Source organism: Photobacterium lipolyticum (genome assembly GCF_003026475.1).
GTDB lineage: Bacteria > Pseudomonadota > Gammaproteobacteria > Enterobacterales > Vibrionaceae > Photobacterium > Photobacterium lipolyticum.
This window is the reverse complement of the sequence record NZ_PYMC01000005.1, coordinates 1-115,343: the sequence shown is the minus strand read 5'-3', so window position 1 is coordinate 115,343 and position 115,343 is coordinate 1. Positions and strand designations below refer to the sequence as shown.

The following is a 115,343-nucleotide window of genomic DNA, read 5'->3' as shown; positions in this document are numbered from 1 at the left end:
TGGCTCGGGTTCACGCAGGTACGTGATGGTGCCGGCCTCGGGGAGGAAGCCGTTATCCGGATCTTCGGCATAGACTCGGACTTCTATCGCATTTCCTTTCGGTACTATCTGGTGCTGGCGAAGGGGAAGCGGGTGACCTTCTGCAACCCTGATTTGCCACTCGACTAAATCTTGCCCGGTAATGAGTTCCGTCACGGGGTGCTCGACCTGCAAGCGGGTATTCATTTCCATAAAGTAGAACTGACTGCCGTGATTGCTCCCCGATGGATCGCTTTTTGACTGTTCAAGCAGGAATTCGATGGTTCCGGCCCCGGTATAGTTAATGGCCCGGGCGGCATTAACCGCAGCTTCCCCCATTTGTCGCCGGAGTGATTCACTCAATCCCGGAGCCGGGGCTTCTTCAACGATTTTTTGGTGGCGACGTTGAATAGAGCAGTCGCGATCTAATAGGTAAACTGTGTTTCCATGCTGATCGGCAAAAATTTGAACTTCAATATGCCTTGGATTGATCAGGTATTTTTCAACCAAAAGATGATTATCCCCAAAGGCCGCCATCGCTTCACGCTTGGCGCTGGCTATCGCTTCAAGCATTTCAGCGCCGACATTAACAATGCGCATGCCTTTGCCACCACCACCCAATGCCGCTTTTAATAATACGGGATAACCGATTTTCTCTGCTTGCTGCAGTAATATATCCGGCTGGTTGCTATCGCCGTGATAACCGGGGATCAGCGGAACGTTGGCTTTTTCCATGATATTTTTGGCGTCTGATTTTGAGCCCATGGTATTGATTGATTCGGCGGATGGGCCAATAAAGAGGAACCCTTGTTTGTGACAAGCCGCGGCAAATCCCGCGTTTTCTGATAAAAAACCGTAGCCGGGATGAATGGCATCAACATGGGCGGCGTTTGCTGCAACCAATAATGCATTTATGTTCAGGTATGATCCACGGGCTGCTGATGGCCCAATACACATCGCCTGATCTGCCATGGAAACATGCTTGGCATTGCGATCGGCATCGGAATACACCGCAACTGTTTCGATATGTAAACGTCGGGCGGTGGCGATAATTCGACAGGCAATTTCGCCTCGGTTAGCAATCAGAAGACGGTTAATTTTTCTAATCACATTGAGTTTCACCGTCTCTGCTGCATTAACAGACTGTGGTGGCTGAGCACGATTGATCACTGTCGGATCCGATGGCTTACTCATCTTTGCCACTCCATGCGGGTGGTCGCTTTTCAAAGAAAGCATTCACCCCTTCTTGTCCTTGTTCAGATCTGCGGATCTCCGCGATCAAATCGCTGGTCAGTGTTCTTAGTTCAGAGTCTATCGCTTTATGTTCACAGACATGGCATAACTGTTTGGCTCTTGTCATTGCATTGGGGCTATTGGTAAGAATCATTTGGGTTAAGCGGGTGAGTTGTTTTTCTAACGCACCGTTGAGCGTATCTGTGACAATATGAATGATATTCAATTGCCGCGCCGTTGCTGCGTCAAAATGCTCCGCCGTCAGCATATAGCGCCGGGCCTGTCTGACCCCCATCGCCCGGCAGACATAGGGGCTAATGGTGGCCGGAATTAACCCTAGCTTAACCTCACTGAGACAAAACAGTGCGTCAGAGCTGGCGATGGCAATATCGCAACCGCAAATTAGCCCTAAAGCGCCACCAAATGCACTGCCGTGCACCAGTGCAATGGTCGGGTGAGGAAAGGTATCTAACACATGCATTAGTTGTGCAAGTTGCTTGGCGTCTTGGCGGTTTTCTTCGACACTTTTTTTGGCCATTGATCTCATCCAGTTCAGATCGGCCCCCGTTGAAAAGTGTTTACCAATAGCGCGTAATACCAGGACGTAAACGGTGGGATCATTTTTTAATCTGTCCAGATGATCGAGTAGGGCCTGAATGACAACATCATCAAAAGCATTATGTTTGCTGGTCCGGTTTAATGTCAGGGTTGCAATACCCTTTTCATCGACGGCGCATAATACTTCTTGGGCCTGATCGGCGGTTTCTTGCTCTTTCATCACACCTCCTCCCGTTTACATGCGGAAAATACCAAACTGGCTCTCTGGGATCGGATCCCGCAATGCCGCTGCCAGCGCGAGTCCAACCACATCTCTGGTGTGCTTGGGGTCGATAATACCGTCATCCCACAGTCGGGCACTGGCAAAGTAGGGATGCCCCTGGGCGTCATAGAGTGCGATAATCGGCTGTTTAAAAGCGAACTCTTCATCGTCACTCCATGTTTCCCCGTTACGGGCTTTTACATCGCGGGTAACTTGCGCCATAACGCCGGCGGCTTGTTCACCGCCCATTACAGAGATCCGGGCATTCGGCCACATCCACATCATTGTGGGGTTATAGGCCCGGCCGCACATACCGTAGTTGCCCGCGCCATATGAGCCTCCGACAATTACGGTGAATTTAGGTACATCAGCACAGGCGACAGCCATCACCATTTTCGCACCGTGTTTAGCGATACCCTCAGATTCGTATTTTTTCCCGACCATGAAGCCGGTAATGTTCTGGAGAAAAAGCAGCGGGATCTTTCGCTTGCTACACAGCTCAATAAAGTGCGCGCCTTTCAGGGCGGATTCAGAAAACAGAATGCCGTTGTTCGCAACGATGCCGATAGGGTGACCGTGCAAATGAGCAAATCCGCAGATCAGCGTGCTACCGTATAAGGCTTTGAATTCATCCAAGTCGGAATCATCGACAATACGGGCAATCACTTCCCGGATATCAAAAGGCTGGCGCAGGTTTGTTCCGACAATGCCGTAGAGTTCATCGGCAGCATACTGCGGCGGAACAATTGTTTTTTCCGGTGGCTTAAGCTTTGGCGTATTGGTGCTGGCAATAGCCTGCCGGGTAAGGGCGAGAGCATGGTGTTCGTTTTCGGCATAGTAATCTGCCACGCCCGATGTTTTACAGTGCACATCGGCGCCACCCAATGCTTCGGCAGTCACAATCTCACCGGTCGCGGCCTTTACCAGCGGCGGGCCCGCCAGGAAAATCGTTCCTTGCTCTTTTACGATGATCGACACATCAGCCATTGCCGGAACATAAGCGCCACCTGCGGTGCAGAGGCCAAGCACAACGGCGATTTGCGGAATGCCCTTGGCTGACATCCGAGCCTGATTATAGAAAATGCGCCCGAAATGGTCCCGATCGGGAAAGACTTCGGCTTGATGAGGCAAGTTCGCACCTCCGGAATCCACTAAATAGACCGTGGGAAGATGGCATCGCTCGGCGATTTCCTGTGCGCGAAGGTGTTTTTTCACCGTTAAAGGATAATAGGAGCCACCTTTGACCGATGGATCGTTGGCGATAATCATACATTCAATGCCTTCAACCTGACCGATACCCGCGACCACACCGGCACAAGGGACCGGCACGTCGTAAACATTCCAGGCGGCAAACTGACTGAGTTCCAAAAACGGCGAACCGGCATCGAGTAATTTATCAATTCTCTCTCGCACCGGTAATTTACCTTTTTCTCTTTGACGAGCGAGAGCCGCTTCGCCGCCTCCTTGCATAATGACATGGAGATTAGACCGTAAGTTATCGACCAGCGCGGTCATTGCCTGATGATTGGCGACAAACAGAGGATCTTGTGGCTGAACCTTACTTTGAATAATTGCCATACTCGTCCTTTTGGAAAGTAGTGTTATCTTGAACCGTTATTATTACGATTCTTTAAACAGTTCACGGCCAATCAGCATCCGTCTGATCTCAGAAGTCCCTGCGCCTATTTCGTAAAGCTTGGCATCCCGTAGTAATCGTCCTGCCGGAAACTCATTGATATAGCCATTGCCCCCCAGTAACTGAATGGTATCCAGCGCGAGTCGGGTGGCCTGTTCGGCGCTATAGAGGATCACACCGGCGGCATCTTTGCGGGTTGTTTCACCCCGGTCACAGGCAGCGGCAACGGCATACACATAAGATCGGGCGGCATTCATGCGGGTATACATGTCAGCGACTTTGGCCTGAACCAGCTGAAATTCACCAATAGAACGGCCAAACTGTTTACGGTCATGGATATAAGGCACGACTAAGTCTAAGCAGGCTTGCATAATGCCAAGAGGACCGGCAGCTAGCACGACGCGCTCGTAATCAAGGCCGCTCATTAAAATTTTCACGCCATGATCGACTTCGCCAAGAACATTCTCTTTGGGTACTTCGCAGTTCTTGAATACCAGCTCGCAGGTGTTTGAACCGCGCATTCCCAGCTTGTCGAGTTTTTGTGCATGGCTGAAACCTTTGAAGTCGCGCTCGATAATGAAAGCCGTAATGCCGTGGGATTCGGCCTCGGGATCAGTTTTGGCGTAAACCACCAAAGTATGGGCATCCGGGCCGTTGGTGATCCACATTTTAGTGCCGTTCAGAATGTAGCGGTTACCGACTAGCTGTGCCTTCAGTTGCATAGCGGTGATGTCGGATCCTGCATTAGCTTCGCTCATTGCCAGCGCGCCAATTTGATTGCCATCAATCAGACCTGGCAGGTACTTGGTACATTGCTCTGCAGTACCATGGCGGTAAATTTGGTTTACACACAAGTTGGAATGGGCGGCATAACTTAACCCGACAGAGGCTGAGGCTCGGCTTATCTCTTCCATTACAACCACATGTGTCAAATACCCCATGTCGGCACCGCCATACTCTTCGCTGACGGTAACACCCAATAAACCCATCTCACCGAGCATAGGCCATAAATGGTTCGGGAATTGATTGTCCCGGTCGATCTTGGCTGCCATTGGAACAATAGTATGGGCCGCAAAAGCATTCACTTGCTCGCGAAGCATATCAATCGTTTCACCGAGGCCAAAATTAAGTGGGGTATAAGCAATTTTCATAACATCTCCTGGTTGTCCCAAGTTGTGATGCGGTGTTGATGTCTAAGGGATCTTTGCACTATCGCGGCTTTGATCTATCCAATGCCTGCTGACAGCGCTCACGGGCTGCACTGAGTTCGCTCATCACGATATTAATATCGTCTAATTGGCGTTGTAGGGTCATTTGCTTGTCGTCAATAATGGTCAGCATCTGGTTCAGCTGAGTATTGCTTTGATTGGTATCGTACAGCTCGAACAGTTCTCGAATTTCAGCTAATGAGAAGCCTAATCGCTTACCCCGCAGGATCAGCTTGAGCCTGATTTTATCTCGACGCTGATAAACTCGGATATTGCCATGCCGGGCTGGGTGCAGCAGACCCATATCCTCATAAAAACGGATGCTTCGGGTAGTGATATCGAACTCTTTTGCCAGCTCGCTTATTTTGCAAGTCTCCACCTTATGATGCCCTCTGATCTGCATGGCGATTGGAAAGGCTCTGATACGTTATTGCGCCGATCTGGGTCAGAACCATACCGGGTGGTATTGCTGGTTTGTTTCTTAACGTTTACGTAAATGTTAGTGCTATGCTTACGAAAAGGTCAAGAAATCGCAGTTTGGATTAATGGCTCAAAATATTGTTTGATTGCTGTCGTCAGAGGGCGTAGTGATGGAAAGAACAATCTGGATTATATCGGCGAAGAGAACCCCGCTCGGCAGTTTTCAGGGGCAGTTTAAAACCCTGTCAGCACCGCAACTCGGACAGCATGCCATCAGGAGCGTGCTGGATGAGATATCGCTCTCTCCTGAGTCTATCGATGAAGTTTTTATGGGATGTGTACTGCCTGCCGGGTGTGGCCAGGCACCGGCACGTCAGGCTGCAATCAATGCCGGTTTACCCTATTCGACAGGCTGTACCACCATCAATAAAGTGTGTGGCTCCGGTATGAAATCGGTGATGCTGGCATATGATCTGATTAAGGCCGGAGGTATTCAGGCGGCGATTGCTGGTGGTATGGAAAGCATGACCAATGCTCCCTATTTACTGAAAGAAGCACGTAGCGGAATGCGGTTAGGGCATCGAACAACATACGATCATATGTTCTTAGATGGCCTGGAAGATGCGTATGAGGGCGAACTGATGGGCGTCTATGCCCAGCAAATAGCAGATAAGCTGGGTTTCACACGTTTGCAAATGGATGAGTGGGCAATGATGTCGGTTCAACGTGCACGAGATGCGCAAAAACACCATCTTTTTGCTGATGAAATTGTTCCAGTGCCTGTTTCTACCAAACATCACGACGTGAGCATCGAGCATGATGAGCACCCCGGACAAATCAGCACCGATAAAATACCGACATTAAAGCCGGCTTTCGCAAAACATGGCACCGTGACGGCGGCTAATTCCAGTGCTATTTCTGATGGCGCAGCAGCATTAGTTCTCATGGATGCTGATATGGCCAAAGAACTGGGATTAGTTCCGCTCGCGATCATCAAAGGGCATTCTTCTCATGCCCGAAAGCCCTCGGAATTTACCCTTGCCCCCGCTTTTGCCATCAGGCAGTTATTGTCGTCGCTCGATTGGTCGATTGATGAAGTCGATCTTTGGGAAATTAATGAAGCCTTTGCGGTCGTCGCCCAAATAGCGGTGCAGAAGCTGGGTTTAGCGGTCAGTAAAGTCAACATCAAGGGGGGCGCATGTGCGCTAGGTCATCCTATCGGAGCCAGTGGGGCCAGAATACTGGTTAGCCTGATCTATGCGCTGAAGCAATTACAGTCATTATCTACTGTCAACAAGCCATTGCGAGGTGTTGCATCGCTGTGTATTGGTGGTGGAGAAGCAACAGCCATCGGTATAGAAATTCCGTAACAGTGTAACAATGTAAGGAAATGACCATGATTCAGTCTGTTCCTCTCTTTATTAACGGCGAGTTTCGCCAATCTGTATCAAAGCAGTGGATTCACGTCACCAATCCGGCCAGCAATGAAATTATCGCTAACCTGCCTTGCGCGACAGAAGCGGAAGTGACGGAGGCCGTTGCAAGTGCCTCGCAAGCATTTTTGCAATGGAAAGAAGTTGCAGTGTCTGAGCGGGCTAGGCTCATGCTCAGGTATCAACAGCTACTAAAAGAACATCATGATGAGCTGGCCACTTTAGTGTCTCAGGAGACAGGTAAGATTTTTGCCGATGCGAAAGGGGATGTTTGGCGTGGTATTGAAGTGGTAGAGCAGGCCGCCAATATAGCCAGCCAGATGATGGGGGAAATGGTTGAAAATGTAGCCGAGAGCCTTGATACCTATTCAGTCACTCAGCCCTTGGGTGTTTGCTGCGGTATCACGCCGTTCAACTTTCCGGCCATGATCCCGTTATGGGTGTTTCCGATAGCGATTGCCTGCGGTAATACCTTTGTGTTGAAGCCTTCCGAGCAAGCGCCATTAACTTCGGTACGGCTGGCTGAATTATTTGAACAAGCGGGAGTTCCCAAAGGCGTCCTGCAGATAGTCCATGGCAAGAAAGAGCAGGTCGATTATTTACTCTCTCATCCTGATACCCGCACCGTGTCATTCGTCGGCTCGGTGCCGGTTGCCCGCTATATTTATCAAACTGGCACCCATAACCTGAAACGGGTTCAGGCCTTCGCCGGTGCCAAAAATCATATGGTGATCATGCCCGATGCGAACAGAGAACAAGTGATCAATAATTTGGTGGGATCATCGGTCGGTGCGGCCGGACAGCGTTGTATGGCAATTTCTGTCGCGGTGTTTGTGGGCCGGGATAAAAGCTGGATCGCTGATTTGAAAAAGGTGATGGCAAAAGTAAAACCGGGTGTGTGGAATGATGCTTCTGCCGGATTCGGCCCTTTGATCAGCCCGTTAGCGAAAGACCGAGTGCTACATCTTATCCAACAAGGCAAAGATCAAGGGGCAGTATGTGAACTTGATGGCAGCCAATGTGGCGTCGAGGGATATCCGAAAGGTAACTGGGTGGGACCGACGCTGTTTAGTGGTGTCACAACGGAAATGTCGGTTTATCAGCAGGAAATCTTTGGCCCGGTATTGATCTGTCTGGAAGTCGACAGTCTTGAAGAGGCCATCGCTTTGGTCAATGCCAATCCGTATGGTAATGGAACATCCATTTTTACGGCCAGCGGTGCGGTGGCCAGAAAATATCAGCATGAAATTGAGGTCGGCCAGGTAGGCATTAACGTCCCTATTCCTGTACCTCTTCCTTTCTTCTCGTTCACGGGTTGGAAAGGCAGTTTTCACGGTGATTTACATGCTTACGGAAAGCAGGCTGTACGCTTTTATACCGAAACCAAAACCGTTACCGCGCGCTGGTTTGATGATGATATTTCGACCGGGCCGAATCTGACTATTCAGTTGAAGTAGTTAAGTGGGTTAGGTATTGGAGGCAGTTATGGACTTTGAGCTGAATCAAGATCAACGCGCCTTTGCCCAAACAGCGCGCCAGTTTGCAATTGAACGGCTTAGTCCGATGGCCGCTGAATGGGACGAGAAACAGATCTTCCCTAAGGAGGTACTGAAAGAAGCGGGTGAGCTGGGTTTTCTCAGCCTTTATACCCCGGCGATCCAAGGTGGGTTAGCCCTTAGCAGGTTAGATGCCTCAATTGTCTTTGAGCAACTCGCGATGGGCTGCACGTCAACCACCGCGTTTATGACCATCCATAACATGGTGACCTGGATGATTGCCAGCTTTGCCACTGACGAGGCCTGTGCGGAGTATTGTCCGCAATTGATCACCGGTGACTGGCTGGCTTCGTATTGCTTAACTGAGCCTGAAGCAGGTTCAGACGCCGCATCGCTGACGACCTCGGCAAAGCGTAACGGCGAACAATACATTCTTGATGGCGCGAAAACGTTCATTTCCGGTGCGGGTGAAACGGACGTGCTGGTGGTGATGGCAAGAACGGATGATGTTAGGCCTGAAAATGCCAATGCTAAAGGCATTTCTGCTTTTATCGTGCCTGCTGATGCCAAAGGGATCCACTATGGACGGAAAGAGCCCAAACTGGGCTGGAACAGTCAGCCGACCCGGGCGATTACATTTGACAATGTGGTGATACCCGCCCGAAACCGGTTAGGGCAAGAAGGAGAAGGCTTCAAGTTTGCGATGAAGGGGCTTGATGGCGGACGAATTAACATTGCGACCTGCTCTGTCGGTACTGCGCAGCAAGCCTTAAACCAGGCAAAGCAATACATGACTGAGCGAAAACAATTTGGCGAAAGACTGGCTCAGTTTCAGGGGCTGCAATTTAAAATCGCGGATATGGCAACCGAATTGGTTGCAGCAAGACAATTGGTAAGGTATGCCGCCAGTAAGCTAGATCGTCAGGATCCGGAAGCGACAGCTTATTGCGCGATGGCTAAACGCTTTGCGACCGATGTTGGATTCACTGTCTGTGATCAGGCGCTGCAACTGTATGGGGGCTATGGCTATATCAAGGAATATCCCATTGAACGCTATTTTCGTGATGTCCGGGTGCATCAAATCCTTGAAGGTACCAATGAAATTATGCGCCTGATCATTGCCCGTCGGCTGCTTCGCGAAGGGTGCGAGTTGTTGTAATCTGGTATTACATGGAGAAAGCTCATGTCAGAAAATGAAGGCTTGGTTCAGACCGCGATAGAGGTTGAAGTGAATAACCATGTGGCGGTGATCACCATGAATAACCCGCCGGCAAATACCTGGACGGCAGACAGCCTGAATGCGCTAAAAACAGCGATACTCTCTTTGAATGATTTAAAAAAGGTGTATGCCTTGGTGATCACCGGCCAGGGTGACAAGTTTTTTTCGGCAGGCGCTGATCTTAAGTTGTTTGCTGACGGCGATAAAGCGATAGCGGGCGACATGGCACGTTGTTTTGGCGAAGCATTTGAAACCTTATCGGCATTTCGGGGGGTATCAATCGCAGCCATTAATGGTTATGCCATGGGCGGGGGATTAGAAGTGGCACTCGCATGCGACATTCGCATTGCTGAACAGCAAGCCGTAATGGCATTACCAGAGGCAAAAGTTGGCTTGTTACCCTGTGCGGGCGGAACGCAAAATCTGGCCTGGCTGGTAGGTGAAGGCTGGGCAAAACGTATTATTTTGTGTGGCGAGCGAGTCACAGCCGAACAAGCGCGTAACATTCGATTAGTCGAAGAGGTTGTGGAACAAGGTAAAAGTCTGGAAGCCGCGGTTAAGCTGGCTGAATCGGTGGCAAATCAATCCCCGTCGTCGGTTACTGCCTGCAAAGCATTAATTCAAAATTGCCGCAGCGCACCGTTGCAACATGGCCTGATGAAAGAACGGGAATTGTTTGTCCGCCTGTTCGATACCGAGGATCAAACCGAAGGGGTACTGGCCTTTTTGCAAAAACGTCCGCCAAACTGGAAAAATCGGTAGAGATATTTATTAGTACAGCACCGAAGTTTTGACGAGTTCAGTAACCCAGTTTCGTCATTCCGTAAAGAGAGGAACGAACTTATACGGAATCTAAGGAGCACGCGGTTAGAGCTGGATCCCGGATATCTCGTTCCTCAATTTCGGGATGACATGTTTAGGAGCTTCAACGATTCATTATTCAGGTGAAAGAGTACTAGCATTCAAGAAAGTTATTGAGATCCCAGAACATTGTCATACATTTCAATTAGACTCAAAAGAGTTCGAATTGAAAAAGATCGCATATTAAGAGGTTGGAGGCGGTATGACAGGAAAGGTCAGTTTTACAGAATTGGATTGCAGCAGTGGCCATAGAATTGGCGTGGCAGAGCTCGATAATACGGCTTCGCTCAATGCACTCACTCTGGATATGCTAAAGCAACTGAAAGAAAAACTAGAGCAATGGCAGGCCGATGATGACATTGTTTGTGTGTTCCTTGCCGGTGTGGGAGAAAAGGCCTTTTGTGCTGGTGGCGATGTACGCGCCATGTATCATGCGATGCAGAATAATTCGTTAAATAAAGTCAATAAAAGTGGAAAAGAATCCGGCATAGCGCAGGAATTTCTTACCGAGTATTTCACCGTGGAATATGGCTGCGATTACTTGATCCACCGCTATCGCAAACCCCTCATCGTCTGGGGCGAAGGCATTATTATGGGGGGGGGAATCGGCTTATATATTGGCGCCAGTCACAGGGTGACAACACCCAACTCTCGTCTTGCGATGCCTGAAATTAGTATTGGCCTGTATCCCGATGTGGGCGGAACCTGGTTCTTGAATCAGTTGCCGACCGGAATTGGCTTGTTCCTTGCCTTAACCGGCGCACAAATCAACGCCAGTGACGCGTTAGATCTAAAGCTTGCCGATCATTTGTTATTGTCAGAACAAAAACAAGCTGTGTTGCAGCAATTACAGACAAATCCTTGGCGTGGTGTTGAAGACAATCACGCACTGGTGACGGAGTTACTTGATAATTTAGGTAAATCAGCCGTTCGTCAGCATCCGTCCAGTCAGCTTATTCCTTACTTAGCACAAATTCAGGCGGCATGCAGTGGCGTTGATCTTAATGTGATTTGTCAGCAGATCGCAGCGATTGATGGGATGGGGCGCTGGTTGGAAACCGCTAAAGCGACATTAGCTTCAGGCAGCCCTATTACGGCTCACATCTGTTTCAGACAGTTAACTCAATATCAAAAGCTGTCACTGGCTGAATGCTTCAAACTTGAACTAACAATATCCGTTCGCTGTGGATTACTCGGTGAATTTGAAGAGGGTGTCCGGGCTCGGCTGATTGATAAATGTGGAGAGCCGAACTGGAAGTTCAAAACTGTCGAAGAGGTAGAGCCGTCTGTGATTGATACCTTATTTACACCCTTGTGGTCTGATGCAGAACATCCACTAGCTTATCTTGATACATAAGTATCACTTAACCTCAAACTGGGGAGGCGTTTCATGAGTACCATTGCATTTATTGGACTGGGAAATATGGGCAGTCCGATGGCAAAAAATCTGATTTCTGCAGGTTTTAACGTTCAAGTGTTTGATATAAACACAAAGGCGGCAAAGAAAATGGAGCCCTTTGGGGCGATGGTTGCGGCCTCCTTAGAAGAAGCGGTGAAAGGCGCTGATACTGTCATTAGTATGTTGCCGGCCGGAGTGCATGTACGCGCCGTTTATCTCGGCGATCATCACGGTGGCGTGGGCTTGCTCAATCTTGTCAGTAAAGACACCTTTCTGATTGATTCCTCAACGATAGATCCCGACTCGGCACGCCTGATTGCAAATGAAGCGGCGAATAAAGGGCTGGAATTTGTCGATGCGCCAGTCTCTGGCGGTGTTGCCGGCGCTGAAGCCGCAACGCTGACATTTATCGTCGGCGGGACCGAACCGAATTTTCATAAAGCGCAAGCAGTATTGCAGTATGTCGGTAAACATATCTTTCATGCGGGTAAAGCCGGTGACGGGCAGATGGCAAAACTCTGTAACAACCTGATGCTTGGCATTTTAATGTCGGGCACTTGTGAGGCATTAAGTCTCGGAATAGATAACGGCCTCGATCCCAAAGTGTTATCAGACATTATGCTGCAAAGCTCGGGGCGTAATTGGGCGCTAGAAATCTATAACCCTTGCCCGGGTGTGATGGAAAAAGTGCCAGCCAGCAAAGAGTACCACCCTGGCTTTATGGGTAAATTGATGCTTAAAGATCTGGGATTAGGAATGGAAGCCGCTATTCAAAGCCAGTCCGCGATTCCAATGGGCACCTTAGCCAGAAACCTCTATGCCTTCCACAATGCGAACGGAAACGAAGAGTTGGATTTCTCAAGTTTGTTTCAGTTTTATCGCCACCAAGCTAAATAACATAAGTTGGAGGGGCAATGGATATCAAACAGAGCGTGATTGCCATAACGGGAGCGGGGCAGGGGTTAGGTCAAATGATGGCCGTAACTCTTGCACAGGCGGGTGCAGAATTGGCGTTGATTGATGTCAATGAAGAGGGATTGCGTAAAACTCAACAGCAATGTCATATGCTCAGCACCAAAGCCGTGACTTACAAAACAGATATTACTAGTGAGCTGGACGTTGAGCAAACCTTCAACCAGATTGTTGAGGATTTCGGCCAGCTGGACGGATTGATCAATAACGCCGGTGTACTTCGTGACGGTTTATTGGTGAAAGTCAAAGATGGCGAGATGAGAAAGATGTCGCTGGAGCAATTTAATACCGTCATGAATGTGAATGTCACAGGGACTTTTTTGTGCGGTCGAGAAGCGGCAGCAAAAATGATTCTTACCGCGCGAAAAGGTGTGATTATCAATATTTCCAGCGTTGCACGAGCCGGTAATATTGGCCAGACCAACTATTCCGCATCAAAAGCGGCAGTGGCAACCATGGCGGTTTGTTGGGCAAAAGAACTTAGTAAATATGGTATTCGGGCTGCGGTTGTCGCCCCTGGCATTGTGCGAACGGCAATGGCGGAACAGTTAAAACCCGAAGCCATGGAACGATTGAAAAAAATGGTGCCGGTTGGACGAATCGGTGAAGCTAGCGAAATCGCCCATGCGGTGAAATTCATTATTGAGAGTGATTATTTTACGGGTCGAGTACTGGAAATTGATGGAGGAATGCGGATGTAGCGACGGCCCCCGGGGAAATAACAGGCTTGTCTATGTCTACCACAAAGGGTCTGTTTGAGGCTATTTCGCTCAAGCGTCATATATGCGCGTAAAAGCATCCTTAGGCAGCAGCAAGTTATTAGGCTGCCTGGCTGTCTCGATTTATTTTGTTTTCGCAGCTGCGGGCTGATTTGGTGCCTTTTAATGGGTGATTATAAGGTGTTAGTTTAATTCTGTTTTTATGGTATTTATTGCTGGATTTTTATCAGGTTTTAGCGGTAATCTGCCCCTAAGTTAGGCAGCAAAAAGCAGTAAATGATGATTACAAATCAAACATATTCAGGCCAGGATTTTTCGAACAAAAACCTGCAGTATTCCGTTTTTAAGCAATGCAAATTTTTTTGTTGTAACTTCACCCGGGCAGATCTTACCGAGGCTGAATTTATCGACTGCCAGTTTATTGAACGTGGCGAGCTTGAAGGCTGCCAGTTTGAATACGCTAAGTTAAAAGATGCCAGTTTCAAAGACTGCGATTTGAGCATGGCTGATTTTAAAGGCGCGCAATGTTTTGGTATCGAATTCAGAACCTGCAACCTTAAAGGTGCGAATTTCACCCTGGCAAATTTCGCCAATTACATCACGCAGAATACGTATTTTTGTTCTGCTTATATCACCGGTTGCAATCTGTCTTATGCCAATCTTGAGAATCAACGTTTAGAAAAATGCGACCTGTTCGAAAACCGCTGGAATGGAACTAACTTGATGGGTGCTTCGCTCAAAGGGTCAGATCTTACTCGGTGTGAGTTTTCGGCAGATATCTGGGGGCAGTTTGTGATTGAAGAGTGTAATTTATGCCACGTCGACCTGACGGGGCTAGATCCCCGGCGCGTAAACTTAAAAGGTGTCACGATATGTGACTGGCAGCAGGAACAATTGCTGGAACCGTTAGGTGTGATTGTTACTCCGGGCTAGTCCCGAGGTCCTGTTTGCAGGAAGTAAAATGAAGGGAGCGGAATTGCTCCCTTTCTATTGTTAGATAGCCAAACCTATACTTAACAGGAAACGGATAAGTGCGGGGCAATGAAATGTTTGAACATAACTATTGTATGGTGATGACAACGTTTACTGATGAGTCGACCGGAAAAAAGATCATCGATTCACTGCTCGAAAAACGTCTGGCGGCGTGTATTCAGGTGCAGGAGGTACTCAGTTACTACCACTGGAAAGATGAGAGCTGTTGTGATCGGGAGAAACTGGTACTGATCAAAACTAATAAGCGACTTTATCCTGAGGTGGAAGCAGATATTATTGCCAATCATGACTATGAAACCCCGGAAATTGTACAACTTCCGATCACCAACGGATCTAACGGTTATCTCAGCTGGATTGATGCTGAGTGTAAATAGAATCCGCCATCACATATTCGGATAATTTGGCCCGCCGCCGCCTTCAGGGCAAACCCAGGTAATATTCTGAGAGGGATCTTTGATATCACAGGCTTTGCAATGTATGCAGTTTGCCGCATTGATCTGCAGTCTGGGGTGACCATTTTTGGTGACTATCTCATAGACACCCGCAGGACAATAGCGCTGGCTGGGTTCGTCATAGAGTGAAAGATGGTTCCTGACTGGGAGCTGCTCATCGGCTAACAGCAAGTGGCAGGGTTGGTCCTCTTCATGGTGTGTCGCCGATAAATAAACCGATGAGGGTTTATCAAAACTTAAGATGCCATCGGGGTTAGGATAAATTAGCGGCTTGTACTGATCGATAGGTTTAAGACACCGGTGATCGGCCTGTTTGTCTTTGAACGTCCATGGCATCCGATGATGAAGAAGATTATGTTCCAGTGTCGCCAGTGCCCCACCGACAAGCTCACCAAACAGATGAATTTGAGCGCCGAAGTTGCGGGATTCATTGAGCTCCTGATATAACCAAGAATCGTTAAACCGACGTTGATAGTCCGGTTCGGTTTGGCTGTTCCCTTGCTGTAATTCGTCAAAAATAGCTTCAGCTGCCAACATGCCCGATTTCATGGCCGTGTGGCTGCCTTTAATTTTGGCGAAGTTTAAGGTTCCGGCATCACAGCCAATCAGTAATCCACCGGCGAATTGCTGCTTAGGTAAAGAGGATAACCCGCCTTTTGAAATCGCCCTTGCTCCGTAAGCAATGCGTTGGCCGCCCTTGAGGTAGGTGCTGAATTTAGGGTGGTGCTTCAGACGCTGGAATTCATCGAAAGGGCTCAGATAAGGGTTGGCGTAATTGAGGTCGACGATTAATCCCACGGCAACTTGGTTATGCTCTAAATGATAGAGGAAGCTGCCGCCAGTGGTACCCGTTTGATTTAACGGCCAGCCGATGCCGTGGATCACCAGGCCGGGCTGATGACGTTCTGGCGGTATTTCCCACAACTCTTTTAAGCCCAAGGCATAATGCTGTGGTTGCTTGCCTTGATCGAGCTGGAACGTGGCTATGAGCTGTTTGCCGAGATGCCCGCGGGAGCCTTCGGCAAATACCGTGTATTTGGCTTTTAATTCGATACCCGCTTCAAAGCTTGCTTTCTGTTGCCGTTGTTTATCTAACCCCATGTCTGATGTGACAATGCCTGTTACCGCTCCATTCTCATTGTAACGGAGGCGCGATGCGGCAAAGCCGGGGTATATTTCTACACCCAGCCGCTCAGCTTGTTGTGTCAGCCAGCGGCACAGGTTCGCAAGGCTGATCACGTAATTACCCGCGTTCTTCAGGGTATTGGGCAGTAGGGCGTGGAGAACATTAAAATGATTGAACCTGTTGGCTAAATAGCAAAACTGATCGTCTGTTACCGGAGTATCGAGCGGGGCCGCGAGACCTTCCCAGTCAGGAAAGAGTTCGTCTAACGCTCTGGTTTCGAAAATGGCACCGGAGAGAATATGAGCCCCGACTTCTGCGCCTTTTTCAACCACACAGATAGTGAAGTCTAGCTGATGTTGTTTAGCTAGCTGAGCCAGCCGACAGGCCGTTGCCAGTCCTGCGGGCCCTGCGCCCACAACGACAACATCGAATTCCATACATTCTCTATCCATGCTGTAAACCAGATCCTACATGAAGGACATAGTGCTAAATATAGTCCAGTTGACGTAAACGTAAATTAAACTAGGCTCAAAGGATATAAACCTCCGCACACTTCAAGGCATTAAGGCTTACGCGAAAAGCGCCCAATAAAAAAGGAAAGCGTTGTGAAAGTATTAGTTGCGATAAAGCGTGTGATTGATCCTTATGTGAAAATAAGAATCAAAAGCGATGGTTCTGGTGTTGAAACAAACCATGTCAAAATGACAATGAACCCATTTTGTGAGATAGCCGTTGAAGAGGCTATAAGACTGAAAGAAGCCGGCCATGCTGATGAAGTGATTGTCGTTTCCGCGGGTGGTATTGCCTGTCAGGAGCAATTGCGAACCGCTTTAGCATTGGGGGCTGATCGTGCGATTCATATTAATACCACCTCTATTGATACTGCACCTACCGATACTGATTCCTGCCTTGAACCTCTCACTGTTGCCAAATTACTTCGATCGGTTATGGCGATTGAGCAACCCGGCTTAGTATTGCTCGGAAAGCAGTCCATCGACACCGACAATAATCAGGTAGCTCAAATGCTTGCGGCTATCACGCAACGTCCGCAGGGCACATTTGCATCTAAAGTGGTGATGGAAGGCAATGCGGTTTCAGTCACTCGTGAAATCGATGGCGGGCTTGAAAGCGTTAAATTGATCTTGCCTGCCATTATCAGTACTGATTTGCGTTTGAACGAGCCGAGATATGCCTCGCTGCCCAATATCATGAAAGCCAAACGCAAGCCGATGGATGTCAAAACACCGGGTGAGTTAGGTGTGGAGATTGTTCTGCATCAGGAAGTGCTTGAAATCACCTCACCACCGGTACGTAATCCCGGCGTGATGGTTGCGTCGGTATCAGAGCTAGTCGATAAATTAAAAAATGAAGCCAAGGTGATCTGATGAGAAACTCAACCCTCTCGACATTAATCGTGGCCGAACATGATAACCAGTCTCTTGCTGCCGAGACATTGAAAACGGTCAGTGCCGCCAAATCGATAGGCGGTGAGATAACGATGCTGGTGGCAGGCTTTCAGTGTCAGTCAGTTGCCCGAGAAGCCAGCACGCTTAATGGCGTTGATAACGTCATGCTGGCAGATGATGAGGTTTATCAACACCCGTTGGCTGAAAATTTATCCGTGTTAGCGGCCGATATTGGCGGTGATTATTCACATATTTTGGCTGCCGCTACGACGTTTGGCAAAAACCTGATGCCACGTGTCGCAGCAATGCTGGATGTCGGCCAATTGTCAGATGTGATTGGTATTGAATCGGAAGATATTGTGATTAGGCCCATTTATGCCGGCAATGCGTTGGCAAAGGTGAAGTCGACAGATCCGATCAAAGTCCTGACGATTCGTAGTGCTGCGTTTGATGTTGCTGCGGCCGGAGGCGAGCCCGCGTCGATCACCGAGCTGGATAGGGTGATCCCTACTGAAATCTCAGAGTTTGCAGGGCAGCAAATAGCCGAAACGGTACGACCTGAATTATCGGCGGCTCGGGTGGTTATTTCAGGTGGCCGTGGTGTCGGTGATAAAGAGAGCTTCGCATTAATTGAAAAGCTGGCAGACAAGCTTGGAGGGGCAATTGGCGCCTCGCGTGCCGCAGTCGATGCCGGGTTTGTATCAAATGATCTGCAAGTAGGTCAAACCGGTAAAATTGTCGCACCTGATCTTTATATCGCAGTGGGGATCTCCGGCGCTATTCAGCATTTAGCCGGGATGAAAGACTCTAAAGTTATCGTCGCGATTAATAGCGATCCTGATGCCCCGATTTTCCAAATTGCAGATTATGGTCTGGTGGGAGACCTGTTTGAAGTCGTACCGGAACTGATTGAGGCGTTGTAAGTATTTGAGTTCTGTAAATCCAATCGATAATGTGGATTAGGCAATCTGTCATTTAGCGCGACATAGCTTAACCAGATCAGACCGGTTGCTCTAACTTACATTTGCCCGTGCGACGTGAAGTCGTATGAAGCGCTGTTCACCGCTCAACGAGTGAACCATCTGTATCACCAGATGAACCTAGGAGCCTGAATAAAGTAGCGGCTCTGACAATGTAACGAAGATTGGTCACAGACCAATCGGGATCTAAATCGTGAGAGGTTGATTCTCCTGACAACCACATAAGTCGGGTGAGTGCTAGGTAGTCAGTATGACGAACACAAGTGAATCTGTGCAAGGTGCGTTACTGTGGAAGCAGCGGAAGTGGTTTATACGCTGTGGCCAAAAGGCACGGGAGAAGGAAAGGAGTTACCCGATTACCCTTTCGTGATCGCTATGCTCCCCGCACTATAGCAGGCGTCTACCCTGACATTGCGTGACATACGGAACATGGTAAGCCTGTATCGCTCCCTATGGGAAAGCCTCTGTGGCCTATAGTGATGCAGGTAGAGGAGGTTGGAAAAAGCAAAGGCTGCATTGTAATGATGCAGATACAGACCTGTGTCTGGCACGAAAGTGAGCCCACTTCCAGCTGGTCTCCCGTTGCAAGATGATTTGAGGAACTTTATTAAAGGAGAAACGCAAATGATGACTTCACTTGAAGTTAGTGCCTCTCCTTACCGCTATCAATCGCCATTCTTTAACAAGAATATCGTTGGTAGTAAGTATTGAAGCTTCAAATGTGCATTGCAAAATCTGCCTTAGCGGCAGGTGGGTAACATAGTACGCCTTAGTGGAGGCTTGAGCCCAGTGCAGTGAAAGTTGCACGCTGGGTTCTTAGGAGGGCGGCACTCGGTAACGGGTGTCGCCTATCCGCCCTTTCTTTGTTAGTGTGTTTGCTCATTCACAGGCTGTTAATGTCGATTTGTGATATTTAAGCTAATGTGGCGATAGCGCAATTATTGATTAGATACTCGCTCGGAAACTCCCAAAAGTAATCCAAAACGATCGTTCTCAGGTGACCATCAAAGTTGAATACTGATTCACCACTTGATTGAAGGAAGACCGTTTGTGCAGCTTTATTATCGCAAGATGACGGATTTATACAATATACAAAAGTCACCCAGTTGTACTATCGCTTCCAACATTAAACAGGAAGCTCAATTATGTCGACTATCTTTAAAGCCGCTTTTATTTTCGTAGCACCCGCAGCTGATCCCTCTTGTGATTATTCTTGGGTACGTACCGAAGAAGTACACGTAAAAACCATTGCCGTTTCAAATTATAAGCAAGCTTGTAAGCTAATTGACTCATTAGTCGAAGAAGGTATTAAAGCGGTTGAACTCTGTGGTGGATTTGGTCATCAAGGGGTCGCAGATGTAGTAAAGGCAGCCAATGAGCGATTACATGTGGGTGTTGTACGCTTTGATAAACATCCTTGTTTAGACTTCTCCAGCGGTGATGAGTTATTCTGATCCCCATATAAAACAGCAACAGCACCACCTCTAAAACCGACATTATGATCGCCAGAGGTGGTAGGAAACATAGCAATCATGTATACACGACAAATTAAACCTGCCCATCAGTTGAGCCCATATATCGCACACTTTTGGCTTTGGGAGCAAAATCATACCTTCGCGCTCCCTGATATGTTGCCCGGTACCGGGGTTGAAATGCTGTTCAACTTCGGGGATGCGTTAATAATACAAACGAATCAACAATCACGACTCCGTTCTAATGACTGTATCGTGATCTGCCCACGTAAATCACTTATTCAGATTCAACCAACGGGTATAACAAAAACACTCTCAATACGTTTTCGCTCAGCTGGATTTTTCACCCTATTTGGATTGCCTTTAACTGAACTATCAGATCAAATTTCCCCGACAAGTCACTTATTACCCTCTAATTTGCTAACACAGCTTGTTGAATCGAAAAGCGATATTGCGAAGGTTACCTTGCTAGAACAATGGCTACTACAACAAATGGTTAAGATCAAAAATCAAGACTCAGCACTACAATGGGCCATCGATAAGATTTACTACCAGTATCACAATGACAGCATTAATGAAGTCAAAACCCAGTTAAAATGTAGTGAGAGAACATTTCAACGAAAATTCAAAATATTTACGGGAGTAGATGCAAAGTACTTTGAGCGAACCGCACGATTTCAATCGGCACTAAAAACGCTGTTAGCGGCTCATTCAAACCAATATATAACAGTTGCATTCGATCATGGTTACTATGATCAACCGCATTTTATTAAAGACTTTAAATATTATACTCAGGCGACACCAAGTGAATATCTGACTGAAAGGAATTTTTCTTTAAACTACTACACAACAACGTAAGTACAAGAACACGGACTCAATAGTAAAGCCATAAAGTCCGTGTCGCAATAATTGTCTATTCTTGAGTTTGCTCTGGCTCAGCAATGAACATAGTCTTCGCTAAACGCGCCAAATTGTACGCATCCACATAACCGGAATGCTGTCGCCCTTCCGCTCCCACAGCATCAAACACGTTTTCAATTTAAATGAAGCATGGGCAACCTTGATAGAAACCCACCCGCTTCGAAAGGTTGGAATCGATGTTGTGACCAACATGTTCACATGTTCAACCCCATTAAAGGGTGAACTGTACCATCAAAACTGGACAGTGTGTTAAATGACTTTGCTATACCAGAATTAATTCATGGGTTGCTAATTTAGCAACGTCACTGACACGTTTATGTCGGGTGGACGACACTTGTTACCAAGTGCCGTCTCCCTAAGAACCCAGCGTGCAACTTTCACTGCACTAGGCTCAAGCCTCCACTAAGGCATCGTTTGATACCCAGCAACTTATAAAGCAGTCAGAGCAGGATCGTTCCAAGAGTTGCGAGCTAACCTTTTGGACTTTCTCTTCGCCAAGTATTCTTGGTATTGAGGGTCGAATGGTGTTGCCACACTTAGGATTTTCACATGCCTTTCTATTGGTACTTTGGCGATTTGGAAGAGATTGAACTGGCAATCCATATCCATGATCTTCTGCCAACCGTGAAATTGCCATTGGCCTTTTCGATTGATGAAGTATTTAAGGGCGATCCAAGTTTTAGATTTTGTTGGATGACGCCTTTTAGCCCAGTGCCATAACGCATGAAATAGTTTGTGGCCTACATATCCGAATACCTGTTTCGCGACGCAGTGTCGATAGTAATTCGCCCATCCCCTGAGTTTCGGATTTATCAGTTTGATAAGATCATTTACAGGAAGAGTTACGTGCTTTTTGATGAGTTCACGCAGATTACTTAAGAACATCAACGTATTGGATTTGCTCGGCTTAATGAGTGATTTTCCTTTGTACTTCCTATGGTTAAAACCCAAGAAGTCAAAGCCATCGGTGATGTGAGTGATGTGCGTTTTCTCTTCGGATAGTGTTAAGCCTCGTTCCGCTAAGAAGTCAGCAATCAACGGTTTGATATCGTTCTCCAGCACTTCCTTTGAAGCGCAAGTGACGACGAAATCGTCAGCGTACCCAATAAAGTTGGCTCTAGCACCCAGTTTGAACGCAGTGGACTTTATGTGCTGCTCAAGACCTGCAAGAGTCATTAGCATCAAGGTGGGAGATATGATCCCGCCTTGTGGTGTACCCTCGTCGGTGCGATAAAACAGCCCTTTGTCCATAAAGCCAGACTTTAACCATTGTTCCAACATACGCTTGTCTACAGCGATGTTATCAAGAAGCCACTGATGACCGATCTTGTCGAAACAGGCTTTGATATCTCCCTCGAGTACCCATTGGGCTGATTTCTTTAGAGCCAAACATTTGAAGCACTGAACGACTGCGTCAGCAGTGCTGCGGTTTGATCTAAATCCATAGCTGTTAGGGTCGGCAAGTGTTTCTGACACTGGCTCTAGTGCAAGAAGGTGGAGCGCTTGCTGTGCTCTGTCTATCATGCATGGGATACCAAGAGGTCTAAGTTTGCCATTCTTTTTGGGGATATAGATACGCTTGAGTGGTTTGGCTTGATATGCCTTCCTGCTCAACTGAACTACTGCTTTCAGGCGGCGGGTATCCGTGTTCCAGATGACACCATTGATATCAGTGATCTCTTACCCTATAGCAATACGTCCGCTCAATAGCTAGGTGGAAATACCCGCTTACCCATATATGGTCAAGTTAAAATGTTCTGCTTTATCCAAATTAGAAATGTCTGGTTGCGAAAGAGTGAACGTATTACGCGAAGCATGGAGTTACATACTGGGGGAATGGTCTTCCTTGTACGATTGGTTTTTATTGGAGTGATTTATGGAAAACGAAGTGTATGACATCATTGCACCTTGGATTAGCGTATCGAAGTGGCACACCACCCCCCCATTAGATCAAGAACGCTCTAGTTACAAATTTCTATTGTATAGCCTCGTCGTAACTAACGAAATGATAAAATTTTCACCCGAAAGATCATCCTAACTAAAAGGATGGCTTACTCAAAACACTATCCAGTTCTACTCTAATAAAAGCTGATATTTCGGCCAACTTTCTCGGGAGTGGATTTTGGTAAGGGTAGGCGATATACATCGATCTTTCCGTATCGAAAATTTGTGTAATATGGATGTTGTTTATGTGGCTACCTTTCATGAGGTAATTTGGAATGACACCAACGCCGACTCCTCTAGCAACAAAGTTCATTAGAATGGACGTATTATCAACTTCAATGACATCACTGTAATTCTTCTTTATCGACTCTTTACTCGAATGGTTTTTATAGATGAGTAACGTATTATTTTTAGTGTTGTCGATTTTAGATATTAAAATATCGTTATAATTGCCAACTTTATGTGCAATCAATGTGTCATCAACAACGTTATTAAGTCTAATCGCTATATCTACATTGCTTTCTAATAAATTCTCAACATTGTTACTCGATGATATTTCAAAGTTAACGGCAGGATACCGTTCTTGAAGGCCTTTAAGAATATCACCAAAAATAGAAGAAGCGATCGAGTTAGGCATTGTTATTTTAAATTTTCCACTAATACAGTCACTAAGTGATTTTGCTCTGTAATTCAACTCTTGTAAATTTTCTAAAGCTTCGATGGCAAGTTGTTTGATGCTTTCGCCATGATCAGTCAGAACGAGTTTTCTTGTTGTTCTGTGAACGAGCGTAACCCCAAGCTGTTTCTCTAAGGCCGCCAGTTGACGGCTGACTTGAGCCTTCGATTTTCCAAGCTCCTTTGAAGCCCTCGTCAAGGAGAGGTGCTTACAAATTGCCGCAAAGCAGATTAGCTCATTGTTCATCAATTCCATGATTGTTACCTATATGCAACTCTAAGTCACGTTGTCTTTTAAATCCCCACTTAGTATAACTAGCTTTCGTCGGAGGATGAAAGTGATATTTAAAAGTTGCAATGAAATAATGGTAGATTATTACCTTAATAAAAAATTGATGATATTGAATCAAACCGATATAACAGAAAATCAAAATCAATTTGAATTGATTTTGAAAGTAACAAAAGTATAAAGACGTATGTTTTAGGAGGATGGTTGAGACGTTTAAACTCGATGAGTTTACTTGTTGATGATTTCGTTTTTATTAATTATGGCTCGATCCCACTAAAAGACTCAATAAATATTTAGCTATATGTATCACATTTAAACTATAACCTAACCAATGTAGAGATATTAAACTATGAAGACAGAAAAGCAAAGTTCGAAAAAATATCCCTTTCAACGCGGAAATTTGTCTAGCTTGATAAATAATATTATCCAGTTTTATACAAAAGTGTTTGTTACATTATTTGGTGATGAGATGAGAACTCGCCACCAAAAAAGTAAAATCAATGTACGAAGTACGTGTGAGCTTAGCGATCACATGAAACGAGATCTTGGTTTAGATTGATTGGTAGCTTTCACTCGATCAATTCGAATAGCCGAAGCTAAACCGTTCGAACTACTTCGAATCGAAGGACATTTTCGTTATACGTCAGTGAATGATTTTTATTTTAGATATCCTGGAGGTGTGTGAGCTAACGTATCTCAAAATGGTGTAAGATACTCTTTTGGTTTTGGCATGTTTCGAATGGGAACATCTGCTACTGGTCGTAAGTGGATATCCATTAGGGTTCCTATAATCGGCATACGTTTATTCCAGCCTAAGTAGAAAACCGCTGGGTATGAATCTCACTTTTTTTGTATATTCATTTAATCCATGTTGTTCTTTGTAATGCATTAACGTTGGATTTGAAATAATAAACTAATGCTTTTAGTTTCATTTAGACTACCGACTCTAAATTATTTTTCTCCAATTCCTTGTCTGTGACTGCCAGAAGTTGTTCCTATGACTGACCGATTGCATATCGTATGCCGCAGAGTGTCAGATCGAGGATAACGAAACGCTCAGTATAATTTTGAAGATCGCAACAAGCGGCCCAATCAGCCGCTTATTGTGCGGTTACCTATAATCAAGCCGTCGCTTGCTGCAAATGAAGGACGAGGGCGCGAATAAACCGTGCAGCCTCGCCGCCGGTACAGACCCTGTGATCGAAGGTTACGGATAACGGCAGGGCCTTTACAGCTACCGGCTGACAATCCCTCATGATTATTTTCTCGATGATCCGGCCGGCACCAACAATCGCGACTTGTGGCGGAGAAACGACAGGTGTTGCGTAGATCCCTGCAATAGCGCCAAAGTTAGAAAGCGTGATCGTCGCGTGTTGTAGTTGCTCCCGCCTAATTTTTCGCTTTTGAATACCGGCTACGGTTTTATCCAGCCACTGGCGAATACCGTTCGGGCTAAACTCATGAGCATGACGCAATACCGGGACATAAAGCCCATGTTTGCTATCAACGGCAATACCAATATTGACCGTATTGTGAACACAGCGAGTCATGGTCTCTGCATCAAACCAGGCATTAAGCGCCGGCTCTTGTTGGCAGGCATCGACAATGGCTTGTATTAAGCGGATTGAAATGTCTTCGTCGTCAGGCCATTCAGCCAATATCGCTTCTTCGGTAATGGTGACGGCAGCGACATTGTGATGAGATTCCGTCATGGTGGTCACCATGGTCCGGCGTGCCCCTTTTAATACTTCTGCCTCTTGTAGTACACCTTTCTCTGGTTGCGGCTTGTCACACTGGTTATAAACATCAGTATCAAGAATTAATCCGTCGGGGCCGCTGCCTTGAATACCGTTAAGATCGACGCCAAGTTGCCGGGCCAACAAACGGGTAGAAGGCATGGCGGTGATCATATGTTCTGGCTTGTCCGCTTGATCGCTACCTATCCAAAATTCATCTACATTTACATGATGTTCCTGTTGCGAGACATTGCCGACAACGGTGGCGGCATCCGCTTGTTTCTCTTGCGGTTTTTCGGTTTCTCTCTGTTCTTCAAATTCCAGTAATAAACTACCAATGCTGATGACATCCCCTTCGTTACCATAACGTGCGACGACTTTTCCGCAGTAAGGGGAAGGTACTTCGACGGTGGCTTTCGCCGTTTCAACAGTGAGTATGACCTGATCAACCTTAACGTTATCGCCGATGTTAACGTGCCATTCGACAATTTCAGATTCGGCTAACCCCTCACCGAGGTCGGGTAATGTAAATGACTTCATTTCCACTTCTCCACCAGCTCGCGGGCTGCAAGAACAATGTCACTTTCCTGTATCATAAAAAAGTCTTCATTACGGTAATATGGCATCACAGTATCCGGACCCGTGATGCGTTTCGGTGGCGCTTTTAACAGGTACATGGCATGTTCAGCGGTACGGGCAACGATCTCCGCCCCGACACCGCAGGTCTTACAGGCTTCATGTACGACAAGCAGGCGACCGGTTTTTTCTAATGACGTAATAATGGTTTTCATATCAATGGGTTTGATGCTGGCAAGATCGATCACTTCCACTTCAATACCTTGTTCCGCCAGCGTTGTGGCGGCTTGCAGCGATTCAATCACACAAGCACCCCAAGTGACCAGAGTCAGATCTCGGCCTTTACGTAGGGTAAAGCAGGTATCGAGCGGTAAGGTTTCACCATTGTCAACAACATCGGATTTCACGGTGCGGTAAATCCGCTTGGGTTCAAAGAACATCACCGGATCATTGCTGCGAATGGAGGCAAGCAATAAACCGTAGGCCCTTTGTGGGGAGGACGGGATAACAACTTTCAAGCCGGGAATATGGGCAAACAGGGCTTCAACGCTTTCAGAGTGGTGTTCCGGAGCATGGATACCCCCGCCAAATGGAGCACGAAAAACGGCGGGGCAGGTAAGCCGACCTCGGGTTCGGTTACGCATACGGGCTGCATGGCAGGCTAAGTGCTCCATGGCCGGAAAGACAAAGCCCTGGAATTGAAACTCGGCAACCGGACGCAATCCTTGGGTTGCCATTCCTACGGTTACACCACCAATCAGTGCTTCCGCTAACGGTGAATCAATAACGCGCTTACAGCCAAACTTATCTTTGAGCCCGACGGTGGCGCGGAAAACCCCGCCGTTATCACCGACGTCTTCCCCTAAAACAACCACCTTCGGGTCATTGGCCATTTCATGGTGTAAGGCACGGTTTACTGCTTCGAGTAGAGTGATCTCAGCCATGGTCGGCTCCTTGCATCCGGATTGCTTTATTGATTAATGCTTCGCGCTGATCATTGAGTTCACTATCGGAAGATTCGTAGAGATAATCGAAGGCCGTTTCAGGTGCCTGTACCGGCGTATTGAGATAGTGCTCGACGCTTTGTTCAACCATTTCATGGCAGTGCTCATGCCATTGTTCTTCTTCTTGTTCTGACCAGTAGTTTTGGTGTGTCAGGTATGTTTTCAGGCGCTGAATCGGTTCGAATTCCCATGCTTGACGAAGTTCATCGTCACTGCGATAGCGGCTGGCATCATCGGCTGTGGTATGGTCGCTGAGCCGGTAACTGACGGCTTCAATTAATGTCGCGCCTTTGCCTTTTCTGGCGCGATCCAAGCTGGATACGATGGCATCGTACATCGCGATCACATCATTACCATCGACGGTGATACCGGGAATACCCGCACCTTTTGCTTTATCAGACAGAAATTCAGCAGCGCATTGCAAACGGCGAGGCACAGAAATCGCCCATTGATTGTTATTGACCACAAAGACTAACGGAATATTCCAGCTGCCGGCGCAATTGATGGATTCGAGAAAGTCACCTTTCGAGGTTGCGCCATCTCCGCAGGTTACCAGGGCCGCGTGATGGCCGCCCGTAATTTTCAACGCAGAAGCTACCCCTACGGCATGAGTGCACTGGGTCGCAATCGGTACGCAAAAAGGTAAGTCGCGGCAGTGCCTGTCGTCAAAAAAGAAATCACTGCCTCTTTCGTCGCCGCCCCAGTATTGCAGATTCTTTTCCATTGCAATACCGCGGGCCCACATGGCAGGCATATCTCGATAGTAGGGGATAAAAACATCATCCGTTTTTAGCGCCCGCCCGACGGCAATACCAATGGCCTCTGCCCCAAGGTGTGAAGGATAGGTACCTAACTTACCGGTACGTTGCAGTGCGATCGCTTTATTATCGTAAACCCGGGCTAATACCATGTCGCAGTAAAACCCTTTCAATGTTGACTGATCGGCCCATGCGGGAAGTTGGCCGACAGGGCTGCCATGATGATCAATGAATCGATGCATGGGTAAGGCCTGAACATTCATCTCAAGCTCCTTCTGTTGCCGTCTCCAATCGAGGGAGGCGGCAAATCATGTAAACGCTGAGAGGTAATACCGAGAGCTATGTGGCCGAGTACTTCACTATCTTTTATTGCTGTTGTGATGATCTCCAGATGAATCAATGTACTGAAGTGCTGTTCTGAAAATGGATAACGCGATACTTCATTTCACGCATGCGCCACAGTGTCCAGCGATAAGTCTTGGTATAACCCGATGATTTAAGTGTAACTAAATTGTTAGATTCTGCCTGCGGTAATAATTAAGCAATCAATATGGCGTCGAATACAGACGAAAATGTGGCTTTTGAAAAGATTTCTGCCGTATGTTTGAAGAATAATACTGATTATATGTGTTTTTTAGCCAGATTATGACGGCGTATTTTTCGAGGTGGCGAGAGCATCGACACCATATTTAGGGCGTCGATGCTATTTCAAGGTCGCTAATAATGCGGGTTGTCAGATATCCGGATTTGTTCTGGTTCTGATAAAGCGAGCAAAGCGGGGGATCCCACTGTCAGTGTAACCGTTGTATCGATAGGTTACGGTTGTGCCCAATTCCGGCGGATTTTCACGATCGTATTGGTTAAATCCGGTACCAATTTTGAATTTGATTTTATCTGATGTTAAGACCCACATCGATCCCATTATTCCTTTGAATTTACCGTTCCCCTCTTCGTAGCCGATAACGACGGCTTCAGCGTCCTGGTACCTTTTCAGTTTCAATAGTTGATCGGAACGTCCTGCCTGATAAAAATTACCGCGGTGATGAAGCATTAACCCTTCACCCTTCTTATCGTCAACGTGTTGTAGCCAGTCTTCCAGATGGGTAAAACTTGCTATACGGCGTTGTTCAATGACTTGAATGTGTTTGGGCTCAATAGTGTTGATTTGATGGGTTAAGTGTTGATATCGGTGCTCAAACTTGGCTTTACTTTCGGGCAAATCAAAGATCATATAGCGAATGGATCGCCAGGCTCTGTCATCTGGAAACTGATCCAATACCGTTTGTGCGACTTGCTGAAACTTGCCTCGCCCAACCCATAGCTCGCCATCTAACGGTATGTCAGGCAGAGGTGCGGTAAACCATACTGGTGCGGCGATTGCATTACCTGTTCGAGTCAGTAGCGTTTTCCCTGTCCAGTAGGCACGAATGCCATCGAGCTTTTCACTGATCAGGAAATCGGTGATTTCATTATGACTCTCTGCGGTATTTTCTGTTTTCTCCGGCTCAAATTTAGTTGGGTCAAAATTCTGTGCTTGCATTACTAATGGCGATGCAGCCAGTGATTGGTTGATTGGATAGAGGATTAGCGTGATAGCGATGGAGATCTGAGATAATTTCAAAGGATTTCTCCGCAAAAATATTATCTACGCTACGACGCTTAAGCGGCGAAGGTAAACGATGGCGTTGATCTCGTCATCATGCTTGCGGGGCACGTCTAACAATACTTTTTTACTTTGAACGTGATTTGGCAAAATCTGAGATCTATATCTGCTAGGTGAATTGTCAGTAGGAACCAGATTCGTTATTGCGATAGAGCACTCTTCTTATTGTCCTAAACTTCAGTGGTATCAGTAATATTTCAGTGAAATACGGCAGAACTATACTTAAAAATTAATTGGCACTGACCGCACTGTAACCACGACTAAGGCAGGATAATGAAAATAACCTTGATCACAGGCATCGTTTTGCTGGCAGGTTTGGCCACCGGAGTCTGGTACAAAGAGCAGGGCCGTGATGAGGGTGCTCAGGTGAGGCGCAGCAGTACTCCCAGTGTCATTGTCAGTACGGTGGTGTTGCAAAATGTGCGCAGGGAAGTGGAGGCATTGGGAACCGTTAAGGCCCGTGAGTCTGTGGTGGTGTCAGTCAAGGTGACAGAAAAGGTTGAGCAGGTTCATTTTTCAGACGGGCAACAAGTTAAAGCCGGTGATTTGCTGGTGACCTTACGTTCAGGAGAACAAAAAGCCAAAGTTCGCGCCGCAAGAGCCAACCTCAAGGAGCAGCAACGGGAATATAAGCGCATTGAAGGATTGGTAAAACGCAATACGATTGCGAGTTCGGAGCTGGATAAACTGTTAACCAGCATTGACGTTGCCCGGGCCATTCTGGCCCAGAATCAGGCTGAGCTGGATGCAAGATTTATTCAGGCGCCCTTTTCCGGTTTGCTCGGCTTCCGTCGGATCAGCCCGGGTGCCTTGCTCACCCCCGGGATTGTCGTTACGACGCTAGATGCGCTGGAGAAAGTAAAGCTCGATTTCACTATTCCGGAGCAGTTTGTCGGTGAGTTGAAGCTGGGATCCAGTATCGAAGGAGAAGCCGCCGCCTTCCCGCAGCAGCCATTTGTCGGAATTGTTACCGCTATTGATAGCAGGGTGAACCCGCAAACCCGGGCGATAGTCGTTCGTGCTGAGATTGAAAATCCTCAGCTGAAATTGCGCCCGGGCATGCTGATGACATTAAGGCTTATTGTCGAGCAGCGTAACGGATTGGTTGTGCCCGAAGAAGCCATAGTGCCGCGGCAGCGAGACAGTTTTCTTTTTGTGGTTAACAACAATGTGGTGGAGCAGCGCAAAGTTGAAGTCGGGTTTCGTACCCGGGGAGAAGCTGAAATTCTGAGCGGTGTCGTCGAAGGGGAACTGATCATTACTCGGGGAACACAGAAAGTACGTCCGGGGCAAAAGGTCGAAACTCGACCGAATGAGCGCTTTAGCTATCAGGAGGCGAGTTGATGCTGCTGACGGATCTCTCTGTTAAACGTCCTGTTTTTGGCTCTGTGATCAGCCTGCTGCTGATAGCCTTTGGCTTGATCGCCTATGACAAGCTGCCACTGCGTGAATATCCGAATATTGATCCGCCTATTGTGACCGTGTCCACTAATTATCGTGGTGCGTCAGCGGCGATTGTTGAAAGCCGTATTACCCAATTGGTTGAAGACGGGATTTCCGGCCTGGAAGGGATCCGCAATATCAGCTCGCAAAGCCGGGATGGCCGCTCATCCGTTACTCTGGAATTTGGCATCGGTCGGGATATTGATGCCGCAGCCAATGATGTCCGTGATCGGATTTCCGGGATCTTAAATAATTTACCCGATGAAGCCGAGCCGCCGGAAGTACAAAAGGCGGCAGGCAGCTCAGAAGTGATCATGTGGCTGAATCTGGTGTCGGATCGGATGGATACGCTGGAACTAACCGACTATGCCAGCCGTTATCTGGTTGACCGTTTTTCGGTTATTGATGGTGTTGCCAACATCCGTATCGGCGGGGGGAAAACCTATGCATTAAGGATCTGGGTCGACAGACAAAAACTCGCCGCAAGGGGGTTAACGGTAACTGATATAGAAGATGCCTTGCGGGCCGATAATGTGGAGCTGCCTGCGGGCTCCCTTGAATCAGAGAATCGCCAGTTTTCAATCCGTACCCAACGCAGCTTTATCGATCCCGAGGATTTTTCCCAGCTCGTGATCAGTGCCGGTTCTGATGGTTACCTTATCCGTTTGGGCGATGTGGGCAGAGTGGAACTGGCGGCTGAAGAGGAGCGGATTTCGTTTCGTGGTAACACCCAGGATATGATTGGCTTGGGGATCAATCGCCAGTCGACCGCAAATACGCTGGCGGTTGCCCGCGCCGTCAATGCGCTGGTGGATAAATTAAATCCTACCTTGCCCGAAGGGATGAAGATCACAGGATCCTACGATTCCTCGGTTTTTATTCAGGCCTCGATTGATGAAGTATTTAAAACGCTCTTTATTGCGATGCTGCTGGTTGTTATTGTGATCTACCTGTTCCTTGGCAGCGTTCGCGCCATGCTTATCCCGGCACTGACCGTTCCTGTCTCGCTGATCGGGACCTTTATTGTGCTCTACGCCTTGGGTTATACCATCAACTTATTGACCTTGCTGGCTCTGATCCTGGCGATTGGTATCGTGGTTGATGACGCGATTGTTATGCTGGAGAACATTCAGCGGCGAATAGAGCTGGGTGAGCCACCGTTGAAAGCTGCTTTTCTCGGGGCGCGTCAGGTCGGTTTTGCCATTGTTGCAACCACGATAGTACTGGTTTCAGTGTTCTTGCCGATAGGTTTTCTTGAGGGTGATTTAGGTAAATTGTTCCGGGAATTCTCCATCACTATCAGTACCGCGGTTATATTATCCTCTTTGGTGGCACTGACCTTGAGTCCCATGATGGGCTCAAAAGTAATGAGGCCGGTTGAGTACGAGCCCTGGCTGGTACAAAAAATTGGCGGAATTTTAGCGTACGTCACCCAATTTTATCGTTCGTCGCTGGATAACTGGCTGAAAAGACCGTACCTGGTCTTGGCTATTTTGGTTGTGGCGCTGATTGGCAGCGGCTTGCTCGCAAGCAGAATACCTTCTGAGTTTGCCCCGAGAGAAGATCGGGGGGCGATGTTTATTATCATCAATGGCCCTCAGGGGGCGAGCTATGAGTTTATGCAGCCGTACATCAACGAAGTGGAGTACAGGCTGATGCCATTGGTGGAAGCCGGTGAGGTGCAGCGTTTATTGATCCGGGCCCCGCGAGGCTGGGGGCGGATTGAAGATTTCTCGGGCGGCTTCGCGATAGTCGTGCTGGAAGACTGGGCAAAGCGAAGGAGTGCGTTCGCGATTATCAGCGATATCCAACGAAAGTTGTCTGATCTGGCTGGTGTCAGGGCCTTCCCGGTTATGCGTCAGCCTTTCGGGCGCGGGGTGGGTAAACCGGTACAATTTGTGATTGGAGGCGGGAGTTATGAAGAGCTTGCCCGGTGGCGGGATATTATTGTTGATGAAGCTGTTAATCAGCCGGGATTAGAAGGCATCGATCACGACTACAAGGAAACCAAACCCCAACTCCGTGTTGTTATCGATAGAAACCGGGCCGGCGATTTAGGTGTCTCCATTCGGGATATCGGGCAAACGTTAGAATCAATGCTGGGCTCGCGATTGGTGACAACGTTTGAACAGCGTGGCGAGGAGTATGATGTTGTTATCGAGGGGCAGCGAGAGAGACAAAATACCGCAGCCGATCTCAGTAATCTCTATGTCCGCTCTGACCGGACCAATACGCTTATTCCACTTTCAAGCCTCGTGACGGTAGAAGAGTTCGCGGATGCGCCTCAGTTAAACCGTTATAACCGGGTTCGGGCCATTACCATTGAGGCGAATCTTGCTGATAATTATACCCTGGGCCAGGGGCTGGATTACTTAAATGAGTTGGTGAGAAAACATCTTCCGGCAGATGCGGTGGTTAATTACAAAGGTCCGTCCCAAGACCATCAGGATTCAAGCCATTCTGTCCTCTTCGTCTTTACCCTGGCCCTTGTGGTTGTGTTCCTGGTGCTGGCTGCCCAGTTTGAGAGTTACATTCACCCTCTGGTTATTATGCTTACCGTACCACTGGCAACGTTTGGTGCCTTGCTGGGGCTGTATTTTACCGATCAAAGCCTCAATATTTACTCTCAGATCGGTATCATCATGCTTGTCGGGCTGGCGGCTAAAAACGGTATTTTAATTGTTGAGTTCGCCAATCAACTTCGCGATCAGGGCGTCGTGTTCGAGCAGGCGATTATTGATGCTTCAGCAGCACGATTAAGGCCGATACTCATGACGGCTATTACTACAGCGGCAGGTGCCGTTCCGCTTATCTTAGCAACCGGTGCCGGGGCCGAAACCCGAATAGTTATTGGTATTGTGGTGTTAACCGGAATACTGGTCGCCACTTTTTTCACCTTGCTGGTGATCCCCGTGGTTTACCGCTTGCTGGCACGCCATACCAACAGTCCGGAGTTTGTCGCGCGTAAACTGGAAAAACAGTTGGCAGAAGATAATACGGTACTGGTGAAGAAAGTGAGTTGATACTGCGTTATTAAGGTGATTATTAATAGAGGGTTTTTCATTCTCCGTGATTGCGCTAGAATCTGCAGCCTGTTTGTAACCATGATCAAACAGAGACATTATCAGGGATGAAATGCAGCAGCTATCTGCAGTATTGAATGCAGTATAACAGGTTAGAATAATGCAACTTACACACGACAGATTTTTCGCTTTCTTAGACCGAAAAGGTATCGACTTTTCGGTTAAAACCTACTTTGTGCATGCCATGAGCTTCATGGCATTAGGTTTATTCTCTTCATTACTTATTGGTTCTATCTTAAATACGCTGGGGCTGAAGCTGGGGATCCCGCTGTTTTCAGATACGCTATGGCCTATCGCGAAACAGATGACGGGGCCGGCTATTGGTGTCGCTGTTGCTTATGCGTTAAAAGCGCCGCCTCTGGTGTTATTTTCCGCGACGACAGCGGGTGCGGCAGGGGCTGCGATGGGGGGGCCTGTTGGCGCATTTATTGCGACAATTGCCGCGACTGAATGTGGCAAACTGGTCGCCAATGAAACCAAAGTAGATATTCTGGTTACACCGGCTGTAACGGTGATTGTCGGGGTCGCGGTAGGAAGCTTAGTCGGGCCACAGGTTGGTGCCTTAATGACGGCACTCGGTAATGTCATTATGTACGCGACTCAGCTACAACCTTTTATCATGGGAATGCTGGTGGCCGTTCTGATGGGAATGGCATTAACCCTGCCTATCAGCAGTGCGGCGATTGCCATTATGCTAAGTCTGAATGGGTTGGCGGCAGGTGCTGCCACTGTGGGTTGTTGTGCTCAGATGGTGGGTTTTGCGGTAATGAGTTTCCGTGAAAACCGTTGGGCAGGTGTGTTTGCTCAGGGGCTGGGTACGTCAATGCTGCAGATGCCAAATATCATCAAGAACCATAAGATTTGGTTTCCCCCTATTATTACATCGGCAATTTTAGGCCCGGTTGCGACGCTTGTTTTTTCTCTGGAAAATACGCCACTTGGAGCGGGAATGGGAACATCAGGTCTGGTGGGGCAAATTCAGGCCTTCATTGCAATGGAAGCGGCGGGTAAAACTGGCAGTGAAATTTATCTGGTGATTTTTCTGATGCACATAGTCTTACCCGCTTTATTGACTTTCGGTATTGCAGAAATAATGCGGAAAGCGGGTTGGATCAAGCCCGGGGATCTGACGCTGAATCTATCGTCACGCTAGGTCAATCGGCAGAAAGACAGACAAAAAAAAAGAACACGGAAGTGTTCTTTTTATTGAGTAATGCTGTGAGTAAAGCCCAATCAAAGGCGGATATTTTTGCTCAGCAGCAATTGCAAGCCAAGCGCGACCATGACAAAGCCCGTTAACGACTGCAGCCATTGATTGGTTTTCGGTTTAGCTAGCCAGTTCTTTGCTCTTTCAATTAACAGCGATAAAGAAGACTGCCACACCATAGCCAGCAAGAAATGAATCCCAGCCAGAATGAACGCCTGCGATATTGCTGAACCTTCCGGATTAATAAACTGAGGTAAAAACGCCAAGTAAAAGATAGCTGTTTTCGGATTCAATACATTGGACAAAAAGCCTTCCGCGAACGAACGTCGCAGGTTGAACTGATTCGATGAGATCTGCTCGTTCCCAATGATCCCCAGCGCTCCTGAGCGAAAACCACTTTTCAGGCTACAAAAACCTAAATAAATCAGGTAAGCGGCTCCTGCAAGCTTAATGGTCTGAAACAGCCATGCTGACTGAACGAGAATAAAAGAAATTCCCACCGCTGACAGGGTTGCGTGTACAAACAAACCGCTGCAAATACCAAAGCTACTGGTCACGCCATCTTTCCAGCCGCCTCGGCTGGTATTTCTGATCACCAACACCGTGTCTAATCCGGGGGTAATCGTCAGCACAGTAATAGCAACGACAAAAGTCATCCATTCAGAGACTGGCATAATATCAATTCCTTTTCTGCCCAAAATTCCATAAGACGTTTCACATTATCAGCTCAGTTATTGATTGTCTTGATGTTTATTCAGCTTGATATTTTCGCACTGACTAGAACGGTTGATTTGCGCATTTATAGAATGCTTCTGCCTGATTTCGATCGGCAATAAATGCAAGGGAGGGGGCTATGCCCTCAACTTTCAATAATGTTTTATACCCGCCGAGCCTGAAATGATCGGAAAAGCGTTGGGTTGCCAATGCCGTTGTATCGATGGTTGTTGAATAGATGTTGATATCCGGTTTTAGCTCTTTATACAGTTCATGAGATACCGAAAATTGTGCATTATCGTAAGATGTATCAGGGTTGAACGAGAGCTGTTCCAACATTCCTGAGGAAGGGACCGGAATTGGAATGCGGTGGTAAATCTGCACTTTTAATTCAGCTTTCGGGCTCGATGAAAAGAGTAGCACTATGTCTTTTTGGTGTCTTTCTTCGTTGATTGCAAGATGGCAATTGTGATCGATTTGTAGATGGCTGGAATTCTCAAGCAAGGGTATTGAGAATGCAGATACAGTCAGAAATAACAGCTCGGTGATCATGCTGATACCTATATGTTCGTTGTTGCTTGATGGTATTTAAAGACTGTAGCTGGTTATCGGTGAAACAGATGTCTTAGACATTGGATATATTAAGACATACAACGTTTTTACAACGGTACTTTCAAACAGAAATGATTAGCAGAATGAGCTTGTTTTATCGTGTTTTACTTTAATATTGATATAAACCTGACACAGAAGAGCTATCTTGCTGATATTATTCACATAACATCCTTATGGTCATTTCAACGAGTGTTGTTATGTTTCAGGGGCTGGTCATAACTTATCAATAAGGTGTAGGCATGTTAAAAAAAGCGAAATCAATGAACATTACAGCGTCATGGAAAGCGTCGTTGTTTGTGGGTTTAGTGCTGGGCTTGGTGCTTGCGTCAGCTTTCTGGAATCGTGACCAGGGGCCGAGTCAAGAAGATCATGATCTGTTAACACAAGAAAATGCGCAGTTAATTGAAGATAAAAATGCGTTGCAGAGCCGCTACGAAGAATTAGAAACCCAGAAAACGCTAGAACTGGAGCAACTGGCTGCACAGTTAGAACAGAAAGCGGCGGAGTTTGACCAACAGAGAGCAGCTTACGAAGCTCAAATTGTTAATCTGAAGCGGAAACAGAAGCAACTTTCAGTTACGACGAAAAAGTTAGATACCAAAGTGGTTGAATTGAAAACCACGACCGAAAAACAGAAGGCGGTATTAACTAATTCTAAAGAATTGTATCAACAACAGTTGGAGCTGCAAAAGCAAATTGTTAACGCTGAAAGCGGAGTTAAGAAAGCGAAATCTGTAGTCAAAGAATTTAAGAAGGTATGTGATGAATTCAAATCCGGGAAAAGCTGGAATTGGGTTTCACAGGCGGATTGCGATAAATATGAAGCCAAACTCGATCTTGTTGAAAGTAAAGAAGCAGAGCTCAGTGCGCTGAATAAAGAGCTGGATGCACTGAATCGGAAAATTGAGATTGAGCTGCCTAAGTAGTTTTTAGTCAAACGAGCCGATAACGAGGCGAGGTTAGACCTCGCCTTTTTTGTAAGCTGACAGAGATGATGGATAATCATGGGCAATTTATTTAGTCAAATCCCGGCTACGTTACCGGAAGAGATATTTCAGGATCTGGTTAAAACAGACTCAGTCAGAATTGAGAGGATCATTTCCAAAGGGCATTCCACACCGTGTGACCATTGGTATGATCAAGAAGAGAATGAGTGGGTGCTGGTGGTGAAAGGGGAAGCAAAATTATTGTTTGAAGATGGAATGAAAGTCGTTCACCTCAACGAAGGTGATTATATTAATATCGCTGCCAATCAGCGCCATCAGGTTACCTGGACTTCACCGGATAAAGAAACCATTTGGTTAGCTGTATTTTATTCGTAATATACCCAAGTGACCTCAAGATGCTTGTTTGTTCGAGATAAAAGAGCTGGGCACTATATAAATAGGACTCAGCTCTTTTTATTTATCTGATTTCAGTCTTAATTAACTTTCAATATTGGTTGGACGTGCGAGAGCTGCCGGATAGCCACGTATATTGGCTAATTGTTCAGCCTTTGAAATAACCTTATCAAAGCCGAGAGAGTGAGTAACCGGGAAGCGTTCTTCTAAAGAGGAATCCCAATCAAGCTGCGCAGAGCTGATAAGTTGTTCATCGTAAAGCTGCTTTACAATGGAATCTGCCACAGACAAAGCGGATGATGCTTTTACGATTTCAGATCGTGCATAACGTTCACCGGAAAAAGAGACATTGGCAGCGCGTAATGACGGATCTATCCCAGGTATTTGTTGGGCACCGAAAAGCGGATATCCACCGACTTGTGCTTCACCAAAGCTCGGAACAAATTGTGCCATATGCTTGATGGCTCGTTGAGTCCGAGACTCAACTTCATCCGTTTTCCATCCGGTAGTGAGTTTACGGATAAAACTTCTTTCCAACTGTGGCTGAGCACTTCCGGGAGTTGAACTCACCAAACCTTGTTTAAAGAGGGTAATATCTTCCGTCATACCGTGTAGCTGGAAAAAGCCATCAGGGTAGGGGGTTAATTGCGCCATACCATTGGGGGTACCTCGCTCACCATGGAAAATGACTTCTGGCCAGACGCCTTCACACGCAGGCCAGTGCGTGACATAAGCGGCTTTGAATTCGACCATACGGTGACGATTGAAGGTAGCTAAGTCATCAAGCGTACCGGTTCTGTAACCACAAGCGTTAACCAGATAGTCGACGGTTGTTTCTTTAGTGACATGATCATTGATTGAGTCATCATAACTTTGATGAGAAACAATCCAGCCTTTTTTAGAACAACTAGTCTGAATTTTCGTGACTTTCGTATCGGTTTTCACCGTGCAAGAAGGGAGTTGCTGTAACGCTAAAGAAGCGGTAGCGGCAATCCTGAAAATACTGAGTCCGTATTCTTGTACAATAACGACAGGGTATTTGAATTCATCCAGATTCAGGTTTTTAGCAACAGGGATCATCCAGTCATCAAGGGATTGTGGATTCGCGGGTGTCGTCTGAGTAGCTAATTTAACCAGTTCATCTTGTTGATACAGCTTGAAGTAATCGTCAGGCTTACCTAAAACTGCATTTCGCTTATCAAGGGAAATTAATTCTTTATAGCCGTTTTGCAACAATTCCAGTCGTTCGAGCAGTTGTTCGGGAGCTCCGGGATCACGTACAGGAACGGCGATGACAGTGGGGCGAACATTTGCAGTATGCGGGTAAACACGAAGAGTTTCGATAGATTGATGAAGAAGAGTGAGACATTGTTCATCTGAGATTTCACGATAGAGGTTTCCACCAGCGTGCAAATGACAAATCGGAGGGCCATTGACTAGGCTTGGTCCCTCTTCAAACAGGGTGACGTTGATACCGAGTTCTGATAACCGCAGTGCCACCGTTGAACCTGCAACACCGCCGCCGACGATACCTACATGAAGATCCGAGATTTCGGGTGATATATTGGAACCATTTACATTCATATTGTGCTGGCAAATATCTATAGATCAAACTTCTTAATATTAAGGTCTGCATTCTACTTTGCATGGACGATGTTTGAAATAGTTTTGTGGGTATACCTGTATATAGTCCCCTCGGGAATAAAAAAAGAGAAGTTATTGCAAATAAAATGTGGCAGGAGCAAGACCGACTTTGACTCAACTGTTATTATCCTCTTATTGAGCAATGCAATAATTATGCAACTGAGATAGTAGCGTTAGCGCTCCTGAATGATTTGAAGCGCAAGGAGCAAGTATGACAATGACAATTCCAATTTTAATTTGTGATGATTCGGCATTGGCCAGAAAGCAGATGGCGAGAGCATTACCCACATCACTCAACGCTGATGTCACATTTGCTGTTAATGGATTAGAAGCCCTTGAACTGCTAAAACAACAGACTTTTTCATTGATGTTTCTCGATTTAACCATGCCAGAGATGGATGGTTATCAGACCTTGCAGGCGATAAAAGAGCATGGCCTGTCAATTAAGGTCATTGTTGTTTCTGGTGATATTCAGCCACAGGCGCAAGCACGAGTAAAAGAGCTTGGTGCTGTGGCATTTCTAAAAAAACCGGTAGACAAAAGCTACCTTAAAACGCTGATTAAGGATTTATTACCATCCCCTGAGTTGTCACTCGACACGGTTATCCAGCGAGTGACAACTCCGGCACTACGCCGTCGTGATGTCTATCTGGAAGTTGCTAACGTTGCTATTGGCCGTGCAGCTGATTCACTGGCACGTCATTTTAATGTTTTTGTAAATTTGCCTTTGCCGAATGTCAATGTATTTGAAGTGAGCGAGCTTCATATGACCATGCGCCATCTGGCGAGCAATAGTACGATGTCGGGGATCTGCCAGGGGTTCAGCGGTGAAGGGATCGCCGGTGAAGCTCTGGTCTTGCTAAGTGATTCCAGTGTTAATGATTTGACGTCACTGATGAAATATCCGGTCGAAAGTGAGTGTGACGTAGAATTAGAATTATTGATGGATGTGAGTAATATTCTGGTGGGCTCATTTTTAAAAGGGTTAGGTGAGCAGGCGGAGGTGAAGTTTTTCCAAAGTCATCCAGTGTTATTAGGCAAACACCTTCCTATAGAGTCCCTGATTGAGCATACATCCGGAAACTGGCGCAGGACCATGACGTTTGAAGTCAGTTATGGCATTGAAGGAACACAGATTAAGTGTGATTTACTGCTGATGTTTGTTGATGAATCGCTGCCGCTGTTAGATAACAAGCTGTCTTACTTAATGGATGAGGACTAAACCATGTTTTCTTTACCTGCTGAATTTGAGCAATTTCACTGGATGGTCGATATGGTTCAGCATGTGGATGTGGGATTGGTCGTGTTAGACCGTGATTTTAACATCCATGTCTGGAATGGTTTCATGATCCATCACAGTGGCAAGCAAGCGCATGAAGTGATGGGCAAGACCGTTTTTGAAGTCTTTCCGGAAATCCCCCAAGACTGGTTTAAGGCGAAGGCGCGACCGGTGTTTGAACTGGGATGCAGAAGTTTTTTGATCTGGCGCCAGCGTCCTTACTTATTTAAGTGCCGTAATGTTCGCCCGATTACCCAACCAGCCCCTTTCATGTACCAGAACGTCACCCTGAATCCGATGACATCACCCAAAGGACAGGTAGATTATCTGTTCATGGCGGTTGAAGACGCGACAGCCGAGGCATTGGCAGAAGGTCGTTTGCCTTAGCCTCTGGTATCCGCTTAAGACAACCCATAAAAAAGTCCATCATCGTATGGGCTTTTTTGCGTTTTATGCTTTTGCTTCCGGTTTTTACAGGCAGTTTGCTCGACTGGAAAGAGAACGATGAATGCAATTGAACGATATTCAACATGGATCTGGTGAATATTTTGTTGTATCGTGTCAATAACTTGACGCGGGTGTGAAAAATAAAAAAATAATTTTGTAAAAATGCAAGATGGGTTCTACACACCTAGTGGTAAGGATAAAAAAATAGCAGTGGCAAATAATAAAAAGGATAAATCTATGTCTAAAGTACATTACATACTTCCACTCGCATTACTTGTTTCAGGTGTTGCTCACGCCGTAACGGATAACCCTTGGTATGTAGGTGCGCGTATTGGTGGCACACATTTCAATAATTTTGATGACGCATTGAAAGGTTCATCAGGTGATTTCGACCAGGATGATTGGGGCGGTGGTGCCTTCCTGGGGTATAACATCACGCCGTGGTTCGCACTTGAAGGTGGTTACACCTATTTAGGGAAAGCTGACTACAAGCCAGCAGGTGGTGATTTTGACGTGCAGGGCATTGATTTGTTAGGTAAGTTCACCTGGGCGTTGACTGACTCATATGATTTGTATGCCAAAGCGGGGGGGTATGTTTATAACGCAGATAACAGCATCGAGGCGATTAAAGCTGATGACGATGGCATTGCCGCGACAGTCGGCGTGGGTGTGGAGTATTTTTACACTGATACCCTGTCTACCCGTTTAGAATATCAATATTATAATCAGGTTGGCGACAGCAAGCCCGGCACCGCTGATATTCATTTCTATGGCCTGAGCCTTGTTTATCACTGGGGGGCACCTGCACCTGTAGCTGTTGTTGAGCCAGAGCCGGAACCGGTACCAGAGCCCGCACCGGTACCAGCAGTGGTTAAAGTGGATCCCATAACGGTGGCTCTGCCATTTGGTTTTGACAGCAATTCATTGTCACAGGTAGATATCGATAAATTAGAGCCAATTGCAAAACGCCTGGAGAATTTCCCTGAGACTGAGCTTTTTGTTATCGGTCATACGGATAGCCGGGGCTCAGAAGAGTACAATCAGAAACTGTCTGAAGATCGTGCAGAAGTTGTTGCCGGTTATCTTGCATCTCATTTCGGTATCGATCAGAGCCGATTTAAAGCCGAAGGTAAGGGTGAAACTCAGCCTGTCGCGAATAACGATACTGAAGCTGGTCGTGCACAAAACCGTCGCGTAGAAGTGTTTACACCTGGGTTTGAAGTACAGGGTGAATAATTGTTCTTTCAGTGAATAATGCCATCAAAAAAAGCGCCCGCGGGCGCTTTTTTATTAACGATCTACAAACTATAAACGACAGTTCTGTCGAGGTGGGTTATAGGCTGGCAAACGGCTAATTTCTTTTTCCAAATCATCAATACGTGTTGAATGTGATGGGTGGGTGGACAGTAGTTCAGGTGGTTGTCCGCCCGATGCCTTAGCCATATTTTTCCATAGTTCAACACTCTGGTTTGGGTCGAACCCCGCCTCGGCCATCAAGCGCAACCCAATGATGTCAGATTCTGATTCTTGTGCCCGTCCATAGGGCATTAAGACACCGTACTGAACGCCTAAACCGAGAGCGGCCATCGCGGCACTATGATATTCAGTACCGCTGATCGCCATGCTTGAGATCTGCAGGCCGATGTCGGCTATCTGGCTGCGAGATAAACGCTCGTTACTGTGCTGCGCGATAACATGGCCGATTTCATGACCGATAACGGTGGCGAGCTGATCCTGGTTCTTAGCAACCTCAAGCAGACCGGTATAGACACCGATTTTTCCACCGGGCAAGGCAAATGCGTTGACTTGCTCACTGTCAAATACCACGACTTCCCATTGCCCGAAGCCCGATTGCGGATCCAGACGAGCGGTTATTGCGTTGGTTACACATTGTACATACTGGTTTGTTTTGACGTCGGTATTAATCTTTTCTTGTTTTTTTAGTTCTTCAAAAGATTGCGCGCCCAACTGTGACATATCGTTGGTCGAAAATAACAGTACTTGCTGCCGGCCAGTCGGAGAACTTGAGCATGCCGAAATTGAGAGGACGGCAGTGATCAGGCCAGTTAAAAGTAGAGGGCGAATAGGTTTCATAAGAATGACTCCTTCCATTCCATTATAGGTAATATTGTTAACCATTATGACCTGCGAGTAGAGCAATATGCTAGTGTAAAATTCTGTATTTAGCCATTGTCGATACCGGTGTCCCGATAAGTTCAAGGTGGGTGGGTGCTATTCATTGAGGCGCTCAGCGATTGGAAAGCTAGATGAAAAAGTGATTGCTCTGTTATGCTATACCCGTTAACAGAGGTTTAGGTGAAACTATGGCAATTTGGAAGAAACCGTTCACACTCGATAGCTTAAATTTAACGTCTAAAAATACTTTGGTAGAGCATTTAGGTATTGAATATTGTGCGTTTGATGATGATAGCTTAACAGCAACGATGCCCGTTGAGGCTCGTACTCATCAGCCTTTAGGCATGCTTCACGGTGGTGCCTCGGTAGTATTAGCTGAAACACTGGGTTCGCTCGCGGGTAATCTGTGTGTTAATGAAAACAAGTATTGCGTTGGCCTGGACATTAATGCCAACCATATACGACCAATGCGTAGCGGCATTGTGAAAGGAAGAACAACGCCCATACATCTGGGAGCGACCACTCAAGTCTGGCAGATTGAAATTACTGATGAACGCGATCGATTAGTCTGTACCAGCCGTATCACAATGGCAGTAATGAAACATAAAAAGATAGACTCATAGTTATGGTAATCACATTTTCAGAAGGCAGAATTATCGCCAATCAACATGAATTGGTTGTACGTTTAGACGGGGTTTCACGAGCGACTTTGCAAGCTCAGGTTGATGAAGTCACGCTAATTGGTGGTGCTAATGTTGTGACAGCAACGGGCAGTGGTATTAACTGGTCTGTTCGTTTAGATAATGAAGCGCAACTGACAGATCTGTCGCAAGAGATTGGAATTGCTGTCAAGCACTCGTACTAACTTGGGTATAGAATAACAAGGTGTAGTAAGAGCGCCTTGTTTTTTTGTTGTTTTACATGATTCTGGATCTGGCATTCATCGCTATTATCATTGTGTTCATTATTTTCTTGCCAGTTACATGTGCGTTGATTGGAATATAAGTATTCTCCATAAGCAACGCGCTTTCTTCGGTAATGACGGCAAAAGCATACAAGAGATGTGCGTCGAATATTAAATGTAATTCACGTGCTTCATGTGAAATAATCGTATAGATACTGTCTGTAACCATTTAAGTCATTATTGTGAGAGCGCAGGCCCATAATTCACCTTTTTGACCCAAATGGCTGGCTTTAAAATGCATTCTATTGCAGTCTTTAGCTTATGGATGGAGCCAAATATATTGATATCTCAGGTGTGTATTCTTTTGTGGAATATATGGGAATTGCAAATAATAATGTATTGTCAGTGTTAAAGAACAAAAGGAATGTTATGAATAAACCTCAGCTCAAGTTAATCGCCGAAAAGACTTATAAAGCGATGTTTAGTCAGCAACCTGAACTGTGTAATATTCAAGAAACATTTTATGGCTGGATTGTATTTCTTGTTTCTCCCAAAGGTAAATTTGTCGTTAAGTTTTCCCGTGAATACGGAAGAATCAGTAAAGAAATTGAAGGATTGAAGCGATTAAAAAAAGCGTTAGATTGTCCGGTACCTGAAGTCTATTTGTTTGGTCGAGAAGAAGGCCACGATTATCTGGTGATGGAGTGGCTCGATGGTGTATCAGCCTATGAACTGCCAAGTGATCCCAAAGCGCTGGAGATATTCAGAGAGCACTACACCGACATCTTGATTGCTTTACATGATTGTCAGAGTGAAAAAGGATTTGAAATTGATCGTGAGCATTTTGACCCGTGTTTAATCAACGCCTTTGATGCGTGGATGTACCCCGTTCTGCGTTATGTATTGAGTTGCGAGTCACCATTTTCAAGTCAGTTGAAATCGGCTTACAGCCAGTTATGGGAGAAAAGAGTAGAAATTTTATCGCCTATCAATACATCATCTTCATTAGTACACGATGACTGCCATATTGCCAATGTCCTGTTTGATCCGAAAACATTTAAAGTCGCGGCAATATTGGATCCTTGTGATGTTGGCTACAAGCACAGAGAGTTTGATATTTTTCATTTGTTTGATGTCAGGGAAGATCTTAAGTTAGCTGAACGCTATCAAGAAAAAACGCCACTCACAGATGGCTTTGAGACTAGGCGCTGGTTCCTCAGCTTATGGGATGATGCTAAGCACAGTCGTAATATGGGCTGGTATGATGAATCCTGGTTAGTGACTAAACTTGATCAGTTTAACATTGCGTATAAGCAAGGATAATTCTTTCTGGCTAATGATTTAACAACATATTATTGTTAATCATAATATGTTAAATGCAGATGCCTCAAAGGTGCGTCAGAATGAAAAGAATTACTGTTGGTTTTTGTGCATTACTGCTATTTGGTTGTGCACAGCAACAAGGCACTGAAGAGCCGGAAACAAAACCCGATGTTGGTCAGGAAGTCGAAATCAAGCCTGTTGAGCCGACGGTTCAAGTGACAACCGTACCGGAAGTAAAGACTGAATCGAAACCTGAGCTAAAGCCTGAAGTGAAGCAGGAACCTCAACCTGAGGTTAAACCAAAGCCAAAACCCGTTGTGACCAAGACGAGTGATGGTAAATTGATCCTAGGCGCCGAAGAGTGGGTCTGGTTAGTATCGGTAAAAAAACATGTGAAAGTGAAAATCGATACAGAAAGCAAGCTTTCGACAATCGGCGTTTCAGATGTTCAGGAGTTTGAACGTGACAGCAAAGATTGGGTTAAGTTTACGGCAAGTGGTAAATCGCTTGAGATGCCTGTAGAACGTTGGATTAAGAATAACGGCGGTGAGCGCCAAGCTGTCGTAAAACTTCGTATTAAATTGGGTGAGCTGAACGAGCTAACTGAATTTGTACTGAAAAACGGTACGGGCATTGTGCTTGGTGAGAACTTTATCCGTGACGTTGCAGTATTTGATGGTAAACGTAAATATATACAGCCCAAAGTGAAGTAATAATCTCTTATTAAGTTAGAGCAAACAAGACGGTAATAAACCGCCTTGTTTGCGTCAGGTGATAGTTTATGACAGAGGGCTTAAATGTTAACTGGATTCGATGTCATTACTCATACCCGATTTGACAGTTTAGTCTGTCAGGCTTAAATATTCTAACAAACCTGCGCTTGAAAACTCCTAATACTAAGCGTTGTGCAAATTTTTCTCTCTAAAATAAGTGGTACCTCTTAAGATCCTGTCTATGATGTCATTATAAAGTTAATAAAATACCGGGTGCGTTTATGAGTGCTGCACGTTGGGAACATTTCGAACATGAAGCTGATATTGGTGTGCGCGGTACAGGAGACACACTGGCCAGTGCGTTCGAGCAGGCAGCACTGGCCATGAGCGCTATCATCACTGATTTATCACTTATCAAACCCAGAGATGAAGTGACTATTACTTGTGAGGATGCGGATCAGGAATTATTACTCGCCGACTGGTTAAATGCCCTGATCTTCAAAATGTCCACGCACAAAATGTTATTTAGTCAGTTTGAAGTTTACATACATAACGGACATCTCAAAGCCACAGCGCGGGGCGAGCCGATAAATATAAAACGGCATCAACCAGCGGTTGAAATTAAAGGCGCAACTTATACCGAGTTGGTAGTGCACAAGTCACAAGAGCTATGGATAGCGCAATGTGTTATTGATGTTTAAACAAAACCAGCAGGGTGACAGTGATGGACATAAACAAATTACATCGCATATCAGATTACCAGTGGCGCATTGACCCCGTAAATGGCATGCATGTGCCGGGAATCATCTTTGCCAGTAAAGATCTGATCCTAGACATGGATGAAAAAGTTTATGAGCAAATCACCAATGTCGCCAGATTACCCGGTATAGTCAATGCTTCCTATGCCATGCCCGATGCCCATTGGGGCTATGGTTTTCCAATCGGCGGTGTTGCCGCGTTTGATCCAGAACAGGGCGGTGTTATTTCAGCCGGCGGTGTCGGCTTTGATATTTCCTGTGGTGTACGTACATTACACACTGGCTTAACCGTGCAACAAGTCATGTCAAAACAAAAAGAACTGGCAGATGTTCTATTCAAAACCATACCTGCCGGCTTAGGCAGTACTGGGGTTTTTCATCTTAATAAAAAAGAAATGAACGCCATGCTTAATGGTGGTGCGCGCTGGGCGGTAGAAAGAGGCCTTGGTGATCAGGCGGATCTGGAACGCATAGAAGAATACGGCTGTATGCAGGGCGCAGATCCGGATCAAATATCCAATCATGCCAAGGAGCGACAAAAAAATGAAATGGGTACATTAGGTTCGGGCAATCACTATCTGGAAGTTCAAAAAGTGGTCGAAATCTATGATCAGAATATAGCTAAAAGATTCGGCATTGAATTGAATGACATAAAAATAAGTATTCACTGCGGATCACGCGGCCTTGGCCATCAGATAGGTACGGAATTTCTTAAAAGCATGGTTGTTAGTGCAAAAGACTATGGCATTACTCTGCCCGATCGTGAGCTGGCCTGTGCTCCTATTAATTCAAAAATCGGTCAACGTTACTTAGGTGCCATGCGAGGGGCGATTAATTGTGCTCTGGCCAACCGGGAAATAATCACCCATTTAACACGTCAGGCAGTAAAACACATCTTTCCGGATATTCATCTTGATCTGCTTTACGACGTTTCGCATAACACCTGCAAACTTGAGCAGCATGAAGTTAATGGTAAAAGAAAAAACCTTTTCGTGCATCGAAAAGGCGCAACTCGCGCTTTTGGTCCAGGCCATCCTGCTCTGCCTGCTACTCTTCGTGAAGCCGGCCAACCGGTGCTGATCGGTGGCACCATGGGAACGGCGTCCTATATTCTGGCCGGCACAAGCGAAAGCATGCAATTAGCTTATGGTTCAGCCTGTCATGGTGCTGGACGTTGTATGAGTCGCCATCAAGCAACCAAACTATGGCGCGGCAGCAATATTATACAGCAACTGGCGGATCAGGGTGTTTTGATCCGCAGCCCATCCCGGCGTGGTGTGGCCGAAGAAGCCCCCAATGCCTACAAAGATGTTAACGACGTGGTGAAATCAGCTGATCAGGCGGGACTTTCACGAATGGTAGCAAAGCTCGAACCTTTGATTTGCATTAAAGGTTAAGTGAATTTTAGACCTCAACCGTTACCTCATAGCTGGTGAACTTGCGAATGTTAATCACACCCGTGTCAAAGAACAGATACTGGCCCTTGATACCTAACAGCGTTCCTTCCACAATTGGTTCTTTATCAAAGTTATGAGAGCTTATTTTGGATGGATACTCGGTAACCGGATAGCGAATATCTACGACTTCCTCATCCAGTCTTTCAATGGCGTCTTCACCGTATAAATCGACTAGCTCACTGATTCGCGCTTCGATTTCAGGTAATAAACGTGATGCTTCTTCCTTTAAATCGATAGGCTGATTGTTCCCCTTTAGCATGGCGCGCCAATTGGTTTTATCCGCCACCATTTCAGCTAATGCGATTTCGACTAAACCTGAGATTTGTCGCGTTTTGACCTTCAATATAGCCAGTGCCTGAGTGGCCCCCTGATCAATCCACCGAGTCGGAAGCTGTGTATGGCGGGTAATACCGACCTTTAAGCCTGATGTGTTAGAAAGGTAGACATAATGTGGCACCATGCAGTTAGCAACGCCCCATTCAGGCTCACGGCAAGTCCCTTTCGCATAGTGACAGGTTTCTGGCTTCATGATGCACATGTCACAGCGCGCCAGCTTCTTCATACATGGAAAGCAGTGACCTTGAGAATAGCTCTTCTTGGTTTTCTTACCACACGCATCGCAAAAAATGCTGCCGGTATGGGTCAGCGTAAGCTTTTTTCCGATTAAAGGATTAAGCGGCAAAAGGTGATCACCAACGGGTAATTGGTATTCAACAACGTCGCCTAATGTTGACTTTAGTTTACTGAGTGTTCCTTGCATGACTTTACTCATTTCATTGCTTTTATAATGGGCGTTATTTTAACAGTTACCGGTTCGTAAAATGCAGAAAAATTTCTATCTGTTTTTACGTCGATTGCAGTACCGTGGTGAGGGCGGCATGTTAAACAAGAAAACCGAATCTACCTTGAATAGATGTTAATGTTTGCTTCCCAAGGATAATGTAATCTACAGTAATACTAACTACGGTAAATCAAATGAATAGCGTGAGAGTTCGAATATGTTTGGATTAAGATCATCGGGTCGTGATGGCGCCTCTTCTGGCATTTTTCTCATTGGTTTTGGTCTGTTGTACTTGACTGGCTGGTGGTGGCCGGGCTTATTGATACTACTTGCTGTGACAGGTTTGACTGACATAATAATGAGCGGTCACTGGAAAGATGCAGCGAAAACCGCTGTGGCCTTTGTTATTGCAGGTGGAACGCTGTGGGCACTGGTTTGGACCGGGATTATGTGGAGTATATTGATCCCCGGTACTTTAATTGTTGCGGGTATCTTTCTGGCTTATCGCGGGCTTAAATAAATCGGTTGATGTTTGGGTGTAGTGTAGCCAGTACAAGCCACGATTTTCATGAAGAATGAGATCCAGATAATCCTGATGGTAGACTAGGTGACTAAATAGAGTACGATTGTTTATAAAATCATCTTCCATTTGCTGTTCATTTATCAGAGCCATGGATTTATCTGCGACAATTTCTTTGTTTGGCTGATAAGCCCAGTTGAACATTTTGGGCTCTATAACAGCCGAGGCCAGAAAAGAGGTCGGTTCATTATACTGCGAGAGTGTTGCGACCCTAACAGATAAAGCATGATGATAATCGTCATTTTTCTCTTTGATAAAAGACATCAATGAGTAGCTTAAATTATCGTTATCGTCTCTTGAAATGTAATAATGTACGATCTTAGATTCAATGCCTGAATCGTCCAGGTAGTTCTTATAAACCTGTGCAGTAGGCTTACGAACCAATTCGGTCTGAATGATCGGATTTTCACGGTAAGTATTTATACTTTGAGCTGCAATATTTGTAAATTCACTCCAATCACTGAATTGAATATTGTACGAAAAATCTGTATTGGCGATACATTGTTGTTTCTCATCTGTCTGACACCAAGCCACAGAATAAAAGGAATGACCTTTATAGGCGACTATCTTTCTCTTGATAAGAGACGCTTGTTTAAGTTGCTCTTTATGGCCTTGATAGAGATTTATAATTTTGGTGTTGAGATCCTCTATTGCTTCATGAGTGTGCCCGATCAATGTCAGGGAATTAGCTTCAACGATCTTATTTTTGACAATATAGATTTTTGGTTCTGCATTATTTTTCAGGCTGAACCAGGCGGCTAAACCAGCAGCCAGAGTCAGGCCGATGACTGTCAATAATATGGTTTGTTTAGAAACGTTATAGTGAGATATTAAGACCGGTGCGGCATCTTCCTGTAAGCTGATTTTTTCTCGAACAAAATCATGGATCCGATAGCCAATCCGGGGCACGGTTTCAATAACATCACCTTTTTCCTCTTCCTGTAATTTTACGCGTAAAGCACGTAGTACCTGAAAAAGAGAGGCCTCAGTTACATTACGACCAGGCCATCCGGCCGTTAGCAATTCATCTTTAGTTACGGGACGATGATGCTTATCAAGCAGGTATGTCAGAATGTACTGTTCTGATTGGTTGAGTTTTTGGGTTGACTCAGATGATTTAAGAATGCATAGACTGGGTATGTAGCAAACGTCTGTTCGAAACTTAATCTGCTCAGTACTTGTCATTAATACCTCTAACAATTGAAGACGCATAATTATATCAGGCAGCACGATAAAGCAAATCTGAATTGACGAATAGTTAAATTTGTCTATTTATTTAAAACAGAAGTGAAAAATCAGCAGCATAAATTTAGAACGAGATAATTGTACAGACGAAATACGCTATTCAGCGATTGTCTCGTGTTTTGATTAATAAACAATCAGATGTTAAAAGAGAGTCACGGCGGCGCTTACGATAAAAAAGGGAAGGCGATGCTTCCCTTTATAGACAGGATTATTTTTTGAAAATTTCCTGGAATTCACGCTTCATCGGAGGATTACGGCGTGCTTGCTTAAGTTGCTTACACAGATCTTTTACGCAGTTGTGCAGCACCTTATCAAGAAGAACGGCTTTATATTCTTCCTGTTCATCTGCACTCAGATGGTCCGGAAGTTCTGTATCTTGAAGTTCGCCAAGAAAATCAACACCTGAATAGCTTTGGCTAAGTGCAACGAGGGCGTGAAACTGTTCGAAGTTATCTAAAACATTTTGCGCGCTTGCAGGCATGGCATCCCATGCTTCACGAGAAGAGGTTTCGGAAACGTTATAAACACTAATCAGCATGTCCAGAAGTTCCTCTGGAACTTTTTCAAAAGCAACAACCTGACGAAGCTCTGGTGAGCATTCTTCAAGCGAAACTTTCATATCTTCTACGAGTTGCTCGTCTATTTTTTCGTTCTCAGACATAGCCATTTCCTACAGCATTAATGATTAAGGATGGGAATCCTATAGTTCTAAAGACAAATGTCAACATATCATGTCAGAGGTCTGGTGAAATCTGAATTTTATCGATTTGTAATCTGGGTCACATTGGTCAGTCCGTGATGCTGAATCAACATATCAGTCTTTTTTTACGCAACAGGTGTGCTATATATTATAAACAATGCAAGTGTATTTACATCAATAGGATGCTTACATGGAAGCGATGCGTATCTTACTTGTTGACGACGTTCATTTAGAACGTATGCAACTTGCTATGAGATTACAAAGGTTAGGGCATATCGTTGAGGCCGTTGGCTCAGGGCGTGAAGCGATTGAAAAGTATCCACTGTTTGATCCTGATCTGTTGCTACTCGATATAAGCATGCCAGTTATGAGCGGCACTGAAGTCGCTGAACAAATTCGTATTAAGTATCCTGAATGGATACCGATTATTTTTCTTAGCGGTCATGATGAACCTGAAATGATCGCAAAAGCGATAGATATGGGGGGTGATGACTATTTGGTTAAACCCGTTAATAAGATAGTGCTCGCTTCTAAACTCAAAGCCATGCAACGTATTTCCAGTATGCGGCATAAATTGAAAGTGGCAACGGTAAAACTGGAACAAGCCAATGAATTATTGTCACAGCTGGTTAATGAAGACGGCCTGACTAAGCTGGCCAATCGACGTTATCTAGACGAAACACTCGCGGAATATATTTCTTGGCATGGACGTAATAATTTCTCGATGACCATTATCATGATCGATGTAGATCACTTTAAGGCTTATAACGATCACTATGGCCATCTGGAAGGTGACAGGTGTTTGCAGATGGTATCGGCAGAATTAAAGGCAAACTACAGTCGTGCTGGGGAGCTGGCTGCCCGTTATGGTGGTGAAGAGTTTGTGGTTCTGATTAGTAACTGCGATAAAACCCGTGCCGTTAAAGAATGTGAAAGACTGAAAAATTGCATCCAGAAACTCGAAATACCACACTTGTATTCAAACACATCGCACATTGTAACCGTCAGCCAGGGCATGGTTACATGGATTCCAACCGGGCTGGAAACGGCAGAAAACATGTACGAAATCGTTGATAAAGTTCTTTATAAAGCCAAAGGGCAGGGGAGAAATCGATTTGTCGTTGCCGAATTTACCTGAATTTGGAAATTTTTTGCTTTTTCAATAAAGCTCGATTCAGCAACTCCCCATAAGGGGCTATCTTTAACGGCCACTAAAAATATCATTATTATTCAATGGTGAGCTATGCTTATAGCAATTACTACTAACAAGCTGAAATCAATAATCAGTTGTTTAATACGCTGTATTCATTATTTTTGAGGTGGGGGAAGCAGTATGAAACTTTTTTCACTCTGTGTCGTTATGGTTACATTATTAATGACGGCTCCGGTCTTTGCTGATGATGTTTGGATCATCGATATTAATGGCGGTATTGGACCTGCAACCAGTGATTTTGTTACTCGCGAGATTGAACAGGCCGAGACAGAGAAAGCATCATTCATCATTCTTAAAGTTGATACTCCCGGCGGTCTTGATACGTCTATGCGCGAAATAATTCGTGGTATCACGACTTCTTCGATCCCTGTTGCAACATGGGTTGGGCCTGCAGGAGCCCGTGCCGCGAGTGCCGGAACCTATATTCTGCTGGCAAGTCACATCGCATCAATGGCGCCGGGCACAAATCTGGGCGCAGCAACTCCAGTGTCATTAACGGCGCCCGGCGGAAATAAAGATCCCGACGAATCTGATAATCCATTTTTACCAAAAGAAAGCAAGGATAAAAATAAAGACCAAGACAAAGAAGAGCCCACCGCTTCTGGCGCTGATGAGAGCAAAGCTTCACAGCAACCAGATACCGGCGATGAGCGTGTCAAAGCAAAAACTGCCATGGAAAAAAAGGTCATAAATGACGCCGCGGCTTATATTCAAAGCCTGGCAAAACTACATGGACGTAACGATGTATGGGCTGCCAAGGCGGTAAGAGAGGCCGCCAGCTTAGATTCTGAGAGTGCATTAACTGAAAATGTGATTGATTTTCTTGCGGCAAATATAGAACAGTTAATTGCCAAATCAAATGGGCGAACGGTGATCGTTAATGGCCTGGATAAGAAAATTGAGTTATCCAATGTCGTTTATGTCGAACGTGTACAAGATTGGCGGTTCAAGTTGCTATCAGTGATCACCAATCCGAATGTGGCTTATATTCTAATGCTTATTGGAATATATGGTCTGCTACTGGAGTTCTATAACCCAGGTATAGGGCTACCTGGCGTATTAGGCGGTATTTGCCTGTTATTGGCCATGTATTCTCTACAGATGTTACCAGTCAGCTATGCCGGTTTAGGATTATTGCTGCTCGGTATTGCGTTGATGATCGCAGAAGCGTTCAGCCCCAGTTTTGGCATCCTCGGACTAGGGGGAGTGGTAGCGTTTGTATTAGGCTCCATTATGCTGATGGATACCGAAACCCCCGGTTATCAGATTGCATTGCCACTCATTGTTGGTCTGACGGTTGTATCGGCGATGTTTACCTTCGTGATCCTTACTCTGTTACTAAAAACACGGCGAAAACCGGTTACAACGGGAACACAAGTGATGTTGGGGCATAGTGCCCAGGTACTGAGTGGTTTTCCTGGTGAAGGACGAGTATTGGTTGAGGGGGAAGTTTGGCAGGCGCGGTGTTCAAGTTCATTGCAAGCCGGTCAGCAGGTTATTGTTAAGAATATATCTGGCTTGTGGCTGGATGTAGAAAGAAGCAATAGCAATGTAGAAAATAATAAGAAGGAATAGCGGTATGATTACGTATTCTCTTACGACGATTGTGGTGCTGGTGGTTGTGCTAATCATGAGCATGTTTAAAGTTTTACGTGAGTATGAACGTGCAGTGGTATTTTTTCTCGGACGCTTCTATCAGATTAAAGGTCCTGGTTTGATTATCATTGTACCGATTATTCAACAAATGGTGCGGGTTGATTTGCGTACCATTGTTTTGGATGTGCCGACTCAGGATTTGATCACCCGTGATAACGTATCGGTACGTGTCAACGCCGTGGTGTATTACCGTGTGGTCGACCCGAAAATGGCGATTAATAATGTAGAAAATTACAACGAAGCGACCAGTCAGTTATCACAAACTACGTTGCGTTCAGTATTGGGTCAGCATGAGCTTGATGAGTTGTTAGCAGAGCGAGAAACGCTGAATAAAGATTTGCAAGCGATATTGGATCAACGTACTGACAATTGGGGAATTAAAATTGCCAATGTTGAAATCAAGCATGTAGATCTTGATGAAAGTATGGTTCGAGCACTGGCCAAGCAGGCAGAGGCTGAGCGTTCTCGTCGAGCGAAGGTTATTCACGCGATGGGTGAGCTTGAGGCATCGGCTAAATTAGGTGAAGCGGCGGCAGTGCTGAATAAAGCACCGAATGCGGTTCAATTGAGGTATATGCAGACTTTAAATGAAATATCTAATGATAGAACTACCACCATTGTTTTCCCTATGCCGATAGATCTCGTCGACAAAGCTACTGAACTGTTTGAGAAAGCTTCTGATCGATTATCAGAGAAGAAGGAAGAGTAATACCAAAGCCATTAATAATGTCTTAAGCACCACCGCCATATTGGCGGTGGTGCTTTTTTTGCGGTAATTAATCAGTTGCCAGGATAATTGTCCCGATAGGTATCTAAAGGTACAATGCGCCCCATTTACGGGGTGTAGATATCCTGGCAAGCTTGATTGGTAATGTAGAATGACTCAAAAGAAAAATAGACAAACGCAGAAGAAAGGATTACACCCGCGTAACCCGCATCGTCAGCGCTACGATTTTGGCGCGTTAATTGCGACCTGTTCAGAACTTGCCCCATTTGTTGCGAAGAACCCGTTTGGCGATTTGTCGATTGATTTTGCCAATCCCGATGCCGTGAAAATGCTCAATAAAGCCTTATTGCGCCATTTCTACCAAGTTGATAACTGGGATATTCCACCGGGCTACTTATGCCCGCCGATCCCCGGGCGCGCAGATTATATTCACCATATTGCAGATTTACTGGCTGATTCTAATGGGGGAGAGATCCCGAGAGGAAAAGGGATCACCGGCCTAGATATTGGTGTTGGCGCAAACTGTGTGTACCCGATCATCGGACACCGTGTTTATGGTTGGCGATTTGTTGGTTCCGATATAGATCCAATCTCTATTAAGTCAGCAAAATTTATGGTTGAGTCAAACCGCAGCTTGGCTGGAAACATAAAATGCCGATTGCAGAAGTCTCCGGATAATATTTTTACAGGTATGATCAATGCCGATGACATGTTTGATTTCACTATCTGTAATCCTCCCTTCCATGGCTCTTTAGAAGAAGCGATGGCCGGTTCGGAGCGCAAGCAACGTAACCTGAGTGCCAATGCCAGTAAAAAAGGCGGCAAAAAAGTATTAAATGCCATTGCATCAGAGAGCCGTAACAAAGGCAAACCACTACTGAACTTTGGCGGACAGAAAGCCGAATTGTGGTGCCCGGGAGGCGAAATTGCGTTTGTTAAGCGTATGATTAAGCAGAGTGGGGAAACGCCAGAGAGCTGTTTCTGGTACTCAACATTAGTGTCTAAGAAAGACAATTTATCGGCTATTTATAAGGCACTGAAATACGCCAATGCCGTTGATGTGCGTACGATTGAAATGGCGCAAGGACAGAAAAGCAGCAGAATGATTGCCTGGACTTTTCTGACCAAAGAACAGCAAGTAGAGTGGCGTGAACATCGCTGGAAAAAACAATAATAGCGATGCTCCATTTATATAAAAGCGACCATATTGGTCGCTTTTACTAGGCCTTAACCTATCCCGCGAGACATCGCGACTACTCGCTTTAATACCCAGCGAATAAGAAGAGGTATTTGTTCTATATCTGACTCATCAGAATATTCAACGATGGCTAAAGCAAGATCTGGCTTTGCGTAGCGTTTCAGTGCTTTTCGTATGATTTTTTTTGGCGGCATAGGGTTTTCTTCTGACACATTCGCAAGTTCTCTGAATAAAGACTCATAACCGTGATTGAAAAGGAAATGCTCTATGTCTAGATCTGGTAATACCGTTAAACGATGCCTTTCTGCCTCTGTTCCGAGCATGTTTTTTACTGTTTGGGCGTATTTTTTACCCGCGGTATCGCCATCTGAAATAAGATGCCATTCAATACCTAAATGTCGCGCCACTTTAATCAGCGGCTTTAAGCCACTTTGGGCAAACTCAATGATTTGTACTCCTTCGGCGGCCAAATTATAGCCACAAATCCGTGCCAATTCATTGAATAACCAGACTTCCGTTTCACCTTCAACTAACAACCATGCCCGGGCAAACAGAGCACTGGGACGATGTAACCGAAGATGGAAGGTGACGCGCCGTTCCTCATTACGGCTCAAATCCTTTGATTCAAGAGAACAGACCTTGGTTCTATCGGGTTGGCGGATCAGTTTCTTAATAGTGTGAAGGGGAACGACTGAGGCTAAATCGGGGCTATTCGTCGTCAGTATTTTTTGCATCGGCATATTGGCGATAAATGTCCATGCCTGGTGCAATATGATGGGGTGAAGCCGGCCTTCCGGATCTTCGAGGATCATTATCGGACGCGAGATCCGTTTGAGTTCAACCGGGCCACGCGCTCGAATGTAGGCATTCAGCAGTCCCATCAAGATTAAGCGACTTTGTTTGCTCATCTGAGGCTCGGTCAGTTGCTCTAAGGGGTTTTCTCCATGCTGACTGCGGCTTGGGAAATGGGTCCGGTCGAATTGACTCGTTCGGTTATGGGGAGTGAAAGCAAAATAGTGATCAACCAACGTGCGTAGAGCATTCACACTGCTCTTTAGTTCGCCAGGGCTGACGTGCCCGGGGTTGGTCATCAAACGGCGGCAAGTATTATCTAATCGCTTTTCGATACGGGCATTTTTTGATAGTCCGTTGTGTAATTGTCCATTGCGTGGTGGCCCGTTTCCGTTATGGGATGAAGTAGATGAGATATTGAGAGAGTCGTCACGCAGCCTTCGAGCATCGCGAATACGTACAATAGGGTGTAAGCCCATTAATTGTTTTACGAGTTTGTCTGCATCGGGGCATTCGATGACTTTGCCGTTACTACCGAGAAAACGGCGTTGGGTAACGATCTTATTATTGTCGATGACACTGCTTATTTGATAATAGAGATGCTGCAGGCCGTCTTGTGTTACCCATACAGGAGTGAAACTTTTATATCTCCGGGCTTTATGTTCGCTTTTATAATCTTCATTCCAGTGCAATATGATTTGTAGCTGAGACATTTTGTGGTGACCGAGCGCATAGTCAATATGAAAATCTGAAAATTTAAAATTATAAAAATGCGCATCAGGTGGCAAGGCGATACTCAGCGCATCCAGTAAGGATGATTTACCCCAGGCGTTTTCACCAATCAAGACGGTTAGTTCATCAAAAGTGAGGGATAACCGTTTTATTCCTCTGAATCCAGAAATCTCAATACGTTCTAAATGCATAATCCACCTCTTATTATTAGATTACAGCACCTTCATGTGGCTTTTGCCCGTTTTGGTCACAGATTAGCGATAACTTATTGGATCATTATGAAAAACGGCAAGGTTCTTTGCTTAATACTTGAGGCAGATTAAGCGCGTTGTTATAGTCCGTAGCTGCTATGAACTCGGGATAGATCAGATTTCTTAAATTGATAGGAGGTGTCGGGTGGCAAAAATCATTCATACTATGATCCGCGTTGTGGACTTAGATAAATCAATAAAATTTTATAAAGATGCTCTTGAATTGGATATTGCAGAACGGTTAGATTTTGATGGTTTCAGTCTTGTTTATCTGCGTAATGAAGAAAACGATATGGAGCTTGAGCTGACCTGGAATGAAGGGACAGAAGAAGCGTACAGTCACGGTACGGGCTATGGTCATATTGCCGTTGCTGTCGATGAGTTAGAAGCAGAACACCAAAAGCTCTCAGAACTCGGTTATGAACCTGCTGATGTCAAAGAATTTTTCCGTGAAGGGCTGTTATTGGCGAAGTTCTTCTTCGTTCAGGATCCCGATGGTTATAAGATTGAATTCTTACAGCGCCATGGTCGTTACCAGTAAATTTGAATGTGAAAAAGGTAGCGATGAAAGCTGCCTTTTTATCCCACGATAACAGGCTCCAGCTATTGCGAAGATAATTCGTTAAATAATATTTGAATTTTTGCCTGATAAATATCCCCGCCATAATACCCACAAGCATACAGATAGCGCATGACTGAGTGCAGATAGACGTGACGCGGTCACTGAGAAGATTCAGTGAAAAGCTATATAGCCAGCGAAATAAAGAGAAACTCTATTGTCTTCAGTTTGCTAGCAGAGATTGCCACTATGTGTGATATAATTCGTTTTACATCACGTTTTCTATGATATTTTCAAAATATCAGCAGTATAGATGCGAGCGAAATCAAATGGCTTTGTGATATTCCCCTCGTCCTACGTAATACTGTTCTTATTCAGCCTTTAAATGGAGAGCAACGATCGTTTATGACTCAACACCGCGCAGCAAATATAACCTTTGCACATATTAATGACACCCACTCACACTTCGAGCCTTCTTCAATTTCATTGTCACTCCCTACTGACGTGCTTGAAACGGAAACTGATGTTTATGCCAGTTGTGGTGGATTTTCTCGCGTGTCAACGGCGGTTAAAGAGGTCAAAAAGCAAGCTAACATGCAAGGTCGTGAATTCATGTTCCTGCATGCCGGAGATTGCTTTCAGGGAACCTTGTATTTCTCTCTGTACAAAGGCATCGCTAATGCCAAGCTTTTGAATGCCATTGGTGTTGAGGCCATGGCATTGGGTAATCACGAGTTAGATATGGGTAACGGGATCGTTGCCGATTTTCTCGATCTTGCTGATTTCCCAATGCTGGTGGCTAACTGGGATCTTTCGCAAGAAGATCAGACAAAAGCGAATCCGTTGCGTCATAAGAGAAACATCTGTGCTTTTGATAAAGAAAACGGGCATGGACGTTTTATCGTAAAAGATGTAGCGGGTGAGCCAGTGGCAATCTTCGGTCTTGCAATAGAAAACATGGCCGGAATCGCAAACCCGGATCCTGATACTGAGTTCTTAAATGTCGTCGATGTGGCCCAAAAGACAATTACTGCTATACAACTGCAGGGTATAAATAAAATTGTAGCCCTCAGCCATTTAGGTTATGACCGTGACTTAAAATTGGCTGCTGAAATCGACGGATTGGGTGCGATAATTGGAGGTCATAGCCATACAATGCAAGGTGACTTTACGAATTTGGGTTACGGCGTCACTGATGAGTATGCAAGGATGGTTAACAATACTTGTGTAGTGCAGGCTGGGTGTAATGCGTTAGCCTTAGGTCAACTTGAATTAGATTTTAATCCTGATGGTACTGTTGCGAAGGCTTCTGGTATCAATCAGCTTCTACTTGGCCGACAGTTTACCGTTGATGCTTCTCGAACCGAGCATCTGGATTCAGATACCCATGACGTGGTCAAAGGCTTCCTGAACCAACAGTCGAATATTCGCTTTTGCCCGAAAGATCCGATCATTGAAAATATATTAAACACTGAGTACCGGCCTGAAGTCCGTAAGCGACAGACACAACAGATTGCCGAGGTTACCTCGCCGCTGCGACATGTACGTGTACCTGATCACAAAGGTTGCAGTCAGATCGCCCCTTTGGTGGTCGAAAGCTTCGTATGGCAAGGGCGTCAGCTTGGTTTTGATATTGACTTTGGTATTCACAATGCTGGTGGTGTTCGTTCATCGCTAAATCCTGGCCCCTTGACCTCTGCTGACATTGCCGGAAAATTACTGCCTTTTGCAATTGGTCTCATGGTGTATCGTGTTAGGGGCCTGCGGGTAAGAGAAGCATTGGAAGGGGCGATCAATAACGCTATTGATAATGGCGTGACTGGTACGGGAACCGGCAGTTTTCCTTATATTTCTGATCTGAACTTTACCTACCGGTGCGGCGCAGAGATAGGGATGAGAATTGAAAGCTTGCAGATCAATAAAAATGGTCAATGGATTGATGTTGAAGACGACGAAATTTATTCATCGGTCTCTTCTGGTTATACCGCGACAGGTAAAGAAGGCTACCATGCCTTATTAAATTATGAATCAGAGCCACAGGCATTAAATGTCACCATGGCAGAGGCCTTTGAAGAGTACGCCCGTGCAAAGGGTACGCTTTCAGCACCGAGTGAATCATTAATTTCCTATATTCCGTGTGAATGTCAGGAAGGTGTTGCCTGAACTAAAATTGTTCTTGCGTTGCGTGGAAAGTGAATTTAATTCCGCCAATAAATTGAATTTTCAAGTGTAAGCGCCGTATAAATGGCGCTTTATTTGTTTTAAGCGTCATGGTTTTGTTATTTTCATTTAAAATAAAAAAAATCAAAAAATAGCTTAAAGAATGCACTAGTATTGTCGATAATTATTCTTGCAAGGATATAAACCATTTGGAGGAGACATGAGTCGTGATTGGTTTGATGTAGCCATGGTAACGGGTTGGATTTCAGCTTGGGGCGTCATTATTTATATGATCCCTGCAGCAGGTGTATAAAAATTCTCTAATTTATTAACCGCTCAGGTCGCGTTGACTAAGGCCTGTTTATCTTTCAACATTGTAGTAATGTTGAAAGATAAACAGTCTCTAGTCTGAGATAGATAAAAGCCGAGCATTTTCTCGGCCTTTAGTATTTTAAAGAACAGTTTCAAATAATCTTTTTAAAAGTGATTAAGCAATAACGGCTTCTTCTGTTTTTTTTACTTCTTTCGCCAAGCGGTAAGCGGCTAAATCTTCGATGGTCAGCACCGGCATATCGAATTTCTTACCAAACTCGATCACTTCCGGTAGGCGAGCCATAGTACCGTCGATATTGGTGAGCTCACAAAGCACACCATAAGGCTTAAGGCCAGACAAGCGCATCAAATCGATAGTTGCTTCAGTATGGCCGCGACGGCCAAGAACGCCTTCAGGATTCGCTTTCAATGGGAATACGTGGCCCGGACGGCTCAAGTCTGCAGGTGATGCATTGTCAGCAATGGCTGCCTTTATAGTGGTAACACGGTCAGCGGCAGATACGCCAGTTGTCACACCTTTTGCCGCTTCTATTGTGACGGTAAAGCCAGTCTGATTCGCACTGGTATTGTTTTCAACCATCATTGGCAGCTCAAGTTGTGCAACACGCTCTTCTGTTAGACATAAACATACTATGCCTGAACACTCGCGGATCATAAGCGCCATTTGTGCCGGGGTCAGTGTTTCTGCGGCAAAAATGATATCGCCTTCGTTTTCACGATCTTCATCATCAACAACTAAAACACCGCGTCCTTGACGGATAGCAGCAAGGCCAGCTTCAACACGCTCAAAAGCAGTGCCAAAAGGGGAAAGTAGTGACTGATTCATGGTAATAACTCCGTATCAAAAAATTAACCAGAATCAGGGCATAGTAGAAAGGCAGCGTCCCAGCTTTGGCCGGAATAACTTTAACTGTGTAGCGTCAATCATTACGTATTAATCTGGTGTAAAAGCAGATGCAAATAGTCACAGACGCACGATTAACCATTCATTGGCTTAACAAATTTATCGGGGATAAACCCATTAAGAGCAAAGAATGTTACGAACACATAAGTAAGAGACAAAGGTTTGCCTCCACTGATCCTCTTTCATCCGGACTATAACCGTCGGCTCTGGACTCATACTCGATTGAGAGCATTACACCAGATCTGCTGACCTTATCAACGTATACGCTGATAAGCGCTCGCGGGCTTTTCAGTTAGTTCATTAAGCGAACTTTGCTGAATTACCGCCGGTGGGGAATTGCGCCCCGCCCTGAGAATTCACAAACATGTTAGAAAAAACGTCACCATGAGGCAAGGAAAAGCCTCCCAATAGACGAATAACTTTGAACTGAAAGGGTTATTGATGATTTTGTAAGCTGTTTTTCTTGTTTTGCATGTCATTTGTCGAGGGGGGAGAACAGTACTTGGATAGCGCTTTAACCAATAGCGGTAAAGAGTAAGTGGGTAGCTGAATCGCGCCCATTAATGCCATGTATTCAGGTCCCAAATACGCGCCAGCAACAGTATAGGTCAGAAGTACATTTCGATTAGCTGCAGTAATGGCTGCTAGCAAAGCGGGGTCTAGCCCCTGGCGGCGATAAAATAGAAAGGCGGCAAGAAAAAACAGAATACAGAGAGCAATACCAATTAATAAAAAGCTAAGGCCATGAGTGAATGACCGATCAAACATTTTCCTGAATTCACCCACCAGCCCAAAAGGAAAAGTGAACACCAGCACAATAGTCACCTGAGAAAGCTTTGCGTGGGTACGGTGTAATAAATTATGTGGGATAAGCCGATAGCAAAGCGCAGAGAGGCACATTGGGCCGAGAATAAAGATCATTAAACGCTGAATGTAGCTTTGCATGTCCAGTGAGAAGTTACTGTCTTGAAATAATAGAAAGTTAATGTAAAGAACAGCAGGCATCATTAGTGTTGAAGCTATCGTCATTGCCATCGCTTTAAGCGCATCTAAACCGACAGAACGGGCTATAGCAGGTGTTGCAAACAGAGAGCCGGTGGCAGTTACCGCTGAGATCGCTAACAGCATAGATGACGATGCGCCGAGAAGTCCTGAGATTGAACAGGCGATAACCGATAAAGCAATGGCGTGGAAACAGGCATAGAACCAAATGTTTAATTGACCCAAAAGGTTAATCAATTCATGTTGCTTCATGCCCAGTAGGGTAAACAACATCAGAAAGAAGAGAATATAAGGTAAGAATGGAAAAACAACCGCTGATATCGTTGGAAATATAAACCCAAAAATAGCGGAAAGCATCAATAGGAGCGATGAGTGTCTTGATAAAAAACTGAGCATAATTATTTTCTTACCTCAAATGTTGCCTTATTGTTACTACAAAGTCGGGTGAAATACAAACCCAGAAACTTTAGGCAAAAAATAAGCCTAAAAGTGAGTAATTAATTGCAATCGCTGAAACATTATTCCTGGGTGGAAAGCGCTATTTAAATTTTCATTAACACATTATAAAAACTAATGTTGACATGGAGATTTTGTCATTTTTTAGGTGTGATAAAAGCGGCTACTATTAGCTCAGTTCAATAAGAAACCAAATATGAGAGGCAATCATGGCACAGGTAATGAATTTCGACACCATCGCAACGCCTACCGCAATGGATAAGAGAGCCTATGCGGTTAATATCAAAGGATTGATTGCACACGTAGTAGATATCTTATTTGGTGGTTCAAAAATACCAAACCAATACAATGTATCTGATTTACCGCCACATCTGCAAAAAGATATCGGTCTTTATCGTTAATCGGTACATATTAAAAAATCGGGTATATGACGTCAGCATTTGCTGGCGTTTTTTGTATCTGCAATTAAGTCCTGTTTATCTTTCAACATTATTGCAATGTTGAAAGATAATCAGACCTTGTACTTCATCAAAGAAATTTTGACGAGTTCAGCCACCAAACGTCGTCATTCCGAAAAGTGAGGAACGTATATGGAATCTAAGGCGGACACGGCTAGAACTGGATCCCGGATATCTCGTTCCTCGATTCCGGGATGACATGTTTAGGTGCTTCAACCATTCATAATTAATTTGAAAGAGTACTAGTATTTCTTATCCTGCTTGTTAAGTGCTTGTTGCGTAATGTCGTTTTTTAAATAGGATTTTTTTGTCATAATTTAATCTTGGTATAATTATTTTCTGTAAGACTATGGCATGATGTTGATGAATGTGATGGCAGCCTCAAGGAGACTGAATAAGTGGGCTTTTTCTCAAAACTGTTTGGTTTAGACAAAAAAAAGAAAACAGTTGAAGTTGAACCAGTGGAATACGAAGGTTATCTGATCTATCCCGAGCCAATCGCAGAAGGTGGTCAATTTCGTATTGCGGGACGTATTTGCAAGCAGATAGATGGCGAAGTAAAGACGCATACTTTTGTTCGCTCCGATCTGTTGAGCTCTCGCCAGGATGCTGAAACATTCATGTTGAACAAAGCAAAAATGTTTATTGATCAAAATGGTGACACGATGTTTGGCAACTGAAGTCAGATCGTAATATTTTGACAACCTGTGATAAACGTACTAGTTAGCGTTTTTCCCGGCTAGTGATTTTGCTTTAAAATAGTTAGTTGTAATACACAGCATGACTTTCATTGCCCTATAGGGCAGTTTCATCAAGAATTGATGTCCCTTTATATTAAGCGGTTCTTTAATATCTATTCTTGAGGTGTTTTAAACATACATATTTGATGTGAAGTGTGTAATTTTTGGACTATGTAGTGATTTACTGCGTTTCAGATGGCATTTGTGCAATGTTTAAGGCGTATATTGTTAATTCTTAACGTGGTTTGACCTCTGTCCAGGTGTTAAAAACGTTCTTTTCTTTCTGTTAGAAGGTAACATTCGTTGTTAATTACAGCGATTTGTTAGGGTTTTTTGTGTTTTTCTTACAAAGTACTTGATATTGCTTTGCTGGTTGGATACAAAACCAATACTTCTATGCCAATGTTCAGGGAATAAAAATGCAGATTGGTGTGCCTAAAGAGATACTCGTAAATGAAACACGAGTTGCTGCAACACCGAAAACGGTCGAGCAGCTGTTAAAAATGGGGTTCAGCGTTGCTGTAGAGCAAAACGCTGGTATTCACGCAAGTTTCGACAATGCGGCTTTTGAAGCCGCAGGTGCGACAGTCGTGTCAACTGAAGAAGTATGGCAATCAGATCTTATTCTGAAAGTAAATGCTCCTCAGATGAACGAAGAAACAGGCGTTGATGAGTTTGATCTGATCAAAGAAGGCGCAAGTATTGCGAGCTTCATTTGGCCAGCTCAGAACAAAGAGTTACTAGAAAAACTAGCGACCAAAAAAATCAATGTAATGGCGATGGACTCAGTGCCGCGTATTTCTCGTGCTCAGGCGCTTGATGCACTAAGTTCTATGGCAAATATCGCGGGTTATCGTGCTGTTGTTGAAGCGGCTCATGAATTTGGTCGTTTCTTCACGGGTCAAATTACCGCTGCGGGTAAAGTGCCACCGGCGAAAGTGTTAGTGGCAGGTGCGGGTGTTGCTGGTCTTGCTGCTATCGGTGCTGCGGGTAGCCTTGGTGCTATTGTTCGTTCTTTCGATGTGCGTCCTGAAGTTAAGGAGCAAGTTGAAAGTATGGGGGCACAATTCCTTGAAGTTGATTTTAAGGAAGACACCAGCACAGGTGATGGTTACGCAAAAGAGATGTCTGATGAGTTCAACAAAGCGGCTGAGCGTTTATACGCAGAGCAGGCTAAAGACGTTGATATCATCATTACGACAGCACTTATTCCGGGTCGTCCTGCTCCGAAATTGATCACCAAAGAAATGGTTGACTCAATGAAGTCGGGTAGCGTGATTGTTGATCTTGCGGCAGCTAATGGCGGTAACTGTGCCTATACCGAAGCCAATAAAGTTATCACCACCGCTAATGGTGTGAAAGTGATTGGTTATACCGATATGGTTGGTCGCCTGCCGACGCAATCATCTCAGCTCTATGGTACAAACCTGGTTAATCTTCTTAAACTGCTATGTAAAGAAAAAGACGGTAACATCAACATCGACTTTGACGATGAAGTATTACGTGGTCTGACAGTTATTAAAGAAGGTGAAATTACCTGGCCTGCGCCACCAATAAAAGTTTCTGCTGCACCGCAAGCGGCTGCCGCGAAAGTTAAACCAGTGGTTGAAGTTAAGGAAGAACCTGCTTCTCCGGTTAAAAAATACGGAATAATGGCTGCGGGTATTGCCGCATTTGGTTGGATTGCGAGCTACGCACCTGCGGAATTCCTTGCACACTTTACGGTCTTCGTACTGGCTTGTGTGGTGGGTTATTACGTTGTCTGGAATGTTACTCACGCTCTTCATACGCCATTAATGTCAGTGACTAACGCAATTTCGGGCATCATCATTGTTGGTGCACTGTTGCAGGTTGGCCAGGGGATAGGTTTCGTTACCTTCCTGGCATTTATCGCCGTTCTAATTGCAAGTATTAACATATTTGGTGGCTTTTTTGTTACTAAACGGATGCTTGAAATGTTCCGTAAAGATAAATAAGGAGTAACACATGTCTGCAGGAATCGTACAGGCGGCATACATTGTTGCTGCGGTGCTATTTATCATGTCTCTTGCGGGTCTTTCTAAGCAGGAAACCGCACGTGCAGGTAACTATTACGGCATGGCCGGTATGGCAATCGCGCTTGTGGCGACGATATTTGGCCCTGATGCTCAAGGTGCTGGCTGGATCATCCTTGCGATGATCATTGGTGGCGCGATTGGTCTCTATCTGGCGAAAAAAGTTGAAATGACCGAAATGCCAGAGCTGGTTGCTATTTTGCATAGCTTCGTGGGTCTGGCAGCTGTTCTGGTTGGTTTCAACACCTTCATTGATCATGGCGAACTAACTGGCGCTTTATTGAATATTCACCTTGTTGAAATCTTCCTGGGTGTATTCATCGGTGCTGTTACTTTCACCGGCTCGATTGTGGCTTTCGGTAAGTTACGTGGCATTATCTCTTCTAAGTCACTGATGCTTCCTCACCGTCATAAGCTTAACTTAGCTGCAGTAGTCGTTTCATTGCTACTGATGGTGTACTTTGTAAATGTAGAAGGTTCTACTACTGCACTTATTATTGTCACTCTTATCGCATTTGTTTTCGGTTACCATTTGGTTGCTTCAATCGGTGGCGCAGATATGCCAGTGGTTGTGTCTATGCTTAACTCATACTCTGGTTGGGCAGCGGCGGCAGCAGGCTTCATGCTGGCAAATGATCTGTTAATCGTAACAGGCGCATTGGTTGGTTCTTCTGGTGCAATTCTGTCTTACATTATGTGTAAAGCGATGAACCGTTCATTTATTAGCGTTATTGCCGGCGGTTTTGGTACTGTTGCTGTAGCGTCTTCTGATGAAGATCAAGGTGAACATCATGAAGCATCTGCCGAAGAAGTGGCTGAAATGCTGAAAGATGCACGCTCTGTAATCATTACCCCAGGGTATGGTATGGCGGTTGCACAGGCCCAGTACCCTGTTCATGAAATTACAGATAAACTGCGTGCGAAAGGTGTGAATGTCCGTTTTGGTATTCACCCGGTAGCTGGCCGTCTTCCTGGTCACATGAACGTATTGCTTGCCGAAGCAAAAGTACCGTATGACATTGTTCTGGAAATGGATGAAATCAACGATGATCTTTCCGAAACAGATGTTGTATTGGTCATCGGCGCGAATGATACGGTTAACCCGGCGGCTATGGATGATCCAACCAGTCCAATCGCAGGTATGCCAGTATTAGAAGTGTGGAATGCTAAACACGTTATCGTGTTCAAGCGTTCAATGAATCCTGGTTATGCAGGGGTTCAGAACCCACTGTTCTTCAAAGAAAATACGCAAATGTTATTTGGCGATGCCAAAGAGAGTTGCTTGAAGATTATTGAGCACCTTTAATAATTTTGATAACTCGTTGAAATGAAAGGGGAGCCAGCTGGCTCCTCTTTTTTGTAGTAAGCTGATGCAAAAAAGAAGTTGGTACTGTTATACCAAATCCATTAATTATCAAACCATTCAGATAATTAATGGATTTGGTGATAGCACAGCAAAAATATTGCTTATGAGCTGCGTTATTCTTCCGCGGAATTTGAGTCAATCGATGCGTAAGCGTTTTATACGACTGACAATTTTCTGACATTGTTTAGTGATTGAATGATAAACTCAGTGGATGAAAAAGTATGCGCTGTTAATTTTACTCATTGTTTCAGGGGCCTGTTATGCTGCAGATCTAAGCTTGCCTGATCGTTTAAGTGCGGTACGCTCTGACTTGTTTAAGAGTGATCCGTTAGCGACATACGATTTTCGTCAGTTACAAAGTTTATATCCCACACCGCTGCTATTGCCATCTAGCCTGCTTCCACAATCAGCTAACTATCCTCTGAAATCAATAAAACACCTTTATCAGAATTCGTTAACGTGTAAGGGACCGTGGCCCGTGAGCCCGTTAGTGACACAGCCAGTGGTTTTTACCCGAGCGCTCTGTAACGATACACTGTTACCTAAAGGCTGGTTTATCCGTTCTGGTTATATTCATCCCGGCGGTGGTAGTTATGCCTCTCGCTATTTGGAAAAACATCCAGACCGTGTCGACATTCTGATTGAGTATTTGCATATTCAGGAACGTGCACTTGCACCAACCAATACGGTGCTGGGTCGACTGCAACGGATGAGCAGTGAAGAAATAACCGTTTTTATTGCCGGCGCAGAAGCTTTTATTTCAAATGGTGAGTTATGGTTCCGAAACGGCAATCAATACCATGTGTATGATCAACCGACATGGTCACTGGTGTTAAATCGGTACAATATCCATTTTAAGCGGTTAAACAAGTCAGATTTTTGTTTAGTAAAAAGCGGGAATATCTGCTGGCAAGAAGAAGATAAGTCGCATTTAACCTTTTATTTGTTAATAAGCCTATTGGTTGTTAACGTAGGCTTATTAATTGGATGGGTAGCTTACCGTTGGCGGATCCGTCGCAGAGCAATGCAGGAACGTATGCTTGTATTGCAGATCCTGACTCACGAACTTCGGACACCCATTGCAAGCTTAGCGATGACGGTAGAAGGCTTTCGCCGTCATTTTGATGATTTACCTGAGTCACTGTATGATGAGTTCAGGCGTCTAACTGAAGATTCAAGACGTTTACGTCAACTTGCAGAAGCCAGCAAAGATTACCTGCAGGCAAATCAACAAGAGTTAAGCGTTCATCAAGTAGATTCATTTAATGAGTGGATCGAGTATTTAAGTGAACCTTATGATGTCACACTGGCCTTACCTGAAGACAGGGCAGTAAAAGTCAACATTTACTGGCTGGGCACTTGTATCGACAACTTATTGTCTAATGCTCAGAAATATGGTGTTGCACCAATGACATTGACCTCATTGTTCAATGATGGAAAGTTGATTGTAAGAGTGGAAGATAAAGGATTACTGGGGCCCAAAGACTGGGCTAGATTGAGGAAACCCTTTGTCAGTGAAAAAGGCTTGGGGCTTGGTCTTACAATCGTTGAATCGATGATCCACAGAATGGGTGGACGACTGAGATTAGAAGGTCCGCCTACAACGTTTATTTTGGAGATACCGTGTGAATCAAACCCTGCTACTGGTTGAAGATGACCGCAACCTTGCTGATGGTTTACTCGAGAGCTTAAAGCAAGCTGGTTATGAATGCCTTTATGCCGATTGTGCAACTAAAGTTGCAGGCTTATGGCAAAATGCGGATCTGGTGGTACTTGACCGTCAGTTACCGGAAGGCGATTCATTGGATTTTTTGCCTGCTTGGCTGAAAATCAAGCATGTGCCTGTCATTTTATTAACGGCGATGGTGTCTGTCACAGACAAAGTCATTGGCTTAGATTCAGGTGCAAAAGATTATTTAACCAAACCGTTTGCTGAAGAAGAGCTACTCGCTCGAATTCGGGTCCACCTCCGTAATGGTGAACAGGAGCCGCAGGCTGCGAACATTATCGCAGTTGGTGATATAACGATTAACCTAGATAGTCGCGAAGTACAACAGGGGGGTGACACTGTTACATTGACGCGAACTGAATTTGAACTGCTTCTGTTCCTCGCCAGGCATGCTGGCCGCGTGTTTACCCGTGACGAACTTTTGGATCAGGTTTGGGGCTACAATCACTATCCAACAACTCGTACTGTTGATACTCATATTTTGCAGTTACGTCAAAAGCTTGCAGGTATTGAGATCGAAACGCTGCGAGGTGTCGGTTACCGCATGAAATCTTGAAACCAATGATCAAGATCTCCGTTACTTGTACGCTTCTCTTGTTGCACTCGGCGCTATTCGCGCCGGGTGCTTACGCTACATGGTTCACAGGTAAAGATCTGTACACCACGGCACATCAACGCTTACTGGAAGGTGAAACTTCGGCCAGCTTTGAATCCATGATCCAGGCCTGGCAACAGACGCCGAATGCTGAACAACGCATTAATCTTAACGATCTGTTAGAGCTTGCTATATCAGAAGATTGTGGCCATAGCCTTGAGCAAAAAGTGTTGCCGCAATGGTTGTCAAAACTCTCCATTCAGCGCGAGGTGATTCAGAACCTGAACCAGGTTACGCTCAAGGTATCCATTATTGGTTTGACTCAGGCTAAAATTACGTCAATCAAATTAACCAAATGGCCTGATGAAACCATCATTGAACGTTCTCCTGTGATAGAAGAAGGGGGAGATTTTTCAGTTGAGGGCCGACGATTAGAAAAACCAGTCAATGCTGGTTTGTATAAATTAGCGATCAACGCGGAAGGTGAGCAAGACTGGATCAGCTGGATAATCTTAACAGCACCGTCGTTTAAACAGCGCATTGGTTGGAAAGACAGTAAAAACTGGCGTATTGAGCGAGGTCAGTTATCTAACTCGGCATGTCCATCACCGGCATTATCCATTAACTTATATGATCTCAATGATACAACCTGGACGCCGTTATGGAGCGACCAAGTGGATGGAAAGCTACCAACGACTTTACCGAAAATAGAAGTCCCTGCTGGTCGATACTGGTTAAGCGTCGGGTTAATCGATAGTCGCTGGCAAGGCGAAGTCTCGATTCTTGATATACAGCGTATTACCCGGCCAGTTGATTACCCCGATTTTTAGCCTTATTCGCCGGTTAGACCCTGCTATTCGTTCAATTTTGACTTTTATTTAAAAAGTTGCATTTTAATTACACCTTTTAAGGTGTATTATTTATGCATGTTTAAAGGTGGTTCAAGGTATACCCATGATGCAAATTTTAGATAACGAGAAAGAACAGCGAATTATCCCCTTATTTCGATTAGCTTTTCGTCCGTTTTTTCTTGGTGCGAGTATTTTCTCTGCAATATCAATGACTGTCTGGGCTCTGTTCTGGTCTGGTACCGCCGATTTTTCTCTGTTGATGTATGGTAATCCTATTTGGTGGCATAGCCACGAAATGCTGATTGGTTTTACCTGCGCCATCATCATCGGCTTTTTGCTGACGGCAGTGCAAAACTGGACCGGTAACCCTGGTATAAGAGGAGGGAAGCTGGCAGTTATCTTCCTGTGCTGGCTTGCAGCTCGTATCGGTCTGTTGCTGGGTACGCCGAATATGATTTGGATGATCATTGATCTGATTTGGATCCCATTAGCCGCTTACTTCCTGGCAAAGCCAATCGTGCAACGAAAGCAGTGGAACAATTTATTTTTTGCGCCTTTACTGCTGGTATTAACCTACTTGAATGCTAAGTTACACCTTATTAGTTTGGGTGTGACCTTTGGTGCAGAGCAATATGATCTGCGTTCAACGACGCTAACAATCGTCACTGTCATTTCCATTATTGTCCTTGTTGTAGGCGGGCGAGTTATTCCGTTTTTTACCTGGCGTGGTACCAATACGGAACAAATTACTCGTATTACAGCAATTGAATTGCTGGCAATGCTGCCGAGCTGGTTGCTGGTATTGAATGTGTTATTGCCCGTACCTCAGGCAATCAATCAGGTTTCTCTTCCGACATTGTTCATATTAACCGGCTTCACCCATCTTATTCGTTTTGTGCGCTGGCGTAGCTTTCTGACATTTAAAATACCTTTATTATGGTCGCTGCATGTAGCCTATATCTTTATGATTATTGGCATGTTTATGCTAGGTCTGCACTTTATGTGTGCTGACATAAGTTACAGTGTAGCGTTACACTTTATCACCGTTGGCGGGATCGGTGGCATGATCTTAGCGATGATTGCCCGTGTGTCTTTAGGACATAGCGGACGTCCACTACAGGTGGGACGCTGGGTTGTTTGCGCGTTCATTGCAATAATTCTTTCGGCATTGGCACGCACGGTCATGATTTTATTACTGCCGTCTTTGGCGATAAATGGCTATGTGATCTCAGCGACATTATGGGTTATCGCGTTTTCCATCTTCTCTGTGCTGTATTTCCCAGTGTTAACACAACCACGCCTTGATGGCCGCCCGGGTTAACACTTGATTTAGCTTATATAGCGGAAGGCGGGAAGTGGCTAACGGCAAGCAAAGAGTGACAAGCTTCATGTTTAGCCCTAAAATGATCACCCTTTAGAGATGCAGAACAATAGCTATGTTTAATAATGTGCCGACTTTGAATCACGAAGAACAACAAAAAGCCGCTGACCGAATTCATGAGTTTATGGCCAATGGCATGAGTAGTGGAGAAGCTATTCTGATTGTAGCTAACGAAATCCGCGAAGCAGCAGCGAAAAAACAGGCTGAGCAAACAAGCGAAGAAGAATAATCCCAATCGGCTCCTTTCAAGGAGCCGTTTTTTTTACAAAATGTGCGTTAAATCTCATACACTTCATATGAATTTAGTATATTCAGTCTCGCTGGAATAAAATATCTGTTGGGTGGTTTTTTGCTCAGCTTGATGTAGTGTTTTTAGTTAGGGGGCAGGATGAATAACCGTTATATAAAAGCGCGTACACTAGCCAGAGCTAAGCATACTGGTCAAATGTATGGCAACCTCCCTTATTATGTTCATCTCGAAACCGTTTCTCGCCTTGCAAGTCCTTTTGGTATTGATGCAATGATTATTGCTCAACTGCATGATGTTATGGAAGATACTGAAACAAGTGTTGATGAAATTGCGGCTGATTTTGGTTTTCTGGTTGCTGATGCCGTTCAATACATGACTGACGGTAAATTGGAAGAGAGAGCGAAGCGAAAGGTGGATATTAACCAGCGCTTAGCGATGTTGGATACCGGTGAAGAAGCGGCCCGATTGGCCTTGATAGTAAAAACCTGTGATCGGTTAGCTAATGTCCGGGCAAGTAAGAGTACCTCAAAACGGCATTATGAAATGTACCGGCAAGAGCATCCTTCGTTTAAAAATGCGGTCTACCGAAAAGGGTTATGTGAAGCCCTTTGGTGGGAGCTTGATAGCCTGATTGATAATCATATTTCACGTTAAGCGATAAAATGAAGGCTTCTATTAGCAAGCCTTCATAAGTCAGTTTACACCGTTTTATTCGTTATCGTAAACTGTCGGGATAGGCTGACGCTTGTGTTGTGTTGCCTGATAAATTTCCACAAGACGTTCTGCAACCTCGGTCTCGACAGGTTTACCTTCCAGGAAATCATCAATTTGATCGTAAGTGACCAGAAGTGCATGTTCATCGGGTTTCTGTGGTGCCAACTCCTCCAGATCTGCTGTCGGTACCTTTTTAACCAGCAAATCAGGTGCACCAAGTGCAGCAGCAAGTTGGCGAACTTGGCGTTTGTTAAGTCCAAACAAAGGCGCCAGATCACAAGCGCCATCACCAAACTTGGTATAGAATCCCGTGATATTTTCAGCCGAATGATCGGTTCCCAATACCATACCACCGACGAGGCCAGCAATTTCATACTGGGCAATCATCCGGGTACGTGCTTTTACATTGCCCTTAACAAAATCGATCTTGCCGTGGCATGAAGGAAGTAGTTCAGTTCCTTCAAGCGCAGCTAAAGTACTTGCGTGCGTACCGTCCACACCGTCCTTGATATTAACGGTAACAGAGTGGGATGGTTTAATGAAAGAAAGGGCTAACTGGGCTTCATCTTCATCGTGCTGCTCGCCGTATGGTAGGCGTACTGCGATAAATTGATAATCTTGAGAATTGCTTTCGTCATTCATTCTGTTAATAGCTAGCTGAGCCAACCGTCCACACAGCGTGGAGTCAACGCCACCGCTGATCCCAAGAACAAGGGATTTGCAGCGGGATTGCTTCAATTTATGTTGAATAAAGCTGATACGGCGTTGAATTTCAAAATCAACGTCAATTTCGGGCAATACGCGCATTTCAGCGCGAATAAGCTGTTCCATAGTAATGAATCCTTAAGTGGGCTTAGCCCATTTTTTAATCAGTTAAGTGGCTTTAATATGGTAAAGTGATTTTTTACATTAAACCTTTCGCAAAATCATGCGATAACTCTAAGGCAGGATCAATGCCGAACTGCGAATAAAATTTAGATTGAAGCGATTTCCACCAAACAAAGTCAGATTTGTTTGGAAATAGTATAAAAAGAGGCCATTCAAGCGATGACGCATTCTACTGCCGTTTTCGGAAGTGCATTTAACCCACCAAGTTTGGGACATAAGTCCGTCTTGGAACGACTTAGCCATTTTGATCAGGTACTGCTGCTTCCTAGCTATACCCATGCATGGGGTAAGGTGATGCTTGATTACGATGCGCGTTGTGAACTGGTTGAGGCTTTCATTGACGACCTGAATCAACCCAACCTGCTACTTTCAAGACTTGAAGAAGAAATGGCTGTTGGCGATGAGGCAATTACGACGTACGCGGTATTAACTGAGCTGCAGAAGCGAATGCCTGATACTGAATTAACCTTCGTTATTGGCCCTGATAATTTTCTAAATTTTGATAAGTTCTATAATTCAGAACAGATACTGGCACAGTGGCAAGTTCTGGCGTGTCCTGAAACAGTAACGGTACGAAGTACGGTAATACGTGATAATATTGTCAAAAAGCGTCCTATTTCACATTTAACAACACCAAAAGTAGCTAGACTTTTACTATCAGATGAGAGATATTTTTTTGATAAGGCTGAAGGCTGAAGGCTGAAGGCTTTTTGTATAAGGCGTAATTTGAACCGTTGTAAGATAAAGCTACTTACATTCTTGGCTATAACATTTGTTCTTGTTTCGTGGGAAGTATTTGCATTACCCTGTAACTACTACGATTCTGAACAATTGTCTGCTATGTCTGACGATGAAGTGCAGGTTTATCTTAAATCTTGCTCATTTTCTCCACCTGACGACCCCGAACAACCAAGTGCTGATGATACAGCATTCAGTTCCGAACAAAATTCAGGTTGGACCGAAGATAAAGAAGCATCTGGCAGCGAGTTCTGGGAAGACTGGACAAGAGACGGTGACTCCCCGTTTCTTATTAAAAAATTGGCTTCAACTTTTTATGGCTTAGGTGCTTGGCTACCGGAAAAATATGATCAGCAAGAGGTCGATACTATTCAAGATGCTCAGGAGTGGATTCGAAATCACGGTCTGCAGATGAGCTTTGGTATTGGTGGCGAAGATGGCAATTCACCAAGATTTCGCGTTGATTACCGCTGGCATGAAGACGAAAATGACAATGTCTTGTTGCAAATAGAAATACCGTTCCAGTAATTACACCCCCTAGCTGATCAGAAAGCGACGTATTCACGTCGCTTATATTGTCAGCCTATTTTCCTATCCGCTTAGTTAAACTTTCGCTCAGTTAGACACTACCGTTAAAACGATTCGCCCGTAATAGGCTGGGCCAGTGCTTTTAATGTATCAACGGATGTATGCAGTTGTTCTGCAATTTGAGGTAATTTTCGGCCTGAGCGAGATAACTTTAATGCTTCACGTAACATAATACAGGTTTCGAACTCATGAACCGTTACATCAAGCAGTTTTGCCAGTTCAGTCTGTGCTGCAGAATCAATAACCTTTTTACCCGCCAATAAAGTTGATAGCGAATCATGATAATCTTTTGCTAAATGTGGCGATGCAAATTTTGAGCTAACCTTAAGCTGCATAGCTTGGTCACCTATTACACGTAACAAGCGTCCATAAGGATCTTTCCAGTTTTGCTTTGATTCTGGACTATTGGCGAGCTCAACTAATACCGAGCTTAGCAAAGGTGTTACTTTAAAAAAGCCAGCTTCTTTGCACAGTGAACTGAACTTATCTTCGTTCTTTTCAGAAGCAGTAACACGGGTAGAGATCTCAACTTTATAGAACTGGCTTCCAGGAAGTATGGTCAAGGCATGCAGACAATCGAAAGGGATCCAGAAACCTGTCCCTTGAGTGATCAAGAACTCTTGTTTGCCTAAGCGAATTAACGCTGATCCTTTTGTCACAACAATCATATAAGATGTGTTGCTTTTACGGCGAGGCCCAACATAAAGGTAAGTTTGATCGTTTTTAGTAAATTCAATTGCCTGTTTCATAATGACTCTCTAGCAGAATAGCCCGCACATAGTGTTCTGTTTTACTCGGAGCGTCAATATCAGACAAGCCAATGGCTGATAAATTAGTGATTTTCACAATAAACAGGCTAACAAAAATCGACAAAATGCGCTAAAGTGGCTAAAAATCACACTTAATGACCTGGTAGGACCTCCAACCACTATTGTTGTTGCGTCATGTCATTGGGTAATTTCCTATTTCTAAGTAAAATGACCCCGTTTTTACTACAGACGAAGCATAATTGTGCAAACAGATAACGATATATATAAAGAAATTCGTCCCTATAACGATGATGAAGTGAGTGGCGCTATCTCACGTATCATTGAAGATAAAGAATTTATAACGGCAATTTTACATTACCGTTTTCCGCTGCTATCCGGCATTTTCGGATGGCTACTGACACCGATAATCAAGCGTTTCTTAATCAAGAAATGGTCGAATGTTAAAACCGTTGAAGATGTTCAATATCAGGTTTCCAAATATATGAAGGGAACGATAGATCATTCATGTGACGGCGTAACATTTACCGGGCTTGATCAGTTGGACCCGAATCAAGCGTATCTTTTCGTTTCAAACCATCGTGATATTGCGATGGATCCCGCTATGGTCAACTGGTGTCTATTTCATGAGAAATACAAAACGGTTCGCATCGCGATAGGTGACAACCTGCTTAAAAAACCATGCGTGACAGAGCTGATGCGCTTGAATAAAAGTTTCATTGTAAAACGTTCGGCGAAAGGGCCGCGTGAAATGATGAAAGCGATTGGTTTGCTGTCTAGTTACATATCGCACTCGCTGGAAACTGGGAATTCTATCTGGATTGCACAGAAGGAAGGCCGTGCTAAAGACGGTAACGATAGAACAGATCCGGCGATCTTAAAAATGTTCAATATGGAAGGGCGCAAGCGTAAACAGCCTTTCCCTGAATTTATGGCCAGTTTAAACATCGTTCCTGTGGCAATTTCTTATGAGAATGATCCATGCGATGTAGCGAAAGCGAATGAACTCTATGAAAAACAGACATCAGGCTCTTATGAAAAAGGTGAGTTTGAAGATATTGAAAGCATTATTCAGGGAATTGTGGGACAGAAGCGCCACATCCATGTCAGCTTTGGTGATGTAATTAAATCGTCATTTGAAACGCCTGAAGAACTGGCGGAAGAAATTGATCGCCAAATTACAGCTAATTATCGGCTATTCCCTGCAAATTACATTGCCGCTGGTATCGAAGACGAGTCTGTCACTGAAGAAGAAAAAGCGAGGTTTGAAGATAAGCTTTCTGCACTGCCTGATGGCGTAGCGGGCATTCTCAAAGATATGTATGCATACCCGGCTTTGAAAAAACAATAGGCTTGGCCTATAAAATCAGGCGATAGTTCTATGCTATCGCCTTAATATCTTTTCCTTAACGCGGCCCTAAGCTAGCAAACTATCTTCAACAACGTTAGTTCATAATGGCTTCTAATACCGTTCATCTCCTGTAATTGTACTCAGCGTTCTCACAATGGCTTTAGGAGAAATAACCTCAACCCGCCGATTCTGCTGTTTTGCCTGTTCACTATTTCCCATACTTAGCGGTTCATCGTTACCTAAAGCAACAAGTTGTATCCGCTCTTCCTCAATACCGAATACAGATGAAATGTATATTGCTACGCTGAAAGCTCGCTCAAAAGAGAGTGTTAAATTGTATTCGTCAGAACCATTATCATCACTATGCCCAATCACGATTAACTGACTATCAGGGTGCTGCCTCAAGCGTATCGCAATGGGATCTAGTACTCGCTGGTTATCAATGCTTAATTCATAACTGCCCTTTTCAAAAAACACTACTTCACGTCGCTCAGGTAGATTAACCAATAACATTTTTGCATCTGGAGTCGCCGAAAAGGTGGGGTCGTTAGTTACGCTGTCACCGCTATTTAATCCACTGGAAGATCCACTGCAACCGAACAGGCTGAATAGCAAAATAAAAAAAATTAAAGATGGAGTTACATTACGAAAGTCAGTCATTTGAGAACCTGAGGAACATAAGCCTTTCATTTAGGTTTAGAACATTCAGCAGGAAACACAATGCAATTAGTGAGAAGAAGCAAAGAAAGGGTGGTTATACCACCCACGTGCGCTAATTTAGCCGTTTTCTGTTATCGGGTTTATTTTCCTATAAGGAGGTTGAGACATACGTTCAGACATAAAATCGATGAAACATCTTACTTTCGGTGCCAAATATTTCCGTCTTGGGTATACCGCATAAATTGGAAGCTCAACATCAGCTTTCCATTCTGGCAGCAGCTGAACGAGCTTGTTGGTTTCAAATTCATCGGTGAGCAGGTAAGTTGCAAGATAGGCAATACCTAAACCACTTTTTGCTGCTTCCAATACAGCGGGCGCATTGTCTATGCGGTAATTGCCACGCGCGCGAATTGATTGGTGAACCCCATCACGGGTAAATTCCCAATTGATATATTTACGTTCACGGCTTTGATAGGTAATGCAGTTATGATGGCGCAAATCACCTGGTACTTTGGGGGTGCTATGTTCAGCCAAATAATCAGGGGAAGCGACAACAACGAATTTACAATTGGAGAGTTTCCTAGCCACCATACCTTCAGGTGGATGCTCATGAATCGCAACCCAGCAATCGAAGCCTTCTTCCAACAGGTTAGGGCGGTGATCAAACAAGCTCACTTCCAGTTCTAAATCGGGATGGGCTTTTTGAAATTCGGCTAGGGCCGATGTAATGTTCGAATTGCCGAACGACTGACCAATGCCAACGCGAAGTACGCCTTTAACTTCATTGCGATAGCCCGCCACCATAGCTTCAGCTTCATTCACAATATCTAGCAGTTGCTGACCATATTCACAGTACTGTAAACCAATATCCGTTAGCGCAACCGTCCGGGTGCTGCGCTGTACTAACTGACACCCTAATCTTTCTTCAAGAAAACGAATTTGTTTGCTGACCTGAGATTTAGAGATACCAAGCCGCTCTGCCGCACGAGTGAAATTTTGCTCATGCCCGACCGTTGCAAGGATAACCATTTGTTGAAGATTTTCTAGCATCGTGGAGAACCATTAGAACTGATTACGGGAGTATACCACTGATAAACGTAAGATTTAATAATACCAAATGCCTGCTCCGTCACACCGTAACAAAATAAATGCAGATAAGTATTACTCGTAACTTTCCGCTGGAATAATTTTAGCAATCAAATGCTCATTTTATAAATGAGCAAATGGTGTTATCACAACTGAAGATCAACTAGAATTAGTGTAATTTTGTTATTTCTCGGTGAAATAGTTATTTATAGTGTGTGCTCACTACCTCTGCAAAATTTAATACTCGATAATAATCAACCAACTACAAACATTGTTTACTTGAATGCACAATGTCTGTTGCTTTTTTCTAATATAATTACAAATATCGCCTAAACAGGATTATATTCGGATCCAATGCTTGATCTTTATTCGAATTATCAAAAACAATAGATAGAATCGAAAGCAACGATTTAATTAATCTGGTATTGGTGGGTACTATACGAATCAAAAGGAGGTAATATGTTTAACGTTTTATGGCATTTCTTTGTTTTAGGTTTGTATAGTTTTGGCGGTCCCGCCGCGCATATTGGCTATTTTCAGAAAGAGTTTGTTGAGAAGCTAAAGTGGCTGAAAGAAGAAGATTTCACTCACGCGGTTGCTTTATGTCAGTTTTTACCTGGACCGGCCAGTAGCCAGCTAGGTATGTATGTGGGCTATAAAAAAGCCGGTTATGCGGGAGCGATGGCTGCTTTTGTGGGATTTACGTTCCCATCGTTTGTTTTACTGACATTCTTTGCTGTGGCGAATCAGAAGTTCAATAATGTCGAATACGTTAATACATTCATTCAAGCAGCGAAACTTCTCGCTGTCGTGGTGGTTGCCGATGCTTTGTGGGGTATGACGAAGAAGCTCATCACCGATAGGCTAACCATTGCTGTGGCATTGCTAACGGCAATATGGATATTTTTGAGTGCCGGTTTAATCGGGCAGATTCTCCCCATTCTTCTGGCCGCTTTGGTTGGTTTTATAATGTCATTTATATCGGATAACTATAGCCATCGCGGGAAAGTGAATGAATCAATTCGGCCAAATGTTCTAGTCTTGATGATATTTACATTTTTTTTACTGGGTATGCCGTTACTAGCATCTGACTCACCGTTAGCGACAATTTTCAATGTATTTTATCAGGCGGGTAGTTTTGTTTTTGGTGGTGGGCATGTGGTATTACCTCTGCTTGAACCAATGCTTGAGGGAATGGTTCAACCAGACACATTCATCACTGCCTACGCATCGGCTCAGTTAGTTCCTGGTCCTATGTTTACTATGGCCAGTTACTTAGGTGCTGCAGCATTAGGAACGGCACCAATTTTGGGCAGTACTATCGCGACCATAGCTGTATTTATGCCAGGAAGCTTATTACTGTTTGCATTCTTACCAGCCTGGAAAGCGCTCTTCAGTCATTCTCGCTTAACCGTGTCAATCAAACTGGTCAATGCCTGTGTGGTCGGCTTGTTGGCAAGTGCATTTGTAAAGCCGGTGATTACAACATCTATTGGTTCGCTGACCGATGTAGCAGCTGTGGTTGTGGGGTATGGGTTAATTAAGTACGGTCGATGCCCGGTTTGGTCGCTAGCTATTCTTTTGTTTGTCTATAAGTTAGTTGTATCTTCTTTATAATTATCTAGCCGCTCGATAATGGAGCGGCTTTACTTTTAGGTTAAGATTACGCTTCTAGTCACGACCTAACGCACTATAACTTTATGTATAAACTACAAAACTAACTCACATTACAATGAAACTATTAAAACAGCATAAATCACTAGATAAAATATCATTTTGCTTAGTACGGTAGAGTGCAAAATCTCGCGCTGTTGCCTAATTCTAGGTGTTGGGCGTTGAGAATAGCTGCTTACTATAAATCAATCACAAGCTCATGATTTTTAATAACCAATTCAGGTTTAGCTGTTTTCAGCAATGACTGTTTTAAGTCGCCTTCATTTAATCGGTAAACTGGTCTTGTTGATAGAATTTGTCCCACAATACCAACGATGGGCGATATTAATTGCTTATTGGCAAAAATACCCAGGTCGTCAGGTGTTACATTCAGTGATTCAACATTTAAATCGTTTAGGAAAATAGCGCCTTCGTCTTGATCGTAGTAGGGGATTGCGCTGAAACTGATATCCACCTCAACCTTTTGCTGAGGTTGACCTGTGATCATCACCTCAGCTTGACTTTTAGCATCTAAACTCACTCTGTCTTCTGCAATACGGCCAATACCAACCTTTATATCATTAAAAATGATATTGGCATGAGCAATCCCCTTTATGCCGAGCGTTCTTTCAAAGCTTGTGCGACTGTCAAGATAATCCTGGATTTCGGTTTCAGTGACGCTGTAACTTGCGCAGCCAGTGATAAGTAGTGCAAGAATAGCGGGGATAATGTACTTCAATGGTCTACCTATCAAGTAGTTAAGATAACGATAAGTATTAGCCTTTATTTATGTAGTTGCCATAATATTTTCAAAAATCGGTCAAAAACAGTATTTAAACTCTAGCTTATAAAGTTTTTCTAACTGGCGTCTATACTTTTCACCTTGTTTCACTGTGTATTTTTGACGCATTTTACGATTGATTTTAATGATTTTTTCTTTCGTCTCGAGACATTTCTGCTTCTTATCGATCTTGGCTTCTATTGGTAATGCCGGGTTAAGTAACAAAATCAGTAAGAGTCCCAGCATTGTTGCTTTATATTTCATTATGTAAGCTCATTCCATCAAGGTATGGGCCATTGATACATGACGTGAATGTTTTGTGGCAAGGAAATATATACCGTGATAATTAATATGCCGAGCCAACGCAGAATAACTGGCAAGAAGCCTCAACAGTTGCCATTGCTGTGAGATCTTGATCAAGTATAAAAACAAGGCTTAGAGCAATATAAATACGATTTCAGGAGGTATTTTAAGGGGGGAGGTTGTTCAGAGCACTAACTAATTTAGTGCTCTCATGTAAAGTGACAGCGTCACAAGTTGTTGAGTTACGCAGTTTCGGCGAACAAAGTCGCTATGTCGTAATTCTCGCGATGCAGGGTGTTTTTAAGTTTCTTCAAAGAACTAACCTGTAGTTGACGAATACGTTCACGAGTTAGACCAACTTCATCGGCAACTTGTTGAAGTGTCTGGGTTTCATAACCCAGTAAGCCAAATCGACGGCAAAGAATCTCGCGATCTCGTTGATTTAAGCTCTCTAGCATTGCCATAGCCAGCTTACGAACATCATGTTGATCGACATGCGTTTCAGGGCCAGTTGAAGAATCATCAGCAATGAAGACTGAAATCGAATGAGAATTAGCGTCATCACCAATCGTTTGATCAATAGACACCACCGGCGCATCATAAGCAAGTACGGAAGTAATATCGTCGACACTACGTTCAAGCTCTTTAGCAACTTCTTCATGACTAGGGTCATGACTGGTATTCTTCATCAGCCGCTTATGCGTTCTGAAAATAGTGTTGATTTCTTTAGAAACGTGCACAGGTAAACGAATAGTACGGGCTTGGTTATGAATGGAGCGTTCAATGGTCTGCTTAATCCACCATGTGGCGTAGGTAGAAAAACGAAAGCCCCTCTCAGGGTCATATTTATCAACAGCTGTTATCAGCCCTATGTTTCCTTCATCAATCAGATCACTAAGTTGCATCCCACTACCGCGGTATTTCTTAGCAATACTCACGACAAGGCGTAAGTTACTCTCGATCATGACCTTTTTAGCCGCCATATCACCAGTAAGGCTTTTGCGGCTATACAAGATCTCTTCTTCTTTCGTCAGAAGGGGCTTATGTGCGATTTCTCTTAAGTACAACTGAATTACATCAGCATCGAAGCTTTGTGTTTCATTTTTAATGATATCCATATCGATCCCCTAACAGCAAATTGTACGGAGGTACTTCTCTTATATTTATTTGCAACACTTAGAAACACTAACATACACTAAGGGTATATTCTACATGTTGAGTATGTAGGTGTATCAAATTGGAATAAAACTTTGGTATATGATTAATGCTAGGGGTGAAAGTACTGGCATCACTTCAACTGAGCGGTGAAATTGGAATAAATGATGTGGTTAATAAACTATAGTGTACTAATGGCAATAATTATCGAATTATCAATACCTTTGTCTTATGCCTCGGAACAAGAGCAATCATTACTGTGTACGGTGGATAATTCCGACAATGCCTTCCTTTATTACCCAGAACATCTGATTTTTGCGACACCTCACTATCTTATTTTCCAGAATGACGAGGGCCAGGTAATCACTCATGTTGATATAAGTACGCAGATTTTTGTTCGTGTTAAACATACGACAAATCCATTTAAAGAAAAGCCACAAATGTTGCTAGGATATTGCGAGAAGGTGAGGGAAGCTCTGTCGACTTGGTTACTCGATTAGCTTGATGAAAGCGTTTAAGCTCACGCGAGGTGACAGTGTCACTTGTGTGCTTGCTTCATTTTTTGGTGCCAAGACAAAGCTTAATCTGTTCCCCGTTCAGGGTTTCATGTTCCTCGAGTTCATTAATCAGCTTATCTAGCTGTTTTCTGTGACTTACAATTAAATCCATAGCCTGTTTTTCGGCATTGCCTAGAAGTTCTTTTACCGCCTTATCAACTGACTGCGCTGAATTTTCGGAAAAGTGACGTGGCTGGGCTATTTCTTTGCCCAGAAACGGATGCTCCTCACTATTGCGGAGATCCACTGGACCAATTTCCTTCGACATACCCCAGCGCGAAACCATGGCACGAGCCAGTGCCGTAGCCTGGGCAATGTCATCATCGGCTCCGGAACTGACGCAGCCTAAAAGTTCCCTTTCGGCACTTCGTCCCCCCAGCATCACAACTAATCGTCCTCTCAAATAATCTTCTGGTAGCGTGTATCGCTCGTGATCGGGCAATTGATGAGTTACACCTAACGCCCGGCCACGTGGAATGATGCTCACTTTATAAACAGGATCTGCATGGGGAAGAAAATAGGCAACCAGCGCGTGACCGGATTCATGCACTGCCAGACGATGTCGCTCTTCGGGCTGAATAGCCAGACGGCGTACCGTTCCCAGCATCAGCTTGTCCCGTGCTTCATCAAAATGAGTCATGCTTACTTTAGTTGCCTTACCACGGGCAGCCAACATAGCCGCTTCATTAACCAGATTTTTAATATCGGCACCTGAGAAACCGGGTGTTCCGGATGAGATCTGCTCAAAAACAACGTCGTCACCCAGAGGAACTTTGTGAGTATGAACCTTCAGAATGGCAATACGATCATTGCGGTCAGGTAATTCCAGCACCACATGACGATCGAAGCGGCCTGGACGTAAAATAGCCGGATCCAGTACATCTGGTCGATTGGTTGCACCCAGTACAATGATGGCTTCGTGGCCGCTAAAGCCATCCATTTCAGCGAGAATCTGGTTAAGTGTTTGTTCGCGCTCGTCATGGCCGCCACCGAGCCCCGTTCCCCGGGTACGGCCAATACTATCCAGCTCGTCAATAAAGATAATCGCCGGTGAGTTTTCCTTGGCTTCCTCAAACAGGTGGCGTACTCGAGAGGCACCAACACCCACGTAAACCTCGATGAATTCAGAGCCTGAAATGGAATAGAATTTGACACCGGCTTCTCCGGCCAAAGCCCTGGCCATAAGAGTTTTTCCTGTGCCAGGTGGCCCCATAAGCAACACTCCTCGTGGTACTTCGGCGCCAAGCTGACGATATTGAGTGGGATGTTTGAGGAATTCAACTAGTTCGGCGACTTCCCGTTTTGCTGTATCCTGGCCTGCCACATCATCAAAAGTGATATCGGGAATTTCAGCAGCCTTAGTTGAGCCGCGCAGAAATTTACCCAAATCGCCTTTGCCGCCCAGCCCGCCTGAAATATTGCGCTGTACCCGATTAAGAATCCAGAACCAGAAAGCAATAATTAGTATCCATGGCAACATACTAAGCAGTATTGGCCACAAGACCCCATCAGTATCTGGAGGAAGTACTTTTAATTCAACATGCTGTGCTTCAATAGCGGGTAAAAGAGTTTCGTCGCCAATATCGGGAATGCGTGTTTTGAAATACCTGCTCAACTCTTTCTGCGGACCAATGTTCGCGGCTTCCAGCAAAGTACCTTCCGCTTCATTGCCCTTTAATGTGACTGACACCAGCCCACTGTTATTCAAAAGTTCCTTGAATTCGCTATAGGGTATGTCATAGGCAGGCTCTGTAACCGGCCTTTGTGTCAGCGACAGATAAAGCGTGACCATCAATCCAACAATGATCAATGCATTGATGATCCAATTATTTGGGATAGGTTGTTTTTGCGGATGTTGAGATTCTGGCATTAGTCCTCCTGCGGTGCAATTTCAACTACCCTCAGTTGATATCAATTGTCGAGTTCGAACTAGATGGCTAAATTCACCGTACCATTACAATCTATAATAGTGCAGGACTGAAAAGGCGCATCAATTCATAGTGATCCTAAGGGCTTTCTCTCTGCGCTCGGTACGAGCATAGCCTGAAAGCTGATATTGTTGTGTGGATTAAGAAAATGCTGGCATCGCATGACAGCGGATTTCTAAGTCGGAAAAATATCTGTTCACGGCAATTCTTGTAGGTTATTGATTCTTAATACTAGAAGCCATAGTATGGCTTAAGTGAAAGATTTGATCGTTTAGCGTAAGAATAATTTGCTAAAAATGGTTTTGGGTCTGTCCAAGGAGTATTGAGTGTTTGAGCCTAAAATCGTATTTAGCCCTTGCCCAGAATGCGGCCAAGATGAAGACTTTTTCGTTGATGAAGAATGGGAAACTGTCACATGTATATGTGGGGCAATTATTACCGAGCCCGTTTACCACTGAGTTATTGTGAACCAAATCAAATAGTAGAAAGCCCGTAAACCTATAGGTTAACGGGCTTTTTTTGTTTGCCTTAAAACCGAATCGCCTGCTTTGCTAATGCCTCTTTACCACGTTTATGTAACCACAGAGAGCAATAAGCATGAAAACGAAAGGCTATGTGTGCAGGATTGCTTACAGTTAATGTGGCAATGGGTGAAATGGCGCTCAAGTAGGCGGCGCAATGCTGGCAGTAGCGGCCATGCTGATTGGCCTGTGGGATACCTTCCGAATAGAGAAGAAATAAGGAGGTGAAATGGATGTTTACCAAACTGTGCTCTTAATGGAGCCATTCTTTCCTCATAAAGGCTAGGGAAGTCGCTTGGCTTTCTTTTCGCTTTGGTGACCACGTCACTTTGTATTTCTTTGACCCGGCGGCCACCACGAAACGGCAACGGCGTCACCACATTAGAGCGCACTGGCACATAGTCCAGCTCGTACATCCGTTTTAACGCATGATACTCATCAAACCGCAACGCCCACGAATCTAATTCCTTGAGGCTGAATCGTCGGCCTTCGGGCGTGACAATCACACAATCATATTCATCAATCTGAAAGCCTTGCCAGCGGGTATCATCCGGCAGATAGCCACGGGAACGAGTCGAAACTGCGCCAGAACAATTGGACAAACGATTGATGCAGTATGATATACCTCGCAAAATTTATCGTTTTTTTAACGTTCTTTTCGATGGATACACCCGGAGTTTATTGGTTAAAGCGATTAACAACACGGTTTAAGACACCATGGCGCAATCACGGGATAACTCAGGCTTTCATCTGGCTGCCAACGTAGCGGGTTTCGTAACGGATAAAAACCACCAAAAACTATTTTAAATAACTGTTTACAAAGGATTTAATAAGCTTATCCGCAAAGGTTCCCGGGCTGACTCATCAATTGTTAAACCCCAACCCTCAGTTCGCATTATATACCTTATGTTAAATGTGTCGGGTTTTGCTTTAAGTTCATGAAGAGACAAAAATCAACCACTTAACTCTCCGCAATACTCTTTCCAAAATTATGTGATGGGTCTACGATAACTTCACACGTTAGCGTTTTGGGTTTTTTGTTAGGTTCAGGAAATGCTGCCTATTTAACAGTATTCTTGATTTACCATAAAATAGGTAATAAACACTTTCTTTTTAGTCCTGCTGCAAATGGTCAGTTTGCCTGGTTCTACAAAGTCTGTGTTTATTTTTGTACTGCGATTTTGGTTTAAGACTAATGCCAAGAAAAGAGCCTGAAGAACCTTCAGGCTTTAAAGTGATTATCCCCCCGCAAGTTTTACGGTGTGACCTTTTTTTTCTAATGCTGCTTTGATGACATCGCGTTTATCGCCCTGGATTTCGATCGTTCCATCTTTGACGGAACCGCCGCAACCGCAGACTTTTTTCAGCTCGGCAGCCACAAGTTTAAGTTGGGCATCTTCCATATCCAGACCTGTGACAATGCAAACACCTTTGCCTTTACGGCCTTTGGTTTGGCGCTGAATACGAACAATGCCATCACCAGTTTGACGTTGTGGTGCGGCTTTCTCTTCTTTGATTCGGCCAGTTTCTGTTGAAAATACTAAGCGGCGGTTATCATTCATCTTGTAACAATCTCGTGATTTTTTATGATTTGTGAGTCTGGTAACTAAGATTACTCATGTACCTTGCGCATTACCAGTTAAGGAATATTATCAATAAAAGCTAGTTGAACGGAAACGCTTATGATCTGTAACGTCATTTTTGATTTTGGAGCTGTGCTTTTTCAATGGAATCCTAGCAAAATTGTTCAAACGTTTACGGATTCAAAGTACGAGCAACAGCTGCTACTGAATGAAGTTCTTCAACACCCTGATTGGTCATCTCTCGATCGGGGCACAATGTTGATGGCTGAGGTCATCCCTAAATTTGCCGCCAGAACAGGTTTCCCTGAATCTAGGATGGAAGACTTTTTTGAGCATATTCTGAATAGTTTGGTTAAAATCAGCTGCACACAAACGCTTTTCTATCAAATATTAGACCACCACTACTCTATTTACTATCTCACCAACATGAGCAGTGCATTTTTTGAAACCCTTAACGAACGCCATAGCTTTCTATCACTGTGTAAAGGTGGCCTGGTATCCGGTAAAGAACTGATAGTAAAACCAGAACCTGAAATATTCGAATTGCTACTTGAGCGATACAACTTACAAGCTGATGAATCCCTCTTCATTGATGACAACGAAGATAACATTAAGTCAGCACGCAGTTTAGGATTTCACACGGTACGTTTTGAGCAATCTGATGAATGTTTAGAACACATTTATGATTTGTTAGATCTTATACCCAAGTAACCTCAAAATTCTCGCGGAAACGAGCATCTTGAGGTTACTTGGGTATAAATTAAGATTATTTTAGCTTAATTAAGTGAGATCTCTTGGGAGTTCTTGTATGGTGAACAATCTCTTGAATTTATTGTCTACTATTCATATTAAGACGAACAGCTAACTTATCGGAGACTATGTGAATAAAATTCTACTATCAGCGGTGATTTTTCTTTCAGCCACATCCAGTTTTGTCACGGCAAGCACTAAAATTCAAGATCACAAATCCATTGTTGGCCAGGTTGAAACGATCAAGGTTCATGAGCTCGGTATGGACTACAAAGCACGCATAGATACCGGCGCTGCCACAACATCTCTCCATGCTGTTGATATTGAAGTTACTGGCGAAGATAGTGATAGCGATGATATGCGTGATCACTTAGGCGAAACAGTTGAGTTTACTTCTATTAATGAAAATGGTGAAAAAACCAGGTTCAAGGGACGAATCATTAAAGTAAGTAAGATCCGTAATGCTCAGGGTGTAGAACGTCGATATGCGGTTAAAATGGATCTCGGTTGGAATGGTGAGCATAAGAGGGTCTCGGTCAACCTGAGAGATCGTGGTAAGTTGGAGTATAAATTACTGATAGGTCGTAACTGGCTTGAAGGTAGCTATTTAGTTGACGTAGAAAAGGCAGACGAAGACGATTAATCAATCCCCTCTTCTTCTTTTTTAGACCTTAAACAAAATGCCCTATTGGGCATTTTGTATGTATACCTAACCACCTCAAGATGCGGTTTTAGACGATTCATTTATTATTTAGCTTTTCGATCACCTTATCAAGGTGCCTTTTAATGGCGACGGGGGAACCTTTCAGAAGTTGCCCTCTTAGAATAACGTACCATTCATTTGGCTTGCCGCTGTCATTCATGAGTTTGAAGCCTTTGTAGTCTTCAAAGTTCGATGCAGCTTGCTGGTTTTGGCTAGATCCCGCACGAGCAAAACTTTCCGGTGGCAAGAATGTTTTCATATCACACCACCAATCGACGCTTTTCTTTAGTAACGTCAAATGACCAGAGATGGTATTACCATTGATGATTGTTTTCCATCCATCGGCTTCACCAGATGTGTTTTCAATGTTGTAACTGCGGTGGAACAGTCTCTTTTTCATACCTGTCCCTTCGTTATACGATTCCCAAAGCTAGCCAAGCTGCTGTTACTATTTGTAAACATAATTAAGCTCTTACAGTGTTGATGACGATTGTTTTCTTATATTGAAGCAATTATCAATTAATATTATTGAAGCATTAACGATTGGTTCTGTATAGATCTCTCCATGCTATAAAGCGGATAAATTTTGTTTTTGTGCTATTAACTTATTTTTTTTGATGGTTGTATATGGTTAGTGGTTTATAATAATAAAGTTATAGTGCATTAGGTGGTGTGAAAATGGCTAAAAATATTCCTGTTATTGAGAACAATGAGCAACGAAAAAGCAGCCAGTCTGCTTTTTCACAAGTTATGGACAGCATCGAATTATGGCAATCTTTAACTCATCGCCACTACGCTAAAAACACCTTAGTGGCCTTTAAAAATGACTGGAACAACTTTGTGGCCTATTGCCTGGCGAATAAGGCGTCGGCCCTGCCAGCTTCTGTTCACACTGTGCATAATTTCATTGATATGATGTCTAAGACGCGCAAACTTGCCAGCCTGAAACGTTACATTGTCACCATAGGACTGGTGCATCGTTGCCATGCTCTGCCCGACCCTTGCTCGCACACTGAGGTAAAGCTCGCCATGCGTAAACAACGTTTAGAGAAGCACGATGATTACCGCCATGCCAAAGGCTTCCGAGATGACCATCTTCAGCAGTTAATCGCGCTCCTTGACTTTTCGCCTAAAGTCAAAGACATCCGCGATGTCGCAATCTGGGCTGTTGCTTTTGAGGCCATGTTAAAACGCAGTGAACTTGCAGATCTAACGGTAGATAAACTGGAAGTCGAGAGCAGTGGGCTTATCAATATCATTATCGGCGATCGCATTATTTCTCTTAGCGACGTTGCGTCGAAAGCCCTGCAACGATGGTTAGTAGTAAGTATTATTGATTCAGGTTTTGTGTTCCGACGTATCGATCGCCACAGTAATATTGGTGATAAGCCGTTAGACCATTCTTCTATCTATCGCGTGTTCCGCCGCGCTAGTGAAGAGCTGGGATTACCTGCTAATGTTATTTTCTCCGGTCAGTCACCACGGGTGGGTGCGGTTAAAGATCTGGCTGATTCGGGTTTATCCATTAGTGAGATACAAACTCAGGGACGTTGGAAAAGCCCAGCAATGCCTGCACAATATGTAGGAAATACGGAGAAACGCGATAAGGAAATAGCAAAGTTTGTTAAAGAAAAACCTTGGGAGCATTAAAGGTATGAGTATCCCCAATGACTACAGCAGGTCTTATATCACTATATTGAACTTGGACTGTCATTCCAGTGCTCACGATAGCCATGATGGACGTCGATGTGAACGGTAATACGCTCAAACAGCTTCTCTAATAGGCTTAAATCGCCAAAATAGCCTGCCTGGTTGGCATCGACCCATTCTTTAAGATTGATCCCTTCCCAACAGATTTCGTACCCCGCGTTAATGGCAAGTATTTCAAAGAAGATACGCTGTACACGGCCATTGCCTTCTCTGAACGGATGGATAACATTCAGCTCGCAATAGTAGTGGGCTATTTGTTTGATAAATCGATCAAAAGGAAGGTCGCAAAGGTAGTTGTCTCGTGCAAGTGCTGCAAACAGACGTTCAGCTTCTCGTTCAATGTTATGGACATGGCAGAAACGTGTTCGGCCTTTGGTGATATCGACTTGCCTTATCTGACCAGCCCACCGATATAAATCTTGAAATAAGATATGGTGAATTTTTTTCAGGTATTGAAGGTTGAATTGATCAAATTCAGGCTCAAAGTGCTCAGCTCGCACCTTGGTAAAGTCTCGCTCGGCAAGGGCAAGTTCATCGTCATCAAAGATCGATAATTTATTAACCAAAACGGAACTACCTGGGTAGCAATCTGGGTCTTGGCTTACTCCGTACTTATCTCGCATAGCGTTGTTTTAAGTTGGCAATTAGTTCGGCTTCACTCAAAGTTTCTGGGGTTACGCCATTTTTTCCGTTCTCAAACTTGAGCTTTGTTGGCTCAATATCGAACCCTTCTAATTGAAGACTTGCCCGGTAATTACGAGCTTGCAAACATTTAAAATGTTCACGTTTTTGCTTCTTCGTTAGCATAGGGCTCCTTGCTGAACATCTATAACGAGTATTACAGGTATCATTAAAAACGCCAGTAAAGCATCATTCTGCAAAATCAGAGAAACTAACTGGCGATAGAGTCAAGCGCTGCAAATTCTACGCTATCTAACTGACGACGAGTTACTTCACTGCTGATTTAATGGCGCTTTCAATGAAGGCTGAAAATTTATGACCATGATTTTCCAGCATTTTAGGAAACATGGATATCGGCGTCATTCCCGGGAAGGTATTGATTTCGTTAAGAAAGATTTCACCGCCTTCACTTAGGAAAAAATCAATCCGTGATAAGTCTTTCAATTTCATTTGAATGAATGCCTTACGTGCAAAACCTCGGATCTGTTCGACTTGTTCGTCAGTCAAATTTTGCGCTTCAACCGTTGTAACGGAATGACTGTCTGCGCTGTATTTTTCTTCGTAGCTGTAGAATTTATCATCCGGGCATGACACTTCACCTGGTTTGGTGATCACGATTTCATTACCATACTGATAAGCCGCAATTTCCAGTTCACGCGGTTTAATTGCTTTTTCAATCAATACCTGATTTGAATATGTGAAGGCTTTGTTGACTGCTTCAGCTAATTCATCCTTTTTAGTGACACTGTAACAACCAACAGATGAGCCCTGACAAGCCGCTTTAACAAACACCTTACCCCAGTCATCAAACGCAGAGTCCGCTATTTGATGTGCGGCTTCATCGTTCTCGCTTAAGAATACGTAGGGGGTATTCGGAATGTTCAGAGCATCAAACCATAACTTGGTGGTAATTTTATTGAAGCAATTGGTACTGGCCTCTGCGCCACACCCCAGATAAGGCAATCCCGCCATGTCTAAGAACGATTGCAAATCCCCTGTTTCACCAGGATAACCGTGAACACAAGGGATCACATAGTTAACGGATATTTTTTCATCTCCGACCTGTAAAGAGCGATCCAGGTTAAGCTGACAAGGCGTATTATTCGTATCAAACCAACCATCTTCTTTCATCTCAACACGAGTGTAGGTGATGTCTTCAATACACTTGAGTTGCTCTTCAATATAGTTCGCCGAGACGAGAGAGACTTCGTGTTCGGCACTACCACCGCCACACAGTAATAAAACATGGATCGAGCTCATGATCATCCTTTGTAGTACATAGCCGGCTATTCGAGTTAGCCAATATCATTGTTATCACTGCTTTGGCGTAAGCTGATATGGTTATAAAGAGACACGCCAAAGCTATAAATCGACTTCCATAGTAATAAAAAATAGAGAATTATTGCACCTTTCATGAATGGTAATAGTTAAATATATCCAAAGTAAGTCTTATGGCGGTTAAGGCGGCTAATTATTGAGCACTTACCAGCGTTTTTATGACTTTGGCAGGTACCCCCCCAACCATTACGCCTGTCGGAACATCTTTAGTCACCACACTACCCGCTGCCACTACCGAACGGGCTCCGATAGTCACACCCTGACAAATCGAAACATTGCCTCCAATCCAGGCATCGTCCTCAACGGTAATGGGCTTGCACCAGGTTTGCCACTTTCTGCGTGAATGGTGATCCAAAGAATGGGTCGGAGTATAGAACTGTACACTAGGGCCAATCAGTACATTATTGCCGATACGAATATCTGCACCATCGAGCATGATCACACCAGCATTGATGAAGGTATGATCACCAATATGCACAGTTTGACCAAACTCACAGCTGAAAGGTACACGGACAACCGACTCCTTACCAAAAGAGCCGAACAGTTGCCTGAAGAGTTCAGAGTGTTGAGCTGAGCCGGAGGATTGGATTTTCAGCAAAGTGAGTTCTGCTTGCTGTCGTAGCGCGCTTATTTCCGGATCGCCGCCATCGAACAACTCGCCAGAACGCATTTTTTCTAATTCAGTCATCATTGTTAGCCTGCTTAAATAGCACCATCAGAAAAAGAGCGCATATAAGCTCTCTTTTTCTTAGGTTGTTCATGCCTAGTTTAACTTTGTTAATTTTGGAGTAGAAGACGCTTTAATTTCATCCAGGCTACGAATAAACGGACCATAAGCTTTCACATCTTGCGGTAAGGCATTTAATGCTCTTTTCGCCTCTGCGCGTGTTTCATACTGACCAAATAACAAGGTATACCAAGGCAGACCTTCAAGCTTTTTCTTATTCATCCATACCGGTTGATTGGAAGGCAGCTTATTCAGATAGGTTGAAAAACTCTGATTATGACTAAGTGCTAGCACTTGAATGGTATAGCCGTGATTTGCAATGCTTGAATACTTATAATCCGGCTTGGTTTGCGTCGGTTTTGCTTGTTTTTGAGGTGGCGTCACTTTTGTTGACTGCAGCTCTTTCGATGAATCAACCCTAACCACCTTTTGGACGGGAGCTTTAGCGACTTCCTCTTTTAGGACAACAGACTCTTTCTCAACCTTGGCATCACGCATTTGCGCTATCTCAGTTATCTGCTCTGTAGTATAAACCTCTTCCGACGATGAACTGATGATTTGTGTTGTTTCATTATCTGATGCGCAACCGGCTAATGCCGTTACGACGACTAAAACGGCGATTTTTTTCATTATTACTCTGCCAAAACAATTTCTGTTTTCATTTTGCCGCTGGATGGAGTCCCAATCAACCCTAACGTGACGTTAGATCAATAACTATCAGCCACATGTCACATGAATCCGATTCTCTTTCGAAATTATGGACAGTACAATACCGTGTTTTTGACAATATTGGAGTAAACAATGGCCGATCCCCACATTCAGAGCGATTTGGACGGGTTAGATAAACTGACCGTTTTGCTTTATCGCTGTGCGCTGACCCTTTCGGCAGCAGCTATGTCTATCGTTGCCTGGGAAGCTGAGTTTGCCACATCTGCACTGATTATTGCCGCATTAATCGCGTCCAGTACCGTTCATGTTTATGACAAACGCTTTCGCTGGCTTATTCAGGGAAGCGGACTATTCGCAGCGATTTGGTTGTTAACCGGGCTATGGCAACCTTTGGCATTAGGGGCTGCTTTATTTACCTTTAGCGCACTGGCGATTAAAGAATATTTTTGCTTTCAGTTAAAGGCGCTGTTAATGACACCCGTAGCCCTTGCAGGCTTTTGGTTTTGCCTGGTCTTTAATCAACCTCAAATCAGCATGGTGTTCAGTATGTCTGGTGCCATATTATTAGCTGTTGCAGCATTCTCTAAATGGCGCATGCCACTTCATTACGATATCGGTGACAAAACCCGCTATCAGATCTAATACACCGACAAAGAGGCAACAAGTCGCTCAAACTCAAGCGCTTATTTAAAAGAGCTTGGGTTTGATCACAGCCCCCACACTTTAGCCGGAAACTCTCCCGCGGTTTAGCTAATATAAAAGAAAATTATTCGGGATGAAAACATGGGTGGATTGGATAAACTCCTAAAGCCGAAATCCATTACGGTAATTGGCGCATCAGATAACCCTAATCGCGCCGGAAATATAGTGATCCGTAATTTGCTGTCAGGCAGCTTTCACGGTCCTATTATGCCTGTCACCCCAAAATATGACGCCGTTGCTGGCGTACTTGCCTACCCTACAATTGACAGCCTGCCCCGAATTCCAGATTTAGCCATTGTTTGTACCAACGCTCACCGAAATGTCGATATTATCGATCAGCTTGGTAAAAAAGGCGTTAAAGTTGCTATCGTGCTGGCTGCGGGTATGAATATGCCTATTAACAGTGACGGGCAAACAGAAGAAGCTTGCATGTGCCAAGTTGCCACAAAACATGGTATGCGCATCGTCGGCCCAAACAGTATAGGACTAATTCTGCCGTGGCTGAACCTCAATGCCTCTTTCTCTCCTATTGCCGCAAATAAAGGCAATATTGCTTTTATTTCTCAGTCAGCCGCAGTGTGTACCACCATTCTGGATTGGGCGAAAAACAAAAGTATCGGTTTCTCGACGTTTCTCTCAATCGGTGATGCCTGCGACATCAACTTTGCAGAGCTTCTCGATTACCTGTGCCGCGACAGCAAAACGGATGCTATCTTGCTCTATGTGGATTCAATCAAAGATGCCCGCCGCTTTATGTCTGCGGCCCGAGCCGCTGCGCGTAATCGCCGGATATTGGTACTGAAAAGTGGCCGCACTCGAGCTGGTAGCGCAGCAGCACAGTTGCACACTGGAGGTGAAGTCGGGCTGGATGCTGTGTATGACGCCGCCATTCGGCGCTCTGGTATGCTACGAGTCAACAATACCCATGAGTTGTTTACAGCCGTTGAAACATTAGCCCATTCCGTTCCCCTGCGCGGGGAACGATTAGCCATTCTTACTAATGGTGGTGGCCCGGCGATTATGGCCGTTGATGCCTTATCTGACCGCGGTGGTAAATTAGCGGCGTTGAGCCCTGAAACGATGGCGAAACTCTCTGGTGTATTGCCGGCATGCTGGTCACATGCGAACCCTATCGATATTATCGGCGATGCCGATATTACCCGTTATGTAAAAGCGATTGAGATCCTTCTCGATAGCGATGATTTTGATGCTCTACTGATCATACACTCACCGTCAGCCATTGCCCCGGGTAGCGAAACCGCCAAATGCTTGGTGAGTGTGCTTCAATCTCATCCCCGAACTAAACGTTTTAACATTTTGAGTAACTGGACCGGCGAGAATGAAGCGATTATATCGCGCAATATTTTTACCGCCGCGGGCTTTCCCGCTTATCGAACACCTGAAAGTGCCATTTCTGCATTCATGCACCTGGTTGATTATCGGCAAAACCAAAAGCAGCTGATGGAAACACCCGTTTCATTTGGTGAAACCCCCAGTAACCCTCGCCATGTTCATGATGTATTGAATCATATGATTTCTCAGGGCATATCTCATTTGGAAACACATGAAGTGCGTCCTGTACTGGAAAGCTACGGCTTTAAAACGCTGCCAACCTGGATAGCTTCTGATTCTTCAGAAGCCGTCCACATTGCTGAACAAATTGGCTATCCGGTTGCAGTCAAACTCCGTTCGCCCGATATTCGCCACAAGTCGGAAATACACGGTGTGTTGCTACATTTACGTAATGCTTCAGAAGTCGCTAACGGCGCTCAGGCTATTTTAGACCGAGTAGCACTGAACTATCCGAGTGCGCGTATTGACGGTTTACTGGTACAACGAATGGCGAATCGTGCCGGTGCCCAGGAACTGCGAATTTCAGTTCACAACGACCCGGTCTTCGGGCCGGTTATTCTGATTGGTGATGACGCCGCAGACTGGGATATACACAAAGATGCAGCCGTTGCTATTCCACCATTAAACATGGCACTGGCGCGCTATCTGGTTATTAATGCCATTAAAACGGGGAAAGTTAAACACCGCAATCTGCCTGAGCGTCTCGACATTCCCGCCCTGTGTCAGTTGCTGGTGAAAATTTCTCAACTAATCATCGATTGCCCTGAAATTGTTGATTTTGATATTCACCCGCTACTGGCTGCAGGCGATGATATGACAGTCATTGATGCCTCGATGACGATTCACCATTTTAAAGGTGATAAACAGGCTCGATTAGCTATTCGACCCTACCCCAAAGAACATGAAGAGCAATTCACTTTAAAAGATGGCCGAGCCATTTTGCTGCGCCCGATTCTTCCGGAAGATGAGCCGATGCATAAAGCTTTTATCTCTGCAGTATCGGTGGATGATCTGTATAAACGCTTCTTCTCTGATATGGGCGAATTTAACCATGAAGCCATGGCAAACTTGACCCAAATTGATTACGACCGTGAAATGGCCTTTGTCGCCATCAGCGAAATAACCAATGTAAATGGTGAAAAAGAAGAGGTTATTTTAGGGGTGACTCGCGCATTATCCGACCCCGACAACCAAGAAGCCGAGTTTGCTATTTTAGTCAGATCTGACTTAAAGGGTATCGGGTTAGGCCGGATATTAATGGAGAAAATCATTCGGTACTGCACGCAGCGTGGTATGGCTCGTATAACCGGAATGACCATGCCTTCCAACCACGGGATGATTATGCTGGCGCAGAAAGTTGGCTTTAAAATCGATATTCAGATGGAAGATGGCATTGTTGAGATGTTGCTTCCTCTCAATACTGGTGAGTAAATCTAATAAAAAGAGAACAGGCGCTCATTACTGGCAGAGCGCCTTAGTTTTTTCCATTATTCCCAACTGCCACAGTTCTTACTGCAGCTGTTTTTTCCATAGATTCTCGATGTGTTTAATACACCAGATTTTTGCTTTGCCCATTCGGGTACGGTTCCAGGCCAGAACCATGTCTAGTTCATGAATAGGATCATCACCAATCACGACCAGCTCACCTTTTTCGAGTGCATCGGAAGCATAACAATGTGATAAGGTTCCAATGCCGACTCCTTCTTTCAAAGCTATCAATTTATCATTCATGGTGCTAACAGTAAGTAACGGTTGTTCATCTAAAATATTATGTGATAACGGTGGCATGTTTCGAGCTGTATCAGCAACGGCAATACCGCGATATTGCAGGCGAACAGCAGGGTCTAACGGGTTATCATGTTGATGAATGGGATGGTCAGGGTGCGCAACCCAAATAGTATCGAGCTTGCCCAGCGGTAGTATTTTCACTTCCGGAGGCGCAACACTTGGCGCAGGTGCAATTAAAATGTCAGCTCGATCCCGAGCTAACGCCTCCCAGCCCCCGGCCAGAATTTCTTCCGTAAATCGAATTCGTGTTTTACTTTCTTTAGCTAGTTCATCCACCAGCGGCAACATCCCTTTCAGGCTAATCAGACCATCAAAAGCGATGTTGATATCCAACTCCCAACCATGGGCAAGCGCACTGGCATCTGAAATCATGTCATCAGCCGCAGAAAGAAGCAGACGCCCGCGTTCCAATAACAGTTGACCAGCTTTGGTAAATACCGCGCGATGCCCTGAACGGTCAAAGATCACCAGATCTAAATCTTGTTCGAGTTTTTGAACCTGGTAACTCAATGAGGATGGAGCTCTGCCTAGCTCCTCAGAAGCAGCAGCGAAACTACCACGACGGTCAATCGCATCCAGCACGAGTAATGCTTCAAAAGATAACAACTTATTCATAACTTCTCCTACCCTGAAGCCTTCTGCTGGTAAATAACTCGGTTTTGTATACCAATACACCCATCGGTGACAGCCGTGTATGTACCAGAGGTATTTCAATGCCAGCTTAAACATTCCTGACACGGTATACCCCGTATACTACCGAGTCAATGAGAAGCTATTCCCATTACAAATATAATGAGTGCCATTTTAATATTTAGCTTCAGTCAAATATGTCGCATTCAATCTATATTAGCGAACCTAAAGCGGTCAACAGCCTACTTTTATATATTGATAAATAAAACAACATCTTGCGCTTTAATTAGGAACATATCAATACCCCCGCTTATATATAATTAATGTCGTTATTGCTCATCCATTTAGTTTGATAGATATTAGTTTCAGATCGACTTTGCGACAGAATCGACGCTATCGCAAACTGTTACGATTTATTTGTGAAGTTTTACCTTTCAATTTGTTAGCCTCTTCGTGTTTAAAACCATTCTTAGGATATTATTCTTAAAAACATCAACAAGTGAATCCGCTGTGAGTTTCCGCCCGCCGAACCTCGCAGGATAAACTGTACAAACTATATATTTACTTATCGAACAATACTTTTTAAATCAAAAATTCAATACGGAGAGATATCACGTGAATATAACTATGGGCATAGTTGTCATCACTCAAAGCCAGTTATTTTTTGATACAACTTTAGGTGTACTTAATGACATAAAAGAGCATGTATTCGACCTCGTTGAACTAGATGCTGAGTTTTCTTTTCGACGGCAAGAGCAAGTTCCGGCTGAACTTTATCAAGAAACAAAGTTTAAGGCTATTGAGTATTTTCGCAGTAAAAAAAGGACAATGAATATTCAGCTTATCCAAGCTAACAGTGTAGCCCAGGCAACTGAAAAAGTTATTAATAACCACGCTTTATATGAAGGTGAAACTTTTCAAGTCGGTATGCTTTATTATGATCATGCCTCTGTAGGCAGGGAAGAGGATTCAATTGAAATTATTGATGAGCAGTTGCTCGGCTTTTATCAAGCCTTGAGTAAAGCTTACATCCCATTTTTTCACTCATTTTTTTCAACTGTCACCTTTATTAAAAATACTCGACGCAAAGTCCGTCATTTACCACAACAGTATCGTGAAGTTGTCCGCTCTGAAACAACTTCAGCGTTACAAACTGAGTTGCTTTATTTCTGGATGGATTTTTACGAAATGAATTATCTCAATCGACGAGTTAAACCACGAGATGACATGAAACATCATAATACCCTCGGCGAACAACTTTTAGAATTTCTTTCCAAACACGCAAACCAGAATTGGCTGGGGTTATACTATACCGGTTCAATTGTTTCGAATCTGATTGGTTATGTTGACCGGGAGGCCCCAAGCTACGGCGGCACTGTACTTCGAGGGGCCAATGAGCATTCATTAGCCTGCGGTGCGCTGGCTAATTGGCAATTATATCAAAAACCATTCTTAATCATTGTCACCAGTGCGATGGTCGACGAATTCAAAGGCACATTGACTAATCTTAAAGAAGCGTCGGCACAAGGGTTTATAATCGTTGCTGAGAGTTGTGTTAATCAATGGTATTCCTTTCAGAGTACGATTACTTCGACTGAAGATACCCGGGAAGTACTAACCGCCCGCGGTATACCTTTTGTCTATATGAGCGAAGTCGAAGAGATTGAACAAGATCTTGAACAAGCCTTTGAATATTACCACCAGGCGAATGGTCCTGTTATTTTACTGGTCACTCAGAAAGTATTGAACGCGGTAAGCCCCCTCAACCACATGGTGTGTGATAGACGAGAATTTGGTCCCGCAGAAAAAACATCAGCTGTCACTGAATCAACTCAAGTTGCACTTGATAAGGCCTTGGCATTACTAAATGAGGGGCCTGATAAAGTGGTGTGGCAGCTAGGGGCATTAGATCAGGAAGAAGTAGATTTAGTTCAAAGCGTCGCTGAACGTGCAGGCATTGCACTGGTAGACTCTCTCGCTTACCCCGGCTCAGCGCAGAAATATATTAACGGTAAACTAAATGCTAACTATCTGGGAACATTATCTATCTATGGTCTCAGCCCTCGAGTCTACAGTTATCTCTATACCAATAACCAACTTAACCCTAAAGCAAGCCAGTGTCTGTTTTTTATAAAGAGTCGTGTTGCACAAATTTGTACGCCGTTTACTGAAAGCCGGCTGAAGCGAAAGCTCAACGTTGTACAACTGACGCATAACCCAGCCCATATGGCACCTTTTACCGACCTGCCGTTAATGATGGATTGCAAAACCTTTCTTCACTACATCAGCGATAACCTTCGAGTCGATGATGAACTCAGGAAAAAACGGCTGTCCCTGATGATGGCGTACTACGACAGCCAGTCAGATATTGTCAGTAAACTTCCTATGAACCCCATGTCACCGAATTATTTTTTCTCAGAGCTAAATAACGTTCTCGAAGATCTTATTGTGACTGCGGGATATGACTATACAGGAATATACGATGTGGGCCGTTGTGGCATTTCTGCGATCATAAACCTAAGTCGTACCCGCCGCGGATTCTCCGGCTGGTATGGCAGAGCGTTGATGGGTGACGCTTTACTATCCAGCATCTTCCTGGCACACACCAGCCCGAGTAATGTGATCGCTTTTATTGGCGATGGAGCCAAAGACATTGTGCCCGACATATTACCTTCCTTTATTGATAATTTGCTCACACATCCCGAGACGTTGAATAAAAACATTACCGTGATGTATTTCTGTAACGGAGGGTTATCTTTGATAAACACATATCAAGAAAGACTTTTATTTAACCGCACTTCAAAGCAGATGCGCCTGATGAACCTGCATCAGGAAGAGTGGGAAGAGACTATTAACCAATTCAAGGTTGTAGCGAAGACGATCACGAACTTCAATGCCGAGGAGATAGCGCAATCTCTTACTGAACCTCGCCGGCTTAATCTTTTCTCTGTGGTAGTCAACCACAACAACGAAGGGGATGGCATTACTTTAGCAACTACAAAAGGCTGGCAGCGTAGTCCCGAATTACCTCTGGACGTCAGACAGTACATCACTGCTGATGAACCCAATCAAACAATGACGGAAAACTAAATAATGAAATTTGGATTTATTGCTCACCCTACATCTCCTGACCTTAAGCGATACGTGAAAATGCTTGATCTGTTCGAACGAACCTCAACGGATCAAAATGATGGATATGATCGCAAGATCTGGGACAAAAAGAACCTTATATCATTTATGGATTTTGCACGAATTCGTTCAGCTACCGGGGCTGAATGCGAAGGTGTAGTCCGCTATATGCCGCTGACAGCAAAAGAAATGCTGGGTTCGGCGCGCGAAGTACAGCAGAGAATCAACCGAGGTATCATCGAGTTAACAGCAGAAGGCGCACAATTAGTAGGCCTGGGGGGATTTACCTCCATCATTGGCAAGCGAGGACTGCAAACAGCTGAAAGTTCACCTGTTCCCGTAACCAGCGGTAATTCATTGACCACTTATGCCGGCTATAAAGCGCTTGACCAAATTTTTCAGTGGCTCAATATTACTCCCAACAAAGAACCTGTGTGTATTGTTGGCTATCCAGGTTCGATTTGTTTGTCGCTAAGCAAGCTTCTGTTGAGTCGAGGCTTTAGATTGGACTTACTCCATAGAAACACCAGCACGCCAAAACAGCAACTGCTTGAACTTCTACCAAGAAAGTATCACGGACAAGTGCGATTAACGGCTGATATTGAAACTTGCTATTCACGCAATCGTATTTATGCCGGCGCAACCTCGTCAGGAGGAATTGTAGACCCAGATAAATTGCTGCCCGGATCTATTTTTATTGATATTGCCCTGCCAAGAGATGTCGCCGCTGACAAACGCCCGACACGAAAAGACATAATAATTATTGATGGTGGGTGCTTGTCAGCATCTAGCGCTGTCACGTTTGGAGGGGAATCGCTCAATATTGCCATCAAACAGCAGCTTAACGGTTGTCTTGCTGAGACTATGATACTGGCGCTGGAAAACCGAGCAGAAACATTTTCCATAGGCCGTAATCTTGATCCAGATAAAGTTCTGGAAATTGGAGAGATTGCTGAAAAACATGGTTTTTATGCGTACCCCTTTTCCTCTTATGGCGAACGTATAGAAAAGCAGCATGTTCTTAACCTCAGTCGCTACTATCAAGACATTCCTGCCGAAACCAGTAATCAATCTGATCTTGCTTATATTAACGGCGTCATAAACAGCAAGGCCTCTCACGCAGATACTCTAGGTCGTCACAGCAATTACATTAACCCTATGATGGTGGATTTTCTCAAGTTGCAACATTGCGATCACGTGTTTATCAAAGGCCAAGGTACTCAGCTGATTAATGAGCAAGGTGATCACTACCTCGATATGGTCGCTGGTTATGGTTGTCTGAATTTGGGACACAACCCGTTGGCCGTTAGAAAAGCCTTAACTCAATACTTAGAAAATCACGGCTCTAATTTTATTCAATATGTTTCCATCCCAGAGCAAACAGCCAAGCTAGCTGATGCATTAATTCATCTTGCGCCGGGGAAATTACAGAGGGTCTTCTTCAGCAACTCAGGTACTGAAGCGGTGGAAGCGGCAATTAAAATAGCCAATGCGGCCACCGGTAATCCCACGATTGCCTACCTGGAAAATAGTTATCACGGTAAAACGTTGGGAGCTTTATCCATTACCGGCAGGGAAAAACACCGAAAACATTTCCAACCATTGCTCCCCCACTGCATTCAGGTGCCATTTGCAGATATTGATGCCCTCAGAACCGTATTAACACAGCAAGATATCGGTGCCCTTATTGTTGAGATTATTCAAGGAGAAGGTGGTGTACATGTTCCTCCTGAAGGATATTTGCAGCAAGTACAAGCCGTGTGCAAAGAAACAAATACCTTGCTGATGGTCGATGAAATACAAACTGGTTTAGGCCGTACAGGCCGAATGTTTGCCTGTGAATGGGAAGGTATCGAGCCTGATGTAATGATGCTATCTAAGTCTCTTTCTGGTGGACTCATTCCTATTGGCGCAACATTGTGTACGGCCCAAGTTTGGGATCGCGCCTATGGAACATCTGATCGTTTTTTGCTGCATACCTCGACATTTGGCGGCGGAAACCTAGCGGCAGTTGCCGCCTTATCCGCTTTACAAGCCATCCTGGAGCAGGATTTACCCAAACATGCATTAGAGATGGGAGCATATTTCAAAGCAGAATTAACTCAAGTTACAAAAAACTATCCATTTATCATAGATATTCGAGGTAAAGGCTTAATGCTAGGTATTGAGATTAGTCATGATTTTGAAAATGGCGTCGAAGCCTGTGCTCGAGAATTTGCCACAAGATTACCGGGTGACTGGCATACCACTTACAAATTTTTACCCGATGATGTCCGATCACACCTGCAACTTGCAATGGCTCGAATAGAGCAAACATTGTCTGAAATGTTCTGCATGAAATTTGTGACCAAACTGGGCATGGATCACAAAATATTAACTTTTGTCACCGCTAACAGTTCAACCGTGATCCGAATTCAACCGCCGCTGATCATTAGCAAGGATGAAGTTGATCATTTTGTATCAGCATTTGCCACAGTGTGTGAAGAAATGGGGACCTTTCTAAATTAAAGGAAAAAGTTAAATGACCTCCGGCAAAGCCGGAGGCTCATTCATCCATATTAATGGCGTTATACCATTACATGCGAAGACAAATGAAACTGACGGAAAAAGCGTAGTGGCCAAATAAGCTCTACGGTACATTGCATCTTGATTTGTACTCGGTGTGTAACTGAATGAATTTTGTTTTCCTTACATACTTCCTTAGCTCTATTATCTCGGATAAACTGAGATATCTGAGACAACGAAATAGTCAAATTAATGAATAGACTTGCATTAATTGAAGTGTTTTCCCCGATAATTTTCTTACCGGACTGATAATTTACTCACAAGGTTGAATAGCCCGGTATTACCTGGCTAATATTCACATCACCGACGCCTATCTCAACCATTACGTTATGGGTTCCCTTCCCTTGATACGATACGTGATCTGATACCACGACCCGTTCTTTCAATATTTGCCCATGATTAAAGCCTTGCAACTGGATCTCACCCACACCAACAGAGATCTCCATTTGGTTATAATCAATATTATCGACACTTAGCCAAACAGAACCCACACCAACATTTGCATCGAGAGACTGGCTGAGTGATTGGATATCAGCATTACCGACACCGATATTAAGTGCGACAGCGAGCTGACGTGGCAGAATCAGTTGCCATTCTTGCTTAATATCATCTTCCGTCAACTCCAGGGTTATCTGGTTTTCCTCAATATATTTACTTAGCCCAACACTAGCTAAATCGACCTTAGAAAATGGCCAGCTCACATCTTTATTTTCTATTTTAACAAGTATTGTGACAACGTCACTGTCAGTTACCTTAATCTCAACCTGGCCAACCGGCACATTCAACGTAAAGTTACTGTTATCAGCAGCTAACATCCTTGCTGATAGTTTAATTTCATCCGTAATAATACGTTCTTCATTAGTAGCCGAGATGGCATACGTAGCAACTGTTGTTAACAAAGCTGCTACGGCCAGAAGAATGGCGGTCAGTGTGTAATTTGCCCTTGTCATTGTCACTCCTTTTATCGACAACTCATGCTTTTTTTTGCATAACAGATGAGCAAAACACAGACCAACTTTTAATTTCTTTAATTTCAATCAATTAGCCTTAACCGCAATGAACAATCAACTTATCGATTGGTATTTTTCGCCATACTTTAGCTATATAAACCATATAGCCATCATCTAGCTGAATACGACTCAAGCAAGTGTCTGCTGTACATTTTAATGTTCAAGAGTAAATATGCCGTTAGTTGATCCAAGTTAATATTTGTCTGACAAAATTCATATACAGTGGCTTCACCCACTGCAGGAAAAGTGGAATTAGTTGTAAAATCAAGCATTAAGGACAAATCAAAATGAAACAAACATCTCAATCACTGTCGCAGACTATTTCATCCCTCAAGCATCACACCTCTCAAATGCCGTCTGAACTCGAACGAGCATCGCAACAAATAGGCCTTATTCAAGAAGAGCTTAACTGCGCCCTTGTTGCACTTGAAAATAACGATAATGTGTTAGTAAAAAAAGCGCTGCTCTCTGCCATATACGAAATAGACAGTAACATACAACGCCCTTCCCAACTGAAGTTCGAGCCGTGTGAACCTGCACTTGCAGGCTAATCTTGACGTAAATATTCCCCCCACCTCAAAGCCAATGAAATCGCTCACCGCAAACATTTGATCTGTCTCTCCATGTTTGTCGTGAGTCTTTTCCATTAGCCATATTAAATCGGCTGTAATGAATCCGGCTTCGCTCAGCACGCTTATCTTGGTATCAAAGGCTTACTGATTGATAGAAGCCACAAATATTCCCACTTTGTTGGTTATCACGATTTAGGTATATGCTTTAAAAGAGCCTTTCAGGCTGTTCACCTTATAACGGTATGTCCTTGATTACGTAATGCCCTTATCACCAGATGAAGTTGATGAGTTGACGTTTTATCGCTTCGCTGCCTTACGAGGTTATATGAACGATTGATGAACGAGCCAAAACCGATACAACCACCAGCAACACCGCCTTCTTTGCGGGATCAAAACGTAAAGCCGAGAAAAAAACGGTATATACGCTATGCTATGCTGCTCTTTTTCTGTGTCTTACTCATTCCTGCTATTTTTATTCCGCCCTGGCTGGCAACAAAGGGTATCGAGATAAAGGCAATCTCAGGAATAAGTTTTCATCAGGGGCTGGTCATTAAAGAAGTTTCGGTATCCATCAGCCAAACGGCGTTAACTTTCCACAATATTACATTGGGTCATTATGTCGATGCTGAAAGTGCCATCTCGCCGTCATCCTGGCGACTGTTTGCAGAGAACACAGAGATAAAACTGACGCCGCTGGTGGAGTCCTTTCTCAACAAGCAAGGGATCCGATTACAGCATATCCATTTAACCAATACCGCCCTGAATTTTACTGACTGGTCTGCTCCATACATCTTCAGCGCCCATGCCAAGAAAATTGCAGTTTCTGCTTTTCACAGTGACGACAAGCAAGTGCAAGTTAAGCAGGTGATCAATAATGTTGATCTGGTACTGGCTACCAAACCGGTATTTACGATAACGGGTTTCATCAAACAAGGTGACTTAACCTTATTTTTACCGAACCTATTATCATCCCATTATCCGCTCAACTTTAGTAAAGCAAACTTTTCAATTGCCTGGCAGCCTGACGCCACCCCCTTGTCGGTATACATAGAGCAGCTTAATCCGCAATGGAAAACGGTCAATAACGGCTTCAAACAACAACTCACCAATATCTCTTTGCAAATGGATATCGAGCAGCCAACTAAGAGCATCGAGTTACTGGCAGACAAAGCCGTATTGGATCAACCTGTATCGTTGCCCGCTTTTATTGAAAAACCTGACACAGAGCATCAAGGGCTTCATCTCGGCCAGATTATTGCTAACCTGGCACAATTGCCTTTTCAAAAACTCAAGCTGAAAGAATTCAGCTATGGAGAATTAATCATTGATTCAACGTTAGTGTTAGAAACACCGAGCCAACAACAGGGAAAGTCAACGAAGCTGGCAAAACTGACATTAGAAGGAAAAGCATTAGGCCCGAATCCCTACGATATAAATTTTCATATCAAACATTTAAATGCACAAGAAGCTCGTTTTACCGTGGTAATGTCAGGCCCGAAAGGCAATGCGCTGGACTGTCAGGCATTGGTACGTTTTCACCAACCGCTGCCAAAAACACTGACGTGTAAAGCCAACTTCCGCAACACCAGAGAGCTGACTGATCGCCTCAAGCTCTATGGTCTTCCCAGTGCCTTATTAACTGAACCTATCATTATTACGGCTCATCAAATTGAAGGCCCTGAAAAAAACCAGTTGGTGGATAACAAGCTCATTAGCGCCAGCTATCAACTGGCCATTCAGCTTCCTTCCACTATTTCGATTGATTTAAACCAGTATGCCCCCCCAGCTCAGCCGCAAACCAAACCGTTGCGAAAGAGCAAACAACAAAAACAGAACGCTATCTCTGATCTTGAGATCGAAACGGATGGGCAACTTAACTTAACGGCCCGCTATCAAAATAAGCAGCTACAGCTGACTCTGACAGATACAAATGAGAAATTATCACTTAAAAACAAAGAGACTAACACTCAACTGTCTTTTTTAATCAACCAGTTAATGTGCACAGAACAATCATTACGCTGTCACATAACAGCAGATATTAATGGCTCGACAGAGCAACTGTATCCTTCTACGACGATTCAAATCGATCAAGTATCCTTTTCTTCTACTATCGCATTGCAGTGGTCAGCTAAAACATCGACAAATACGGCCTTAGCCGAAAACACGCTATTGCTTGAAAACATAAAGATAAATGCAGCCAATTTACTGTTTTCAGGACATCCCGCTCTCCATACCGGTCAGGCAACCGACCTTAATCTGGCTATTGATGCGTTGAAGCTGCAACAACATTCATCACAGCCCTCTGGCCAATACATTCTCAACCAGCCACAAGATAGCCTGGCGCATTTTTCTGCTGACTTCTATGCTGAAAAGATCATTTCCGATAACCCGCAGACTTCGCTTTCCGGTAAAAAATCATTGAAGAGTAAAAGCCAGCTACCTGTACAAAAATACAATGGAAAGCTAGAGCTGGATCTTAATAAGTTTACCCTGGTAAAACCACTCGGTACCAACCTGAGGATAAAATCAGACTACCTGACCACCCTGCGTATCAAGCAAAATAACCAACACCTTCCGTCATTTTCCAGCCAGGGAAATATCGACCTCACCCCTGTTAACGCCATTCTCACTGGGCAGTTAACGAACAGTAATATTGCTCGACTGCTCCAATTTACTATTGAATCAGATTTAAAACAGCAAAAAACTCAAATTAAGTTACACCGTAATGCCATTCATTTTTCAAGTAAACAATCTTTGAAAAAGTACTATCTTCCACACTTACCAATAAACTATGACGTATATAAAGGCTCGATTAGCCTGAAAGCTAATATAATGCTTGATAACGGCAATCTTTCCGGGGATTTCGCATTATTTACGGAACGACTATCTGGGTATTTTGAAGGTTTTCAATTTGCCGACGTGAACCTTTCTGTCACATCTTTATTTACTCCACAGGGTATTAAATCAAGGTATCCGATCAGTATTCATGTCGGATTACTCCATCTTGGTACCCTCTTCGAAAATATCACGGCAGCTTTTGAGTTTGATACCCAGCACAATCGTTATCAGTTGAATCGAGCTTTTGCCCAGGTGTTTGGTGGCAATATAAGCGCCCAGCATGTTTCTAGCCGCAGCCTGACGGACATCGAAAATATTCCCGTTGTTGTACATGGTATCGTTCTGAAGCAGATCATGGAAAATATTGGTCACGAAGGGGTTGAATTAACAGGTATTTTAGATGGGTCACTTCCTTTGGCAATTCAAGGCGGGTTACCTGTTATCCATAATGGTCAGTTACGGTCACGCTACCCTGGCGGGGTGTTACGCTACTTAGAAGGTTCAGCCATCGATCAAAATGTTGAAGCCGCCGGAGAAAACAGCATCCTGGTTGTTAGTAAGATTCTCAAAAATTATAACTACGACTCACTTGCTGTTGATATAGACTATTCTAAAGAAGGCAAGTTAAAAGCGAGTTCACGTTTTAAGGGCCATAACCCTGAATTTCAAAAAGGTCGGCCTGTATATTTAAACCTGAGCATCGAAGATGACATACCAGCACTAATAAAAACAATGAATGCGATCAATTCACCCAAATTGGAAGGTTTATTTTTAAAGCAGCTTGGTTTAGATGAGTAGCAATTTATGCGCTTAATTGATATAAATGGCTAAGAAGGTCATAGTACATGGACATACAGCTAAAATTTTCATGCATACTCACACTCCTTGCATTAACGTTAATGCTATCGACTATTGGATTAGCCGGATGCACGCCTACCGTTCAAGTCACGGCCTCTGATAAGCCGATTGAAGTCAATTTGAATGTCAAAATTGAACATGAAATCAGAATAAAAGTCGATAAGGAAATTGATGAGTTGTTCAGTGACGATGATGTATTCTGAGTCGGCAGGGAGAATGCCATGAAGCATTTTTTAATCCTATTTTGTGCCTTTTTTATATGTGCCCAGGCATTTGCACTCGATCTGCAACAAGCAAAAGCACAAGGTTTAGTCGGTGAAACAAACAACGGATACGTTGCTGTGGTTACGTCTAATGCCCCTGACGAAGTCAACAAGCTGGTTGCTGAGGTTAACGCGCAACGACAAGAACGCTATAAGGAAATTGCTATGTCGCACGACTTAAGCATAACGGAAGTCGGTCAATTGGCGTATAAGAAAGCGGTAGAAAAAACCCTACCGGGCCACTATTACCAAAACACAGCAGGCAAGTGGGTAAAGAAATAGTCTTTCGTTCAATTTTACTTAACCCTCCTATCAATATATTTAAATCAACGAAATAGCCGCATCAGAGTATACTCACCGCACTTTTAGACTCATTTTTGCTGAACCTAATGCCTCTGAACAACGCTGTTAAACGATTTCAGACTTCTGACATGCCTTTCTTCTTTGTGGCCCTCATTTGTTTACTGCCCATTATCAGTTCTCCTGTTGCACTTATTCTCGGGTTTTCTCTCGCCAGCTTAGGGCTGGTGCCTGCGCGGTTTAATATCGCAGCGGCCACCAAAAAGCTCCTCTCTTATTCAATCATTGGCTTGGGATTTGGTATCCACCTTGAACAGGCCATTGAAGCCAGTAAACAAGGTTTGGGCCTGATTGTTTGCTCTATTTTTTTCACTCTGATCATTGGCTGGCTATTAACCAAAATATTACGCATTGAACAAAAAACAGGACACCTCATTGCATCCGGCACGGCCATCTGTGGTGGTAGTGCGATTGCAGCCGTTGCACCTGCAATCAATGCCCGCGATGATCAAACCTCGTTAGCATTAGCCACGGTCTTTGTGCTGAACTCCGTCGCGTTATTTGTTTTCCCTGCCATTGGGCACCTGCTGGATATGAGCCAGCACGCTTTTGGTACCTGGGCAGCCATTGCGATCCATGATACCTCTTCGGTTGTCGGTGCCGCGGGGGCTTACGGTGATGAGGCGCTCAGAACGGCGACGACATTAAAACTGGCTCGCGCACTGTGGATCATCCCAATCGCTTTTATCAGTGCACTCTTGTTCAAGGGCGATAGCAAGAAGATTGGGATCCCTTATTTCATTCTGTTTTACTGCCTCGCGATTTTCTTTGCTCACTATGTTCCTTCTTTACAGAGTGTTTACGACCAAATCTTTGTGGCAGCCAAGCGGATCCTGGTCTTGTGCCTGTTCCTGATTGGTTCTGGCATCACAGTGCAAAAGCTTCGGACGTCCGGTTTTAAGCCTCTGCTGCTTGGCATTTTGCTTTGGCTGGCAATTGGCATCGGCTCTCTGACCTATATCCAGACAGGTTTATGAGATCCAGCTGAGCGGGTTATTCAGATAAGCGAATACGGAACAATTCAAAACTGGTTAACGCTGCATTTTGATGTGATTTCGGTATATACCAATCGGGGCTATGCGTCCGATTGGTATTATTGACTTGCAGGAAATTTAAAACGAGTGTGGCTACTAGTACTTAATCACAGAAATTTTGACCAGTTCAGTCACAAAACTTCGTCATTCCGTAAAGTGAAGAACGAGCTTATACGGAATCTAAGGCGCACACGGCGAGAGCTGGATCCCGGATATCTCGTTCCTCAATTCCGGGATGACGTGTTTAGGAACTTCAACTAATCATACATAACCATGTGAAAGAGTACCGCTTATTTTGTTACAGTGTAGCGTCGGGCTTGTTAATCACTTTTTCCCTATCGTGCTGGCTGATCGCTCTCTTTCCGACAACCACTAATAGCACCATAAAAGCACAGAGATCGAGTAACGCACTGACCACCCCTGACGTCGTCAATGACAACACCACTAAAACCAGCACTAAGCCTATCCATTTAACCATCAAATCATACCCTTTCAATTCTCTTTATACCCAAGCCACCGCAAGATGCAGCGTTTAGCGAGAATTCATTGGCTTTTATTCTCTGTCTTTATTATTGAAAAGGTTTGGCCATAATGAAAAATACTATTTGCCACTATGTCATAAACAAATGCTATAAGATAAGCGGGCCTAACACTTCGCGGTTTGTAATTCATCCAGCCGGGTTGTCCAGCGGTTAGAGCGAAAGGCCTGGCGCATATGCCAGTTGGTGGAACCAATCACCGAGGCCGGTTTAATGCCGTTTTTATATTTTGCGTTCATTTGATCGGTAATTGCCATCAAATCGCGGCGCTTAGATTCCTCCAGCGCGCTGTTATCAAACATATCGAGCTGGAAGCTGTTGTTCTCCGCTGCTGTCAGATCATCTAGCATCACCCCTATTTTCTGGTATTCATAACCGTGACGATACAACTGAGCCAGTTGAGCCAGTGCCAGATCGAGAAACTTATAGGTATCCTGACTCGGACAGCCCAACGGCAGCACACTGCTTCTGTTATGCTGTGGCAAATCTTTGTAACGATTGGTACGTAAAAAGATCCCCACCAGATTTGCCTGGCTTCCCTGCTTACGCAGCTTTTCTCCGGCTCGCTGACAATGAAAGGCGAGTGCTGCCTTTAGTTCATCAAAATTTGAAATACCCGCGCCAAAACTGCGACTTGACAGGATCTGCTTGCGGGCCTCGTCGATATCCCCCGGCTCAATACAGGCTATTCCCTGCAATTCCAGTACTGTTCGTGCTAGCCCGACATTCCATAAACGCCGCATGTCTGCCGGATCCTTGTCTGCCAGTTGCAGGGCATTTCCGATCCCGGAGGTACGTAATCGCGTTGCGGTACGGGGCCCTACTCCCCAGATCTCCTGAATATCCGTACGCTCCAGCAACCAGCGCCGTTTATAGTCTGAATCAATCTGAATTACCCCTTTAACCCGCATTTCATAATGCTTCGCTGCCTGGTTGCCCAGTTTCGCCAGCGTTGGCGTTGATCCGATGCCAACCCGTACAGGTAACCCAATATTACGCATAATGGTTTCTCGGATCTTGTCACCGTAATCTTCAAGGGTATCTAATTGAAATCCGTCTAAACGAACAAAGGCTTCGTCAATCGAATATTGCTCTACATGGGGAGAGAAACAGTTCAGCTCTTCAATAAAGCGCCGGCTCATATCTGCGTATAAGGTGTAATTGGAGCTTCTGACCTGAACGCCTAGTCGCCGTGCCTCCCGCTCAATTTTAAACCATGGCGCGCCGCGTTTAATGCCTAAGGCTTTCGCCTGCTCTGATAGAGCAACACAGCAACCATCATTATTTGACAACACGACGATGGGTTTATTGGCCAGTTTCGGATCAAAAAGTTGTTCACAGCTGCAATAAAAGCTCTTGGCATCCACCAGCGCCCATACCTGATTTTGATAGCCTTCAAGATGTAACGCCATTACACTTTTAACAAATCATGGATGTTACGCGTGACAACACCGAAGATTTCAGAATCTTCAGGCATAGGATACGGTTTGAAAGCCGGATTTGCCGCTTTCAACCACCAGACGCCATTATGCCGAATTAAGCGCTTGCAGGTAAATTCATCATAGATCCGGACAACGACAATTCGCCCGGGGACAATAGATTCAGCTCTGTCTACCACCAGCAAATCCCCGTCATAAATGCCGATACCAACCATCGACTCGCCGGAAGCTCGCAGTAAAAAGGTCGCATTCGGATTGCGGATCAAATATTCCTCCAGCTCTAATTGCTCCTGATGGCCATCAGCCGGTGACGGGAATCCGCATTTCACCGATTCAATAAATAAAGGCAGTACAGCCATAGCTTCTCTCACGCATAAATACTGTATATACATACAGCTTAACGGCAAACCGATACAATAGTCACCTCTTGTGTGTGTTTTTTCTGTATGAATGCACAGTCTTTAAGCAAATTGAAAACAACGGTGATTTTCCAACCCAAAGGTGATGTAAAAAGAATCAAACAAAAACGGCTTGTTCAGTTTTATGCATCAATAATTTATCTTCTTGTTAAACTTGCCGCTTAATCACTTATATGTCCGCCTGCAGAATGCCATGATCATTCAGCACCCCTTTATCAGGTGGGTAGAAAACCTTCTATGGAGTCTCTTTATGCGTAAGATGATCGCCGCTTTGGCACTGCTTGTTCTTTCCGGTTGTTCAACGACTGAAACAACACATACTGAAAGCCAGTGCGTCGGCGCAATGACAACGCAGGAAGCGTACGGGCATTTAGATCCTGGTCGTTTCACCATTCAGGTGCTTGCATTAAGTGAGGAGCGAGATGTTCGCGGTTATATCCGTGATATTCAGGGGCAGGATCCGATTTGGGTCAACTGGAAACACAGCCGCGGACAAAACTGGTACGCGGTTATTTATGGTGACTTTGCATCGAAGGAAGAAGCCAAGCGAGTGATTGAGGGGCTATCACCTCGCATTCGCCAGCAGGGCCCATTTGTTCGCAGCTTTGCGGAAGTACAAAATGATAAAAAGACGGATGTCTTCCGCATGCGTTAAACCGTACCGACATCGAGTAGGGTGAGGCGTTACCGCCTCAGCCCTCTCACAGAACCGTACGTACGGACCTCGTATACGGCTCCTGCATACCCATGTTCAGCTCTGCGCTGAACACATACCCTGTCCTTACATGCTC

At 44.6% G+C, this 115,343-nt stretch carries 104 protein-coding genes, 2 pseudogenes and 1 riboswitch (1 of these 107 running past the window's edge); of the genes and pseudogenes, 62 read left to right on the top strand and 44 right to left on the bottom strand.

The annotated features are described in order from the left end of the window. The 5 genes in view from C9I89_RS09240 to C9I89_RS09220 are tightly spaced (at most 58 nt apart) and all read right to left on the bottom strand, a layout consistent with a single transcriptional unit that may run on beyond the window. On the bottom strand, positions 1 to 1,212 hold the 5' portion of the coding sequence (locus C9I89_RS09240; protein WP_107283065.1) for an acetyl/propionyl/methylcrotonyl-CoA carboxylase subunit alpha. Its footprint begins 1,056 nt before the window's first position; only the first 1,212 of its 2,268 coding nucleotides appear in the window; its start codon is at positions 1,210 to 1,212; its stop codon lies off the left edge, out of view. Then, positions 1,205 to 2,029, bottom strand: a complete 825-nt coding sequence (locus C9I89_RS09235; protein WP_107283064.1) for an enoyl-CoA hydratase-related protein — start codon at positions 2,027 to 2,029, stop codon at positions 1,205 to 1,207. The genes C9I89_RS09240 and C9I89_RS09235 overlap by 8 nt, the downstream gene beginning before the upstream one ends. A 15-nt stretch (positions 2,030 to 2,044) precedes the next feature. Then, a complete protein-coding gene (locus tag C9I89_RS09230) occupies positions 2,045 to 3,649 on the bottom strand; it encodes a carboxyl transferase domain-containing protein (protein ID WP_107283063.1) in 1,605 nt (534 codons plus the stop codon). Positions 3,650 to 3,691: 42 nt separating this feature from the next. Continuing rightward, positions 3,692 to 4,858 carry an isovaleryl-CoA dehydrogenase gene (locus tag C9I89_RS09225; RefSeq protein ID WP_107283062.1) on the bottom strand — a complete coding sequence of 389 codons (1,167 nt, stop codon included), beginning with the start codon at positions 4,856 to 4,858 and terminating at the stop codon, positions 3,692 to 3,694. A 58-nt stretch (positions 4,859 to 4,916) separates the two neighbouring features. After that, positions 4,917 to 5,294 carry a MerR family transcriptional regulator gene (locus C9I89_RS09220; protein ID WP_107283170.1) on the bottom strand — a complete coding sequence of 126 codons (378 nt, stop codon included), beginning with the start codon at positions 5,292 to 5,294 and terminating at the stop codon, positions 4,917 to 4,919. A 211-nt stretch (positions 5,295 to 5,505) separates the two neighbouring features. Between C9I89_RS09220 and C9I89_RS09215 the strand changes: the two genes are divergently transcribed. From C9I89_RS09215 to cutA, 9 genes are all read left to right on the top strand, one after another. Continuing rightward, on the top strand, positions 5,506 to 6,705 hold the full coding sequence (locus C9I89_RS09215) for an acetyl-CoA C-acyltransferase (protein ID WP_107283061.1): 1,200 nt from the start codon (positions 5,506 to 5,508) through the stop codon (positions 6,703 to 6,705). 26 nt (positions 6,706 to 6,731) lie between these two features. Further along, positions 6,732 to 8,225, top strand: a complete 1,494-nt coding sequence (locus C9I89_RS09210; RefSeq protein ID WP_107283060.1) for a CoA-acylating methylmalonate-semialdehyde dehydrogenase — start codon at positions 6,732 to 6,734, stop codon at positions 8,223 to 8,225. Between the two features lie 28 nt (positions 8,226 to 8,253). Next, positions 8,254 to 9,423: an acyl-CoA dehydrogenase family protein gene (locus tag C9I89_RS09205; protein WP_107283059.1), complete on the top strand. Its 1,170-nt coding sequence runs from the start codon at positions 8,254 to 8,256 to the stop codon at positions 9,421 to 9,423. 24 nt (positions 9,424 to 9,447) lie between these two features. Then, positions 9,448 to 10,245 (top strand): enoyl-CoA hydratase, encoded by a 798-nt coding sequence (locus tag C9I89_RS09200; RefSeq protein ID WP_107283058.1) that lies wholly within the window; start codon positions 9,448 to 9,450, stop codon positions 10,243 to 10,245. 301 nt (positions 10,246 to 10,546) lie between these two features. Further along, complete coding sequence (locus C9I89_RS09195; protein ID WP_107283057.1) at positions 10,547 to 11,701, top strand: enoyl-CoA hydratase/isomerase family protein; 1,155 nt, start codon at positions 10,547 to 10,549, stop codon at positions 11,699 to 11,701. Positions 11,702 to 11,734: 33 nt separating this feature from the next. Beyond that, positions 11,735 to 12,640 carry a 3-hydroxyisobutyrate dehydrogenase gene (gene mmsB, locus C9I89_RS09190; RefSeq protein WP_107283056.1) on the top strand — a complete coding sequence of 302 codons (906 nt, stop codon included), beginning with the start codon at positions 11,735 to 11,737 and terminating at the stop codon, positions 12,638 to 12,640. Positions 12,641 to 12,657: 17 nt separating this feature from the next. Beyond that, on the top strand, positions 12,658 to 13,416 hold the full coding sequence (locus tag C9I89_RS09185; protein WP_107283055.1) for an SDR family oxidoreductase: 759 nt from the start codon (positions 12,658 to 12,660) through the stop codon (positions 13,414 to 13,416). Positions 13,417 to 13,710: 294 nt separating this feature from the next. Next, positions 13,711 to 14,367, top strand: a complete 657-nt coding sequence (locus C9I89_RS09180; protein WP_107283054.1) for a Qnr family pentapeptide repeat protein — start codon at positions 13,711 to 13,713, stop codon at positions 14,365 to 14,367. A 113-nt stretch (positions 14,368 to 14,480) separates the two neighbouring features. After that, entirely contained in the window at positions 14,481 to 14,801 is a 321-nt protein-coding gene (cutA, locus tag C9I89_RS09175; protein WP_107283169.1) for a divalent-cation tolerance protein CutA, read from the top strand. Positions 14,802 to 14,810: 9 nt separating this feature from the next. Here the strand turns inward: cutA and C9I89_RS09170 are convergent, their stop codons facing one another. Continuing rightward, complete coding sequence (locus C9I89_RS09170; RefSeq protein WP_107283053.1) at positions 14,811 to 16,457, bottom strand: electron transfer flavoprotein-ubiquinone oxidoreductase; 1,647 nt, start codon at positions 16,455 to 16,457, stop codon at positions 14,811 to 14,813. Between the two features lie 153 nt (positions 16,458 to 16,610). On the opposite strand from C9I89_RS09170, the gene C9I89_RS09165 reads away from it, so the two are divergent. From C9I89_RS09165 to C9I89_RS09145, 4 genes are all read left to right on the top strand, one after another. Then, entirely contained in the window at positions 16,611 to 17,390 is a 780-nt protein-coding gene (locus C9I89_RS09165; RefSeq protein WP_107283052.1) for an electron transfer flavoprotein subunit beta/FixA family protein, read from the top strand. Next, entirely contained in the window at positions 17,390 to 18,334 is a 945-nt protein-coding gene (locus C9I89_RS09160) for an electron transfer flavoprotein subunit alpha/FixB family protein (protein ID WP_107283051.1), read from the top strand. The genes C9I89_RS09165 and C9I89_RS09160 overlap by 1 nt, the downstream gene beginning before the upstream one ends. 1,202 nt (positions 18,335 to 19,536) lie before the next feature. Next, positions 19,537 to 19,845, top strand: a complete 309-nt coding sequence (locus C9I89_RS09150; protein ID WP_107283050.1) for a DUF6506 family protein — start codon at positions 19,537 to 19,539, stop codon at positions 19,843 to 19,845. Between the two features lie 78 nt (positions 19,846 to 19,923). Next, positions 19,924 to 20,721: a helix-turn-helix domain-containing protein gene (locus tag C9I89_RS09145; RefSeq protein WP_107283049.1), complete on the top strand. Its 798-nt coding sequence runs from the start codon at positions 19,924 to 19,926 to the stop codon at positions 20,719 to 20,721. Between the two features lie 55 nt (positions 20,722 to 20,776). Here the strand turns inward: C9I89_RS09145 and C9I89_RS22795 are convergent. The 7 genes and pseudogenes from C9I89_RS22795 to C9I89_RS09100 all read right to left on the bottom strand — a co-directional run. After that, positions 20,777 to 20,872, bottom strand: a pseudogene (locus C9I89_RS22795) (exonuclease); the annotation flags it as partial. A 341-nt stretch (positions 20,873 to 21,213) separates the two neighbouring features. Continuing rightward, a pseudogene (gene ltrA, locus C9I89_RS09130) lies at positions 21,214 to 22,452 on the bottom strand (group II intron reverse transcriptase/maturase); the annotation flags it as partial. Between the two features lie 370 nt (positions 22,453 to 22,822). After that, entirely contained in the window at positions 22,823 to 23,659 is an 837-nt protein-coding gene (locus C9I89_RS09125; RefSeq protein ID WP_107283048.1) for a LysR family transcriptional regulator, read from the bottom strand. A gap of 1,154 nt (positions 23,660 to 24,813) precedes the next feature. Further along, entirely contained in the window at positions 24,814 to 25,968 is a 1,155-nt protein-coding gene (locus C9I89_RS09115) for a dihydrolipoamide acetyltransferase family protein (RefSeq protein WP_107283046.1), read from the bottom strand. After that, positions 25,965 to 26,948, bottom strand: a complete 984-nt coding sequence (locus C9I89_RS09110) for an alpha-ketoacid dehydrogenase subunit beta (RefSeq protein WP_107283045.1) — start codon at positions 26,946 to 26,948, stop codon at positions 25,965 to 25,967. Before C9I89_RS09110 ends, C9I89_RS09115 begins: the two co-directional genes overlap by 4 nt. Continuing rightward, positions 26,941 to 28,029: a pyruvate dehydrogenase (acetyl-transferring) E1 component subunit alpha gene (gene pdhA, locus C9I89_RS09105; protein ID WP_107283044.1), complete on the bottom strand. Its 1,089-nt coding sequence runs from the start codon at positions 28,027 to 28,029 to the stop codon at positions 26,941 to 26,943. The genes C9I89_RS09110 and pdhA overlap by 8 nt, the downstream gene beginning before the upstream one ends. Before the next feature lie 470 nt (positions 28,030 to 28,499). After that, positions 28,500 to 29,387 carry a DNA ligase gene (locus C9I89_RS09100; protein ID WP_245905453.1) on the bottom strand — a complete coding sequence of 296 codons (888 nt, stop codon included), beginning with the start codon at positions 29,385 to 29,387 and terminating at the stop codon, positions 28,500 to 28,502. Between the two features lie 315 nt (positions 29,388 to 29,702). Between C9I89_RS09100 and C9I89_RS09095 the strand changes: the two genes are divergently transcribed. From C9I89_RS09095 to C9I89_RS09085, 3 genes are all read left to right on the top strand, one after another. Then, on the top strand, positions 29,703 to 30,773 hold the full coding sequence (locus C9I89_RS09095) for an efflux RND transporter periplasmic adaptor subunit (protein ID WP_245905452.1): 1,071 nt from the start codon (positions 29,703 to 29,705) through the stop codon (positions 30,771 to 30,773). Continuing rightward, complete coding sequence (locus C9I89_RS09090) at positions 30,773 to 33,895, top strand: efflux RND transporter permease subunit (protein WP_107283043.1); 3,123 nt, start codon at positions 30,773 to 30,775, stop codon at positions 33,893 to 33,895. Before C9I89_RS09095 ends, C9I89_RS09090 begins: the two co-directional genes overlap by 1 nt. 160 nt (positions 33,896 to 34,055) lie before the next feature. Further along, complete coding sequence (locus C9I89_RS09085) at positions 34,056 to 35,108, top strand: PTS sugar transporter subunit IIC (RefSeq protein WP_107283042.1); 1,053 nt, start codon at positions 34,056 to 34,058, stop codon at positions 35,106 to 35,108. Between the two features lie 80 nt (positions 35,109 to 35,188). Here the strand turns inward: C9I89_RS09085 and C9I89_RS09080 are convergent, their stop codons facing one another. Continuing rightward, a complete protein-coding gene (locus C9I89_RS09080; RefSeq protein WP_107283041.1) occupies positions 35,189 to 35,836 on the bottom strand; it encodes a LysE family translocator in 648 nt (215 codons plus the stop codon). Positions 35,837 to 35,939: 103 nt separating this feature from the next. Next, positions 35,940 to 36,428 carry a hypothetical protein gene (locus tag C9I89_RS09075; protein ID WP_107283040.1) on the bottom strand — a complete coding sequence of 163 codons (489 nt, stop codon included), beginning with the start codon at positions 36,426 to 36,428 and terminating at the stop codon, positions 35,940 to 35,942. A 299-nt stretch (positions 36,429 to 36,727) separates the two neighbouring features. Between C9I89_RS09075 and C9I89_RS09070 the strand changes: the two genes are divergently transcribed. Next, positions 36,728 to 37,414 (top strand): chromosome segregation ATPase, encoded by a 687-nt coding sequence (locus C9I89_RS09070; protein WP_107283039.1) that lies wholly within the window; start codon positions 36,728 to 36,730, stop codon positions 37,412 to 37,414. Positions 37,415 to 37,492: 78 nt separating this feature from the next. After that, positions 37,493 to 37,810 carry a cupin domain-containing protein gene (locus C9I89_RS09065; RefSeq protein WP_107283038.1) on the top strand — a complete coding sequence of 106 codons (318 nt, stop codon included), beginning with the start codon at positions 37,493 to 37,495 and terminating at the stop codon, positions 37,808 to 37,810. A gap of 102 nt (positions 37,811 to 37,912) precedes the next feature. On the opposite strand, the gene C9I89_RS09060 is transcribed toward C9I89_RS09065, so the two are convergent. Further along, positions 37,913 to 39,412, bottom strand: a complete 1,500-nt coding sequence (locus tag C9I89_RS09060; protein ID WP_107283037.1) for an NAD(P)-binding protein — start codon at positions 39,410 to 39,412, stop codon at positions 37,913 to 37,915. Between the two features lie 277 nt (positions 39,413 to 39,689). Here C9I89_RS09060 and C9I89_RS09055 point away from each other — a divergent pair, with 277 nt between their 5' ends. The 3 genes from C9I89_RS09055 to C9I89_RS09045 all read left to right on the top strand — a co-directional run bounded on the left by C9I89_RS09055 (position 39,690) and on the right by C9I89_RS09045 (position 42,434). Then, positions 39,690 to 40,694, top strand: a complete 1,005-nt coding sequence (locus C9I89_RS09055) for a response regulator (protein WP_107283166.1) — start codon at positions 39,690 to 39,692, stop codon at positions 40,692 to 40,694. A gap of 3 nt (positions 40,695 to 40,697) precedes the next feature. Beyond that, positions 40,698 to 41,138, top strand: a complete 441-nt coding sequence (locus C9I89_RS09050) for a PAS domain-containing protein (RefSeq protein ID WP_107283036.1) — start codon at positions 40,698 to 40,700, stop codon at positions 41,136 to 41,138. Positions 41,139 to 41,435: 297 nt separating this feature from the next. After that, positions 41,436 to 42,434 carry an OmpA family protein gene (locus C9I89_RS09045; RefSeq protein WP_107283035.1) on the top strand — a complete coding sequence of 333 codons (999 nt, stop codon included), beginning with the start codon at positions 41,436 to 41,438 and terminating at the stop codon, positions 42,432 to 42,434. Between the two features lie 69 nt (positions 42,435 to 42,503). On the opposite strand, the gene C9I89_RS09040 is transcribed toward C9I89_RS09045, so the two are convergent. After that, positions 42,504 to 43,292: a M48 family metallopeptidase gene (locus C9I89_RS09040; RefSeq protein WP_107283034.1), complete on the bottom strand. Its 789-nt coding sequence runs from the start codon at positions 43,290 to 43,292 to the stop codon at positions 42,504 to 42,506. Positions 43,293 to 43,522: 230 nt separating this feature from the next. On the opposite strand from C9I89_RS09040, the gene C9I89_RS09035 reads away from it, so the two are divergent. From C9I89_RS09035 to C9I89_RS09005, 6 genes are all read left to right on the top strand, one after another. Further along, positions 43,523 to 43,957, top strand: a complete 435-nt coding sequence (locus tag C9I89_RS09035) for a hotdog fold thioesterase (RefSeq protein WP_107283033.1) — start codon at positions 43,523 to 43,525, stop codon at positions 43,955 to 43,957. A gap of 2 nt (positions 43,958 to 43,959) precedes the next feature. After that, the gene (locus tag C9I89_RS09030; RefSeq protein WP_107283032.1) at positions 43,960 to 44,199 is read left to right on the top strand and encodes a DUF3389 domain-containing protein; all 240 of its coding nucleotides are present in this window, start codon (positions 43,960 to 43,962) and stop codon (positions 44,197 to 44,199) included. A 468-nt stretch (positions 44,200 to 44,667) separates the two neighbouring features. Continuing rightward, positions 44,668 to 45,561, top strand: coding sequence for a phosphotransferase (locus C9I89_RS09020; protein WP_107283030.1), 894 nt, complete (start codon positions 44,668 to 44,670; stop codon positions 45,559 to 45,561). An 80-nt stretch (positions 45,562 to 45,641) separates the two neighbouring features. Then, the gene (locus tag C9I89_RS09015; RefSeq protein WP_107283029.1) at positions 45,642 to 46,274 is read left to right on the top strand and encodes a putative ATP-dependent zinc protease; all 633 of its coding nucleotides are present in this window, start codon (positions 45,642 to 45,644) and stop codon (positions 46,272 to 46,274) included. A gap of 281 nt (positions 46,275 to 46,555) precedes the next feature. Beyond that, positions 46,556 to 46,975 carry an archease gene (locus C9I89_RS09010; RefSeq protein ID WP_107283028.1) on the top strand — a complete coding sequence of 140 codons (420 nt, stop codon included), beginning with the start codon at positions 46,556 to 46,558 and terminating at the stop codon, positions 46,973 to 46,975. Between the two features lie 23 nt (positions 46,976 to 46,998). Then, positions 46,999 to 48,429: an RtcB family protein gene (locus C9I89_RS09005; RefSeq protein WP_107283027.1), complete on the top strand. Its 1,431-nt coding sequence runs from the start codon at positions 46,999 to 47,001 to the stop codon at positions 48,427 to 48,429. Between the two features lie 7 nt (positions 48,430 to 48,436). On the opposite strand, the gene C9I89_RS09000 is transcribed toward C9I89_RS09005, so the two are convergent. After that, positions 48,437 to 49,261, bottom strand: coding sequence for a DUF2797 domain-containing protein (locus C9I89_RS09000; RefSeq protein WP_211315230.1), 825 nt, complete (start codon positions 49,259 to 49,261; stop codon positions 48,437 to 48,439). Positions 49,262 to 49,487: 226 nt separating this feature from the next. Here C9I89_RS09000 and C9I89_RS08995 point away from each other — a divergent pair, with 226 nt between their 5' ends. Beyond that, entirely contained in the window at positions 49,488 to 49,790 is a 303-nt protein-coding gene (locus tag C9I89_RS08995; RefSeq protein ID WP_107283025.1) for a hypothetical protein, read from the top strand. Here C9I89_RS08995 and C9I89_RS08990 read toward each other — a convergent pair. Next, positions 49,746 to 51,035: a winged helix-turn-helix domain-containing protein gene (locus tag C9I89_RS08990; protein WP_107283024.1), complete on the bottom strand. Its 1,290-nt coding sequence runs from the start codon at positions 51,033 to 51,035 to the stop codon at positions 49,746 to 49,748. The genes C9I89_RS08995 and C9I89_RS08990 overlap by 45 nt on opposite strands. 268 nt (positions 51,036 to 51,303) lie before the next feature. Beyond that, a complete protein-coding gene (locus C9I89_RS08985; RefSeq protein ID WP_107283023.1) occupies positions 51,304 to 51,756 on the bottom strand; it encodes a DUF3069 domain-containing protein in 453 nt (150 codons plus the stop codon). A gap of 229 nt (positions 51,757 to 51,985) precedes the next feature. Between C9I89_RS08985 and C9I89_RS08980 the strand changes: the two genes are divergently transcribed. The 4 genes from C9I89_RS08980 (at position 51,986) to rlmF (ending at position 56,565) form a co-directional block, all read left to right on the top strand. After that, complete coding sequence (locus C9I89_RS08980; RefSeq protein WP_107283022.1) at positions 51,986 to 52,933, top strand: GGDEF domain-containing response regulator; 948 nt, start codon at positions 51,986 to 51,988, stop codon at positions 52,931 to 52,933. Positions 52,934 to 53,128: 195 nt separating this feature from the next. Further along, positions 53,129 to 54,583 (top strand): NfeD family protein, encoded by a 1,455-nt coding sequence (locus C9I89_RS08975; protein WP_107283021.1) that lies wholly within the window; start codon positions 53,129 to 53,131, stop codon positions 54,581 to 54,583. A gap of 4 nt (positions 54,584 to 54,587) precedes the next feature. Beyond that, positions 54,588 to 55,373 carry a slipin family protein gene (locus tag C9I89_RS08970; RefSeq protein WP_107283020.1) on the top strand — a complete coding sequence of 262 codons (786 nt, stop codon included), beginning with the start codon at positions 54,588 to 54,590 and terminating at the stop codon, positions 55,371 to 55,373. Between the two features lie 169 nt (positions 55,374 to 55,542). Beyond that, positions 55,543 to 56,565: a 23S rRNA (adenine(1618)-N(6))-methyltransferase RlmF gene (gene rlmF, locus C9I89_RS08965; RefSeq protein WP_107283019.1), complete on the top strand. Its 1,023-nt coding sequence runs from the start codon at positions 55,543 to 55,545 to the stop codon at positions 56,563 to 56,565. Between the two features lie 53 nt (positions 56,566 to 56,618). Here rlmF and C9I89_RS08960 read toward each other — a convergent pair whose 3' ends face one another. Beyond that, on the bottom strand, positions 56,619 to 58,304 hold the full coding sequence (locus C9I89_RS08960) for an ATP-dependent endonuclease (RefSeq protein ID WP_107283018.1): 1,686 nt from the start codon (positions 58,302 to 58,304) through the stop codon (positions 56,619 to 56,621). Between the two features lie 205 nt (positions 58,305 to 58,509). Between C9I89_RS08960 and C9I89_RS08955 the strand changes: the two genes are divergently transcribed. Both C9I89_RS08955 and C9I89_RS08950 read left to right on the top strand, forming a co-directional pair. Then, the gene (locus C9I89_RS08955) at positions 58,510 to 58,905 is read left to right on the top strand and encodes a VOC family protein (protein ID WP_107283017.1); all 396 of its coding nucleotides are present in this window, start codon (positions 58,510 to 58,512) and stop codon (positions 58,903 to 58,905) included. A 423-nt stretch (positions 58,906 to 59,328) separates the two neighbouring features. Next, positions 59,329 to 61,086, top strand: coding sequence for a bifunctional metallophosphatase/5'-nucleotidase (locus C9I89_RS08950; protein WP_107283016.1), 1,758 nt, complete (start codon positions 59,329 to 59,331; stop codon positions 61,084 to 61,086). Positions 61,087 to 61,570: 484 nt separating this feature from the next. Here the strand turns inward: C9I89_RS08950 and ribB are convergent, their stop codons facing one another. Then, positions 61,571 to 62,242, bottom strand: a complete 672-nt coding sequence (gene ribB / locus C9I89_RS08945) for a 3,4-dihydroxy-2-butanone-4-phosphate synthase (RefSeq protein WP_107283015.1) — start codon at positions 62,240 to 62,242, stop codon at positions 61,571 to 61,573. Between the two features lie 248 nt (positions 62,243 to 62,490). Continuing rightward, a riboswitch (FMN riboswitch) is annotated at positions 62,491 to 62,680 on the bottom strand. A 75-nt stretch (positions 62,681 to 62,755) separates the two neighbouring features. Continuing rightward, a complete protein-coding gene (locus C9I89_RS08940; RefSeq protein WP_107283014.1) occupies positions 62,756 to 63,718 on the bottom strand; it encodes a hypothetical protein in 963 nt (320 codons plus the stop codon). A 269-nt stretch (positions 63,719 to 63,987) separates the two neighbouring features. Between C9I89_RS08940 and C9I89_RS08935 the strand changes: the two genes are divergently transcribed. From C9I89_RS08935 to C9I89_RS08890, 10 genes are all read left to right on the top strand, one after another. Beyond that, the gene (locus C9I89_RS08935; RefSeq protein ID WP_107283013.1) at positions 63,988 to 64,179 is read left to right on the top strand and encodes a hypothetical protein; all 192 of its coding nucleotides are present in this window, start codon (positions 63,988 to 63,990) and stop codon (positions 64,177 to 64,179) included. 455 nt (positions 64,180 to 64,634) lie between these two features. Then, the gene (locus C9I89_RS08930) at positions 64,635 to 64,916 is read left to right on the top strand and encodes an HlyU family transcriptional regulator (RefSeq protein ID WP_107283012.1); all 282 of its coding nucleotides are present in this window, start codon (positions 64,635 to 64,637) and stop codon (positions 64,914 to 64,916) included. Positions 64,917 to 65,395: 479 nt separating this feature from the next. Next, entirely contained in the window at positions 65,396 to 66,952 is a 1,557-nt protein-coding gene (gene pntA, locus C9I89_RS08925; protein ID WP_107283011.1) for a Re/Si-specific NAD(P)(+) transhydrogenase subunit alpha, read from the top strand. 10 nt (positions 66,953 to 66,962) lie between these two features. Beyond that, the gene (pntB, locus tag C9I89_RS08920; protein ID WP_107283010.1) at positions 66,963 to 68,336 is read left to right on the top strand and encodes a Re/Si-specific NAD(P)(+) transhydrogenase subunit beta; all 1,374 of its coding nucleotides are present in this window, start codon (positions 66,963 to 66,965) and stop codon (positions 68,334 to 68,336) included. 271 nt (positions 68,337 to 68,607) lie between these two features. Beyond that, positions 68,608 to 70,047: a sensor histidine kinase VxrA gene (gene vxrA, locus C9I89_RS08915; RefSeq protein WP_107283009.1), complete on the top strand. Its 1,440-nt coding sequence runs from the start codon at positions 68,608 to 68,610 to the stop codon at positions 70,045 to 70,047. After that, positions 70,022 to 70,681: a response regulator transcription factor gene (locus C9I89_RS08910; protein ID WP_107283008.1), complete on the top strand. Its 660-nt coding sequence runs from the start codon at positions 70,022 to 70,024 to the stop codon at positions 70,679 to 70,681. The genes vxrA and C9I89_RS08910 overlap by 26 nt, the downstream gene beginning before the upstream one ends. Before the next feature lie 5 nt (positions 70,682 to 70,686). Next, positions 70,687 to 71,550, top strand: a complete 864-nt coding sequence (locus C9I89_RS08905) for a DUF2861 family protein (protein WP_107283007.1) — start codon at positions 70,687 to 70,689, stop codon at positions 71,548 to 71,550. A gap of 124 nt (positions 71,551 to 71,674) precedes the next feature. Then, positions 71,675 to 72,892 carry an NnrS family protein gene (locus C9I89_RS08900; RefSeq protein WP_245905451.1) on the top strand — a complete coding sequence of 406 codons (1,218 nt, stop codon included), beginning with the start codon at positions 71,675 to 71,677 and terminating at the stop codon, positions 72,890 to 72,892. Between the two features lie 115 nt (positions 72,893 to 73,007). Beyond that, complete coding sequence (locus C9I89_RS08895; protein ID WP_107283006.1) at positions 73,008 to 73,181, top strand: YoaH family protein; 174 nt, start codon at positions 73,008 to 73,010, stop codon at positions 73,179 to 73,181. Positions 73,182 to 73,340: 159 nt separating this feature from the next. Beyond that, on the top strand, positions 73,341 to 73,856 hold the full coding sequence (locus tag C9I89_RS08890) for an HD domain-containing protein (RefSeq protein WP_107283005.1): 516 nt from the start codon (positions 73,341 to 73,343) through the stop codon (positions 73,854 to 73,856). 54 nt (positions 73,857 to 73,910) lie between these two features. Here C9I89_RS08890 and nadE read toward each other — a convergent pair whose 3' ends face one another. Beyond that, positions 73,911 to 74,747, bottom strand: a complete 837-nt coding sequence (gene nadE / locus C9I89_RS08885) for an ammonia-dependent NAD(+) synthetase (protein ID WP_107283004.1) — start codon at positions 74,745 to 74,747, stop codon at positions 73,911 to 73,913. Between the two features lie 216 nt (positions 74,748 to 74,963). On the opposite strand from nadE, the gene C9I89_RS08880 reads away from it, so the two are divergent. Together C9I89_RS08880 and C9I89_RS08875 are read left to right on the top strand one after the other, a co-directional pair. After that, positions 74,964 to 75,500: a nicotinate-nicotinamide nucleotide adenylyltransferase gene (locus C9I89_RS08880; protein WP_107283003.1), complete on the top strand. Its 537-nt coding sequence runs from the start codon at positions 74,964 to 74,966 to the stop codon at positions 75,498 to 75,500. Positions 75,501 to 75,563: 63 nt separating this feature from the next. Then, positions 75,564 to 76,070 carry a hypothetical protein gene (locus C9I89_RS08875; RefSeq protein ID WP_245905450.1) on the top strand — a complete coding sequence of 169 codons (507 nt, stop codon included), beginning with the start codon at positions 75,564 to 75,566 and terminating at the stop codon, positions 76,068 to 76,070. A 104-nt stretch (positions 76,071 to 76,174) separates the two neighbouring features. On the opposite strand, the gene C9I89_RS08870 is transcribed toward C9I89_RS08875, so the two are convergent. Beyond that, complete coding sequence (locus C9I89_RS08870; protein ID WP_107283001.1) at positions 76,175 to 76,879, bottom strand: response regulator transcription factor; 705 nt, start codon at positions 76,877 to 76,879, stop codon at positions 76,175 to 76,177. 262 nt (positions 76,880 to 77,141) lie between these two features. Between C9I89_RS08870 and C9I89_RS08865 the strand changes: the two genes are divergently transcribed. Further along, positions 77,142 to 78,248: a 1-acyl-sn-glycerol-3-phosphate acyltransferase gene (locus C9I89_RS08865; RefSeq protein WP_107283000.1), complete on the top strand. Its 1,107-nt coding sequence runs from the start codon at positions 77,142 to 77,144 to the stop codon at positions 78,246 to 78,248. A gap of 111 nt (positions 78,249 to 78,359) precedes the next feature. Here C9I89_RS08865 and C9I89_RS08860 read toward each other — a convergent pair whose 3' ends face one another. Further along, entirely contained in the window at positions 78,360 to 78,908 is a 549-nt protein-coding gene (locus C9I89_RS08860) for an OmpA family protein (protein ID WP_245905449.1), read from the bottom strand. A gap of 117 nt (positions 78,909 to 79,025) precedes the next feature. After that, entirely contained in the window at positions 79,026 to 79,958 is a 933-nt protein-coding gene (locus tag C9I89_RS08855) for a LysR family transcriptional regulator (protein WP_107282998.1), read from the bottom strand. Between the two features lie 495 nt (positions 79,959 to 80,453). Between C9I89_RS08855 and chrA the strand changes: the two genes are divergently transcribed. Continuing rightward, complete coding sequence (chrA, locus tag C9I89_RS08850; RefSeq protein ID WP_107282997.1) at positions 80,454 to 81,611, top strand: chromate efflux transporter; 1,158 nt, start codon at positions 80,454 to 80,456, stop codon at positions 81,609 to 81,611. Between the two features lie 235 nt (positions 81,612 to 81,846). Here chrA and C9I89_RS08845 read toward each other — a convergent pair whose 3' ends face one another. The 3 genes from C9I89_RS08845 to rpoS form a co-directional block, all read right to left on the bottom strand. Next, positions 81,847 to 82,386 (bottom strand): YceB family lipoprotein, encoded by a 540-nt coding sequence (locus C9I89_RS08845; protein ID WP_245905448.1) that lies wholly within the window; start codon positions 82,384 to 82,386, stop codon positions 81,847 to 81,849. Positions 82,387 to 82,467: 81 nt separating this feature from the next. Then, the gene (locus C9I89_RS08840) at positions 82,468 to 82,692 is read right to left on the bottom strand and encodes a hypothetical protein (protein WP_107282996.1); all 225 of its coding nucleotides are present in this window, start codon (positions 82,690 to 82,692) and stop codon (positions 82,468 to 82,470) included. 281 nt (positions 82,693 to 82,973) lie between these two features. After that, positions 82,974 to 83,849: an RNA polymerase sigma factor RpoS gene (gene rpoS, locus C9I89_RS08835; protein WP_107282995.1), complete on the bottom strand. Its 876-nt coding sequence runs from the start codon at positions 83,847 to 83,849 to the stop codon at positions 82,974 to 82,976. Between the two features lie 231 nt (positions 83,850 to 84,080). Between rpoS and C9I89_RS08830 the strand changes: the two genes are divergently transcribed. Next, complete coding sequence (locus tag C9I89_RS08830) at positions 84,081 to 84,386, top strand: hypothetical protein (protein ID WP_146155060.1); 306 nt, start codon at positions 84,081 to 84,083, stop codon at positions 84,384 to 84,386. Positions 84,387 to 84,441: 55 nt separating this feature from the next. Here C9I89_RS08830 and ftsH read toward each other — a convergent pair whose 3' ends face one another. The 3 genes from ftsH to yciH form a co-directional block, all read right to left on the bottom strand. Continuing rightward, positions 84,442 to 86,313, bottom strand: a complete 1,872-nt coding sequence (ftsH, locus tag C9I89_RS08825; RefSeq protein WP_107282993.1) for an ATP-dependent zinc metalloprotease FtsH — start codon at positions 86,311 to 86,313, stop codon at positions 84,442 to 84,444. A gap of 629 nt (positions 86,314 to 86,942) precedes the next feature. Then, positions 86,943 to 87,494 carry a phage protein gene (locus C9I89_RS08820; protein WP_245905447.1) on the bottom strand — a complete coding sequence of 184 codons (552 nt, stop codon included), beginning with the start codon at positions 87,492 to 87,494 and terminating at the stop codon, positions 86,943 to 86,945. A gap of 636 nt (positions 87,495 to 88,130) precedes the next feature. Beyond that, positions 88,131 to 88,454 carry a stress response translation initiation inhibitor YciH gene (yciH, locus tag C9I89_RS08815; protein ID WP_107282992.1) on the bottom strand — a complete coding sequence of 108 codons (324 nt, stop codon included), beginning with the start codon at positions 88,452 to 88,454 and terminating at the stop codon, positions 88,131 to 88,133. A 120-nt stretch (positions 88,455 to 88,574) separates the two neighbouring features. On the opposite strand from yciH, the gene C9I89_RS08810 reads away from it, so the two are divergent. Both C9I89_RS08810 and C9I89_RS08805 read left to right on the top strand, forming a co-directional pair. Beyond that, complete coding sequence (locus tag C9I89_RS08810; protein ID WP_107282991.1) at positions 88,575 to 89,186, top strand: HAD family hydrolase; 612 nt, start codon at positions 88,575 to 88,577, stop codon at positions 89,184 to 89,186. Positions 89,187 to 89,355: 169 nt separating this feature from the next. Beyond that, on the top strand, positions 89,356 to 89,868 hold the full coding sequence (locus C9I89_RS08805) for an ATP-dependent zinc protease family protein (protein ID WP_107282990.1): 513 nt from the start codon (positions 89,356 to 89,358) through the stop codon (positions 89,866 to 89,868). Positions 89,869 to 89,965: 97 nt separating this feature from the next. On the opposite strand, the gene C9I89_RS08800 is transcribed toward C9I89_RS08805, so the two are convergent. Next, the gene (locus C9I89_RS08800; RefSeq protein ID WP_107282989.1) at positions 89,966 to 90,328 is read right to left on the bottom strand and encodes a DUF3319 domain-containing protein; all 363 of its coding nucleotides are present in this window, start codon (positions 90,326 to 90,328) and stop codon (positions 89,966 to 89,968) included. 278 nt (positions 90,329 to 90,606) lie between these two features. On the opposite strand from C9I89_RS08800, the gene C9I89_RS08795 reads away from it, so the two are divergent. Beyond that, positions 90,607 to 91,578, top strand: coding sequence for a tyrosine-type recombinase/integrase (locus C9I89_RS08795; protein ID WP_107282988.1), 972 nt, complete (start codon positions 90,607 to 90,609; stop codon positions 91,576 to 91,578). Positions 91,579 to 91,619: 41 nt separating this feature from the next. On the opposite strand, the gene C9I89_RS08790 is transcribed toward C9I89_RS08795, so the two are convergent. From C9I89_RS08790 to C9I89_RS08770, 5 genes are all read right to left on the bottom strand, one after another. Beyond that, on the bottom strand, positions 91,620 to 92,204 hold the full coding sequence (locus C9I89_RS08790; RefSeq protein WP_245905446.1) for a putative adenosine monophosphate-protein transferase Fic: 585 nt from the start codon (positions 92,202 to 92,204) through the stop codon (positions 91,620 to 91,622). 46 nt (positions 92,205 to 92,250) lie between these two features. Then, positions 92,251 to 92,445 (bottom strand): YhfG family protein, encoded by a 195-nt coding sequence (locus C9I89_RS08785; protein ID WP_107282986.1) that lies wholly within the window; start codon positions 92,443 to 92,445, stop codon positions 92,251 to 92,253. A gap of 141 nt (positions 92,446 to 92,586) precedes the next feature. Continuing rightward, positions 92,587 to 93,579, bottom strand: a complete 993-nt coding sequence (locus tag C9I89_RS08780) for a D-alanine--D-alanine ligase (RefSeq protein ID WP_107282985.1) — start codon at positions 93,577 to 93,579, stop codon at positions 92,587 to 92,589. Between the two features lie 211 nt (positions 93,580 to 93,790). Next, positions 93,791 to 94,345 (bottom strand): sugar O-acetyltransferase, encoded by a 555-nt coding sequence (locus C9I89_RS08775; RefSeq protein ID WP_107283163.1) that lies wholly within the window; start codon positions 94,343 to 94,345, stop codon positions 93,791 to 93,793. A gap of 75 nt (positions 94,346 to 94,420) precedes the next feature. Next, complete coding sequence (locus C9I89_RS08770) at positions 94,421 to 95,014, bottom strand: SPOR domain-containing protein (protein WP_107282984.1); 594 nt, start codon at positions 95,012 to 95,014, stop codon at positions 94,421 to 94,423. A gap of 171 nt (positions 95,015 to 95,185) precedes the next feature. Between C9I89_RS08770 and C9I89_RS08765 the strand changes: the two genes are divergently transcribed. Further along, on the top strand, positions 95,186 to 95,695 hold the full coding sequence (locus C9I89_RS08765; protein WP_107282983.1) for a DUF2301 domain-containing membrane protein: 510 nt from the start codon (positions 95,186 to 95,188) through the stop codon (positions 95,693 to 95,695). Positions 95,696 to 95,836: 141 nt separating this feature from the next. Next, positions 95,837 to 98,539, top strand: coding sequence for a bifunctional acetate--CoA ligase family protein/GNAT family N-acetyltransferase (locus C9I89_RS08760; RefSeq protein WP_107282982.1), 2,703 nt, complete (start codon positions 95,837 to 95,839; stop codon positions 98,537 to 98,539). 78 nt (positions 98,540 to 98,617) lie between these two features. Here C9I89_RS08760 and C9I89_RS08755 read toward each other — a convergent pair whose 3' ends face one another. Continuing rightward, entirely contained in the window at positions 98,618 to 99,511 is an 894-nt protein-coding gene (locus C9I89_RS08755) for a LysR family transcriptional regulator (RefSeq protein ID WP_107282981.1), read from the bottom strand. Between the two features lie 630 nt (positions 99,512 to 100,141). Here C9I89_RS08755 and pigD point away from each other — a divergent pair. Together pigD and pigE are read left to right on the top strand one after the other, a co-directional pair. Next, positions 100,142 to 102,616, top strand: coding sequence for a prodigiosin MAP biosynthesis protein PigD (gene pigD, locus C9I89_RS08750; RefSeq protein ID WP_146155059.1), 2,475 nt, complete (start codon positions 100,142 to 100,144; stop codon positions 102,614 to 102,616). Between the two features lie 3 nt (positions 102,617 to 102,619). Beyond that, positions 102,620 to 105,163: a prodigiosin MAP biosynthesis aminotransferase PigE gene (gene pigE, locus C9I89_RS08745; protein WP_107282979.1), complete on the top strand. Its 2,544-nt coding sequence runs from the start codon at positions 102,620 to 102,622 to the stop codon at positions 105,161 to 105,163. 314 nt (positions 105,164 to 105,477) lie between these two features. Here the strand turns inward: pigE and C9I89_RS08740 are convergent, their stop codons facing one another. Continuing rightward, positions 105,478 to 106,170, bottom strand: coding sequence for a hypothetical protein (locus C9I89_RS08740; RefSeq protein ID WP_107282978.1), 693 nt, complete (start codon positions 106,168 to 106,170; stop codon positions 105,478 to 105,480). Between the two features lie 347 nt (positions 106,171 to 106,517). Here C9I89_RS08740 and C9I89_RS08735 point away from each other — a divergent pair, with 347 nt between their 5' ends. The 5 genes from C9I89_RS08735 to C9I89_RS08715 all read left to right on the top strand — a co-directional run bounded on the left by C9I89_RS08735 (position 106,518) and on the right by C9I89_RS08715 (position 112,098). Then, positions 106,518 to 106,781, top strand: coding sequence for a hypothetical protein (locus C9I89_RS08735; protein WP_107282977.1), 264 nt, complete (start codon positions 106,518 to 106,520; stop codon positions 106,779 to 106,781). Positions 106,782 to 107,138: 357 nt separating this feature from the next. Further along, positions 107,139 to 110,438, top strand: coding sequence for an intermembrane phospholipid transport protein YdbH family protein (locus C9I89_RS08730; RefSeq protein WP_107282976.1), 3,300 nt, complete (start codon positions 107,139 to 107,141; stop codon positions 110,436 to 110,438). 47 nt (positions 110,439 to 110,485) lie between these two features. Then, on the top strand, positions 110,486 to 110,701 hold the full coding sequence (locus C9I89_RS08725; RefSeq protein WP_107282975.1) for a YnbE family lipoprotein: 216 nt from the start codon (positions 110,486 to 110,488) through the stop codon (positions 110,699 to 110,701). Between the two features lie 18 nt (positions 110,702 to 110,719). Next, positions 110,720 to 111,043, top strand: a complete 324-nt coding sequence (locus tag C9I89_RS08720; protein WP_107282974.1) for a YdbL family probable chaperone protein — start codon at positions 110,720 to 110,722, stop codon at positions 111,041 to 111,043. 107 nt (positions 111,044 to 111,150) lie between these two features. Beyond that, positions 111,151 to 112,098, top strand: a complete 948-nt coding sequence (locus C9I89_RS08715) for a YeiH family protein (protein WP_107282973.1) — start codon at positions 111,151 to 111,153, stop codon at positions 112,096 to 112,098. Positions 112,099 to 112,453: 355 nt separating this feature from the next. Here C9I89_RS08715 and C9I89_RS08710 read toward each other — a convergent pair whose 3' ends face one another. The 3 genes from C9I89_RS08710 to C9I89_RS08700 form a co-directional block, all read right to left on the bottom strand. Further along, on the bottom strand, positions 112,454 to 112,633 hold the full coding sequence (locus C9I89_RS08710) for a hypothetical protein (protein WP_107282972.1): 180 nt from the start codon (positions 112,631 to 112,633) through the stop codon (positions 112,454 to 112,456). Positions 112,634 to 112,801: 168 nt separating this feature from the next. Continuing rightward, the gene (locus tag C9I89_RS08705; RefSeq protein WP_107282971.1) at positions 112,802 to 114,106 is read right to left on the bottom strand and encodes a Y-family DNA polymerase; all 1,305 of its coding nucleotides are present in this window, start codon (positions 114,104 to 114,106) and stop codon (positions 112,802 to 112,804) included. Beyond that, positions 114,106 to 114,492 carry a LexA family protein gene (locus tag C9I89_RS08700; protein ID WP_107282970.1) on the bottom strand — a complete coding sequence of 129 codons (387 nt, stop codon included), beginning with the start codon at positions 114,490 to 114,492 and terminating at the stop codon, positions 114,106 to 114,108. Before C9I89_RS08700 ends, C9I89_RS08705 begins: the two co-directional genes overlap by 1 nt. A gap of 310 nt (positions 114,493 to 114,802) precedes the next feature. Between C9I89_RS08700 and C9I89_RS08695 the strand changes: the two genes are divergently transcribed. Then, positions 114,803 to 115,207: an SPOR domain-containing protein gene (locus tag C9I89_RS08695; protein WP_107282969.1), complete on the top strand. Its 405-nt coding sequence runs from the start codon at positions 114,803 to 114,805 to the stop codon at positions 115,205 to 115,207. Positions 115,208 to 115,343: the final 136 nt, after the last annotated feature.

Coding starts and splice junctions, on each gene's coding strand:
- C9I89_RS08870 (WP_107283001.1), bottom strand. CDS start 76,879: ATGAAACAGGCAATTGAATTTACTAAAAACGATCAAACTTACCTTTAT.
- pdhA (WP_107283044.1), bottom strand. CDS start 28,029: ATGAATGTTCAGGCCTTACCCATGCATCGATTCATTGATCATCATGGC.
- nadE (WP_107283004.1), bottom strand. CDS start 74,747: ATGGAACAGCTTATTCGCGCTGAAATGCGCGTATTGCCCGAAATTGAC.
- C9I89_RS09150 (WP_107283050.1), top strand. CDS start 19,537: ATGTCGACTATCTTTAAAGCCGCTTTTATTTTCGTAGCACCCGCAGCT.
- C9I89_RS09095 (WP_245905452.1), top strand. CDS start 29,703: ATGAAAATAACCTTGATCACAGGCATCGTTTTGCTGGCAGGTTTGGCC.
- C9I89_RS08705 (WP_107282971.1), bottom strand. CDS start 114,106: ATGGCGTTACATCTTGAAGGCTATCAAAATCAGGTATGGGCGCTGGTG.
- C9I89_RS09090 (WP_107283043.1), top strand. CDS start 30,773: ATGCTGCTGACGGATCTCTCTGTTAAACGTCCTGTTTTTGGCTCTGTG.
- C9I89_RS09200 (WP_107283058.1), top strand. CDS start 9,448: ATGTCAGAAAATGAAGGCTTGGTTCAGACCGCGATAGAGGTTGAAGTG.
- C9I89_RS09225 (WP_107283062.1), bottom strand. CDS start 4,858: ATGAAAATTGCTTATACCCCACTTAATTTTGGCCTCGGTGAAACGATT.
- C9I89_RS08905 (WP_107283007.1), top strand. CDS start 70,687: ATGATCAAGATCTCCGTTACTTGTACGCTTCTCTTGTTGCACTCGGCG.
- C9I89_RS08715 (WP_107282973.1), top strand. CDS start 111,151: ATGCCTCTGAACAACGCTGTTAAACGATTTCAGACTTCTGACATGCCT.
- C9I89_RS08860 (WP_245905449.1), bottom strand. CDS start 78,908: ATGACTGACTTTCGTAATGTAACTCCATCTTTAATTTTTTTTATTTTG.
- C9I89_RS08755 (WP_107282981.1), bottom strand. CDS start 99,511: ATGAATAAGTTGTTATCTTTTGAAGCATTACTCGTGCTGGATGCGATT.
- cutA (WP_107283169.1), top strand. CDS start 14,481: ATGTTTGAACATAACTATTGTATGGTGATGACAACGTTTACTGATGAG.
- C9I89_RS09195 (WP_107283057.1), top strand. CDS start 10,547: ATGACAGGAAAGGTCAGTTTTACAGAATTGGATTGCAGCAGTGGCCAT.
- rpoS (WP_107282995.1), bottom strand. CDS start 83,849: ATGGATATCATTAAAAATGAAACACAAAGCTTCGATGCTGATGTAATT.
- C9I89_RS08780 (WP_107282985.1), bottom strand. CDS start 93,579: ATGAGCTCGATCCATGTTTTATTACTGTGTGGCGGTGGTAGTGCCGAA.
- C9I89_RS08880 (WP_107283003.1), top strand. CDS start 74,964: ATGACGCATTCTACTGCCGTTTTCGGAAGTGCATTTAACCCACCAAGT.
- C9I89_RS09160 (WP_107283051.1), top strand. CDS start 17,390: ATGAGAAACTCAACCCTCTCGACATTAATCGTGGCCGAACATGATAAC.
- C9I89_RS09005 (WP_107283027.1), top strand. CDS start 46,999: ATGGACATAAACAAATTACATCGCATATCAGATTACCAGTGGCGCATT.
- C9I89_RS08720 (WP_107282974.1), top strand. CDS start 110,720: ATGAAGCATTTTTTAATCCTATTTTGTGCCTTTTTTATATGTGCCCAG.
- C9I89_RS08775 (WP_107283163.1), bottom strand. CDS start 94,345: ATGACTGAATTAGAAAAAATGCGTTCTGGCGAGTTGTTCGATGGCGGC.
- C9I89_RS08700 (WP_107282970.1), bottom strand. CDS start 114,492: ATGGCTGTACTGCCTTTATTTATTGAATCGGTGAAATGCGGATTCCCG.
- C9I89_RS08855 (WP_107282998.1), bottom strand. CDS start 79,958: ATGCTAGAAAATCTTCAACAAATGGTTATCCTTGCAACGGTCGGGCAT.
- C9I89_RS09180 (WP_107283054.1), top strand. CDS start 13,711: ATGATGATTACAAATCAAACATATTCAGGCCAGGATTTTTCGAACAAA.
- ribB (WP_107283015.1), bottom strand. CDS start 62,242: ATGAATCAGTCACTACTTTCCCCTTTTGGCACTGCTTTTGAGCGTGTT.
- C9I89_RS08980 (WP_107283022.1), top strand. CDS start 51,986: ATGGAAGCGATGCGTATCTTACTTGTTGACGACGTTCATTTAGAACGT.
- vxrA (WP_107283009.1), top strand. CDS start 68,608: ATGAAAAAGTATGCGCTGTTAATTTTACTCATTGTTTCAGGGGCCTGT.
- C9I89_RS08890 (WP_107283005.1), top strand. CDS start 73,341: ATGAATAACCGTTATATAAAAGCGCGTACACTAGCCAGAGCTAAGCAT.
- C9I89_RS09125 (WP_107283048.1), bottom strand. CDS start 23,659: ATGGAATTGATGAACAATGAGCTAATCTGCTTTGCGGCAATTTGTAAG.
- C9I89_RS08985 (WP_107283023.1), bottom strand. CDS start 51,756: ATGTCTGAGAACGAAAAAATAGACGAGCAACTCGTAGAAGATATGAAA.
- C9I89_RS08760 (WP_107282982.1), top strand. CDS start 95,837: ATGGGTGGATTGGATAAACTCCTAAAGCCGAAATCCATTACGGTAATT.
- C9I89_RS09145 (WP_107283049.1), top strand. CDS start 19,924: ATGTATACACGACAAATTAAACCTGCCCATCAGTTGAGCCCATATATC.
- C9I89_RS09040 (WP_107283034.1), bottom strand. CDS start 43,292: ATGAAACCTATTCGCCCTCTACTTTTAACTGGCCTGATCACTGCCGTC.
- C9I89_RS08740 (WP_107282978.1), bottom strand. CDS start 106,170: ATGACAAGGGCAAATTACACACTGACCGCCATTCTTCTGGCCGTAGCA.
- C9I89_RS08735 (WP_107282977.1), top strand. CDS start 106,518: ATGAAACAAACATCTCAATCACTGTCGCAGACTATTTCATCCCTCAAG.
- C9I89_RS09235 (WP_107283064.1), bottom strand. CDS start 2,029: ATGAAAGAGCAAGAAACCGCCGATCAGGCCCAAGAAGTATTATGCGCC.
- C9I89_RS09215 (WP_107283061.1), top strand. CDS start 5,506: ATGGAAAGAACAATCTGGATTATATCGGCGAAGAGAACCCCGCTCGGC.
- mmsB (WP_107283056.1), top strand. CDS start 11,735: ATGAGTACCATTGCATTTATTGGACTGGGAAATATGGGCAGTCCGATG.
- C9I89_RS09065 (WP_107283038.1), top strand. CDS start 37,493: ATGGGCAATTTATTTAGTCAAATCCCGGCTACGTTACCGGAAGAGATA.
- C9I89_RS09050 (WP_107283036.1), top strand. CDS start 40,698: ATGTTTTCTTTACCTGCTGAATTTGAGCAATTTCACTGGATGGTCGAT.
- C9I89_RS08770 (WP_107282984.1), bottom strand. CDS start 95,014: ATGAAAAAAATCGCCGTTTTAGTCGTCGTAACGGCATTAGCCGGTTGC.
- pntB (WP_107283010.1), top strand. CDS start 66,963: ATGTCTGCAGGAATCGTACAGGCGGCATACATTGTTGCTGCGGTGCTA.
- C9I89_RS08710 (WP_107282972.1), bottom strand. CDS start 112,633: ATGGTTAAATGGATAGGCTTAGTGCTGGTTTTAGTGGTGTTGTCATTG.
- rlmF (WP_107283019.1), top strand. CDS start 55,543: ATGACTCAAAAGAAAAATAGACAAACGCAGAAGAAAGGATTACACCCG.
- C9I89_RS08935 (WP_107283013.1), top strand. CDS start 63,988: ATGGCACAGGTAATGAATTTCGACACCATCGCAACGCCTACCGCAATG.
- C9I89_RS08810 (WP_107282991.1), top strand. CDS start 88,575: ATGATCTGTAACGTCATTTTTGATTTTGGAGCTGTGCTTTTTCAATGG.
- C9I89_RS09075 (WP_107283040.1), bottom strand. CDS start 36,428: ATGATCACCGAGCTGTTATTTCTGACTGTATCTGCATTCTCAATACCC.
- C9I89_RS09230 (WP_107283063.1), bottom strand. CDS start 3,649: ATGGCAATTATTCAAAGTAAGGTTCAGCCACAAGATCCTCTGTTTGTC.
- C9I89_RS08795 (WP_107282988.1), top strand. CDS start 90,607: ATGGCTAAAAATATTCCTGTTATTGAGAACAATGAGCAACGAAAAAGC.
- C9I89_RS08725 (WP_107282975.1), top strand. CDS start 110,486: ATGGACATACAGCTAAAATTTTCATGCATACTCACACTCCTTGCATTA.
- C9I89_RS08895 (WP_107283006.1), top strand. CDS start 73,008: ATGTTTAATAATGTGCCGACTTTGAATCACGAAGAACAACAAAAAGCC.
- yciH (WP_107282992.1), bottom strand. CDS start 88,454: ATGAATGATAACCGCCGCTTAGTATTTTCAACAGAAACTGGCCGAATC.
- C9I89_RS09185 (WP_107283055.1), top strand. CDS start 12,658: ATGGATATCAAACAGAGCGTGATTGCCATAACGGGAGCGGGGCAGGGG.
- C9I89_RS08940 (WP_107283014.1), bottom strand. CDS start 63,718: ATGCTCAGTTTTTTATCAAGACACTCATCGCTCCTATTGATGCTTTCC.
- C9I89_RS08765 (WP_107282983.1), top strand. CDS start 95,186: ATGGCCGATCCCCACATTCAGAGCGATTTGGACGGGTTAGATAAACTG.
- C9I89_RS08800 (WP_107282989.1), bottom strand. CDS start 90,328: ATGAAAAAGAGACTGTTCCACCGCAGTTACAACATTGAAAACACATCT.
- C9I89_RS09070 (WP_107283039.1), top strand. CDS start 36,728: ATGTTAAAAAAAGCGAAATCAATGAACATTACAGCGTCATGGAAAGCG.
- C9I89_RS09110 (WP_107283045.1), bottom strand. CDS start 26,948: ATGGCTGAGATCACTCTACTCGAAGCAGTAAACCGTGCCTTACACCAT.
- pntA (WP_107283011.1), top strand. CDS start 65,396: ATGCAGATTGGTGTGCCTAAAGAGATACTCGTAAATGAAACACGAGTT.
- C9I89_RS09080 (WP_107283041.1), bottom strand. CDS start 35,836: ATGCCAGTCTCTGAATGGATGACTTTTGTCGTTGCTATTACTGTGCTG.
- C9I89_RS08785 (WP_107282986.1), bottom strand. CDS start 92,445: ATGCTAACGAAGAAGCAAAAACGTGAACATTTTAAATGTTTGCAAGCT.
- ftsH (WP_107282993.1), bottom strand. CDS start 86,313: ATGCCAGAATCTCAACATCCGCAAAAACAACCTATCCCAAATAATTGG.
- C9I89_RS08975 (WP_107283021.1), top strand. CDS start 53,129: ATGAAACTTTTTTCACTCTGTGTCGTTATGGTTACATTATTAATGACG.
- C9I89_RS09000 (WP_211315230.1), bottom strand. CDS start 49,261: ATGAGTAAAGTCATGCAAGGAACACTCAGTAAACTAAAGTCAACATTA.
- C9I89_RS09010 (WP_107283028.1), top strand. CDS start 46,556: ATGAGTGCTGCACGTTGGGAACATTTCGAACATGAAGCTGATATTGGT.
- pigE (WP_107282979.1), top strand. CDS start 102,620: ATGAAATTTGGATTTATTGCTCACCCTACATCTCCTGACCTTAAGCGA.
- C9I89_RS09060 (WP_107283037.1), bottom strand. CDS start 39,412: ATGAATGTAAATGGTTCCAATATATCACCCGAAATCTCGGATCTTCAT.
- C9I89_RS08990 (WP_107283024.1), bottom strand. CDS start 51,035: ATGACAAGTACTGAGCAGATTAAGTTTCGAACAGACGTTTGCTACATA.
- C9I89_RS09035 (WP_107283033.1), top strand. CDS start 43,523: ATGGCAATTTGGAAGAAACCGTTCACACTCGATAGCTTAAATTTAACG.
- C9I89_RS09170 (WP_107283053.1), bottom strand. CDS start 16,457: ATGGATAGAGAATGTATGGAATTCGATGTTGTCGTTGTGGGCGCAGGG.
- C9I89_RS08970 (WP_107283020.1), top strand. CDS start 54,588: ATGATTACGTATTCTCTTACGACGATTGTGGTGCTGGTGGTTGTGCTA.
- C9I89_RS09115 (WP_107283046.1), bottom strand. CDS start 25,968: ATGAAGTCATTTACATTACCCGACCTCGGTGAGGGGTTAGCCGAATCT.
- C9I89_RS08840 (WP_107282996.1), bottom strand. CDS start 82,692: ATGAAATATAAAGCAACAATGCTGGGACTCTTACTGATTTTGTTACTT.
- C9I89_RS09085 (WP_107283042.1), top strand. CDS start 34,056: ATGCAACTTACACACGACAGATTTTTCGCTTTCTTAGACCGAAAAGGT.
- C9I89_RS08830 (WP_146155060.1), top strand. CDS start 84,081: ATGGCAATAATTATCGAATTATCAATACCTTTGTCTTATGCCTCGGAA.
- C9I89_RS09055 (WP_107283166.1), top strand. CDS start 39,690: ATGACAATTCCAATTTTAATTTGTGATGATTCGGCATTGGCCAGAAAG.
- C9I89_RS09205 (WP_107283059.1), top strand. CDS start 8,254: ATGGACTTTGAGCTGAATCAAGATCAACGCGCCTTTGCCCAAACAGCG.
- C9I89_RS08900 (WP_245905451.1), top strand. CDS start 71,675: ATGATGCAAATTTTAGATAACGAGAAAGAACAGCGAATTATCCCCTTA.
- C9I89_RS08730 (WP_107282976.1), top strand. CDS start 107,139: ATGAACGAGCCAAAACCGATACAACCACCAGCAACACCGCCTTCTTTG.
- chrA (WP_107282997.1), top strand. CDS start 80,454: ATGTTTAACGTTTTATGGCATTTCTTTGTTTTAGGTTTGTATAGTTTT.
- C9I89_RS08950 (WP_107283016.1), top strand. CDS start 59,329: ATGACTCAACACCGCGCAGCAAATATAACCTTTGCACATATTAATGAC.
- C9I89_RS08995 (WP_107283025.1), top strand. CDS start 49,488: ATGTTTGGATTAAGATCATCGGGTCGTGATGGCGCCTCTTCTGGCATT.
- C9I89_RS08960 (WP_107283018.1), bottom strand. CDS start 58,304: ATGCATTTAGAACGTATTGAGATTTCTGGATTCAGAGGAATAAAACGG.
- C9I89_RS08695 (WP_107282969.1), top strand. CDS start 114,803: ATGCGTAAGATGATCGCCGCTTTGGCACTGCTTGTTCTTTCCGGTTGT.
- C9I89_RS09020 (WP_107283030.1), top strand. CDS start 44,668: ATGAATAAACCTCAGCTCAAGTTAATCGCCGAAAAGACTTATAAAGCG.
- C9I89_RS09045 (WP_107283035.1), top strand. CDS start 41,436: ATGTCTAAAGTACATTACATACTTCCACTCGCATTACTTGTTTCAGGT.
- C9I89_RS09210 (WP_107283060.1), top strand. CDS start 6,732: ATGATTCAGTCTGTTCCTCTCTTTATTAACGGCGAGTTTCGCCAATCT.
- C9I89_RS09030 (WP_107283032.1), top strand. CDS start 43,960: ATGGTAATCACATTTTCAGAAGGCAGAATTATCGCCAATCAACATGAA.
- C9I89_RS09015 (WP_107283029.1), top strand. CDS start 45,642: ATGAAAAGAATTACTGTTGGTTTTTGTGCATTACTGCTATTTGGTTGT.